Consider the following 109,232-nt stretch of genomic DNA (forward strand, 5'->3'; position numbering starts at 1 on the left):
AGCGCTCCGCAAAATCCCCTCCGTGCCCGCCGGGGGCACGGAGGGGAAGCGTCCTACTTCTGCAGCAACTGGACGTTGTCGATGAACATCGACTCCTGCTGGTTACCGCTGAGGATCATCAGTTCAGCACGCTTGATCGGCCCCTTCGGCAATTGCACCTGGCCGCGCAGGCTGGCCCAGCGGCCATTCTCGACCACCTTGTAGCCCAGGGGCAGGTATTCGCCGGGCCGACCCTGGCTTTCCAGGTAGAGGTAGGCATAGGTCATGGCCTGCGAGCCGCGACCGTCGCCGACCCGTACGTCCGCGCTGAACGCGTAGGTCCGGCCTGCTTCCAGGTTGCCCAGCAGGCTGGTGCTCGCGCCGGTGCCGGCGTAGCGCCGCTGGTAGGCTTCCAGGGCCAGCCGCCCGGCGCTGGCGACGCGCGTGGCGCGGGCGCTGGCATGCACGCCGCTCCAGCCGCCGATGCCGCTCTCGAAGTCGTAGGCGATGCGTTTCGGCGCCGGCGGTACGCTCGGCGGCGCGGCCTGGGCTTCCTGCAGGTTCATCTCGTCGACCAGCAGGCTGGCGCCGCTGTCGCTCCAGACCGCCACGTAGAGGTTGCGCTGGTCGGCGGCGGGACGGTAGTCGAAGGTCTTCTCCAGGCGACTGAACTCGTTGCCGCTGACCGACAGTTCGACGCTCTGCGCCGGGTTGTAGGCCAGGGCGCCATCGGCGCGTTCGCTGAGCAGCGCCATGCGCACGGTTTCACGGGTATTGGCGGCCTTGAGCATGACCTTGCCGCTCAGCCGGTAGCCGCTGCCGGCGCGCAGGGGGGCAATGGGGCGGACCAGCAGATCGAAGCCACGCACGTCGACCAGCAAGGCATTGTCGCGGCAGCCCTTGGCGACGTTCACCAGGCTCAGCTGGGCGTTGCCGGACCATGCGCGCCAGCCTTCCATGCTGGCGAACTCGCCATCGCCGAGCAGGCCGCCGAGCTTGGCTTTCGTGCACCATGGCAGGTCCGGCGGGGTCGGCGTGTCGCCGCCGGAGCCCGGGTTGAGCGTGCCGGGTACCTTGGTCGGGCGAAAGTCGGCGATCTGCGTGGCCATGCTGTTCAGCGCGCGTACGGCGTCGGCGTGTTCTTCGCGGCCGCAGGGCTGGTTGGCGCATTCGGCGTTGACCAGGCGCGGGTTGGCGAAGAACGGAGCCTGCTTGTTGGTGCCGAAGGCATGCGGGTAGGCCATCACGGTGGCGAAGCGCCCCTGCACGCCGTAGCCGCGGCTCCATTCGTAGGTGCCGCTGTGGGCGTAGCGCGGATCGTAGTAGCTGGACTCCAGGTCCTGTTCGTAGGAGTGGCGCAGGCCCATGTTGTGGCCGGCTTCATGGGCGAAGGTGTTGAGCCCGCAGTCGACCCCGGTGAGGTTGTAGGCAATGTCCTTGGCGTTGCCGTGGAAGCGCCCGCTGTTCTTATCGCCCGAGCCCATGTAGCCGATGCCGCAGGTGATGTAGCCGTTACCGCTGTTCTGCGAGCGGTTGACCAGGCTGACCAGGTCGGCGCCGTACTGCTCGCGCAGGCGCTGCACCTGCGGGTCGCGCATGAAGCGATCGAGGTTGGCGCCGGTCACCGTCGGGTAGTCGGCCCAGTCCAGGCGCTGCTTGTGCACCAGACGCAGGCGCAGGTTGACGCCGCTCTTCTCGTAGGCGGTGTTGGCGAACTCGATGTAGCTGGCGATCCGCGCATCGATGTCGCGGCCATTTGCGGTCTGGGTCGCCGCGGGGGTGTAGAGGACCATGATGTCGACGGTCTTCGGCGCGGCCTGGGCGGCAGAGGCTACCGCCAGGGCTAGGGTGGAGCAGAGCAGGGATTTCTTCATGGGTTGCCTGTGTTCGGACAATAGGAAGCCATGGCGCCCCGAGGGCACCGCTGGGGAAACATGCTGGGAAGGTGGGCTCAGCCCTGGGCGGGCGGCGGCATCGGTGGCAGCTCGGCGAGCGGCGCGTCGACATGATCGCCATGCGGGTCGCTACGCGCGGCGATGTCGTTCTCGTCGATCACCCGGGTCTTGCCGCTGCGGTTGTCGACGATGATCGAGTAGCTGCCGTCGAGGGTGGCGACATTGATGTGGGTTTCCAGGCTGCCGCGCACCACGGTCAGGCTTTCCGCCTCGTCGCCGTCCACCAGGCCGCCGCGCCAGACCGGCAGGCCGGCGCTGTTATGGGTGCTGGCGAGGCGTGCCTGCAAGGGCCGCTCGCGACCCGGCAGGCTCATTTCCAGCACCTGGCCGAGCGCCAGCGTGTCGAGCAGGGCGGGTTCGACCTGCGCCAGGTATTCGGGAATGCCCTGGGCGCCTTCGCGGCTGCGCAGTTCGCCTTGCCAGAGCGTCACCCGCTCGCGTGGCGCGGGCGTCGTGACGGGGGTCGGGGCGAGCATGCGGGTAGCGTCCGCCGCCGGCGCCGCGAGCGCCGCTGTCGGGGCGGCGGCTGCCTGGGCGGCGGGGGACTGGCGGGCCTGCGGCGATGCCTCGGGCGGAGCCGGGTCGAGCAGCCAGCCGCCGATCAGCGCACCGCCGATGGCGGCGGCCGAGGCTGCGTAGATCCATGTCTTGGCCACGTTGTTTCTCCTCTGAGTGAACGTGGCGCGGAGTCTAGGAAGAAGCCTCTCCCAGCGTGGCGGCAACCGTTCACATTTGCGCCAGGCCGCGCGCCGGCGTGACGAAACTGCGAATCAGGCCGGAGCGCTGCGGGCGCCAGGTCACGTGCGCTCTGTGCGCTGCGGCAAGGCTGGCGTTCGGCCGCCATGCTGTTCGCGGCGGAAGGCTTCGGCGCACCTGGCCGTCCTCGCGCTTGAAGAACTGGACGAAGTTGCTCGGCTCGTCGAAGCCGATGCCATCGTCTACGGCAGCCCCACCTATATGGGCGGACCGGCCTCGCAGTTCAAGAAGTTCGCCGATGCCACCTCAAAGCCCTGGTTCGTCCAGCTGGCTTCGCTGACGCCTCGCGCTGGCTATGGGGTGTCGACATCCCGGCCGACGGTGGCATGTTCGCTCATCTCCAGGCAACCCGGTACGGCCTCTAGCCGCGCCGGGGCCTCAGCCTCGCGCCAGTTGCAGGAGACGGGCGCGCTCCTGCATCAGCGGCCGGCAACTGCGGATGCCTTCGACGATGCTGTAGAGGCTTTCGATCTGCTGCTGGCTGAGGCTGTTGTTCTGGGCCCAGCCGAGCAACTGCAGCCAGGTCCAGCGGGCGATGGTCTCGCTCTGCGTCTCGGCCTTCCTGCGGTCGTCCCCGTCGCTCTGTCCGACCAGGGTCTCCACCAGCCCCGAGGCGCACAACGGCAGCAGCTCCCGGTACTGCTCCGGGTGCGTGTCGCGTAGGCGACGCAGGGCCATTATGGCGGTGGTTATCGAGTCTGAATCCAAGCTTTTGTTCACAGTTCACTCCTTGTGCGTACAGGCTGGCGGCTGGTTGATCCCTGGGCCGCGAGCAACTGTTCGATGAAACGCGTCAGCTCTTTCTTGAACTCGGGTGTCAGGCTGGACACCTTGAGGATGAGCTCGGCCAGCTCGTCCTCGGGGCAATAGAGGTAGGCCATGGGGACCTGGAGGACCATGGCCAGCTGTTCGGAAGTCCGCATGTTGGGGGAGTGCCGTTCGCGTTCGTATTGGTTCATCCGTGCGCTGGCGGAAAACTCGTCCATTCCCACCAGCATGCCCAACTGTTTCTGCGAGTATCCCGCTCTGATTCTTGCGGCTTTTAGCCGGGTACCTAGCATCCATACAACTCCCGTCCCGTTGGCCCGCTCGCTCAAGGTTGGGCAAATCTGGACAAGATGGAAGCTCAGGAATCCTTAGTTTTCGCCGTGCCGGAGGCTCTGTCGTCCGGGGCGGCGCGCGGTTTCGACGCCGTGTACGAGGCTGCGGCGGGGATATGCGTCGATGTCGCCGAGATCGCGCATGCTCCGGTTTTCTCGCGGCGAGCCGGAGTATATGCGAACTGCATAAAGGCGGACGCCATTTCGTCGCCTGGGGGCGGCGGGTCGTCGTCTCGCCAGAGGGGCGGGCATCGGCGCCGAGGCGGCGGAAAACGGCGATCGGGACGATACTCAGGAAAGGTGGGCGTTGCGGAACCAAGCCTCGCCTTCCAGGACTAATAGCCGGGTTTCACGCAGAGGTCATTCCCATGAGAACAACAACAAGCATCCGCCGTGTCGCTGCCGTCCTGGCAGCGCTGCACCTGCTCACCTTCGCCGAGGTTCCGCTCGCCCAGGCAGCGATGATCGGTACTGCGGAAGTCATGCAGCAACAACAGCACAACCTCGATCGCCAGCAACTGCTGAAGATGCTCGACGACCAGGGCGTCCAGAAGAAGCTGGAGGCCATGGGCGTGCCCCGCGACCAGGTGGCGAGTCGCATCAACAGCCTGACCAACGCCGAGCTGGCGCAGTTCAACCAGCAGCTGGACCAGGCGCCGGCGGGCGGCATCATCGGCATCATCGTGTTGTTCCTGGTGATCTTCATCATCACCGACATGCTTTGCGCCACGGATATCTTCAGCTTCATCAAATGCATCAATCGGTGAGGCGGCTGGCAGGGGCACTGCTGGTCTCCGCAATGCTCGGCGGCTGCGCGCAGCCGCCGAGACTGCCGCCGGAAAGCGCGGCGCTGCCCGCACGGGTGGAGCTGCGCGAAGTGCCGTTCTTCCCCCAGGAAGCCTACCAGTGCGGTCCCGCCGCGCTGGCCACGATGCTTGGCCAGCGCGGCCTGGCGTTGACGCCGGGGCAATTGAAGGACGAGGTGTTCATTCCCGGTCGCGAGGGCAGCCTGCAATTGGAGATGGTCGCCGCGGCGCGCCGCCACGGCATGCTGGTCTATCCGCTGCAAGGCGGACTGGAGAGCGTGCTCGAGGAGGTCGCGGCGGGCAACCCGGTGCTGGTGTTACAGAACCAGGCTTTCTCCTGGTGGCCGCGCTGGCACTTCGCGGTGGTGGTCGGTTTCGATCGGGAGCGCCGCGAACTGGTGCTGCGCTCGGGCATCACCCGGCGCTGGGTTACCGACTTCACCAGCTTCGAGTCGACCTGGAAGCGTTCGGGGCGCTGGGCGGTGCTGACCCTGCCGGGTGACCGCCTGCCGGCCACGGCAGCAGCGGTCCCGTGGCTCAAGGCCGCCAGTGACAGCGAGGAAACCGGCCACCCCAAGGTTGCCCGGCGCGCCTACGAAGAAGCCGTGCGACGCTGGCCTGAGGACGCCTTCGCCTGGTTTGCCCTGGGCAACAGTCGCTACGCCGCAGGCGATTCCGCCGCTGCCGAACAGGCCATGCTCACCAGCGTCGAGCGTCGCGTGGATTTCGCCGCGGGTTGGTTCAACCTGTCCCAGTTGCTGGCGGAACGCGGTTGCGCGGCGCCGGCGCGCCAGGCGCAGGCCTGCGCGCGGGCATTGCAGCCTGGGGAAGCCCGCTTCGCTGCTGCCTTGCCGCAGGCCGTCGCACCCGTGGCTCGGTGCGCCGAGCTGCCGGCCTGTCCCGTTGGCGCCCCGCCCCGCTGAGGCGGCCGAGCCGAAGGTTGTCGGAACCCCGTTCCAGCGAGACGGCTCTATACCTGGGAGGACCCCACTCAGGTGCAGAACATGGCCAACGACAAGCGGACTTCGCCCCCCACCCCCCGGCAACCGGCCAAGGGCGGTGCGGCGGGCAAGCGCCAGGGGCATGCGGCGGAGGGCACGCGCAAGCCGCGTGCGCGCGGCGAGGAGCGGAAAGAGAAACCGGCCGACGGACGTTCGGCCACGGCGCTGACCGCCAACGAGCGGCGGGAGATTGACGACAAGCAGCCACCGCGCGCCGCTGTCCTGCACGAGGTGATTCGCGTCCAGGGCGAACACGAGTTGCAGCGCACGCTGGCGGCACTCTGGTGGTCGGCGGTGGCCGCGGGGCTGACCATCGGCCTCTCGTTGATGGGCATGGGCCTGTTCCGCGCTGCCTTGCCCGAGCAGGAGTGGGCGATCATCGTCAGCAGCTTCGGCTATCCCATGGGCTTCCTGGCAGTGATCCTCGCCCGCCAGCAACTGTTCACCGAAAACACCCTGACCGCCGTGTTGCCGGTGATGACCGAGCCGACCCTGGAAAAGGCCTGGCAACTGTTGCGTCTCTGGAGCGTGGTGCTGTTCGGCAATATCGTCGGTACGCTGCTGTTCGCCTGGGCGGTGCTGCATCTGCCGATATTCAATGAAGCGGCCGACGCGGCGTTCCTTGAGATCGGCCGCGAGGTGATGCACAACGACCTGGCGCAAATGTTCGCCAAGGGCATCGTTTCCGGCTGGATGATCGCCACCATGGTCTGGCTGATCCCGGCGGCGGAGGGCGCGAAGATCTGGATCATCGCGATGGTCACCTACCTGATGGCGCTGGGCAGCTTCACCCACATCGTGGTGGGCTCGGCGGAGGTAGGCTACCTGGCGTTCGCCGGGGAAATCGGCTGGACCGAGTTCCTGCTGAAGTTCGCCCTGCCTACCCTGGGCGGCAACATCGTCGGCGGTAGCCTGATCTTCGCCCTGATCAGTCATGCGCAGATCCGTAGCGAAGGTTGAGGAGCGGATGGAAAAAACGGCACCCCGGGGTGCCGTTCTGTCGACGCGGACTAGACCCCGAGCTTGTCGCGCAGGCTGTAGTACCAGGCGCCGATGGCGGTGAACGGTACGCGGAACAGCTTGCCGCCGGGGAAGGGGTAGTGCGGCAGGCCGGCGAAAGCGTCGAAGCGCTCGGCCTGGCCGCGCAGGGCTTCGGCCAGGACCTTGCCGGCGACGTGGGTGTAGGTCACGCCGTGGCCGCTGCAACCCTGGGAATAGTAGATGTTGTCGCCGATGCGGCCGACCTGGGGCAGGCGCGAGAGGGTCAGCAGGAAGTTGCCGGTCCAGGCGAAGTCGATCTTCACGTCCTTCAGTTGCGGGAAGGTCTTGAGCATCTTCGGCCGGATGATCGCCTCGATGTCCGCCGGATCGCGAGCGCCATAGATCACGCCGCCACCATAGATCAGGCGCTTGTCGCCGGAGAGGCGATAGTAGTCGAGCAGGTAATTGCAGTCTTCCACGCAGTAGTCCTGCGGCAGCAGGCTGTGGGCCAGTTCCTCGTTCAGCGGCTCGGTGGTGATCACCTGGGTGCCGCAGGGCATCGACTTGGCCGCCAGTTCCGGGACCAGGCCGTTGAGGTAGGCGTTACCGGCGACCACGATGAACTTCGCCTTCACCTTGCCTTGCGGGGTATGCACCACCGGGCTGGCGCCGCGCTCGATGCGGGTCGCCGGGCTCTGCTCGTAGATTCTGCCGCCGAGCGACTCCACCGCCGCCGCTTCGCCGAGGGCGAGGTTCAGCGGATGGATGTGGCCGCCGCTCATGTCAAGCATGCCACCTATATAGTTGTCGGTCGCCACCACCTCGCGGATGCGCTTGGCGTCCATGATCTCCAACTGGTTGTGGCCGTAGCGTTCCCACAACTGTTTCTGCGCGCGCAGGTGATCCATCTGCTTCTCGGTGAAGGCGGCGAACACCCCGCCGTCCTTCAGGTCGCATTGGATACCGTAGCGGGCCACGCGCTCGCGGATGATGCGCCCGCCTTCGAAGGCCATCTCGCCGAGCAACTGCGCTTCGCGCTTGCCGACGGTGCGCTCGATCACGTCGATGTCGCGGCTGTAGCTGTTGACGATCTGGCCGCCGTTGCGCCCGGAAGCGCCGAAGCCGACCTTGGCGGCTTCCAGTACGGTGACCTTGAAACCATTCTCCAACAGGAACAGGGCGGTGGAGAGGCCGGTATAGCCGGCACCGATCACGCAGACGTCGGTTTCGACCTCGCCCTGGAGTTCCGGGCGGGGCGGCGCGGGATTGGCCGACGCGGCGTAATAGGAGGAGGGGTAGGGGGTGTGCGGCATCTTGCACCTCTGTTTTTTATTTTTTACGGATGCCCGGATGCTACCCGAGTCGAAATCGGCCGGCTAGCCTCCGTGCAAAATTTTCAACGGACCCCCAGAAAATAAAAATTCCACTTTTTCAGAGAGTTAGCGAAAAAAAAGCTTGACGGTGTTTTTGGGGTCTGTAGAATGCGCGCCATCAGCAGGCACGTAGCTCAGTTGGTTAGAGCACCACCTTGACATGGTGGGGGTCGTTGGTTCGAATCCAATCGTGCCTACCAAACAAATCCCGCACTGCTGGCGGGGCAAGAAAGGCGATCCGAAAGGGTCGCCTTTCTTCGTTTGCGCCCCGAAAAAGGCCGCTCGGCCCGTGCTCGCCTGGGCTCGCGCTTCATCGCATAGCCGCTATTGACAGCGGGGGCGGTCTTTTCCGACCCTAGCGCCTTCACGGATGATTCAGGCGACAAGGCTCATGACGACCTCTTCCGGTTCGCGTATCGGCGGACTTCTTCACGCTTCCCTTTTTTCCCTGCTCGGACTCGGTCTCCTGCTCGCCGGCGGTTTCAAGACCGTCGAGCGGTACCATTTCCTGCGTACTGCGCAGGAAGCCCAGGGGACGGTCAGCGCCTTGAATGCCGGCGGTTCGCATCCGCAGATCGATTTCACCAGCGTTTCCGGCGAGCGGATTTCCTATCCCCAGGGCGGCTTCATCTTCGGCTACCAGGTGGGCGAGCCGGTTCGCGTCCTCTACGAGGCTGGGCGGCCGGCGGCCAGCGCGATAGTCGACGATGCCGGCGCGCTCTGGGGAACCAGCGCTTTCCTCTGCGGCTTCGGCGCACTCTTCGGTATTGTCGGGTTCAGGGGATTGCTGGGCCTGCGTTCTTCCCAGCCGACCTCAAAAGGACATTGAAGTCATGTCGCAACTTCCCATTCCCTTGCCCCTCAACGAGAGTCGCTGGCGCTACGTGACGGCCAGTGGCGGAGGCATGACCGTGGCCTTCCTGGCGGGTAGCGGCGGCTCCATCACGTTGCTCTCGCCGGAGGGTGAGAACGTGTCCTTCCGCTATGGCGGGGTGGGCGGCGGGATCGGACTGGGCATGCGCCTGCCGCGCTTCGGCAAGGTCAACCTCAATGTCAAGGGCAAGAGCGTTGGCGGGGCCGGTGCGCTGGAGGCGTTGCCGAGCACCGGAACCGTCTTGGTCGCGGACGGCCTGGTGGGGCGCGACCTGTCCCGCGGCGACTTCACCGGGCCCTGCATGTACGTCGAACTCGGCGCGGGAGTCATCGCCGGCGGTTCGGGCACGGCGATTCTCTTCGGCCTCGATCCCAAGCTGCTGGCGGCGGTGGCGCTGGCGAGCGCCTCGCCATTGACCGCCGCGCTGGGCGCCAGCATGTCGCGGCAATTACTGCAATCGTCCCGTGGCGCCCTGTTGATGGCCGGGGTCAACGTCGGTGCACAGTTCGGCGGCGGCGCGGCGGCTTACCTGGGGGCGTTGTTCTGATGCAGGAGGGCGATCCGGGAGGATCGCCCTTTTTACCTTGCGCAGGCGTGCGGCGGCCAGGGCTCCGTTGAGTTCCATGGCCAGCGGGGCGGTGGCGGAAATCGTTACCGGCGCGGGGAACGGTCGTCGGAGATTCCGAACCGGCATGGATCGGTTCTTTCCAAACAAGCCCATCCACTCGTTCGAGGTGTCGTGCTTGTGTCCAGGTTGATCATGCCCGGAGGGCCGTTGTCGCAAGAATCCGATGTCCGGATCTTCTGTTCACCCAAGGAGCGGCTGGACTTCTACCGGCGGGAAATCCACTACGAGACGGGCCAGCTATCCAGTCGGACCAACGCCTACCTGACGGCGCAGTCGTTCCTGGTCATCGCCTATGCCTCGTCGATGGCCAACCTGAACCCGGCCTGGGGCGAGCTGTTCACCCTGGTGGTGCCGGCGCTCCTGGCACTGCTCGGGATCGTCAATTCCCTGCATGCCTGGCCGGGCATCCAGGCATCCTCGGAGATCATCTGCCACTGGCAGTTCAAGCAGTCCTGCCTGTTGCACAGCGATCCGGAGATCGGCCTGGCCTACGATGATTCGCCATTGTTCAGCGAACGCGAGGTCAACCGCGGCAGCTTCGAGAAAACCTTGCTGTTCTAGCGACGCGTGCCGTTCCTGTTCGCCGGCTTCTGGTGTGCGCTGGGCGTGTTTTCGCTCTGGTTGCAACTGGCCGGTTAGCGCTGGTGGCCCATCGTTTCGGCAAGGCTTGGCGTTGGCGGAGGCTTGCCGGCTCGATAGGCGGGCGCCGTCGGATCCGGGAACGCCCGGCGTCAGGGCGCTGCCTGCTCGCAGAGATCGTTGCCGAGGAGGCGCGCGCCCAGGCCGCGAAGCAGGTAGGTCTCGACATGGCTGCCGTCCGGGCAGTCGACTCGGTAGCCGAGCGCCAGGCCGGCGGAAAGAAGAACGAACAGGAACAGGCCGATATGTTGCAGTTTGCTCATGGTGTTTTCTACGAAATAGGCTTGAGGGCGCAGGCGCTGCGCCGGGCGATTCTAGTGCAATGAGGCAGGGGGAGGAGCCGATTTGCATGCCTAAGCGTTCTACATGGTCCAGGGCGCCCAGCGATTCGACAGTCGCCCTGCGCCGATCGACGGCGAGCCGGAGCGAATCCGGCTGCAACTGCGTCTGTACCTGGGTTGAGCCGTTGACGGGCGCTGTCGCTGCCTTTATAAGACCGCCTCACGCAGCCGGCAGGCAGTCGAAGATGAGCGACGAAGACGATATTCACGAACCCGAACACGATCACCTGCTGGATAACGATTACCTCGAGGACGAGCGTGACGAAGATACGTTCGGCGCGCTCGACGAGCCCGATGCCTGCGGAACCGGCAGGCGACGTTCCTGCGAATATTGCGACGCGGTCCAGGTGCCAGTCGATAGCGAGGGTTTCTCTATCTGCGCCGATTGCGCAGGGCTGGAGGACTAGCCCTGGTCAGACGCTGACCACCCGGTTGCGTCCGGCACGCTTGGCGTCGTACAGCGCGGCATCCGCCCGGGCGAGTGCCCGTTCCGGTTCTTCGCCGCTGCCGGCCAGGGTACAGCCGGCACTGATGGTCACCGGCACGGACGTGCCGGCACAGTCGATCGGGGTCGCTTCCATCAGTTCGCGGATGCGATTGGCGATCATGGTCAGTTCCGTGGTCTCGCGGACCCGGACCATCGCCACGAACTCCTCGCCGCCGAAACGCGCCAGGAGATCTTCCGGCCGCAGCGCCGCGCGCAGTCGCGAAGCCGCCTCGCGGAGGACGCTGTCGCCGGCCCGGTGCCCCAGGGTGTCGTTGATACGTTTGAAATGGTCGATATCGCTGTAGATGATGCCGATGCGCTGGTCGCTGGCCCGCGCCAACTCCAGTTCATGCTGGTGCAGCGCGTGGAAGCCGGCCCGGTTCCACAATTGGGTGAGGGGGTCGAGCAGTGACTTGCGCTGCTCCCGGTCGATCTCCTGGCGCAGGAAGCGGGTGTGCTCGGTGAGGCTGCGTAGCTGGAGATATCCTTCGGCCAGGATCGACAGTCGATTGAGCTGGCGTCCTTCCCGGAGATTCAGCAGCCGCGGGCTCGGGTCGATCAGGCAGAGTGTGCCGATGGCCTGGCCATTGCTGGCGTGCAGGGGCTCGCCGGCGTAGAAGCGGATGAAGGGCGGCCCGGTGACCAGCGGATTGTCGTGAAAACGCGGATCCCTGGAGGCGTCCGTCACCATCAGCGGTTCGCTGGCCAGGATGGCGTGGCCGCAGAAGGACAGGTCGCGCGGCGTCTGTTCGGCATCCAGGCCGATACGGGCCTTGAACCATTGGCGGTCGTGGTCGATCAGACTGATCAGCACGGTCTTCACCCCGAAGGTTTCCCGCGCCAGTTCCACCAGGGCGTCCAGGTAGTGTTCGGCGGGGGTGTCGACCAGCGCCATGTCGTCCAGGGCCTGCTGGCGCAGGGCTTCGTCGGGAGGGAGGGGGCAGGCGAGCATACTGGATCCTGATCACGGTGGAGACTTTCGGTATAGCTGCCGGACAGGCTGAAGGCCAGCCTGGCGTCCGCAGTCGGCGCAAGGGTGAAGAGGGCAAAAAAAATCCCGGCCGCGTGGAGCAGGCCGGGAAAGGATCCAGGGATGTACAGCGCCCACAGCTTATGTCGGCGGCGGTTTCGATGAAGCTGCCGGATCTGGTAGGCGCGATTTTCGCGTCGATGTGTGACCCGCTTCGCCGACTATCCTGGCAAGTGGGGTCGCGAACCAATAGGATTTGCGGGTTTTATTCAATCTGGGTGAATGCGTGCAGGAAATCTACTCTGAAGAACAGATGCGCAAGGCGCTGGGCCTTGCCGAAACGCGACCGAAAAAGGTCCGGACCGAGGCCAGCCAGCCGGTCCGCTACACCATCGTCGAACTGAGCGTGCGCAAGGGCGGGGCGGGATTGCCGCTGCGTTTCGAACATCGCTCGCGCTCCATCAGCAAGGTCACCGCGCAACTGGAAGCGGAGAAGGAAGCCAAGCGCCAGGGTTACCAGGTCTGGGCGCTGCTGGATATCCGTCAGATCTGAGCGAGGCGCCTGCGCGGGGCGCGGCATTGTCCTGGTCTCGGTCCGGCTGCTAAGGTGCGCAGCCCATCGATACAGGAGTCCGGAACATGGAACTGACGATCTTCCAGGTAGACGCATTCGCCGACAGTCCCTTCCAGGGCAATCCGGCGGCGGTCTGCCCCCTCGATGCCTGGCTGGACGACGAGCGCCTGCAGGCCATCGCGGAAGAGAACAATCTTTCGGAAACCGCCTTTGTCGTCGGCCGCGACGGCGACTATCGATTGCGCTGGTTCACGCCGCAGGTCGAGGTGGACCTGTGCGGTCATGCGACCCTGGCGACGGCCTGGGTACTGATCCACAAGCTCGACGACGCTTCCCCGGTACTGCGTTTCGCTACCCGTAGCGGTGAGCTGAGCGTGCGGCGCGAGGGCGACTCGCTGGCGATGGACTTCCCGGCCAAGCGTCCGGAGCCTTGCGCGACACCGGACGGACTGCTGGAGGCGCTGGGTATTGCCGAGGCGGAAGTGCTGAAGACCGACGATTACCTCGTGGTGGTCGACGACGAAAAGACGATCGCCGCCCTGGCGCCTGACTTCGCCCGGCTGAAGGGCTTGCCGTGCCGTGGGGTGGCGGTGACCGCGCGCAGCCAGCGCTTCGATTTCGTCTCGCGCTGGTTCGGGCCCAACGTCGGCGTCAACGAAGACCCGGTGACCGGTTCCGCGCATACCTCCCTGGCGCCGTACTGGGCGCAGCGCCTGGGCAAGACCCGGCTGAGCGCCGAGCAGGGCGGGGCGCGCAAGGGGCGCCTGGAATGCGACGTGCGCGGCGAGCGGGTGGTCATCTCCGGCAAGGCGGCGTTGTACATGAGCGGTACGCTCCATCTCTGATCCCGAAGCAGGAGTACGACGATGCCGGCACCGCAGGTAGGCGTGGGCGTCCTGATCTTGCGGGACGGCAAGGTGTTGCTGGGGCGCCGCAAGGGCAGTCATGGCGCTGGCTGCTGGTCGGCGCCCGGCGGCCATCTCGAGTTCGGCGAGGCGGTGGAGGACTGCGCCCTGCGCGAAGCCCTGGAAGAGACCGGCCTGGCGCTGAGCGAACTGCGCCACGGCCCGTTCAGCAATGACGTCTTCGAGGGGCGCCACTACCTCACCGCGTTCATCCTGGCCGGTTGCGCGGAGGATGCCGAGGCGCGCCTCATGGAGCCGGACAAGTGCGACGGCTGGGCCTGGTTCGATTGGGTCGATCTGCCGGAGCCGCTGTTCGCGCCCCTGGCGAGCCTGCGCCGGCGGGGCTATTCGCCCTTCGACCCGAAGCGCTGAGCGACAGGCAAAAAAAATCCCGACCGCGGGGGAGCTGGTCGGGAAATACCCTTGGGGTTCGCACACACCGTGAGCATAGGCCAGTCCGCAACGGCATCAAGAGGAGCCTGTTCGAACTGCTAGGCCCCTTTGGGGGCCGTTCCACTGTCGTCACCTCCGCTCGACGGCGAGCGAAGGGGTTGCCCGCTTGCGTTGCGGTATCCAGAACAGCATCAGCGGCAGCAGCGAGGCCCAGCCCAGCAGGACATCGCCGGCCAGGTGGATGTGTTCGCCGGGCATCAACAGTCCCTGCAGGAACATCAGGCCGAAGTGCGCGGCATTGGCCGCCACGGTGAAGTCGATGAACAGCCGGTGGCGGAAGGGCTGGCTGGCGGCGCGCCAGAGGAATGCGCCCCAGACCAGGTAGATCGTCGAGATCATCAGCTCATAGTGCTGTCCGCCGCCTTGCTGGTCGCCCCAGCGAACCAGGCGGAGCAGCAGGCGCCCGGCGTCGGAGTCGAGCAGCGACTGGTCGAGCCGCAGGAGCAGCGTGGCCAGGGCCAGGCCGAAGAACAGCAGGAAGCCGCCGGCCATCAGGCGAATGCTCAGGGTCAGCCAAGGCGTGGCGGAAACCGGGGAAGGGGAGGCAGTCATGCAGATCACCTGTAGGCCATGTCGATGGCGTTGCCTTCGGTCAGGTCGTCAAAATCCGCACGGCGGAAAGGGCGCTCTTCCCGGGTGATGGTGCGCACCCGTTCGATGTATTCGCGCATGGCGCGGCGGGTATTGCCCTGGGAGGCGGCGGAGAGGAAGCCGGCCTTTTCGCTGGCCATGCCCTCCGTCCAGTCGCGGGAAGCCGCCTGGTAGATCGAACGCTTGATCAGGCGCACCGCTTGCGGTGAGCGCCGGGACAGGCGTTGCGCCAGCGCGTCGGCGGCTTCCAGTAGCTCCTCCGCTGGCGCCAGCCCGTTGACCAGGCCCAGCGCAAGGGCCTGGCGCGGCTCCAGCAGTTGCCCTTCCAGGCACAGCTCCAGGGCCCTGGCTACGCCCAGGCTGCGCGCCAGCATCTGGGTGCCGCCGCCTCCCGGTATCAGGCCGATGAGTACTTCCGGCTGGCCGAGGAAGCGTTCCACTTGGTCGTCCTCGGCCATCAGGCGCAGGTCGCAGGCCAGCGCCAGCTCGCAGCCGCCACCCAGGGCCAGGCCGTTGATCGCGGCGATGAACACCTTGTCCATGCGGCGCATGTGCGCGGTGACCTCATGGAACAGGTTCATGTCGGCGACGCCTGCCAGCAGGGTGCGCCGCAGCAGCTTCCTCGCCCCAGGCAAGTGGCGCAGGAGGCTTTCGCTTTCCAGCAGCAGGCGTGTCAGCCAGGCCGGCATGGAAAAGGTGATGGGGGCGACGGCGCGCTCGATCTCGTCGACGTCGAAGTGGGTCAGAAAGACCCCGTCCGCCGCTCCGGAAAGGATGACGGCGCCGATGTCCTGGCGTTGCTCAAGGTCTTCCAGCAGGTCGGCCAGCTCCTGCATCACCGCCGTGGTGAGGAAGTTCGCCGGGGGATTGTCGAGCAGGACTTGCAGGACGCGTCCTCGTTGTTCTATGCGCAGGTGTCGCGGTGCTAGAGTCATTGCGGCTTCCTCATTGGATAACGAGCGTTATATAAAGATCATTATCCAATGTGACGACATCGTCTCCCCAACCAACGGATAGTCGGCATGCGCTACAAACCGGAACAGAAACAGGCCACCCGCGCCCTGCTGTTGAGCAAGGCCGCTCCGCTGGTGAAGCGCCAGGGCTTCGCCAGCACCGGCCTGGACACCTTGATGAAGGCGGCTGGTCTTACCACCGGGGCGTTCTACTCGCAATTCTCCAGCAAGGCGGAGTTGCTCGAAGCGATCCTGCAGCGCGAGCTGAGCGCCCAGCACGATGCCTTTCCGCTGGACAGCCTGGAGCAACTGGCCGGCGCCACCCGTCTCTACCTCAGTCGCGGTCATGCGCAGCATGCCGACATGGGCTGCCCGATTCCGGCGCTGGCCGCCGAGGTGGGCCGGGCAGGGCCCGAGGTGCGGGAAACCTTCGAACGCGCCCTGGAACAGCGGCAACGGCGGCTGGCCGAACTGATGGGCGACGAGAACCGGGCCTGGGTGCTCACCTGCCTGTCGGTCGGCGCGGTGCTTCTCGCGCGTGCCCAGGCGAGCGAGGTGGCGCGCGACAAGGTCCTGGATGCGGCGCTGGAGCATGCGCTGGGCCTGCTTTCGGCGAGCGGAGCGGTTTCGCCGCAAGCGGACCGGGACTGATTGCACAACTGCAATGTTCGGCGTCTAGCGTCAGGCTTTCCCTCCGACAGGTAAGCCCATGAACGCCCATCATCTCGAACTCGCCAAGGCCCTGCTGGTGTTTGCCCTTGCCGTCGCCGGCCTGGTGGTCGGTCTCATGCCGATGGAGTTCTGAGCGACGCAGGTCCGACTTCGCGCTTTTCCCTCGTCTTCGAGTGGTCTCTGGCGTTGCACCGGTTTAGGATGCGCGGGTATTTCGGAGCCGCTTCGCTTGGCGTCGCCCGCCGCTGCGCTCCGAAACCGAGCATTGCTCGAACCAGAACGAGATCGAAGGTGCATCGCCACGAGCGGCGCACGGCCTGATGATAGATGGAGGCAACATGAGCGCGGCTCAGCCAGGCATTCTCACCCCGATTCCGGTGGTGGGTCGCTACCTGTTTTTCAGCATTTCCCAACCCGAGCAGGTGGCCGCGACCTTGGCCAGCCTGGCCGCGGCCACCGATGGTTACCAGCTGGTGGTGGGTATCGGCCATTCGCTGATGCTCAGCCTCGGCAAGACCGTCGAGGGCATGAAGGACTATCCGGTGCTCGCCGCGCCCGGCATCGACCTGCCGTCCACGCCCTCCGCGCTGTGGTGCTGGCTGCGCGGCGAGGATCGCGGCGAGGTGACGCTGCGCTCGCACGCGCTGGAACGGTCGCTGGCGCCGGCCTTCCAGCGGACCGGCGCGGTGGATGCGTTCCTCTACGGCGAGGACCGCGACCTGTCCGGCTACAAGGACGGCACCGAGAACCCCAAGGGCGATGCGGCGCTCGAAGCCGCGCTGGTCTCCGGGCGCGGTGCGGGCCTGGATGGCGGCAGTTTCGTTGCTGTCCAGCAGTGGCTGCATGACTTCGACCGGATGCAGGCGATCCCCGGCGAGGAGATGGACAACATCATCGGCCGCCGCAAGTCCGACGACGAAGAACTGGAAGACGCGCCGGCCTACGCCCACGTCAAGCGCACCGAGCAGGAAAGCTTCGAGCCCGCCGCGTTCCTCCTGCGGCGCGGCGCGCCCTGGTCCGACGAGCACCGCGCGGGGCTGTTGTTCGCCGCCTTCGGCCGCTCGTTCGAGGCCTTCGAGGTCCAGTGGCTACGGATGATCGGCGTGGAAGACGGGGTGCTCGATGGCCTGTTCCGTTTCACCCGGCCGATCAGCGGCAGCTACTTCTGGTGTCCGCCCATGGCCGACGGCCGCCTCGACCTGTCCGCCCTCGGCCTCTGAGCCCGCCGCGGCAGCAGGCCAGGCCTGCTGCCGCGTCCTGCGCGGCGCTAGTGGGCGGTGGCCACGGCGGCCTCGTCGATCAGCGCCGCTACTTCCTTCGCTCGCGAGGCCAGTGACGCGTGGCTGGCATCGAGGGTGACGATCTTCCTCGGTGCGATCCGCGCGGCCATCCGCTCCTGGTTCTCCGGCGCAATCATGCGATCGGCGCTGGAAATCTGGTACCAGGAGGGCTTGCTCTTCCAGGCCGGGCTGCCGATGGCATCGCCGAAAGTGCTGGCCAGCGGAGCCTTCTGGGTGATGCCCATGACCAGCCCTTCGTCCGCAGCGAGATCCTGGCAGAAGCTTTCGTGGAACCTGTCCGCCTTCACCCAGAGATAGCCATCGCTGTCCGGCGCCAGGTTCGCTGCGGCCAGGGGCAAGTGCGCCTGGGTGATGCCACCGGCACTTTCGCCGCTGTCGGGGGCGAAGGCGGCGATATAGACCAGCCCGACCACATTCGGCTGGTTGCCGGCCTCGGTGATCACCGCGCCGCCATAGGAGTGTCCGACCAGCAGGACCGGCCCCTGTTGCTGCGCGATCATCTTGCGCGTCCGCTCGGCATCGTCCGCCAGCGAGGTCAACGGTAGTTCGACGGCATGCAGGTTGTCGTGGCCGAGGCGTTTCAGTTCGAGAATGACCTTGCTCCAGTGGGCGGCGCCGCCCCAGAAGCCGTGGACCAGGATGATTGCAGGCAGGTTGCTCATCGTGTTGCTCCCTTGTGGGTGGGGGTTGCTGGCATGAGGCATCGCCCGGCGAGCATACGAGGTCGCGATGGGCAGGCGATAGCGGGAGTCGAGGACGTTCGTCGAAAAGAACAACTCCTTGTTCCGGTAGGCGACGTGTTATCGGCGCGGCGGTATGTTGCAAGTCCGGACCCGACCGATCGGGTTGTCGCGACGGGCATGGAGGGGTGATCGGTCGGTCGGGTTCGCGTCTTTTCGGGGCACCCGAATCTGAAAAAATCTTGCTTCTCGCCATACCGGGGGAGCGGGGCGGGTAGATTTTCTTCCGAATCCTTCACTTTCTACCCGGTCATGGAAAAAGCTCTGAAATTGGCGTCATGCCTCTACGGCCTGCTGATCCTGCTCAGCCTGGCGATGGTCGCCTTCCTCAGCCAGTTTCCGTTTCTCCTCAGCTCGGGAGCGGAAAACCTCTCGATGTCGATCCTGCCGCTGCTGATCCCGCTGATGGTCGGGCTGGTCGTCTGCGAGGCGGTGCGGGCGGTGGTGCCGAAGAAGCGCTAGGCGCGGGGCCGGGATCAGCGGCCGAGAATGCGCTGGCGGCGCAGCCGGTACTGCTCGTAGGGAAGGCCCTGGCGGTTCAGCTCTTCCAGCTGGCGTTCGCTGGCGCTGCGGGAAAACGATTCCTCGACTATCGAGTCCGGCGTGACAGGCTGTGCGCAGGCGCTGACCAGCAGCACGCCCAGGACCAGGGCAATGCGTGGCATGCGATCTCCATGGACTACGGCAGAAGGGAAAAAAAGGCCATTACCAAGCGGGGGGAGGGTTGGTAATGGCCTGTACAAGGGACATTTGCCAGGCCTTGGGGATCTGGCGAAAAAGACGATATCAAGGGGGAATTTGATTAGCCAGCTAACAAAGTGGAATGAAGTTTTGCGGCAGGCGTAACAATTCTGTCCGAATCGTCATTCTTGCGTCACCGCCGGGACAGAGCGGTTTCGGCAGACTGCGGGGGAGTCGCCGAAGGAGATTCGTCGTGGACGATACGCTCAGGTTCGCCTCGCGCTTGTGCAAGTTCATCGTCGCCGCCAGCTTCCTGCTCGTGGCGGTCGCCAGCCTTTGCCTGTGGTGGACGGGCCAGGCCTACGAATACGCGGCGCTGGCGTTCTTTCCGTTCGCCGTACCCATGCTGCTGCTGATCATGGTCTGCGACCTGCTGGCAGCGCTGAATGGCAGGCGTCGCTGAGCGCCCGGGCTGCCTAGCGCTTTCAGCTAGGCCGATGTCGAACCCAGACAACCGGCGCCCCGCGCGTGGCCCTATGGTGAGGCATTCATCCACTGCCTTCCTGGAGCGACCATGTCAGATTTCATCACCGTACTGCGCGATACCTGTCCCGTACCCGTGCTGGACGCCACCAAGTGGAAGCGGATCGACGGCGATCCGCATACCGTCAACCTCAACGCATACGCCTCGGCGGACGGCAGCAAGCTGATGGGCACCTGGATCTGCACGCCGGGCAAGTGGGAGGTGAACTACGAACGCTGGGAGTTCTGCCACTTCCTCGACGGCTACTGCATCATCACCCCGGAAGGCGAGCAGCCGGTGCACCTGAGGGCGGGCGACGTGTTCGTCATCGAGCCGGGCCTGCGTGGTACCTGGGAGGTGGTGGAGACGGTGCGCAAGTACTTCGTCTTCGCCTGACGGTATTGCCGGACGTCCGGCATCCCTGCCGGGCGTCGCGCCTCAGTCCTGGTGGACGATGCGGCGGATGGTGCCGCCGCAGGACTGGTAGCAACTGCGGTACTCGTCCTGGCAGTCGTCGCCGAAATCGAAGTTGCGCTGCGGGTAGGGGCAGGACTTGCGCTTCTTCTTGTCGCTGTTCTGCATGCAGTAGTTGTAGGCCGTGCTCTGCGCCTGGTAGAGCGCCTCGTCCTGGCGCTGCTGCAGTTTGGCGAGGGTCTTGCACTGGCGCTTCTCGGCATTGCATTGGCTCACGCAGTGCAGGCCGGCATCGCTGGTCGGCGGAATGTAGGAGTAACTGACGCTAGGGCCGCAACCGCCGAGCAGCAGGGCAAGACCGAGGAGGGGGAGCAGAAGGTGTTTCCGGAACGGCATTGTCGATATCGATAAGCAATGGCAAGCGAGAGCGAATGCTATCACCGGCTTTCCGATGCTGTACGGCGCCACCCGATAAGGTTGAACTGGCGCACGAAACGCAAAAAAGAAAACCCCGGGACTGGCCCGGGGTTCTCGTCGCGCTCGTGGGTTCGATCAGAACACGCTGAACGGGTACTCGACGAAGGCACGGATTTCGTTGCCGTCGTCGTTGTACGAGCGGGCGTCGTTGGAGACACGCAGGAACGAGCTGCGCAGACGCAGGGTGAGGTCCTTGGCCGGACCGCTCTGCACCACGTACTGGACCTGGTTGAAGATCTCGCGCTCCTTGCCGTTGCTGGTCTCGGCGGTCTTGATGTTGTCGCCGCGCACGTAGGCTACGCGGTAGGTCAGGCCGGGCACGCCGTACTTGGCGAAGTCCAGGGCGTAGCTGACCTGCCAGGAACGCTCGTCCTCGGCGTTGAAGTCCGACCAGTAGGAGTTGGCCAGCCAGATGGTGGTGCCGCCGTCGCCGATGCCGCCGGCGTTCTGGTACCAGCCGTAGTTGTAGCCGGTGTCGCCGGTGTTGCGCTGGTGGGCGATCATGAAGGTGTGGGCGTCGATGGTGTAGGACGCCGCCAGGCTCCAGATCTTGTTGTCGCGGTTACCGTTGAAGTTCTGGTCGGCGAAGTCGCTGTCCAGCTTGGTGCGATAGCCGTTGAAGTCGAAGTTCAGCGACTGGTCGGCCTGCAGCGGGATGGTGTAGTTCAGGTTGATGTACTGCTTCTTCAGTACGTCCTCGACGTCGGAAGCGTACAGCGAGGCGTTGAAGTGATCGGTGAAGGCGTACTTGCCGCCGAACACGTTGATGCTCTTCAGGCCGCCGCTGTCGCGCCCTTCGGCGCTCTTGCGGGATTCCGCGGTGAAGCGACCGGCGTTCAGCTCCAGGCCCTCGATCTCCTTGGAGGTGATCAGGGTGCCGCTGTAGCTTTCCGGGAGCAGGCGCGAGTTGTCGTAGCTGAGCACCGGCAGGCTGGGCATCTGGTCGCCGTACTTGAGCACGGTGTTGGAGATGCGGAACTTCACCGCCGCGCCGCCCTTGGACAGATCGTCCGCCGCGGAGCCGCTGTCGCCCTGCTTGAAGAAGTCGATACCGGCGGCGCCGCTACGGCCCTTGCCGCCGTCCAGACGTACCGCGTACAGGCCGAACGCGTCGACACCGACGCCCACCGTCCCCTGGGTGAAGCCGGAGGTGAAGGTGGCAGTGGCGGCCTGGCCCCATTCGGCCTTGTCCTGCCGGCCATGTTTGTAGTCACGGCTGATGTAGCCATTGCGGAAGAACAGATCGAGGTGGCTGTCCTCGACAAACCCCTTTGCTGCTTCTTGGTCATTGGCCATCGCCTGGCTTGCAGTCGCGATGCCCAGTGCCAGCAGGCAAATCCTTTTCTTCAACATCTTATTGTTCCTGGTTGTTGGCTTGATGTGCGCTGAAATTGAAGGAAGCGCAAGGTTCGAAGTGCACGGGAGTCATTTGTCCCATTTACCGTGCGTGGCGGTTCTGGTTTCTTGTTTCTCCCGTTGGCGGCGCAACAATACCAGAACATTGTTCGATCCAAGAAAGCTTCGAGTCATTTGCTAATAACCAAAGTGCAAGGAGAGCCCCTTCCATAGGCTCTGAATCGGGCGTTGCCGGATCGCTTCGTCATGCGCCTGCAATATCAACCTTATCGATAAGTACCATGCCGCGAAGTCGCTGCAGTTCTCGCTTTGGGCGGTGATACCGTCGAATCGTGAACGGATCGACAAAGAGGGACGTGACATGAAGATTCTTATCGCTGTATTCGCCGCCCTGGCCCTGTCCGCCTGTGCCTCGCCTCCCGCTTCGAACGCCCCGGCGCTGGCCGCCAGCACCAGCAAGGCTCCCTACGATTACGCGATGTGCGTCTTGCCCAAGTGGCAACGCCAGGCGCCGGGCGTGGCGCTGGTGGAGGAAGGCCGCGGCTATCGCCTGGCGGACGCCGGTCAGTGGCTGGAGGTGCAGCCGGCGAGGGGTGGCAGCCTGGTGCGAATCCATGACCAGCAGCCCTGGGTCACCCGCGGGGCCTTCATCGATGCGGCCAGGACCTGTTCCTGAGCCGCGAGGAAGAGGGAAGAGCTCCGGCCCCCCTAGCATGAAGTGTCCGGAGCTCTACGGCCGCAAACGGAGGATGGCCGCAGAACGATCATCTGCCTATGGCTGGCGCTGCGCTTGATCGAGATCAAGTACTGGAGGCCGGGGAGCCGGCGTGTGCGGCGATTCGCGTGACGGGTCTCGTTTTTTCTGTGAAGTGCATTGCATAACGCTTCAATCGGGACGGGTGGCCAGCATGCCAACCAGTTCCTGGGCGGCCTTGCGCAATGGCTGGTTTTTCAGCCAGATAGCGTGGACAGGCAGTTTCAGCTCGTTCTTGGTATTCCTGAAGTCCAGGCGTACCAGCCTTCCCGTTGCCAGCAGCGGCGCGACCCGGGACAACGGGAAATTGCCCCAGCCGATCCCCGCCTCGACCATTTCCAGCGCCGTGCCCAGGCTGTCGGTGCGCCAGCAGGCGCCGGCAATCAGCGGACGGGTGTCGGCCAACGGCAGGTCGCAACTGGCCACCAGGATCTGCCGCACGTTCACCAGCTCTTCCAGGTACAGCGCCTGCCCCGGCTTCTGCAGGGCGGGATGGCGCGGCGAGATGGTCGCGACCAGCGATTCCGCGCCGACATACTGGAAGCGCTCCTGCGGGTTCACGCTGATGCCGGCGAATCCGAAGCACAGGCTGATGCGGCCGCCATGGAGCAGGGCGAGGGCATCGTCCTGCGCCGCGCTGAGCACCTCGACATCGAGCAGCGGGTAGCGCTCGGAAAGGGTGCGGAGGGCGCCGAACAGCCGCCCGCTGTCGATGTCCGCAACCACGCCGAGCGACAGGCGGCTTTCCAATCCCTGGGAGAGTTCCAGCGCATGCACCTGCAACTGGGCGAGCTGCTCGGCGATCATCCGCGCTTGCGGTGCCAGGGCCCTGGCCAGCGCCGTAGGACGGGCTTCGCGGTGGGTTCGCTCGAAAAGGGCGAAACCCAGCTCCGCCTCCAGGTTGGCGATGCCCATGCTCACCGCCGAAGGCACTCGACCCAAGGCACGGGCGGCGCCGGAAAAGGAGCCGCGGTCGAGGACGGCGAGGAACAGCTCGATGGTATCGCTGGAAAAGTTCATGGCAATTCTCCTATCAGCAGATCTGAAAGCTGCTGACTTTTTCTGTCAAGAAAATTGATCCAACCTTGCCCGCCTTTCCGCTATCACGCCCGAGAGGTCCACGTGCAAGGCATCAAGCGCAAATTGGTCTACGTGACCGCCTACGAATTGATCGGGATGAGTATCTCGACCCTGGGGCTGGCCCTGCTCGCCGGTTCCACGCCCACTACCACCGGCCCCCTGGCGGTGGTGATCACCACCGTCGCGGTGACCTGGAACTTCATCTACAACTGCCTGTTCGAGTTCTGGGAGCGGCGCCAGGCCGTGCGCGGACGCAGCATTGCGCGGCGGGTGGCGCACGCCATCGGCTTCCAGCTGACCCTGGTGGTCTACCTGATCCCGCTGATCGCCTGGTGGATGGGGATTTCCCTGCTGGAGGCGTTCTGGCTGGACCTGGCGCTGATCGTCCTGATCCCGTGCTACACCTTCCTCTTCAACTGGGCCTTCGATCGCCTGTTCGGCCTCCCAACTTCCGCGTTGCCGGCCGGCGAGGCGGCCTCCGTCTGAGGATTTTTTTTCTTCAGCGCCATTCGCGCTCGCCTTGGCCGGGGCAAATCGCCTACCTTAGACGGACGTGCGCTGTGGTGCCGGTTCAGGGAGGAAGTACGACCGCAAGCCATGAAGGTCTGCCCCGGCGAGGATGGGGTGCGGCATTTCGATGAACGGATTGGGGTCACTATGCGGATTTTGGGGATGCTACTGGGGACCGTCTTGCTGGCGGGTTGTTCGACATCGACGCCCTCGCTCGACGAGACGGACCAGGTACCGAAGGAGCGTTTGTACAACTACCAGTTCCGTGACGACGGCGACGCCTTCCTGGTGGTTTCCCGGGACCGCGAGTTTCTCGGCAGCGTCTGCAATACCCGCTTGATCATCGATAGCCGCCTGGCCGCCGAGATCCAGGCTGGCGAGAGCGCGCGTTTCCGTCTTCCGGCGGGGCTGCGGGTGGTATCCGTGCAGGGCGATGGGATCTGCCGCGGCGAGGCGCCCAAGCAGGTGGTGCATGTGCAGAACGGGCAGACCACGCATTACCGGATCACCGTGGACTCCGGCCTGAACATCGGCCTGGCGCCGGGCTGAAGCCGGCGCAACGAAAAAAGCCGCCCGTGGGCGGCTTTTTCATGCGCGGCGTTTATTCGCTGACCGCTTTCTCGACCTTTTCGGACGCCGACCAGATCCGATAGCGGACCTCCACGTCCTTCGGCGCATAGACCACGATCGGCAGCTTGCTGTTGTAGCGCAGCAGGAAGCCTTCGCCGACCACCGGGATGAAGCGCTGCTCCTTCTTCTGGCCGGGGCAGGCCATCATCGTGCTCATCGGCCCGCTGACCTTGTCCAGGCGGTAGTAGGAGTAGCCCCAGCCTTCCAGGGTATGTTCTTCCAGCTCGCCGCCCAGGCGCTGCTGGTTGCAGTCGGCCTCGAGGGTCTTGCCGGCGATGATCTCGACCTTGAATGCGTCTTCCGCGTCCTGTTTCGGCAGGTGGATGACCTGGCGGGTGAAGCCGGCATCTGCCTTCGGGTAGGGAACCTTTTCATCCAGTTTGGCGGCCATGGCGGTGCTGGAAAGAGCGGCAACGCCGGCGGCGATCAGTAGTGCTTTCATGTCCTTGAGGTTCTCCTTACGTGGTAACGCGAGCAGGGTAAGACACCGAGGCACGGGTGAAAAGTTCAGTGGGGGACGTAACGGAATGTTCCATGTCCTGGGCCAGCCGGTCGGGGCACGGCCGAATCGCGGGCAAAAAAAAGACCATCTGCGGGGGGGAGGGCGATGGTCTTCAAAGGAGCGTCGGGGACTTGGGGTTCTCCCGACGCCGCTACGATCTCACGCCGCTCCGCTGGGGAAAAATGCTTTGGACTGATAGTGGCTATCGATGCCGGTGACTTGAAATTCCCCGCCAACTCATAGCAAGTTCCGCACGATAGAGCCGTCAGCGCATCAGTTTGCGTTTTTTCAGCGGGTCAGTTGCAAGGCCAGTTCATCGACCTGTTCGGCCCAGTCGGAGTCCTCGGCCAGGGCCTCGCGCAGGAAGCTGGCCTGGGCAGGGTTCCAGAATGGCGCATCGGGCAGCGCCGTGCCCTCCTCGAGGTGGTGCCGGGCGAGAAAGGCGACGATGTCGTCCCGCCCAGCGGGGAGCCCCAACTGGCGGAACAGGTTGGAAAAGGTGTGCGGGTTGGTGTCCATGACGGTTCCTCCTGGATTCGCTGTTTTTCCACTATAGCCGGCGGGACGGCAGGGCCGCCGTGGGAGCCGGGGGTGGGTAATTTTGTCGCAGATGAAAAAGACTGTTGTGCGCGGCGTGCTTCATGGCGAAGGGGCGGGCGCTTATTATTAGCAAGCTAATGATAACCGGAGTCAGCCTATGTCCAGAATCGAAGTCGCCGTGCTGGTGGGGACGTCCGTTCCCGAATCGCTGCGCAGCAAGGGATTGCTGGCCTGTTGGATCCTGATGGTGGACGGCGCCATGTGGGCCGGCCCCTTCACCAGCCGTGACGAGGCGGAAGCCTTGAAGGGAACCTGGGAACTGAGTTGGCCGCTGGAGGCGGCGATCTCCGCCTGAGCCAAGGCCCTTGCCTTGCCGAAAAGCCCGCCGAGCGCGGGCTTTCTGTTGCCTGCGGAAACGCCCTAGCGGCGGCCCACCAGCAGGCCGAGGAGGAAGCCGGCGCCGGCCGATACGGCGATGGTCTGCCAGGGATGGTCCTCGACGTATTCCTCGGTCGCTTCGGCGGCCGCCTGGCTGCGTTGCACCACGCCGCGGCGGGTGCGCTCGATGGCGTCGCGACCACGATGCAGCACGGAATTGATCTGTTCACGCAGGTTCGCGCCCTCCTTGCCGGCCAGGCTGCCGGTGCCGCTCATCAACTGGTCCACCTCGGCGATCAGGTCCTGCAGTTCGGCCATGGCCTGGTCCTGGATAGCCTGCTTGGCGCGAGCGGAGCGGGTTTTCAGAGTCATGTCGGTCTCCTTGACGAGGATGGTTACCTAGGTATGGAGTCGCCCGCTTCGCTGAAAGTTGCACGGCATGGCCTGCGTCGGGGGTTTCCGTAGCATGCGGGAGAGCCGTTTCAGGATGCCCCGGCCTCGCCGCGCAGGTAGCGGTCGAGGTCGATCGCTTCGCCGCTCTTGAGTTTCAGGCGTCGGCGCAGGTCGTCGAACATAGCGTCGTACTCGCGGCGCTGGCGCACGATCGGTCCCTGCCGCAAGCGCAGGCCGTGGCGCCGGGCCAGGCGACTGGCACGGCTGGCGAAATGCACGGCGGCGTCGCGTGGCAGTTCGAAGCTTTCGCTGAAAGGCTGGCCGTCGATCCGGCCCTCCATGTCGAAGTGTACGGCCACCGGGCGGGCCTCGGCCTCCAGGACCCGGTAGCGCAGGTGGATATCGAATGCCTGGCGGTCGACTTCGCTGGCCGAGGCGAGATGCAGATGGCCGGGAATGAACATGGCCTGCCTCCTTTTCGGATAACCGGGGAAATGCCCTTGCCTGCCAGGGTATGCTTCGCCGGCCTCGGGACGGCTGTCCCAGGTCAGTTTTTTTCGGATTGGAGTGGGGATGCGAATGGCGCTGGGAGCGTTCGGGTGTTGACTGACTGGGCCGCGTACGCCGGGCTGTTCCTCTCGGCGTTCGGTTCGGCGACCCTGCTGCCGTTGCAGTCGGAAACCGTGCTGGCCGCCTTGCTGCTGCGCGGTGGCCAGTCGGTCGCGTGGCTGCTGGCGCTGGCCATCGTCGGCAATGTGCTGGGTTCCTGGGTCAACTGGTGGCTGGGTCGCTACCTCGAGCATTTCCGCGGTCGCCGCTGGTTTCCCGTGGGCGAGGTGCAGTTGCTCAGGGCGCAGCGACACTATCGCCGCTACGGCCGCTGGACCCTGCTGCTCAGTTGGGTGCCGGTCATCGGCGATCCGCTGACGCTGGTGGCCGGCATCATGCGTGAGCCCTGCTGGAGTTTCCTGCTGATCGTCGGCCTGGCCAAGACGCTCCGCTACCTGGCCCTGGCTGCGCTGGTGCTGGGCTGGGCCGGCTGAGCGCTTCGTCGGCGAGCGTAGAACTATTTTTCGCGGGGCAATGTCCATTGCTGCGAGGTGTAACTGCCGCCTCATCGCCCCCGGGGCCTTTAGTTGCCGCTGTGGTCCCGGGGGCTTCTCTTTTCCTGCCTGTTTCCGGCGATGCGAGGTGCGCAATGTCGAGGGTGGTTGCGGGATCGCTGGTCTGCCTGCTGCTCGGTTCGGCGCCGGCCTGGGCTTCCACGGCCGAGGCGTGGCAGGCGCACGACGCCATGGTGCGTGCCGCCTGCCTGAAAGCCAGCGGCTTGCGCCAGGTACGCGCGGTGGGGCAGGTACTGCCCTTCGACGATGAGGTGGGCTATTCGGCGCTGCTCCTGCAGGGCCGCTATCCGCAGTCGCACATGCAGGGCCGCCAGGGCCGCGAGCTGTGTCTGTACCGGCGCGCCACCGGCAAGGCCAGCGTCAGCGAGGCCGACGCCCTGCTCAAGCCTTGAGTTCGGGGTCGTCGTTGTCCGGAAGTTCGCGTTCGCCAGGGTCCTTGCCGTCTTCCGAATGGTGTTCGATCACCGCGTTCAACTCGGCGCCGAACAGCACCACTGCCGCCGACAGGTAGAAGTACAGCAGGAGGATGATGATCGCCCCGATGCTGCCGTACATGGCGTTGTAGTTGGCGAAGTTCTTCACGTAGAAGCCATAGGCGAGGGACGCGGCGATCCAGGCGATCACCGAGAGCACCGAGCCTGGAGTGATGAAGCGGAAACGCTGCTCGACATCCGGCACCAGGTAGTAGAACAGCGCCACCGCGAGCATCAGCAGGAACACCGCAAGAGGCCAGCGCAGCCAGGTCCAGAGCGTCACCAGGTACTGTTCCAGACCGACCAGGCCGGCGATCCAGGCGATCACCTGCGGCCCGGTGACCATCAGGCCGGCCGCCACCAGCAACAACAGGGCGATGCCGAGGGTGTAGAGGATCGACAGGGAGAAGCGCTTCCATACCGGGCGGCTCTCCTTCACGTCGTAGGCGGCGTTGAGCGCGATCATCATCGAGCGGATGCCCGCCGAGGAGGTCCACAGCGCCACCGCGATACCGATGGACAGCAGGCCGCCTTTCTGCTGCTGCAACTGGTCGATCACCGGGTTGACCTGATCCATCGCCTCGGGCGGCAGCAGCAACGCCGCCTGCTCGCGCAGCCAGGCGAAGAACTCCGGCAGGTGCAGGTAGCCTACGAGGGTGATCAGCACCAGCAGGAACGGAAATAGCGAGAACAGCATCTGATAGGCGAGGGCCGAGGCGTAGGTCGGCATGTCGTCCTCGAGGAACTCGTTCACTGTGCGCTTGACCAGGCCGAACAGGCCTATTTCCCGATAAGCCGTACGGAACATTCCATCTCCTTGCTGTGTGCGTGCCGATGACGATCGACCACCGATGGCCGCTTGCCGCCAGGCATTTTCCGTTGGGTGAAATTCGTCGCGTCCTTTCTGGGACGCCACGGCGGGCGAATTGGTTCGTCGCCGGCGTCATCATTCGGTCGCATCCGTTAGCCAGACTGCGCCTGCCCGCCGCGCGGCGGGCCTCCGTCCAACTTCTCAGAAATGGAGCGCACCATGTCTGTCGACCTGAAGAAAATCGCCGCTGCCTTTCCCGAGTTCCAGTTGTCCAGCAAGAGCCGCCACGACGGCGCGCTGTTGTTGCAGTTGCAGGCCGCCGACGGCCGCTACGTGGCTCGCACCATACCCTCGCCGCAGCTCAGCGCGCCGCCGGAGACCGAGTGGCTGATCCGCAGCATCCGCCGGGAACTGGCCGTGCCGGGCATGGAAATGGCGATGGCGGCACGCTGAGTTTTTTCGCCGCGGGAACCGATGATGCGATAATTCCGCCTTTCCACACAGCTGACGGGAAGGCAATGAAGCGCGAGAAGGTTCGGGACAGGCAGGCGGCAGGGAAGATCTCGGCGACCCACATCATCGCCAATCCCACCCTGGCCAGGGAATGGATCGTGTTCTTCAAGAAGGACGGCGGGCGCAGCTATTTCCTGGTCGACGAGAGCGACGAGGTGATGTCGTTCCGCCGGCTCGACGACGCGGTCAAGGAGCTGCGCGGGCTGGGCATCAAGTTCGCGGAGATCCATCTCTAGGAGCGGCGTCGCGCGGTCGCCACTGGCCAGCCTTGCGCGCCCGCGCTTCTTCCTCGGCGAACCGGTACTGGCCGCGCGCCTCGGCCGTCTGGCCGCTGTCCGGCGCGTCGCGCCAGCTGGCCAGGCCAATGGTCAGCAGGGCCAGCCCGGCATCCAGGGTATGTCCGCAGGTGGGGCAGTCGGCCGGGGTGACCCAGGCCGCGCCGAGGATGCGGAAGCGCGCGTCGCGGCCTTGCTCGCGGATGGTCGTCGATTTGCCGAGCAGCATGTCTTCCAGGGCTTCCCGGGCGCGCCGACGCCAGGGCTCGGCGGCCGGTAGCTCGACGGCATTGAGCTGGATGCGCAGCGCCTTGTTCGCGCCGGGCAGGCGGCAGCCCAGGCTGGCGTCGTCGTGTATCGCCACCACCGTGCAGTCGAAGCGGCGCTCCCCGGCGTCGGCGGCGAACGCCAGGGCGGCGCAGAGCGGCAACAGGGCGAGGGTGCGGAAGATCATGGGCTACTCCGGCGGAGGTCAGCGTCGACGCGAGGATAGGTTGCTGCAGGTCGCCAGGTCCACCGGGCCGACATAGGGATTGCCCCAGCCCATCACGCAGCCGACCATGTGGTTGCGCTGGCGCTCCCAGGTCTGTGGCGGGTACTGCTTGTGCCAGGCGTTGTAGAGCTGGCGATCCTGCTTCGACAGGCGCAGGCCGTAGCGGTCGCTCATGTAGAAGTAGGTGCGGGCGATCATCCCGCGAATCTGCGGGCGTGGCATCGCCTTGCGCGCCTTGAAGTCCACCACCATCGGGCAGGCGCCGTATTGCTGGGGTTTCTGCGGCAGCCAGCCGAAGCCGAAGTTGCTGCGGTCGCCGTTGACCTCGCCGATGCTCGGCACCAGGTTGTGCAGGTCGGCCTCGGCGCGCTGGTAGGTGCTGTCGTGCCTCGCGCAGTTGCTCCGCCCGCCGTTCTGCCAGCAGCGTCGCTGGTGACCGATCACCCAGGCCGGGACGATGTGTTCCCACTCGATGCGCCGCGCGCGGTTGGCGTTCTTCCTCGGCTTGTAGCCGCAACTGGCGAGGTCGACACGATTTCCCGAGTAGCGACAGCCGCAGTAGAACTCCACGGATTGCCGGGCGTAGAGCTTCCAGCCGATTTTCTTCGCTTCGGAGAACGTGCGCGGGGCGTTGGCCTGGCCGGCGCTGGCGAGGAGGAGGGCGAAAAGGCCTACAAACAAACGGGAAAGCATGCGGCAACTTCCAAAAAAATCCGCATGTTACTGATTTTGCAGGAGATGCCAATCGTGGCCAGTCCATGGCCAGGCGAGGGCGGACCTTCCCGTTTGCGCCGCGTCCATGCGATGGTTAGTATGCGTTCCGTATATGTTTTGTAGTCGAGGTGTAGTGTGGGCCTGGTGAAGATTTCCGAGCAATTGCACGAAGAGGCGCGCATCGCCTGCAAGGCCATGTCGCGCTCGATCAATGCCCAGGCTGAGCACTGGATGCGCATCGGCATGCTGATCGAAGCCAATCCCGGCCTGACCTATGCGCAGGTGCTACGCCAATTGATGGACGAAGCGCGCGAAAGCGACCGCCGCGAGCAGGACGCGGCGAGGATCTCGGGATGATCAAGAGCGCGGAGGAAATCCAGCGCATGAGCGTGGCCGGCGCGCTCACCGCGAAAGTCCTCGAAGCCCTCGACGAGGTGGTGCGGCCAGGCATCAGCACGGCAGAGATCGACCGCTTCTGCGAGCGCTACATCGTCGACACCCTCGCGGCGATTCCCGGCAGCAAGGGGCAGTACGGCTATCCGTTCACGGTGAACACCTCGGTCAACGAGGTGGTCTGTCATGGCTGGCCGTCGGCGCAGCAGATCCTCCGCGACGGCGATATCGTCAACGTCGACGTCACGGTGATCAAGGACGGCTATTTCGGCGACAGCAGCAAGATGTACCGGGTCGGCGCCATCGACCGCCAGGCGCAGAAGCTGCTCGACGTCACCCGCGAATGCCTGTACCGGGCGATCCGCGTGGTGCGCCCGGACGCCACCCTCGGCGATATCGGGCATGCCATCCAGAGTCACGCCGAAGCCAACGGTTATTCGGTGGTCCGCGAATACTGCGGGCATGGCATCGGCCGCAAGATGCACGAGGCGCCGCAGGTCCTGCACTTCGGTCGCGCTGGCGCGGGTGCGCGGCTGAAGGCCGGGATGACCTTCACCATCGAACCGATGATCAACCAGGGCGGCCACGCGGTGAAGCTGCACAAGGACGGCTGGACCGTGACCACCCGCGACCGCCGCCTGTCGGCCCAGTACGAGCACACCGTGCTGGTCACCGAGCGGGGTTGCCGGGTCCTGACCCTGCGCGACGAGGAGCGCGAGGCGCTGGCCGACCTGGCTGGCTGATCGACGCCCGGCCTGGTTACACTGCGACGACTTTTCCGAAGGGAGGCTGGCGGGTGTCCGGCAGGCGTTTTGGCGAGTTCGAACTGCGCGCCACCTGGTTGCGCGAGGACAGCGGCTATCTGGCCGAGATCGAGATAACCAGCATCGACGACGGACGCACCGAATGGCTGGTGCTGCCGGGCCAGCCGCCGTGCGAGAGTCCGGCGGCCGCGCTGTCGCTGGCGGAAGCGGCGCTGTACCAGGTGCGCGGCTTCGATGCGCGGGGCCGGCCGCTGTTTTCCGACTGAGCCTGCTGGCAAATCGCATGATGCATTTCGCACGATCTTGCAGTTTGCACGGACCGCTTCGCTGAGTCTTTTCGTAAGTTATTGATTTTGAATGGTTTTAATTTTCCATGTGGCTGGCATGAAAGCTGCCACCTTTCCCCGTGTTGCGGCTGCGCTGAAGTTCGCGGTCGGTTTTCATGCAAGAGGGGATAAACGATCATGGAAAAGTCCATCAAGATGCTGTTCGATGCCTTCCAGGCCACCTTTGCCGTATCCACCCAGATGCGTCCGGACGGCGGCGCCCTGCTGACCCTGCGCAACGGCGAAGAGATCGTGACCCGTCGCGTGGTGTCCGCCGCCCAGTTGGCCGACGAGAAGCGCATGTACTGGTTCATCAACGCCGTGCGCCGCGACCTGGCCCTGGAGGCGGGGAGCCTGCCGGTGGATGTGGTCGGCACCCTGCGTCGTCTGCAGGAGCGCGGCCTGCCGAGCTACATGGCGGGCTGAACGGTTCGTCCGGAATCCTGGCGGAGACCTCCGGCAGGGCGGGCGAGAGTGCTAGAGTGAAGCTTCGAGGGGGCTGGGCGAGGATCGACCGGCCCCGCTCGTGTCGGAAGGGAAGGCCAGGGCTGGCCTGCCCGTTCGGCGCTTCGGCAGGCTGGCGCAGAACGATGCAAGGTCGTTCGGGTCAGCATCAGGGATGAAATGACTGACAGGAGTCGGGATGCTGCGTTACGTCGTGGGTTTTCTCGCGTTCACCGTGCTGGCGGCCTATCTGTTGCTGGGGGTTTCCCAGCACGCCTTCCTGCCGTGACCGGTCGGCATGGCGGCTTCAGCTGCGTTGCGGAAGAGGCTGTGGCGGCCGTGCGGGATGCCGGTTTTCGGCTTGCCGTGCCTTGCGTTGCAGGCGTGCGCGCCGACGCGGCACGCGCAGGAAGGCCCACAGGGTGACGCCGGCGAGGCCCAGCCAGGCGACGATCAGCAATGTGACGAAGGATTCGGGAGTCATGGTTCGTCCTCCTCTTACCCAAGGATAGACCCTGCGGAAAGGGGAATTACTGCAATCGGTCTTCGACCATGGTCTGAAACGCGGTCACTCGGGGCCGGCGCCGACCAGAGCCAGGCAGCCGGTCAGGCTGGTCAGCAGGGGCAGGGCGAGCAGGAAGGCCAGCCAGATGGCCTCCATGCGCAACAGCGTGGCGCCGAGGAACAGCGCGACCAGGAGGATGGTCATGAGCAAGGCGGTCCAGCCGAAGTACATGGCGAAGTTGTCGATGCCCAGGCCGATGCCCCAGCCCAGCAGCAGGGCCCATACCCCGGCCAGCGCCAGGCCGAGAGCCAGCATGCTCGCCAGGGTCCGGGCGGACGGGGCATGCAGCGGGTGGTTGCGGAATAGCTCGTAGAAGATCGGCGTATTCATCGGCGTCACCTCCGCAGGGGAACTTCCAGCCTAGCCCAGCGGGCGAGACGGCCCTAGACCTATTTGTCATTACGGGGCGTGACCTCAGGCCGCTAACATCCATCTTTTCCAGGCGATGCCGTGCATCGGGCTGCGGGCCCGATCACCGTTCGTCGCGCTGAGTCGAAAAAGAAACCGAAAGGGTTGCGTGCATGAGTGGCGAACTCGCCTCGTTCGAGGTGGATGGGTATCAACTGGTCTATCAGGACCTGGGCGAGGGCACGCCGGTGCTACTGGTCCACGGTTCGCTCTGCGACTACCGCTACTGGCAATGGCAGTTGCGCAGCCTCGGCGAGCGCCACCGGCTGATCGTGCCGAGCCTGCGTCACTACTACCCCGAGCGCTGGGACGGGCAGGGTGCGGACTTCACCAGCGCCCGCCACGTCGCCGACCTGCTGGCGCTGGTCGAGCGGCTCGGCGAGCCGGTACACCTGCTCGGCCATTCCCGTGGCGGCAACCTGGCGTTGCGCCTGGCGCTGGCCGCTCCGGACGCCCTGCGTTCGCTGAGCCTGGCCGATCCCGGCGGCGACTATGCCGCCGAGGTCTACGCCCACGCCGGCCTGCCTGCGCCCGAGGAGCCATTGGAACGCAACCAGTTCCGGCGCCAGGCGCTCGAATTGATCCGTGGCGGCGAGGCGGAACGGGGACTGGAACTGTTCGTCGATACGGTGAGCGGCGCCGGGGTATGGAAACGCTCGTCGGCGACGTTCCGCCGAATGACCCTGGACAACGCCATGACCCTGGTCGGGCAGGTGGCCGACCAGCCGCCGGCGCTGGCGCTGTCGGAACTGCGCTCGATCGACCTGCCGAGCCTGATCCTCAATGGCGAACGCAGCCCGCTGCCATTCCCGGCCACCGCCGAGGCGCTGGCGGCGGCCCTGCCGCGCGCCGAGCTGCAACGCATCCAGGGGGCCTCCCATGGCCTCAATGCCACCCGTCCGGCGGCTTTCAACCGGTCGGTACTGGAGTTCCTGGCGCGCGTCGATGGCGTTGCGCCGGAGGCGGAAACGTCCTGAAGTGAGGCCGGGTGAACTGACCGCTCGTCAGCTCGCCGCGGATGCTTTACCATGGGCGCTTCGCGCCGGATCAGCTCCGGCGTTTTTCGTCAGTATCCATTCCCAGTGATCTCCGTCCGCGCGCTTCGGCGCAGGGGTGCCGCAAGGCGCCTGCCACTGTGAGGCAGGCCGGCCCGGCGGGCGACGCTTACTGGCACATCCCAACCCACGTGGCCTTTGGTAGGGGTCACCACTAGGAGAGGAGGCGCCATGCCCATCATTACTCTTCCCGACGGCAGTCAACGTTCCTTCGATCACCCGGTCTCCGTGGCCGAGGTGGCCCAATCCATCGGCGCGGGCCTGGCCAAGGCGACCCTCGCCGGCAAGGTCGACGGCCGCCTGGTCGACGCCTGCGACACCATCGATCGCGACGCGACCCTGCAGATCATCACGCCCAAGGACGAGGAAGGACTGGAGATCATCCGCCACTCCTGCGCCCACCTGGTCGGCCATGCGGTCAAGCAGCTCTATCCGACCGCGAAGATGGTCATCGGCCCGGTGATCGAGGAAGGCTTCTATTACGACATCTTCTTCGAGCGCCCCTTCACCCCCGAGGACATGGCGGCGATCCAGCAGCGCATGCGTGAGCTGATCGACAAGGACTACGACGTGATCAAGAAGATGACCCCGCGCGCCGAGGTCATCGAGCTGTTCAAGTCCCGTGGCGAAGACTACAAGCTGCGCCTGATCGACGACATGCCGGACGAGAAGGCCATGGGCCTGTACTTCCATGAGGAGTACGTGGACATGTGCCGCGGCCCGCATGTGCCGAACACCCGCTTCCTCAAGGCGTTCCAACTGACCAAGATTTCCGGCGCCTACTGGCGCGGCGACTCGAAGAACGAGCAGCTACAACGTATCTACGGCACCGCCTGGGCCGACAAGAAGCAACTGGCGGCCTACATCCAGCGCATCGAAGAGGCCGAGAAGCGCGACCATCGCCGCATCGGCAAGCAGCTCGACCTGTTCCACCTGCAGGAAGAAGCGCCGGGCATGGTGTTCTGGCACCCGAATGGCTGGAGCGTCTACCAGGTGCTCGAGCAGTACATGCGCAAGGTCCAGCGCGACCATGGCTATGTCGAAGTGCGTACCCCGCAGGTGGTCGACCGCATCCTCTGGGAGCGTTCGGGCCACTGGTCGAACTACGCCGAGAACATGTTCACCACCTCCTCGGAAAGCCGCGACTACGCGGTCAAGCCGATGAACTGCCCGTGCCACGTGCAGATCTTCAACCAGGGCCTGAAGTCCTACCGCGACCTGCCGCTGCGCCTCGCCGAGTTCGGCGCCTGCCACCGCAACGAGCCGTCCGGCGCGCTGCACGGGATCATGCGTGTACGCGGCTTTACCCAGGACGACGCGCATATCTTCTGCACCGAAGAGCAGGTGAAGAAGGAAGCGGCCGATTTCATCAAGCTGACCTTGCAGGTCTACCGCGACTTCGGTTTCACCGACATCGCCATGAAGCTGTCGACCCGTCCGGCCAAGCGCGTCGGTTCCGACGAGCTGTGGGATCGCGCCGAAGGCGCGCTGGCCGATGCGCTGAACGAATCCGGCCTGGCCTGGGAATACCAGCCGGGCGAGGGCGCGTTCTATGGGCCAAAGATCGAGTTCACCCTGAAGGACTGCCTCGGCCGTAACTGGCAGTGCGGCACCCTGCAGTACGACCCGAACCTGCCGGAGCGCCTGGACGCCAGCTACATCGCCGAGGACAACAACCGTAAGCGCCCGGTGATGCTGCACCGTGCGATCCTCGGGTCCTTCGAGCGCTTCATCGGCATGCTCATCGAGCACTACGCCGGAGCCTTCCCGGCCTGGCTGGCGCCGACCCAGGCAGTGGTGATGAATATCACCGACAAGCAGGCCGATTTCGCCGCCGAGGTGGTGCGGATCCTCGGGGAAAGCGGATTCCGTGCCAAGTCCGACTTGAGAAACGAGAAGATCGGCTTTAAAATCCGCGAGCATACTTTGCTCAAGGTTCCCTATCTCTTGGTTATTGGAGATCGGGAAGTTGAATCGAAGGCCGTCGCGGTGCGTACGCGCGAAGGGGAAGACCTGGGCTCCATGCCCGTCACCCAGTTCGCTGAGCTGTTGGCACAGGCGGTTTCCCGGCGTGGTCGCCAAGACTCGGAGTAATCATTATTAAGCGTGAAATGAGACAGGATAAGCGAGCTCAACCGAAACCCCCGATCAACGAGAACATCTCGGCTCGTGAGGTACGGTTGATTGGAGCTGATGGCCAGCAGGTTGGTGTTGTTTCGATCGATGAGGCGATCCGCCTAGCCGAAGAGGCGAAGCTGGACCTGGTTGAGATTTCGGCCGACGCGGTGCCTCCTGTCTGCCGCATCATGGACTACGGCAAGCACCTGTTCGAGAAGAAGAAGCAGGCTGCGGTCGCCAAGAAGAACCAGAAGCAGGCGCAGGTCAAAGAAATCAAGTTTCGTCCAGGGACGGAAGAAGGGGATTACCAGGTAAAACTACGCAACCTGGTACGTTTCCTTAGTGAAGGGGACAAGGCCAAGGTATCCCTGCGATTCCGCGGCCGTGAGATGGCTCACCAGGAGCTGGGGATGGAGCTGTTGAAGCGGGTCGAAGCCGACCTCGTGGAGTACGGCACCGTCGAGCAGCATCCTAAGCTGGAAGGACGCCAGCTGATGATGGTCATCGCTCCCAAGAAGAAAAAGTAACCACCAGGGCACTGGCAGGCCTTGCGGTTATGCGTAATCACTCAATGCGGAGTATCCGAACATGCCAAAGATGAAGACCAAAAGTGGCGCGGCCAAGCGCTTCAAGAAGACTGCTGGTGGCCTCAAGCACAAGCACGCCTTCAAGAGCCACATCCTGACCAAGATGACCACCAAGCGTAAGCGTCAACTGCGCGGCACCTCGATGCTGAACAAGTCTGACGTTGCGCGCGTAGAACGCTCCCTGCGTCTGCGCTGATTATTAAGGTAGAGGATTAATTCATGGCTCGTGTTAAGCGTGGCGTTATCGCCCGTCGTCGTCACAAGAAAATTCTGAAGCTCGCCAAGGGCTACTATGGTGCACGCTCGCGCGTGTTCCGCGTTGCCAAGCAGGCGGTGATCAAGGCTGGCCAATACGCCTACCGTGACCGTCGTCAGCGCAAGCGTCAGTTCCGCGCACTGTGGATCGCCCGTATCAACGCTGGTGCTCGTCAGAACGGTCTGTCCTACAGCCGTCTGATCGCTGGCCTGAAAAAGGCGGCCATCGAGATCGACCGTAAGGTCCTGGCCGATCTGGCAGTGAACGAAAAAGCGGCGTTTACCGCGATTGTCGAGAAAGCGAAGGCAAGCTTGGCTTAAGCCCTACGACAATCACCGGACTTCGGTCCGGACGTAACGTCACCGATAGGGGAAGAGCCTTACCGCTCTTCCCCTATTTTGTATCTGGAGTCCATACATGGAAAACCTGGATGCGCTGGTCTCTCAAGCATTGGAGGCTGTGCGACACACCGAAGACGTCAATGCCCTGGAGCAGATCCGGGTTCACTACCTCGGCAAGAAAGGCGAACTGACCCAGGTGATGAAGACCCTGGGCGACCTGCCGGCCGAAGAGCGGCCGAAGGTTGGCGCGCTGATCAACGTGGCCAAGGAAAAGGTCCAGGATGCGCTGAACGCGCGTAAGACCGAGCTGGAAGGGGCCGCGCTGGCCGCCCGGCTGGCCGCGGAGCGCATCGATGTCACCCTGCCCGGTCGTGGCCAGCTGAGCGGCGGCCTGCATCCGGTCACCCGCACGCTGGAGCGCATCGAGCAGTGCTTCAGCCGCATCGGCTATGAAGTCGCCGAAGGCCCGGAAGTCGAAGACGACTACCACAACTTCGAAGCGCTCAACATTCCGGGCCACCACCCGGCGCGTGCCATGCACGACACTTTCTATTTCAATGCGAACATGCTGCTGCGTACCCACACCTCACCGGTGCAGGTGCGGACCATGGAGTCCCAGCAGCCGCCGATCCGCATTGTCTGCCCGGGGCGCGTCTACCGCTGCGACTCCGACCTGACCCACTCGCCGATGTTCCACCAGGTGGAAGGCCTGTTGGTGGACGAGGGTGTCAGCTTCGCCGACCTCAAGGGCACCATCGAGGAATTCCTCCGCGCCTTCTTCGAGAAGCAGCTTGAAGTGCGCTTCCGTCCGTCCTTCTTCCCCTTCACCGAGCCCTCGGCCGAAGTGGACATTCAGTGCGTGATCTGCAGCGGCAACGGCTGCCGCGTGTGCAAGCAGACCGGCTGGCTGGAAGTCATGGGTTGCGGCATGGTGCACCCGAACGTGCTGCGCATGTCCAACATCGATCCCGAGAAATTCCAGGGCTTCGCCTTCGGCATGGGCGCCGAGCGCCTGGCCATGCTGCGCTACGGGGTGAACGACCTGCGTCTGTTCTTCGATAACGATCTGCGCTTCCTCGGACAATTCCGCTAGGCCAGAACGCAACCGGATTCCTTAGGAGAACAGGATGAAATTCAGTGAAAAGTGGCTGCGGAGCTGGGCAAATCCGCAGGTTTCCCATGACGAGCTGGTCGCTCGCCTGTCCATGGTCGGCCTCGAGGTTGACGCCGACCTGCCGGTCGCCGGCGCCTTCAGCGGCGTGGTGGTCGGCGAGGTGCTCTCGACCGAACAGCATCCGGACGCCGACAAGCTGCGCGTCTGCCAGGTCAGCAACGGCAGCGAGACCTTCCAGGTCGTCTGCGGTGCGCCCAACGTGCGCGCGGGCCTGAAGATTCCGTTCGCCATGATCGGCGCCGAACTGCCGGGCGACTTCAAGATCAAGAAAGCCAAGCTGCGCGGCGTCGAGTCCTTCGGCATGCTCTGCTCGGCCAAGGAATTGCAGATCAGCGAAGAGAACGCCGGTCTGCTCGAGCTGCCGGCTGACGCGCCGGTCGGCCAGGACGTCCGCACCTACCTGGAGCTGGACGACTACACCATCGAGGTCGGCCTGACCCCGAACCGCGGTGACTGCCTGTCGCTCGCCGGCCTGGCCCGCGAAGTCAGCGCCATCTACGATGTTCCGCTGGCGCCGGTGGCGGTGGACGCGGTCGCCGCGCAGCACGACGAGACCCGTCCGGTCGAACTCGCCGCGCCGGCTGCCTGCCCGCGCTACCTCGGCCGGGTGATCCGCAACGTCTACCTGAGCCGGCCGACCCCGTTGTGGATGGTCGAGCGCCTGCGCCGTTCCGACATCCGCAGCATCGACCCGGTGGTCGACGTCACCAACTACGTGATGATCGAACTGGGCCAGCCGATGCATGCCTTCGACCTTGCCGAGATCAACGGCGGCGTGCGCGTGCGCATGGCCGAGGACGGCGAGAAACTGGTCCTGCTCGACGGTCAGGAAATCACCCTGCGCGCCGACACCCTGGTGATCGCCGACCACCAGCGCGCCCTGGCCATCGCCGGGGTGATGGGCGGCGAGCACAGCGGCGTCAGCGACAGCACCCGCGACCTGTTCCTCGAAGCCGCGTTCTTCGACACCATCGCCCTGGCCGGCAAGGCCCGCTCCTATGGCCTGCACACCGACTCCTCGCATCGCTTCGAGCGCGGCGTCGACAGCCAGTTGGCGCGCAAGGCCATGGAGCGCGCGACGCGCCTGATCCTCGACATCGTCGGCGGTGAACCAGGGCCGATCGTCGAGCAGGTCAGCGAAGCGCACCTACCGAAGGTCGCGCCGATCACCCTGCGCGCCGAGCGCGTGACCCAGATGCTCGGCATGCCGCTGGACGCCGCCGAGATCGTGCGCCTGCTGCAAGCCCTGGAACTAACGGTGGTAGCCGACGGGGAAGGGCAGTGGTCGGTCGGCGTACCGAGCCATCGCTTCGACATTTCCCTGGAAGTCGACCTGATCGAGGAACTGGCCCGTCTCTACGGATACAATCGCCTGCCGGTGCGCTACCCGCAGGCGCGCCTGGCGCCGAACAACAAGCCGGAAGCGCGCGCCGCGCTGCCGCTGCTGCGGCGCCTGCTGGTCGCCCGCGGCTACCAGGAAGCGATCACCTTCAGCTTCATCGATCCGGCCCTGTTCGAACTGTTCGATCCGGGCACCCAGCCGCTGACCCTGGCCAACCCGATCTCCGCCGACATGGCGGCGATGCGTTCCAGCCTCTGGCCGGGCCTGGTCAAGGCGCTGCAGCACAACCTCAACCGCCAGCAGTCGCGGGTCCGCCTGTTCGAAAGCGGCCTGCGCTTCGTCGGTCAACTGGAAGGCCTGAAGCAGGAAGCCATGCTCGCCGGCGCCATCTGCGGCAAGCGCCTGCCGGAAGGCTGGGCCAACGGCCGTGACGGCGTGGACTTCTTCGACGCCAAGGCCGATGTCGAGGCGGTGCTGGCCAGTGCCGGCGCCCTCGGCGACTTCAGCTTCGTGCCCGGTGAGCACCCGGCGCTGCACCCGGGGCAGACCGCGCGCATCGAGCGGGACGGGCGGCTGGTCGGCTACCTGGGCGCGCTGCATCCGGAATTGGCGAAGAAACTCGACCTCGAGCAGCCGGTGTTCCTCTTCGAGCTGCTGCTGGCCGAAGTGGTCGACGGCCACCTGCCGAAGTTCCGCGAGCTGTCGCGCTTCCCCGAAGTGCGCCGCGACCTGGCGCTGCTGGTGGATCAGGACGTGCCGGCACAAGACATCCTGACACAAATCCGTGCGGCGGCCGGCGAATGGCTGACGGACCTCAGGCTGTTTGATGTGTATCACGGTAAAGGCATTGATCCGCATAGAAAAAGCCTTGCCGTCGGCTTGACCTGGCAGCATCCATCGCGCACTCTTAATGACGATGAAGTCAATAGCACGACGCAGAACATCGTCACGTCGTTGGAAGAAAGGTTCAATGCCACGTTAAGGAAATAGCGTATGGGGGCTCTGACGAAAGCTGAAATTGCGGAACGTCTGTACGAAGAGCTGGGCCTGAACAAACGGGAAGCCAAGGAGTTGGTGGAGCTGTTCTTCGAAGAGATCCGCCAGGCGCTGGAGCATAACGAGCAGGTCAAGTTGTCCGGTTTCGGCAACTTCGACCTGCGCGACAAGCGCCAGCGCCCCGGACGCAACCCGAAGACCGGCGAAGAAATCCCGATCACGGCCCGCCGCGTTGTCACCTTTCGTCCAGGGCAGAAACTGAAGGCCAGGGTTGAGGCATATGCTGGAACCAAGTCATAACGACGAGCTGCCACCGATTCCCGGCAAGCGCTACTTCACCATCGGCGAAGTCAGCGACTTGTGCGCGGTCAAGCCCCACGTGCTGCGCTACTGGGAGCAGGAATTCCCGCAGCTCAACCCGGTGAAGCGCCGCGGAAACCGCCGCTATTATCAGCGCCAGGACGTGCTGATGATCCGCCAGATCCGCGCGCTCCTCTACGACCAGGGCTTCACCATCGGCGGGGCGCGCCAGCGCCTCTCCGGCGACGAGGCCAAGGACGACGTCACCCAGTACAAGCAGCTCATCCGCCAGATGATCGCCGAGCTGGAAGAAGTCCTGCTGGTCCTGAAGAAGTGACGGAAGCAAAAAAAACTTCCACTTATCAGAAGCTTAGTATATAGTGCGGCTCACTTCGGAAGCACAGTCACTGAGCTCGGAAGTACAGTCGGGGCGTAGCGCAGCCTGGTAGCGCACTTGCATGGGGTGCAAGGGGTCGAGTGTTCGAATCACTCCGTCCCGACCAAAAATCCCTAGAAAATCCAGTCACTTAGCGGTGACTGGATTTTTTTATGCCTGATGCTTTTGTACTGCTCCTGAATTTTGCCCCACTTTTTGCCCCACCCGAGAATATGGCCTGCTATCTCTCTTCTTTTGATGGTGAGCCGGTACGTTCAAACACAGGTGAGGTGAGGTGCGCTGCGCTTCCTGACCAAAACGCTACCCCGAATCAGCATGCAGTCGCTGGCGCAGGGTTCGCTCGGTCAGGCGTTGGTGCTGGGTCATGCTCTAGGTGGCAGGGTAGGGGGGCAGTGAGTCGAGCGGCGCCCCGATGTGCGCCTTGGGCCTGCCCATTTCTACTTCCAGCAGCGCGTTGAGGCTGTCGCAAGAGGGGCACGGCACGGCTCGGGCGGTGGCAGTCGGCAGGTCGATCGGGCCGGGGTCTACTGTGCAGCCCCTCGGCGCTGATGGGGATGAGCTTATCCTTGAGGTCGGCCAGGAGCCGATTCTCGATTCCTTGCTCGCGACGATCTGGGTGTAGTTTTGGGGAGGTGCCGATGATGGCGTGCAGCTTCTTCGGCGATAACTTGAAGCCGGTATCAGTCTCGCCCTTCCGTGCATCGGCCGCCGAATTGTCGAGGGTGAAGGCCAGCTCGTCGTGGTTGGTCTGCAGCAGGTCGAGGTTTCCCACCGAGGCCTCGCGGCCCTTGATGCCGTGCTTCTAGATCTGCGATAGGAATCCCTGTGGGATGGCTATCCCGCTGCTGGCGTCGGTGGGGATATCTATGAGAAAGGCCTAAGATAGTGCTGCCAACTGACATAGCCCATTTCATGAAGAGACGCCTTGCATGCCCGAAGACGACCGCAGTGCTCCACGCCTGATCAAGAAATACACCAATCGCCGCCTATACGACACCCACACCAGTGCCCATGTCACCCTTGCCGACATCCGTCGACTGGTCATCGATGAAGTGCCGTTCCAGGTAGTAGACGCGAAGAGTGGCGAAGACCTGACTCGAAGTATCTTGCTGCAGGTTATTCAGGAGGCGGAAAGCGACGGCGAGCCGATCTTCTCTAGCGACATGCTCAAGGGCATCATTCGCTTCTACGGCCCGTTCCAGGGCATGCTCGGCAACTATCTGGAGAAGAGCATCCAGACCGTGATCGACATCCAGACGCAGACAGGGGTGCAATCCTCTCAGGCCTGGAGTGACTTTATGCACAAGCAGGTGCCTGTCATGCAGGATCTGATGAGCCAGTATGTCGAGCAGTCGAAGAAGCTCTATCTGGGCACCCAGAACTTGTTCGGATTGTTCGGTGGCATTCCGCCCGGCAATTCTGGGCAGAAGAAAAAAGGCGGTGATGACCAATGAAGGCCATCACCGCCCTTGGTGCAGTTGCCTTGTCTTACTTGCGCCCGCCCGCAGTCTTGCTGGCTTCACGGGTGGCCTGACCTGCCGCGGAAGCGGCAGCCGCGATGCCGTTCTCGGCGATCTCGGCTGCCTGTTTGGCCGCTTTCTGTGCGCTTTCATAGACACTGCCGGCGCTTTCCAGTGCCGACTTGAGGACGGCTACCGCCGGCTCTGCGCCCGCCGGGGCGTTCTTGGCGATGACGTCCACCAGTTCCCGCACATGCTTGGCGCCGGCCTCGACTTGGCGTTCGGCAAGCTTGGCGATATCCGCCTGAGTGCTGGAGACCAGGTCATACACCTCTCGATTGAACTCCAGCAGGCGCTCTGCCTGAGCAGCTGGCTGAGTGAAGGACGCCTGCGCCTCGGCGAAGGCCTGCGGGTCACGCACCGACAGCAGCTTGCGTAGGCTGTCGAACTGCTCACTGCTGGATGCGCGTAGCGCCTTGAATTGCAACTGACTGAGCTGCTCGACGCTCTCGAATACTTTGCCACTGATCTGCTGCAGCAGGTCAAGGTTGGCTTTCTGTGCGCTTTGCAGTTTTTCCGAATCAAAAAAAGACATGGTCGGGTCTCCTGGCAATGGGGAAGGCCGCTTGCGGCCTAGCACGCGAAAACCATCCATGATGGAGCCGCTGCGCTAGCAAAATGTTGCACTGCACAAAGAGAGATCGCAAGCGCTTTTGTGCGCCGCAAAAAAACTTTGCTCAAGTCGAAGCGATTCGCTATAAAACTTGGCCTGAAAGCCATGGCTCCTCTTCATGGAGAGGATCGAACGAGGGCTTTGCCCACGTCCCTGCTATAGGAAACGCTCATGAGCCAGGAAAGTTTTTTTGCAAAGCGAGAAGAAAGTTTTTCCTCATTCCATAATCTGTTCGAACACCTCGGACGCCTACAGCAGCTGCACGGGAAGCTCCTGCTCGATGCCTTTGGTCAACGCCATGAGACTCTGCTTGCGCCACTGAGAGAAGGTCGCCTGCGTGTCCCCAGCGCAGGCGACTGCTGGGAATATCTGGTCGACTTCGGACAGCGCGGCCTGCTGTTCTGGGATGCACTGCGCCAGCGTGGCGACAATACCCTTGCCCACGAGCGTGCCGGCTATCCCCTACTGCTCAAGTTTCCCTATGAGGTGCTGATCGACGGCCGTGATCTGCCCCACCCGGTCAACTACTCCCTGCTGCACATCGTTCCACGGGATGACCAGCCGAGCGATACCACGCGGCAGCCGGTCATCGTTATCGACCCACGCGGCGGTCACGGCGCCGGCATCGGCGGCTTCAAGCAGGATTCTGAAATCGGCGAAAGCTTGCGCGCTGGGCACCCGACGTATTTCATCGCTTTCAGCCATGCACCCGCACCCGGCCAGACCTTGATCGACATCGCCGAGGCCGAGGCTCTCTACATCGAAACGGTCAGCGCGCGCCATCCGGAGGCCGGGAAGCCAGTGGTGATCGGTAACTGCCAGGCCGGCTGGGCACTGATGGGGCTGGCTGCCGCGCGTCCGGAGCTGCCAGGTCTGGTGATCGTCAACGGTGCGCCGCTGTCCTACTGGGCCGGAGTCAACGGGCGCAACCCGATGCGCTACGCTGGCGGCCTACTCGGCGGTGCCTGGATGACCCGCTTGGGCAGTGACTTGGGCAATGGCCGTTTCGATGGCACCTGGCTGGTCAGCAACTTCGAGAGCTTGAATCCGGCCAACACCTACTGGAGCAAGTACTACAAGCTGTTCAGCAACGTCGATAGGGAAACCCCTCGCTTTCTCGATTTCGAGCGCTGGTGGGGCAGTCCAACCCTGCTCAACAGCGAGGAGATCGAGGTGATCGTCGATGACCTGTTCATCGGCAACCGCCTGGCTGGCGGTTCTGGGCGCAGGAGCAGCAGCATCGACTTGAAGCGCATTGAGGCGCCCGTGGTGGTGTTCTGCTCATATGGCGACAACATCACCCCACCGCAGCAAGCACTGAACTGGATAGCCGACGTCTATCCCAGCGACTTAGCGCTGCGCAACGCCGGACGCACCATTGTTTACCTGCAGCATGCCAGCATCGGCCACTTGGGTATCTTCGTCTCCGGTAAGGTAGCCCGTCGTGAGCATAGGGAACTGCTCGGCGCTATCGATGCCATCACCATGCTGTCGCCGGGACTGTACGAACTGGTGATCGACGACCTGCCAGCATCCGCCAGTGATGACCAGGCGTATCAGGTGCATTTCGAATCCCGGCGCATAGCCGACATTCTCTGCCAAGATGAGGATGACCTTAGCGACGAACTTGAATTCGCCCTGGTCGACCGTGTCTCCGGATTCAACAGCACTCTCTACGACTGGCTAGTCCGCCCCTGGATGCACAGAGCGATCAACGAACCACTCGCCGAATGCTTGCGCAAGAGCCATCCGTTTCACCAGCAGCAAGTTGTCTGGAGCAGTCTCAATCCAACCCTTTGGTGGCTGGCAGGCCATGCGGCCCTGACGCGCGTCAATCGCCGCCCAGCATCACCCGATAATCCCCTGTTTGCCTGGCAAGAGGCATTCTCCAGCACGGTCGAGACTCTGCTCGATGGCTATCGTGACGTCCGCGACGCGGCCCAGGAGATGCTCTTCCATGGTTTCTATGGTGGTCTGAGCACCTTGACTGGCGGCCAGGCACCACACTCGCAGCAGAGCTACGTCGAGCAGCGTGATAAGGCTCTGGTCGAGCATCTGCACGACTCGCTTCTCCGCGGCGGGGAACAGGAGGCGCTCATTCGCATTCTCTGCCTACTCGCGCATGCAAGTGGCAGGTTCGGCAAGGAGCGTATTGAACAACTTGCCCAGCAGGCCCGCGCGCTCTCGCAACAACTAGGCATTGACCCACTCGCCGTGCGTGACAGTGTCCGTCTGCAGGATCTTCTGGTCTTCGCCCTCCCCGAGGAGGGTCTGAATACATTGCCATGTCTGCTCCCCGAGGCCAGGCAGCGTGAGGCAGTGCTGGCAGCCGCCGTGCACCTCGTGCCCGAGCTACTCTACGCTGAGGGCGCGGTGGGCGAGCTCTGGCGCCGTTTGCACGACCTGCTTGAACACCCACTTCCGACCTTCGCACAACCACCAGTGCCAGTCATCGCTGCGGACAGCGAGCCAGAACAAGCCCCGTTAACGCTGCACCTGCCCGAGGCAGATGCCCAGGCACCCAAGGCCAGTACGCGGCCAAGGAAGAGAAACGCTGCCCAGCCTGCCGAAGCGCAGATCGAAACCAGCTCGTCCCCTGTGGAGCCCAGGAGCAAGAGCCCCGTGACCTCGGTGAAAAAAACGGGGCGCGCCAAGGCGGCCCGGTCTGCGCCGGCCCCTGATCCCGCGAGCCAGGACAAGGGAGGCAGCGCCGAATGAGCCAGGATCACTACCAGGAGTTACTGAACCGCTGCGCCGAAATTGGCCCGCTGCCCACCATCGTCGTACATCCTTGCGAGGCGAATGCGCTGCGAGGAGCGCTGGAGGCCACCCAGGCCGGGCTGATAGCCCCGATTCTGGTAGGCCCGCGCCACAAGATCGCGGCAACCGCCAGCGAGGCTGGCCTGGATATCGACGGGCTGACCGTGGAGGACGTGCCACACAGCCACGCTGCCGCCGAGCGTGGCGTCGCCCTGATCCGCGAAGGCCGTGGCGAGCTGCTGATGAAAGGCAGCCTGCACAGCGATGAACTGCTGCATGCCGTGGCCGATCGTGAAAGCGGTCTACGCACAGAACGGCGCCTCAGTCATGTCTTCGCCATGAGCGTGCCCAGCTATCACAAAACGCTGTTCGTCACCGACGCGGCGGTAAACATCTTTCCCGGCCTGGAGGACAAGGCCGACATCTGCCGCAATGCGATCCAGATGCTGCACGCCCTCGGCATCGACCGGCCTAAGGTAGCGCTGCTGTCGGCGGTTGAAACTGTCACGGCCAAGCTGCCCTCGACCCTGGAAGCTGCCGCACTTGTGGTCATGTCCCTGCGTGGACAGATCGATGGCGCGCTGCTCGACGGGCCACTGGCCTTCGACAACGCGATCAACGCCGACGCTGCGCGGGTCAAGGGCATTCATTCAGACGTCGCCGGCGATCCGGACATCTTACTGGTACCTGACATGGAGGCGGGCAACATCCTCGCCAAGCAACTGATCTATCTTGCCGGTGCCGAGGCGGCCGGCATTGTCCTCGGTGCCCGCGTACCGATCATTTTCACCAGCCGTGCCGACAGCCCCCGGGCGCGCATCGCCAGTAGTGGGCTGGCCGTGCTGCTCGCCAAAGCGCGGCGCACCCAACTAGGTGTGCCCTCATGAGCCCCGCTCAAGACGAACTGATCGTCACCGTCAATGCGGGCTCGTCGAGCATCAAGACTGGTCTGTTCGCCGGCCGCCAAGGCGAGGAGCAGCCACGTTTGCTGGCGCGCGGCAAGCTGGACGGCATTGGCGTGGTGCCGCGCCTCCAGATAGTCATGGCCGATGGAACAGTGGTGAAGGACGTAGCCTTTGCGCCGGAGCATGTTGCCGACATGAAAGCGGCTTTCCAGCAGGTCTACAGCGCACTGAAGGAAGGTCTACAGAATCGCCCACCGGCGCTGATCGGCCATCGAGTGGTGCATGGTGGGATGGATTTCAGCGCCCCGGTGCGCGTGGATATTGCAACACTGGCGCGCCTGAGGACGCTGGAACCCCTGGCGCCACTGCATCAACCGCACAATCTGGCGGCTATCCAGGCAGCGCTCGAGCACAATGCGCACCTACCTCAGGTCGCCTGTTTCGATACCGCGTTCCATTCCGGGCGCAGTGAAATGAGCCAGCTCTTCGGCTTGCCCTACGCGCTGTACGAACAGGGTGTTCGCCGCTACGGCTTCCATGGCTTGTCCTTTGAATATGTCAGTCAGCGCCTGATCGACAGAGCCCCAGAGCTCGCCACCGGCAAGCTGGTCATCGCCCATCTGGGCAATGGTTCCAGCCTGTGCGCGATCGAGGCCGGCCGCAGCGTCGAGGTCACCACAGGTTTCAGCGCCCTCGACGGCCTACCCATGGGCAGCCGCTGTGGTGCCCTGGATCCCGGCGTACTGCTGTACCTGTTGGATCAGGGCATACAGGTTCGGGATCTGGAGACGCTGCTGTATCGACAATCTGGCTTGCTCGGCATTTCCGGGGTTAGCAGTGACATGCGCAAACTGCGCGCCAGCGACGACCCTCGCGCAGCCCTGGCCATCGACTTCTATGCCTACCGGATCGCCCAGGAAATCGGTCGGCTCGCCACGTGCCTGGGTGGGCTGGACGCGCTGGTATTCACCGCCGGTATCGGTGAAAAGGATGCCGCGCTGCGTGCCCAGGTGCTGCAGCATCTCGCGCCACTCTTTGGGCTGCGCATCGATGACGCGGCGAACCAACGCAACGCCGAGCGCATATCCAGTACCGCCAGCACGCGGGCTGTGTGGGTCATCCCTACCGACGAAGAGAGCATCATTGCTCGCCATGCCTGGCGTCTGTATCAGGATCAGCACTTATGAGCATCAAGGAAAGCCTGTCCCTAGCCGGTAAGCGCGGCCTGGTGGTCGGCATCGCCAACCCGCATTCGATCGCCTGGGGCTGTGCTCAGGCGTTGCATGAAATGGGAGCAGAGCTGGCTGTCACCTGGCTGAATGACAAAGCTAGGGTGCATGTTGAACCCCTGGCGCAACAGGTGCATGCCACTGTGAGCATGCCCCTGGATGTAACCCAGACCGGCGAGCTGGACGCTCTGTTCGAGCGCCTCGCAGAGCAATGGGGATCGCTGGACTTCGTCGTTCACTGCCTGGCTAGCGCGCCCAAGGAGGAAATCCGCGGACGCCTACTGGACAGTTCCAGCACCGGCTTCCTGCAGGCCATTGATATTTCCTGTCACTCTTTCATTCGCATGGCGCGCCTGGCCGAGCCGCTGATGCCCCGCGGCGGCAGTCTGGTGACCATGAGTTACTTGGGCGCCCAGGAGACGATCGAAGGCTATGCCCTGATGGGGCCGGTCAAGGCCGCTCTGGAATCTAGCGTGCGCTACCTGGCCACCGAACTGGGGCCGCGCAACATCCGCGTGCATGCCATTTCCCCCGGCCCCATGCCGACTCGGGCGGCATCCGGGCTAAAGGACTTCGATCACTTGTTGGAAACCTCGACCAATCGCGCCCCTTTACGCCGCCTAGTCACTTTGGAGGAAGTCGGCGGCCTGTGTGCCTGGCTGGTTAGCAACGCTAGCCAAGGTCAGACTGGCGGAGTCCACTTCGTTGATGGCGGCCTGAACATCCTCGGTTGATTCAAGGTGCCTTCATGCAAATCCATGCGCTCCATATTTAACTTGGCGCTCTAGTCTGAGCGCCACTGTTTGCCGAACTATTGGGCGTCGGCAAACTCATGGATTTGGATGCCGCCAGTAACACCGTGGGTCTGATGGCGGACTGCTGTATCGGTGGGCCGGTCGCCAGTTACTTGATACGCCGCCACGCATTGCTCCTAATCCTGTGGCCTGGATGTGGTAGAGCATGGAGCTAATAGTGGGGTAGGCGCTTGCGCGGGTGAGCAGCACATCCGTCCGTGTCAGCAAGCAAATATCGACTCAAGCCTCACGACGCAAGAGCACCTCATACAGGCCCTCTGCCGGCAGCATATCCACCAGCATCCCGACATAGTTGGAACTGATCCGGCAAATACCCCTCCGCTGTTTCTCGAAGAGCAATGGCACACTTTGAAATGCGCGACCTAGATGTCCGCAAGTCAATTCTAATTGACTCCAGTCAATGCTTCGTTAGATAGAGCTCAAAGCGCGCCAGGACTGGTGTGCGAGGACAACCCGGCGTAACCCGGGGACATTGTTCACATCCGCAAAGCGCCAGAGACTTGCCCGCTGTTCCAAGGTCTTAATTAACGAGGAATGGTTAATGGGTACTGCGAGCAATGCGGCACGTATAGCACTGGTCACCGGTGGTATGGGCGGTATCGGTACGGCGATCAGCCAGCGCCTGCATCGGGATGGCTTCACCGTGGTGGTGGGCTGTAATCCCTACTCCAGCCGCAAGGCTTCCTGGATTGCCACGCAACTCGAGGCGGGCTTTCACTTCCACTGCATCGACTGCGACATCACCGACTGGGATAGCACCCGCCAGGCCTTCGACATGGTGCACGAGACTGTCGGCCCGATCGATGTATTGGTCAACAATGCTGGCATCACCCGCGACGGCACCTTCCGCAAGATGTCCCCAGAAAACTGGAAGGCGGTGATCGATACCAATCTCACCGGCCTGTTCAACACAACCAAGCAGGTCATCGAGGGCATGTTGGCCAAGGGCTGGGGACGCGTCATCAACATCTCCTCAATCAATGGCCAGCGAGGCCAGTTCGGGCAGACCAACTACTCCGCGGCCAAGGCTGGCATTCATGGCTTCAGCATGGCCTTGGCCCGCGAGGTGAGTGGCAAGGGCGTGACCGTCAATACGGTTTCCCCTGGCTACATCAAGACCGACATGACCGCGGCGATTCGCCCGGACATCCTCGAAGACATGATTACTGGCATTCCTGTGGGCCGTCTCGGCCAGCCCGAGGAGATCGCCTCGATCGTGGCCTGGCTGGCCTCCGATCAGTCTGCCTATGCCACCGGCGCCGACTTCTCGGTGAATGGCGGCATGAACATGCAGTGATGCGCCATTCGCGCCCTCGCTCAGCCATGACATGAGGTGTTCCAGATGATCGAAGTCGTTATCGTCGCCGCCACTCGCACCGCCATCGGCGCTTTCCAGGGGAGCCTGGCCGGCACTCCCGCCGTTGAACTGGGCGCCACGGTGATCCGCCGCCTGCTCGAACAGACCGCTCTGGATAGCAGTCAGGTGGATGAAGTGATACTCGGCCACGTACTCACCGCCGGTGCTGGGCAGAATACCGCTCGCCAAGCAGCGGTCATCGCCGGCCTGCCACACGCCGTACCGGCGATGACCCTGAACAAGGTCTGTGGCTCCGGCCTGAAAGCCCTGCACCTGGGCGCCCAGGCCATCCGCTGTGGCGATGCCGAGGTGGTGATTGCCGGTGGCATGGAGAACATGAGCCTGTCGTCCTATGTCCTGCCCAAGGTCCGCGCCGGCCTGCGCATGGGCCACGCGCAGCTGGTCGACAGCATGATCGTCGACGGCCTGTGGGACGCATTCAACGACTACCACATGGGGATCACTGCCGAAAACCTGGTAGACAAGTACGGCATCAGCCGCGAAGCCCAGGACGAATTCGCCGCCGCCTCGCAGCAGAAAGCCGTGGCCGCCATCGAGACCGGTCGCTTCCGCGACGAGATCGTCCCGGTGAGCATTCCGCAGCGCAAGGGCGAGGCGCTGAGCTTCGACACCGACGAACAGCCACGCGCCGGCACCACCGCCGAGTCGCTGGGCAAGCTGAAACCGGCCTTCAAGAACGACGGCAGCGTTACCGCCGGCAACGCTTCCAGTCTCAACGACGGCGCCGCCGCGGTACTGCTGATGAGTGCGGCAAAGGCCGCAGCGCTTGGTCTGCCAGTGTTGGCGAAGATCGCCGCCTACGCCAATGCCGGCGTCGACCCGGCGATCATGGGTATCGGACCGGTGTCGGCCACCCGCAGCTGCCTGGATAAGGCGGGCTGGAGTCTGGCCGAGCTGGATCTGATCGAGGCCAATGAAGCCTTCGCGGCCCAGGCCCTGGCCGTGGGTCAGGAGCTGGGCTGGGATGCTGGCAGGGTTAACGTCAACGGCGGCGCCATCGCCCTCGGCCACCCCATTGGCGCCTCCGGTTGCCGCGTACTGGTCAGCCTGCTGCATGAAATGCTCAGGCGCGACGCGAAAAAAGGCCTCGCTACCCTGTGTATCGGTGGCGGCCAGGGCGTGGCGCTGGCCATCGAGCGCTGAGTGACGCTTTCGCGACTCTGCCGGACGTGCCCCCCTGCACCCGCACCGCCAGGCTGGCCGTGCGGTTACGTCTCGACATGATCGCACCGCGCCTCTCACCGGGCGCGGCTTTTGTTTTCATATTCCTGGAGACGCCATGGACAACGGACACACCTTTGCTCACTACTGGTCGGGTCAGGCGCCCTTCATCGCCAGCTTCGTCCTGCAGCAACTGCGCTTATACGTTGCGCAAAATACTTGGTTCAGCGGGCACGACCAAAGCCAGTGGTTCGACGTACCTGTCGAGGCGTTGGAGCAACTGCAGGCGGACTACCAACAACAGTGGGCCGAACTTGGCCAGCAATTGCTGAGCTGCCAGCCGTTCGCATTCAGCGATCGTCGCTTCGCCAGTGGCAACTGGAGCGAACCGCTGTTCGGTTCCCTGGCTGCCTTCTACCTGCTGAATTCCGGTTTCCTGCTGAAACTGTTGGAGCTTCTCCCCATCGATGAGCAGAAGCCCCGCCAGCGCTTGCGTTACTTGATCGAGCAAGCGATTGCCGCAAGCGCCCCAAGTAACTTTCTGCTGAGCAACCCTGATGCCCTGCAACGCCTAGTGGAAACCCAGGGCGCCAGCCTACTAAGTGGCCTGTTGCATCTTGCCAGTGACCTGCAGGAAGGCAAGTTGCGCCAATGTGACTTGGGCGATTTCGAAGTCGGCGTGAATCTGGCCACCACCCCTGGTGCCGTGGTACTGGAAACCCCTATGTTCCAGCTGATCCAGTATTCGCCGCTCAGCGAAACGCAATACCAGCGGCCGATATTCATCGTCCCGCCGGCGATCAACAAGTACTACATCCTTGACCTCGGGCCCGAAAACTCTCTAATCCGCCATCTACTGGAGCGAGGCCATCAAGTTTTTCTGATGTCCTGGCGCAACTTCACTCAGGAACAGGCCGACATCACCTGGGAGCAGATCATCCAGGACGGAGTGATCAGCGCCCTGCGCACTACCCGGGCCATCAGTGGTGAGCGCCACCTGAACTGTTTGGGTTTCTGCATCGGCGGCACCATGCTGAGTTGCGCTCTAGCGGTGCTGGCAGCGCGTGGCGACCAGGACATTGCCAGCCTGAGTCTATTCGCCACTTTTCTTGACTACCTTGATACCGGGCCGATCAGCGTCTTCGTCGATGAGCAACTGGTGGCCTACCGTGAGCGCACCATCGGTGGCCATGGTGGCAAATGTGGCCTGTTCCGCGGTGAGGACATGGGCAATACCTTCTCCCTGCTGCGGCCCAACGAGCTGTGGTGGAACTACAACGTAGACAAATATCTCAAGGGGCAGAAGCCGCTGGCTCTGGATCTACTGTTCTGGAACAACGACAGCACCAATCTGCCGGGGCCCCTGTATTGCTGGTATCTGCGCCACACCTACCTGCAGAACGACCTCAAATCGGGGGAGTTGGATCTGTGCGGCGTCAAGTTGGATCTGCGGGCCATAGACGCACCAGCCTACATCTTGGGAACCCATGACGACCACATCGTGCCCTGGAGAAGCGCCTATGCCAGCACGGAATTGCTGGGAGGTTCAAAGCGGTTTGTCCTCGGCGCCTCCGGCCACATCGCCGGGGTGATCAACCCGCCAGATAGGAACAAGCGCCATTACTGGGTCAATGAACACATAGCGCCGGTAGCTGACGACTGGCTGCAGGGAGCTCAGCAGCATTCCGGCAGCTGGTGGGGGGACTGGTTCGCCTGGTTGACCGGCTATGCCGGCCCACGCAAGCCTGCCATCACTATGCTGGGCAATGCCGAATACCCCCCGCTTGAACATGCGCCTGGCCGCTACGTTCGACAATAAAGCCAGTTTTCGTTGAATAAGCTTTATGCGGTCGGCCTCCAGGGTAGTCAGGGTTGGTCGGCTGCTCCCTGCCACTCCTGGCCGAATTCGGAGAGGCGCCGTGCTCACCGGCGGCTGTGCCAGTAAGAGTATCTTGAATACCTCTCTACGGGTTCAGGGGCGCAACAAAATGTCGGTAACCAAAAATTGTAATTGCGGACAATTCTTGGTGGTGTGAGGACGTTTAATAAATTGCTAGCGCTATGCAGTATATGGCTGAAGTGCAATTTTCAGCATGGTCAGGGCGATATGTTATTGGCTCATGATTGATCTGCGAAAGGAACGTGACGGAGTTGTTGGTCGGCATGGTTTGAGTTTTTCTGTGGCAGGCGTGTGCTGGCTAACTGCGCTAGAGATGCTTGAGGTGGTTCTATGCTAGTTAATTATGATCTTGAGGATTGTTCTGGGTTAGAGGTCAGAAAGCCTTTTGATGTCGGGTATGAGTCAGGTGTGTCTGGTTTGACAATTTTCGATTGCCCATATTCTCATATTACCGTGGAAGGGCTTCGTAGTCGGCATGAATGGCTTAATGGATTTCTCACGGCTCTTTCACAAAAGGGCGGTCAGGGGTTGCTTTAGGGGCGAGTGTTTTACTGAGCTCTCCAGGTAGGTGAGTCCCCGCGTTGGTGCTCCTAAAGCTCCCGGGTGGAGTGCCGAACCAACGTAGACAAGCCTTGTGAAAACTGCTGATTTCTTTAAATCCAAGCAGTATGCATATGTGCTCCAGTGAGTAGGATGGATAGTTTTTTAAGTAGTGCTCGGCTAGTTTTTTTCGAGTGCTGTTAAAAATCTCTTTGAAGCTTTTTCCCTCTTTTGTAAGTTCGCGTTGTAAGAGGCGAGTGCTGATGTTCAATTCTTTTGCTACGGAGCCCATATCGCAGGGGAGGCTCCCGAGGCGTTTGATGAACAGGGCTCGTGTGCGCTCGCTGTAATATCCATTATTTAAGGAGTATTTTTGATGTTCAGCTAGGTTGCCGTGGAGTAGTGCGAGTGCTTCATTGGCAGTGCTTAGGGGGATAGACAGTGCATCTTGATCAAATAGGATGCTGTTTCGATTTTTGCCGAAGCGTAAGGGACAGTCAAAAATCCGCTGGTGCTCTGAAATATCTAGCGGGGTAGGGTACATAAATTCAATTTCTCGTGCTGCAGGAAGTTTTCCTCCAGTCATCCAGCGGCATAGTCCAAGAGTTGATGATAGTAATACGTCATTAAAGACTCGGGATTTCTTAATTCTATCTTCTGTATTGTCAGCGTACCACAGGCGTATGCCATCTTCTTCTTGTGTGAGGTTGACGGTAAAGCCGTTTCCGAGAAGGGTAGAAAAACGCACTAATGCCAATAGTGCGTCTTTTAAATTGGCGCTGGATATCATTGCATATCCTACTAATTGAAAAGCGCCTGGAAGAAGGTGCTGGTACGCCTTCAGTCCAATGTCTGGGTTGCCGCTCTCAATTTCTGCTAGCTCCATTAGTCGAAGTACGCTGGATCTTGAAATAAACTTACTCGGTGATCTTAATTCGTCGATGATGATTCCGGACTCTTTGCAGAGTCGCACTGTGTCGAGATTTTGACTGGCAAGGAAATTCACCAGTTGAGCAGCTAGTCCGGCACTTATCCTACTCACCACTCGGTGCTCCTGTTTTGGGTGGATGATTCTTCCTGTGCGGGTTGTGTATAGATATCTGGATGCTCTCAGTATGTCCATAGATACCTTCGTCGGGCGTCTGCGGACATTTTTTTTGGTGTCAGGGGACGTTGCTGGCGTGTTGATGACTTGATTAGCTCTTGTGCGGCAATAGAGCTGACTAGCGGCTCTGTGTCTAGTGATTTTAATTTGTGTGGCAATGAGTCGATTGATTTCGGCCGGTCTTCGGAGGGTGTTGTAGTTTGTATTTTTGATAATTAGATTGTTTTTATAAATTAATTCTGTAGGGGCGATTGCATGTTTCGTTTGTTTTTTGATTTGGTTTGGGGCAAGAGATGAAATTGGGTAAAAAATGGCTGCCCCGTGTCGGCTTACTTCTAGTCTGCATAGCGGTTGTTGCTCTTGTTTGGGTAATGCTTAGGCCTAGTGCTATTGGTAGAGAGTTTGCTGCTGCCAACGGGCGAATAGAGGCTACCGAGGTAGATGTAGCTACCAAACTGCCTGGTCGAGTCGCGTCAATCAACGTTGATGAGGGCGACTTCGTCAAAAGCGGCGAAGTGGTCGCGCGCATGGATACTCAGGTTCTCGAAGCTCAGTTGGCCCAGGCTCAAGCCGAGGTGCGTCGGGCGCAGAATGCGAAGTCCACCGCCGAGTCTTTGGTTGCCCAGCGGACGAGTGAGAAGGCCACCGCGGAGGCCGTGGTGGCGCAGCGTCAGGCTGAACTCACAGCCGCAGAGAAACGCTTCAGTCGTACCGAGCAGCTGGTCAAGCGCAACGCCCTGCCACAACAGCAACTCGATGATGATCGCGCCGTGATGCAGAGCGCCCAGGCTGCGTTGGCGGCTTCGCGCTCGCAGGTGGTTTCGGCTCAGGCCGGCATCGCCGCCGCGCGCTCCCAGGTGATCGAGGCGCAATCAGCCATCGAAGCGGCTACCGCCAGCACTGTTCGGCTGCAGGCGGACATTGACGACAGCCTGCTCAAGGCGCCGCGCAGCGGCCGTGTGCAGTATCGCGTCGCGCAGCCGGGCGAAGTGCTGGCCGCCGGCGGCAAGTTGCTGGATATGGTCGACTTGGCCGACGTCTACATGACCTTCTTTCTTCCCTCGGGCCAGGCCGGCAAGGTCGAGCTCGGCCAGGAAGTGCGCTTGGTGATCGACGCGTTACCGCAGTACGTGATTCCGGCCAAGGTGTCCTACGTGGCCAGCGTTGCGCAATTCACCCCCAAGACCGTGGAGACTGCTAACGAGCGCGAGAAGCTGATGTTCCGCGTCAAGGCGCGCCTCGATCCGGCGCTGCTGGAGAAATACGTCACTTACGTGAAGACCGGCGTACCGGGCATGGCTTACTTGCGTCTCGCCCCGCAGGCTGAGTGGCCCGCCTTTCTGCAGATCAAGGTCCCACAATGATTGATGCACAGACGGTAGCCAGTCTGGCTGGCGTTTCGCTGCGCTATGGAAAGTCTCACGCGGTGGAGGGCATCAGTCTGGACATCCCGGCCAACCGCATGGTTGGACTGATCGGTCCGGATGGCGTCGGCAAGTCCAGCCTGCTGGCGCTGATCGCTGGTGCGCGGAAGATGCAGGAGGGTGAAATCCAGGTTCTTGGCGGCGACATGCGCGACGTCCGCCACCGTCGTGCGGTGTGTCCGCGCATCGCCTACATGCCCCAGGGCCTGGGCAAGAATCTCTACCCGACGCTCTCGGTGTTCGAGAACGTCGACTTTTTCGGTCGCCTGTTCGGCCATGACAAGGCCGAGCGCGAGCGGCGCATCGCCGACCTGCTGCAGAGCACCGGGCTTGCGCCCTTCGCCGAGCGCCCGGCGGGCAAGCTCTCCGGGGGTATGAAGCAGAAGCTTGGGCTGTGCTGCGCGTTGATCCACGACCCCGATCTGCTGATCCTCGACGAACCCACTACCGGCGTCGACCCGCTGTCGCGCAACCAGTTCTGGGAGTTGATCGGGCGCATCCGTGCCGACCGCCAGGGCATGAGCGTGCTGGTGGCTACCGCCTACATGGAGGAGGCCGAGCGCTTCGACATCCTGGTGGCGATGGACGACGGTAAGGTACTCGCGACTGGCACGCCGGCCGAGCTGCGCGAGCGCACGGCGACGCAAAGCCTGGAGGCTGCCTTCGTCGCGCTACTGCCGGAGCGCAAGCGCGCCGGCCACCACGAGCTAGTGATCCCGCCGCGCGAGCGGAGCGAGGGTGCGCCGCAGATCGCCATCGAGGCCGAGGGGCTTACCTGCCGCTTCGGCGATTTCGTCGCTGTGGATCATGTGAGCTTCCGCATCGAGCGCGGGGAGATCTTCGGTTTCCTCGGCTCAAACGGCTGCGGTAAGTCCACCACCATGAAGATGCTCACCGGACTGCTGCCGGCCAGCGAGGGCAGCTGCGCGCTGTTCGGCCAGCCAGTGGACGCCAATGACATGGAGACTCGCCGACGGGTTGGCTACATGTCCCAGGCCTTCTCGCTGTATGCCGAGCTGACGGTGCTGCAGAACCTCGAACTGCACGCCAAGCTTTTCCATCTGCCGGCCGACGAGATCGGCCCACGGGTTGAGGAGATGCTCGAGCGCTTCGACCTCGGCAAGGTCCGCGGCGAACTGCCCGACAGCCTGCCGCTGGGCATTCGCCAGCGCCTGTCGTTGGCTGTAGCAGTAATCCACAAGCCGGAAATTCTCATCCTCGACGAGCCGACCTCGGGCGTCGACCCGGTGGCCCGCGACGGCTTCTGGGCACTAATGGTGGAGCTGTCGCGCAACGACGGTGTGACCATTTTCATCTCCACCCACTTCATGAACGAGGCCAGACGCTGTGACCGTATCTCGTTGATGCACGCCGGCAAGGTGCTCGACAGCGATACCCCGCAGGGCCTGATCGACAAGCGCGGCCTGCCGACGCTGGAAGCCACTTTCATCGCCTACTTGGAAGAGGCGGCCGGCAGCGCGCCGGTAGTCGAAACCTCGCCCGCACCAGAAAAGTCAGCTGAACCAACCAGATACAAGGGTAGCGACCGCTTCAACTGGCTGCGTCTGTTCAGCTACGCGCGCCGCGAGGCGATGGAGCTGCGCCGTGACCCGATCCGCCTGACTCTGGCGCTATTGGGTACCGCGCTACTGATGTTCATCATCGGATACGGCATCAACGTAGACGTAGAGAATCTTTCCTTTGCTGTACTCGACCGCGATCAAACTACCACTAGTCAAAACTATGCTCTCAATATTGCAGGCTCACGTTACTTCATCGAGCATTCGCCTATCGAAACCCCCGATGAACTCGATCAGCGTTTACGTAGTGGGGAGTTGAGTTTAGCGCTAGAAATTCCACCGAACTTCGGTCGTGACTTTAAGCGGGGTAATGCCCCGATTATTGGAGTCTGGATTGATGGAGCCATGCCCACCCGGGCCACGACAGTCCAGGGTTACATTCAGTGGCTGCATTCAAGTTACTTGGCTGAATTAGCGCGTGAGAGTGGCAATGCCGAAGCTAGTTCGGTGGCTAGTACTGAGGTGCGCTATCGCTATAACCCGGACGTAGAAAGCCTTAAAGCCATGGTTCCTGCAGTGATTCCTCTGCTGCTGATCATGATCCCGGCGATGCTCACTGCCCTGGGCGTGGTGCGCGAGAAGGAGCTGGGCTCGATCACCAATCTCTACGTCACGCCGGTGACGCGCCTGGAATTTCTCCTCGGCAAGCAACTGCCTTATATCGGCATGGGCATGATCAACTTCGTGCTGATGCTGGCCATGGCTGTGCTGCTGTTCCAGGTGCCGCTCAAGGGTAGTTTCCTTGCGCTGCTGGTCGGCGCTTTCCTCTACGTGGTGACCAGCACGGGACTGGGCCTGCTGCTCTCGACTTTCATGAAGAGCCAGATCGCCGCAGTATTTGGCACCGCCATCGCTACTATGATCCCGGCCATCCAGTTTGCCGGTCTGATACACCCTGTGTCCTCGTTAGAGGGTGTCGCTGCCCTAATTGGCAGGCTATACCCGACCTCGCACTTCCTGATTATTAGTCGTGGCGCCTTCTCCAAGGCATTGGGGTTCGCCGAGCTATGGGTTTACTACTTACCTCTGGTGGTGATGGCAGTGGTGCTGACTTTGCTTAGTGTGTACTTCCTGAAGAAACAGGAAGATTGAGCCATGAAGAAGATTGCAAATATCTTTAATCTTGGTGTTAAGGAGTTTCGTAGTCTAGGTCGAGACTATGCGATGTTGATCCTTATTGCCTGGGCTTTTTCTTTTGGAGTGTACAGCTCCGCAACAGGGGTTCCTGAGACTCTGCATAATGCATCTATTGCTGTAGTCGATGAGGATCAATCTCAATTGTCTAAGCAGATAATCAGGTCCTTCCAAATTCCTTATTTTCGGACTCCCTCCGAAATTAATCAGGCTGAAATGGATCGCGGGATGGATACAGAGCTGTATAGCTTTACGCTTGATATTCCTCCTGATTTCCAGCGAGATGTACTTGCTCGGCGAAACCCGAAGATTCAGTTGAATGTTGATGCGACTCAGACGGTTCAAGCCTTCTCTGGAGCCGGGTACATACAGAACATTGTTGATACCGAGGTTAGGGAATTCATCAATCGATATCGTGGTGATCCGTCGATGTCGGCAAGGCTGGCTGTGCGGGCGGAGTTCAACCCTAATTTAACTCAGACGTGGTTTGGTGCGGTTATGGAAGTGGTAAACCAAATTACCATGCTATCCATAATTCTCACGGGGGCTGCGCTTATTCGGGAACGTGAGCATGGAACTGTTGAGCATCTATTGGTAATGCCGTTGACCGCGTTTGAGATCATGCTGGCAAAAATTTGGTCTATGGGACTTGTGGTTCTAATAGCTGCGGCTATTTCTTTGCTGCTAGTCGTGCATTCTTGGATTGGCGTTCCACTCAATGGTTCGGTTTGGCTATTTTTGATAGGCGCAGCTATACATCTTTTTGCTACCACTTCAATGGGGGTATTTTTAGGGACTGTCGCGCGGTCGATGCCACAGTTGGGGCTGTTGGTTATAATAATACTAATTCCGTTGCAAATATTGTCGGGAGGGACGACACCTAGGGAGAGCATGCCTGCATTAGTTCAGAATATCATGCTGTTGGCCCCAACAACGCACTTTGTCTCGTTGGCCCAGGCCGTTCTGTTTCGTGGGGCAGGGATCTCGATAGTCTGGGGGCAATTCGTACTTATATTTGCTATTGGGCTGCTCTTTTTCCTCTCGGCGCTTTGGCGGTTCCGTAGAACTATTGGGCAAATGGCATGAGTTTTGATGGGGCGAAGATTCTTCATTGAGATTGCATTTTTATAGTCCCATGATTTCTACTTTAATTTGGATGGCTGTGAGGTTTCAAGGGGTGTAATGGAAGGGCTCAGTGAGGATCAGGTGAGGATTCTTCAGGTACTTTACTCTAATGGAGGGTGGGTGCGGCCTAGTGGCTTGGGTATATGGCTCCAGTGTTCTCCGGCTAGTTATTTTCCGGATCTGCTGGAACGCGGGCTTCTTGAGTGTCGGCAATATATATCTAGTGCGCGCTTCATGAGAAACAATAATAGAAATTCACTTGAGTATAAGTTGTCTAGGGAAGGCGCTTTGCTTGTTGAATCTTTTTTTAGCGCTGGTTAGCTTTAGATTATTAGGGTGGATAGCTGAAAGGCCTGAATCGCCCCTAATTTCGTAGACACCTCCGAGCCTCATAATGAGGTTCATCAGAAGCTGCCATGAGCAACTAGCGTGGCCCCGAAGAGGTCAAACTCGAAACAGCCAGACGAGTGAGCGATCGTGGTCCACGTGTAGCGGAGGTGGCGAAGCGTTTGGCGTGTCTGTATAGGGCATTGAGAAACTCCCGAGTGTCATGAGGTGAATTCTCGCATTGGCTAGTAAAAAAACCACAGCTATCGCGTTATGATAGTGGCAGAAGGCCTTGCCCAAATTGCAACGGCCATGTGCTGGACAGGGAGTGTGATGCCAAAGGCTTTTACAAAGATTTCCTCGCCATCGTCTAATGGATGGCCGATACAGCTTATTCGGGGAAATCCCGATTGCTCAGCATTTTACAAATGGATATATGCCGAGCTTGATAAAGTCACAAAAGAATGGCCGGCGAAAATCACGAAAGACACTCTAACCACCGGCCGAAAGGGAAATCTCGGCGAGTTTCTGTCGGCTAGAGTCGCGCATGCTAGTGGGTTATCTGGTAAGAAAAATGGGTATACGCTCGCACTTATGGGGGCACTGACTCCCCATCAAGATGGTGCTCCGACTGGGCTGGATATTACCATCGTCCATTTAGATCCAGGGGGGGACGAGAGTAAGGATCGTCTTTACATAATGGAAGTTAAGACTACTGGCGCTCCCCGTCTTACCTATGCTAATGAGCTCGTTAAGGACTACAAAAAGCTACTAGGCAAAGCGGCCGTCGCAGGGTCCTTAGGCCAAAGGCACAACTGGCTGATGGGCTACCTGATGGTTGTGCATGAGTTTGAGGAAGACGAGCTTGAACGAGTGAGTAGGCTTTTCTTACCTCAAGCGAAGGACTGTAAAGGCATTCGGCTTTTACCAACCTTAGTGCATGATCGCACAGTAGGAGACTCTGCGGCGATTACCGCATTGGATGCTGTCGCCGAGAAGATTAAGAAACAAGGATGGGGGGCGAAAACTATTGAGCCTTGGAGTATCGCAATAGATAACCTCATTAACTGCCTTGTTCATCTTTCCAATAACGGAAGTACTATGCCATGAGCGAGCTCCCTGAGTCTGTCAGATTTCTCGACAGCGCTGCCTCCTCCGCGGCAAAGGCTAGGGGAGTCGAACCAACGTTTCCAACCGAGGATCCGGTTGATGTAGCGACTGCTTTGAAGTGCATTAATGCGTTTCAAATCCGCGTGGACGAAGAGACACTTGAGGCTCTTGATGATGAAAGCAAAGCGAGACCTTTGGTAGCTGCAGCTCGGATTTTGCAGTCAACGGCACAGCACTTACGGCAGGCTAAAAAACGTCCCGTGGACGATGATTTTGACGACCTGCTAGGTGACGAGAATCTATCGATTGATGAAGATCTAAACGATCTTTCGTTTTATGCTGCACTCGCTTTTGCTATGCACGGTAATTTTCCAAGTGCTCGTGCTGTACTGGCTGATGTCGATCCGAGCTATATCAGGAAGAGTCAGGTTTTTCGCATGGTTGCAGCCATTTGCGAACCCTCTAGTTACGATGTTAGATATGAGTCGGACGAGATAAATGGCTCAAATAAGGCTGAGTTCAAGAGGTTTCGACGCTTCTGGAAACGAACTTTCTACCACAGCTCCGTGTCAGCTCGCGCCGAAGCATTCGCATCCGCGCTCAGAATATTTTCTCAAGTATCCATGGCTGGAACCCTCGCGGAGGGTGCATTATTGCTTGGAGGGCGGATGGCCGCTTACCAAGCCAAACGATTAGCGACTATTAATCTGCTAGATGCTGCATCAGAAATTCCGTATGGGTTCGTCAGAAATACTATTAAAAGTGGCATGGTAACTCTGCTGCCACCGCAGCATATTCTTCTGAGTAAAGAGCGGATTGCTAAGCATAGACGTAATACACTATTAACTCTGCCGACGAGCACAGGCAAAACTTTTATTGCTGAAGCATGCATCGCTGCCGATTTGGCTGATAATGGCTTGTGTGTCTATGTGGCTCCGTACGTTGCCGTAGGGGAGCAAGTTAGAAGCTCGCTCGAGAATCGTCTTCGCGAAATTTTCCCTGTTATCCCGATGTTTGGCGGATTTCAATCCGAGGCTGTTAGTAGTTTCGCTGAGGGCGAGGTTATTGTTGCTACTCCAGAAAGGTTTGACGGTTGGCTTCGTGCTGGAGAAGATATTGACCGGCTTCGAACTGTAATCTTCGATGAGATTCATATTTTAGAAAATGGGGCCAGGGGTGCGCGCGTGGAGGGTCTTATTTCACGGATTCGACTCCTACAGCGGACTAATTCAAAGCTGCGTATTATTGGGCTCTCGGCTGTGTTGACAGAGCCAGAGGCGGTTTGCGCTTGGCTTGGTGTGACAGCACAGGATCTACACCAAATCGGGTGGAGGCCTACTGCTCGTCGATTGGCTATGTGCCGCGCGAATGGGGACATGTATTGGATTCATGGGACAGATACACTCCGCCCTGCGGAAGAGAGGCCAACGTCAGAGATCTCTGAGCCTATTAGAATCAACCTGCCGGGAAAAATTACACCAGCTCAATTCCCCAAACCTAACGAGAAGAGCGCAGCTGCCAACGTCGGTGCGATAGCACGAGATCTTTTGAGTCGACTGGGTTCGCCAGGTCTGATCGTCTGCCCAAGAAAGGTTGACACACGATTACTCGCTCGAGAATTGCTAGCCGGTCGCGAGGAAGTCGAGGATGACGAAGTGGCGGGGATTGCTGCTAGCATTCTTGAACGCTACCCCTATTTAGACTTTCTCGTTGAGTGTCTTAAGCGTGGAGTCTCGTACCACAACGCATCATTGCCTTTCGATGTGCGGCGCGATATAGAAAAATTGACTCGCGAGCGTGTGTTGTCGGTGGTTTGCGCTACAACTACGCTCGCTGAAGGCGCAGATCTTCCGTTCCGGTGGACCATTGTCGCTCACTGGCTTACTAGCATGCGCGATACCGGGACGGATATGAAGTCGATGATATTTCGCAACATTGCGGGTCGTTGCGGTAGGGCAGGTGCGTTTTCCGAAGGCGATACAATTCTCTTCGAAAACCTAATGGGGCCTCCTTCCCTTCAGAATAGGCGAAATATCAAACAGCGCTTGGAGGAAGTCATGTTTGCATCATCGCCTCTAGCGTCGACCATGGGAGGGAATTGGCGTGAAAATCCACCTGAGGGGAAGAGTTTCTTAGAGGCAACCATTAGCGCGCAGCTGCTTGCGTGTATTGCAGAGCATCCCAATTCCGAAGATATAGTATCGGAATTGACTAACGCGTCTTATGCGGGGCAGACCGATGGCAAACAGAACGTAAAAAGAATCTTGTCTGAGACTGCACAATCAATTCTGGATGATCAGCAGCCAGGCGGAGCAATGGCAGTTGTTAATAGTCCGATAAGGCTTACAGATTTTGGTCGGGCGGCCAACCTAAGTGGGTTCTCGCCTGGGACATGCAGGTTAATGATGGAGTTTCTTTCCGAACAATCCTTTGAGGTCGGCGCGGGGCTCTATAGCGAGATTTTGAGGCGGTTTAGTTCGGTGCCAGAGCAGTCAAATACGACGTTGCAGATGATATTCGAGAGGGATAATCATAGGAATGTTGTTAAAGCTAGCAATATCGAAGAGGTATTGGAAGGTCTGCTGTTGAGGAAAAGTCTACGCCTGATATTTGAAGGGCTGCGTAAGAAGACCTCGAAGGCGATGCCGGAAACTGTAGAGACAATGTTCGAAGATTTCGTGTCGTTTGTTAACGGTGTAATAGCGAATTTTCTTCCGTGGACTCTTAGGGGGCTTGGTAAACTCAGCGCTCATGGCAGTAAGTCGGCCGCGAATATAAATTGGTCACAACAGGCGAAGGATCTTGAGTTTGCGCTGAGGGCTAGGGTTGATAATGTTGAATTCGACGACCCATCGATTCCTGTTGAATAGTAGTCGTGGTGTGTGGGCTTATTCGCCATAGAACATGGTTTGCATCCTAACTCAGTCAGCATGATCCATCGCATCATGCTGACTGAGTTATATGATTTTCGTGCTGGTGCAAATTTTCTTGTTGTCGCTATGAACGGGAGTTGAATCTGGCGCCTTATGGCTCGATACAGCATCGTCAGAGAGAATAAAGATTTTTCGAGTTGGCGCTGGGAAGTGATGGACTCTATGGTGATGAGTTTTAATGGGAGATTTGTTAAATGCCCTCGTGTCCTGGGATTTTGAACCAGATTGTGCCGGAATTGGTTTTCCAGTTGTCATAAATGTATAGTTTTCCGTTTTCCTTTTCGATGCCTCCAATTATCTTTTTTTGAAGGTCGATGCTGTGCCCGGTTTCAATGAGATATTGGTAGCTTAAATTTGTTGCTTCTTGGCTTGTTCTCGCATTTTTAAAGAAGAACGCGGTTTCTTTTGAGCGTCCGTCGCCTTGAGGGATTGGCCTTTTAGTTGAAAAGACGTTGGTGATTTTTGCTCCTTTTTGGAGGCAGATTTCTACATAGTGGTGCGTCTGCCAAGTAAGGTAAGGGTAAGCGATACTGTTCACGTTTCGGCTAAAATCCAAGAGATTGTAGCTGATAGATGCGATCCTCTTTATGGCTTCGTCTGAATTTCCGCGGCTCCCTATAATTCCCTTTCCTATCACTCCGCTGGAAATCAGTAGGTTGTTTCCATGATTTGGGTGGACGAATTCGCATAGATAGTCATACGCGCTTTCTGCGTCGTTGATTTTCTTCTGCAGTTCTTTTATTGAGGAGCTTACATGGATGGCTTCCTCTTCTTTAGGGATACCCTTTTTACTTCCTTGGCCAGCATAGGTTCTCTTTAGGGTCGTCTCTGCTTTTAAAATTATATTGTTGATTTTATCTAGCGTGCCTTGGTCCTTCAGGTTGTTGATCATCTCTTCGACGGCTTGCATGCAATAATTTAGCGTGGCTATCTGCTCTAGTAGTGAACGGCAATTGTTTGCCAGTGACAGTGGGTTATTGCTTTCTAGGGCGTGAAGTATTCCCTTTGCTAGTAAATAGTACTTGTATTGAAAAAGCTCTAGGCAGTAAAAGGAGTGGTCGGCTATCTTGTAAAGGCGTTTAGATATTACGTTAAGTGGAGGACGCAGGTCGGCTGATTTTTTATTTACCGAAGTTCTTATTTTTTCGAATCTGGCGTCATGATCTCTGAGGAACTCATGCTCTTCAGCGTTTGAAATATATTCCCTTAAAGCGGCTGAAACAGTATCTACAGTTTTCATGTCTGCTGACCAAGTTGGATTGCCAGTCTACACAGAGGGTGAGTGCGCGAGGCTCTGAGATTGGGCTTGAGAATCAGTTAAGTAGTGGGGCGCACTGGCTCGGAGTTTAATGCTTTTCAGGCCCGAGGTGTCCTTCCAGAGGAGCGCCATTCTTCTGTTGCTGTAGGCCCATAGCTTTTACCTTGTTAATGCAATAGAGGGGAGGGGCTGTCGGCCAGGAAATTTCGATTTTGTTTGATAAATGTCAAACCTATATTCATTGATGGCCGGATTCTGAGACGCCATTATTGGGCGTAGCAAGGTGGTAGAGTGAGACCTTGCACAGTCATCTCGTTCAACTGGGTAGTCGAGCTGAGAAATGAGTGGTCAGGGTGTTTGACGGTGCGCATTCCACGCCGGCTAGGCTCCGATGCCAGATGGGCGTGAACGGCTAGTCTCAGAATGGCGCTGGTCGATGTGAGTCCCCGATCCGAGCACTTGAGGTGGTGATGTTCCTCAACGCCGCCGCACCAAAAAAGCCAGCTAAGCGGAAGACAAGCGTATTCGCAGTGGCAACAGTTTGAACGTGATTGGAGAACCGGGCATCAAGGAGAACTTTCTTGGCTCGTCATAGCAAGAACCGCTTGTGCGGGAGCTGTGGGTAGCGACGAGGTTCAGTTCGAGGCTCGGACGCCAGATAGCAGGTGTCATTTCGAGTGGTAGTTGATTCGGCCGAGAGACTTACATGGAAGAGAGTACTCAGCACCTTACCGAACGTTATGTTTCCTCTCGTAGCCAGCATCCGGCTTGGCTGCTTCTGGCCTCCCGAAGAGCGCCTCTGGTCCTTAGCTGTCTCCGCACTCTATTCGAAAGGGCCAACGATGGAATCGTTGTAGAGGATGCGCTGCAAGGCTTGTCAGAGCTGTTGTCCAGCTATGCAAGCCAAGAGCTATTCGAGATCGATGCTGACAACGTCCAGCTCCAGGCGGGGCGCGAGTTGCGGGAATGGATCAAGCGGCGATTGATCGTCGAGCGTGAAGGCAGAGTTTATGCAACCGATGCTCTAGAGGTCGCAATTCAGTTTGTAGAGTCGCTAGACAGCCGAATGATGACGTCTACGGCGTCGCGTTTGTCTGTCGTACAGCGCGAAATCGAGAATCTCGAGACCAACCTGAACCCCAGCCCTGCTGGCCGCATCGCCAGCCTACGTCGTCGAATTCACGATCTCGAGCTTGAGCTGAAGCAAGTTGAAGCAGGCCACATTGTCGTTCTTGATGAGGCCCAGGCTATCGAGGGAATTCGAGAGGTATACAGCCTGGCGACCAGCCTGCGCGCTGATTTCAGGAGGGTCGAGGACTCTTGGCGCGACGCAGATAGAGCGCTTCGCCAATCCATCATTAGCGAGCAGTACCACCGTGGCGACATAGTCGATCTGCTGCTCGATGGACAAGACTCGCTATTGAGCACACCTGAAGGGCGGGTGTTCGATAGCTTCCAGCAGCAGCTCCGACAGTCCATTGAACTGGACGATATGCGTGCGCGGGTCCGAACGATTCTTCGGCATCCTGCTGCTTCCAAAGCGCTCCAGCGTAGCCAGCAGAAAGAAATGCGGTGGCTAGTCCTGCGACTGGTCCAAGAGTCTCAGTCAGTGCTCCAGGCAAGAGCGCGCAGCGAGAGGGACGTCAAAGGTTTCATGAAGACCGGGCTTGCCCTTGAGCACCATCGCGTTGGCCAACTGCTCCACGACATTTTCAATGCTGCGCTGGGGTTGGATTGGCAGCGCCAAAGCCAGCGTCGAAAAGCTGTGCCACTGCCTCCTATCGGGATTCCGATCTCGGGCATCCCGTCTGTTGAGCGCCTGCGGTTTAAAGACGTCAGTACGGGCGCGGATGCAGAGCTGAATCTAGATGTTGTTTCAGCTGGGTTAGACGAAATCGATGCGGACTTTTGGGATGCATTTGATGGGTTGGATCGAAATGCGCTCATCCGCGAAACCCTGTCGGTCTTGGCTCAACAGGGAAGGCCGTTAAGCCTTGGAGAACTAGCAGCTTTGCTGCCGCCTACACATGACCTGGAGACATTTTCTCTTTGGTTAGGGATGGCCCGTGAGGCGGGTCTCCATGTGTACGAGGATGAGGCTGAGAGCGTGGAGTTGGTTGACTCAGACCAGCAGCGTTGGCGGTTCCATCTTCCTCTCGTCGGTATGGATAGCGTTGCACTCAAGGATATTGATTGGGAGTTGTGAGCATGGCGGGAATTTTCGATCAGTTGGCAAATTCGGCAGGGGATGATCAGCGGCCGGCAGAGCTGCCTGCTGATGAGTCAGAACAAGCGGCGCCCCCTCAGCCTCACGAGCCATCCGACGATAGTGGTCGTACTCATGGTCGCATTAGAGAGACCGTGCAGGAGCTTCTTAAGTACGGGTTGCTGGAGGACAGTCATAAACCCAACCTCTATCGCTTAGCCGTCACTCATGTCGCTGAAATTGCGAGCGTCCTTGAGCCCCTCGATCTGGGCGTCAGTATCGACGAGATAAGAGGGCTTGCCTTTGTGACAGTCCGACAGGACGTACGCGCTGAGCCAGATGAGTGGTCACACCCACTCGTGCGAAGGCAGCGCCTGAACCTCGAGCAATCCCTCCTCATCGCGATACTGCGTCAGCACTTCATTGTGTCAGAGCAGGAAAGTGGTATCGGGACGACTGTTGCCCAGGTCGCTGTGGACGATTTGATCCCGCAGCTACAGGTCTACCTTGGCGATTTGGGTAGCGATGCAAAAGAGCGCAACCGCGTTCTCACGCTACTCGATCAGTTGAAAGGACATGGTTTGGTGTCCACTCCGGATGCGCATGACAACATCATCATTCGCCCGATCATTGCCCACTTGGCGAACCCTGAGAACCTGCAGGCTCTGCTAGCTTGGATTCAGGACCAACAGCGACTGGAAAGTGACCCCATTGACGCGGCCATGGAGGTCGAAGAGTGAAGCAGGAAGCTTTGTGGCGGGATAGCGAAACCTTCGTTCTCACCTCAGTTGAGATGTTTAACTGGGGCGGCTTTCAAGGGCTGCATCGGGCGCCGATTGACGGTGCTGGGACAGCTGTCATTGGCCCGACAGGGAGCGGCAAGACTACCCTCGTCGATGCGCTTATGACCCTCATCTGCGCGAGTCCGCGGTACAACCTGGCATCCACCGGTGGTCACGACAGCGACAGGGATCTTGCCTCGTATGTTCGTGGTGTCACCGGTCCAGGAGACGGGAGTGCTGGGCAGTCCCACATCGCTCGTTCTGGCAAGACGGTTACAGGAATCTCCGCGACGCTCAACCGTGAGTCTGGGATGGTTCGGCTTGGTGCGTTGCTCTGGTTCGAGGGCACTAGTTCATCTGCCGCAGACATGAAGAAGCTCTGGATATTCAGCACCTCTCCTGACCATACGCTTGAACACTGGTTGAGCGTTCAGCACGAGGGCGGGATGGCTGCTCTGAATAAGATGGGGAGCTCGGAAGCGGGGATCTGGACGTACCAAAGCAAGAAGCAGTACCTCGCCCGGCTACGTGATTTCTTTGAGGTTGGAGAGAACGCATTCAACCTCCTGAATCGAGCCTCAGGACTGAAGCAGCTCAATAGCATTGACGAGATTTTTCGTGAGCTGGTGCTGGATGATCGTGCGGCCTTTGATCGTGCTGCAGAGGTGGCTGACAGCTTTGATGATCTCACTGAAATCCATCGTGAATTGGATGTTGCGCGCCGACAGCAGCGTACGTTGGAGCCCATAGCTGAACTGTGGTCGCGCTACCAATCGTTGGAAAGCCAGGCAAGCGAGAAGGCAGCCTTAGAGCGACTTGTACCTGTTTGGTATGCGGAGCAGGGGCACCGTTTGTGGCTGGCGGAAACGGAACGGTTGCGGATTGAGAGTCGGCAGGCCGAGGCGGAGGTGGCATCTGCCCACGAGCTGCTCGAGGCGCAAAGGCAGCGCACTGATGAGTTGCGACAGCTCTATCTGCTGAAAGGCGGCACCAACATTGATCAGCTGAGAGCCCGCGTGAATGATTGGAGCAAAATTGCTTCGAAGCGTGCGATCGACTCAAAGCAGTATCAGTCGCTGGCTCGGAATCTTGGTCTTTCAGATGATCTCGATTCGTTGGTATTGCAAGAGAACCAGGCTACGGCAGAGTCGCGCCTTGTCGCTCTGAGGTCAGACCTAGAGCAAGCCAAACTGACGTCCTTCCAACTGGGCGTCGCAGAGAGTGAGCAGTCGAGTTTACTCGCGAGGCTTAAAACTGAGCGGCAAGAGGTTGAGCGCCGACCGGGCTCAAATTTGCGTCCGGATTTCCAAAGCCTTCGCTCTGATTTAGCCGCGGAGCTCGGCCTTGACGACAGCGCACTGCCGTTTGTAGCAGAGCTCGTCCAGGTCAAAAGCGAAGAGCATCGTTGGAGAGGGGCCGTCGAGCGGGCAATTGGTGGCCACCGCCTACGGATTTTGGTACCGCCGCAGTCCATCGAGCATGCCCTTCGTTGGATCAATAACCGGCATAACCGACTGCATGTCCGCTTGCTGGAGGTGAAGCACCCTGAGTCACCAGCAGTCTTCATGCCGGATGGCTTTACTCGAAAACTCACATACAAGGATCATCCCTACCGCGAGGCACTTAAGGCACTTCTTGCTGAGAATGACCGGCACTGCGTCGACAGCCCAGAGGTGCTGAGATCTACTCCTCATGCGATGACTGCTGAAGGCCTCATGTCGGGTAAGGCCCGCTTCTACGACAAGCAGGATCAATTGCGATTAGAGGATGACTGGCTCACGGGCTTCGACAACCGCGACCGTTTGGCCCAGTTGGCTAGTCAAATTCAGGAAGTCACTGAGCGACAAGCGCAAGCTGCTCAAGAGCTCAAAAATGCTTTAGCTGCGGTTAGCTTGCTTGAAGGCCAGATTCGGGCTTTCGAGCAAATCAGCCATGTCGATTTTGCGGACATTGACCTACCGGGAGCGCAGAAGCAGCTCGACGAGCTGAATCAGGGGATCCAGGAATTGCTCCAACCCGATACTGATCTTGCGGCAGCAAAGCAGGCCGCAGACCAGGCGGCGGAGCTGGTCGGCACACTAGACAAGCAGCATCAACAGGCGATCGCAAAGAAAGCTCTGGTAGATACCCGCTTCGAGCACGCGGCAACGAGTACGCGCAAAGCGTTTAGCCGGTCGGAAGTGGGTATGAGCGACCAGGAGCGTGAGCTAGCGATTAGGTACTTTCCAGAGGTCGCTCCGAAGTATTTGGCAGAGATTGGCGAACTTGAGCTGCAGTTCACTCGGAGTCTGCAGGGTGAGATCAGCGGCCTCAAGGACAGGCTCAGTAAGCTTCAAACCGAGCTCGCAAAGAAAATGTCGGATGCGCTGAAAGAGGACACTGGGGCTCTGGTAGACGCAGGGCGAGAGCTCGATGACGTGCACAAATACCTGGATCGGTTGAGGGTGCTCACTGAAGAGGCCTTGCCAGAGAAGCTGAAGCGATTCCGGGACTACCTGAACCGCTCCTCCGACGATGGTGTCACTCAATTGTTGAGCTACATCGAGCAGCAGGTAGCGCTAATTGAGGAGCGACTGGACGATCTGAACAGTACGATGTGCCGGGTCGACTTCCAGGCGGGGCGGTATCTGAGGCTGATCGCAAACAAGGTGTCGCACGACAGCATTCGTGCGTTGCAGCGTGCGCAACGTGCCCTCAACTCGGCGAGGTTCATTGATGACGAAGGGGAGAGTCACTACAAGGCCCTTCGGGAGCTCGTGGATATTCTGCGCGAGGCTTGTGAGCGAAATCGGACTCAGGCCGCTCGCACACTACTGGATCCTCGCTTCCGGTTGGAGTTCGCGGTCTCGGTGATCGATCGGAATACAGGCAACACAATTGAAACCCGGACGGGCTCACAAGGTGGGAGTGGTGGCGAGAAAGAAATCATCGCCTCTCATGTCCTAACGGCATCGCTGAGCTATGCCCTGTGCCCAGATGGCAGTAGCAGGCCACTCTTTGGCTCCATCATCCTGGATGAAGCTTTCTCCCGAAGCTCTCATGCCGTCGCGGCTCGAATCATCGGGGCTCTCCGGGAGTTCGGTTTGCATGCCATCTTCATCACTCCAAACAAGGAAATGCGGCTGCTGCGCCACCACACTCGATCGGCGATCGTGGTGCACCGAAGAGGTATGGATTCCAGTTTGGTTTCGCTCAGCTGGGAAGCCTTGGATGAGCACTATCAGCAGCGAATGAAGGTGCAGAGTGAAGCCACCACTTGAGATCAGCCGAAAGCTAGCTCGTCAGTGGTATCAGGCAGAGACACGTAGCAAGCGGCTTCTTGGCCTAAGTGAGTGGCCGCTCTGCATGCGAATAGGGGTTCCAAGCGCCAGAGAGTTTTCGCAGAACCCTGGCGCTGTGCAACGCCATGCTGAGTCGTGGAAGAAAGTGGCAATCGGGTTGGTGGATTGGGAGCCAGTCAGCTATCGCGCTGGCGCTGAACCAATCCTTCTTCCTTCTCAGTGGTGTCTACGCACTCCATCGGAATGGATCGCTGCAACAATGGATGCCGCGGTTTGTAGGGAATATGCAGACCTTGAGCATATCGTTGAGAGCGTAGATGTGGCTTTCAGAGCGCTGCTTGTTACTCAGCGCAGCCTCTGGCTAAAGAAAAAGCCAGAGGAGGTCATTGCTGCTGCAGATTTGGCCCTGCGTCTCCAGCCAGGATGCGCCATGGGGCGGCCCCTGCGCTTGTTGGCCGAGCATGGGGTGGACACGAAGTTCTTCGAGCGGAACGCTGGACTGCTTACGCGACTGCTGGATGAGCGTTTTCAAGGTGAGCCTTCGGAGATGGGGCTAAACACGTTCCTTGGGGCTCTTGAAGAAAATGAGCATTGGGTCCTTGTGGCGCCTTTGTGCGATGGGCTACTTCCATTCAAGAAGCTCCGGCTCACAACAGCTCAGCTAAAAGAGTCTCGGCTTCCTGGTTCTCGGCTCATTGTCGTTGAGAACGAAAAGTGCCTTCATCAACTACCTGCTCTTGATGACGCCGTCGCGGTTCTTGGATGTGGCCTCGATCTGCAGTGGATGGCGGCGTCCTGGTTACGGGAGAAGCAGCTAGCTTATTGGGGGGACATAGATAGCTGGGGCTTTCTAATGCTCAGTAGTGTCCGAGTGCTTTGTCCCGATATTTCTGCTCTTCTCATGTCAAGAGATGTGTATGAGTTATACGCCCCAGGGTCCGCAGTCGAAGAGCCCGTAACGGCTCAGGTATACCCTCCGTCCGGACTTTGCAGTGAGGAAAAGGAACTTTACTCGCACCTATTAGGGCAAAAAAAGGGGCGATTGGAACAGGAGTACTTGCCTTCAGCCGCTGTCGAGGCAGCAATAGACCTGTGGATAGATAGGACTTCTAATGACGTTTAGCGGGTGCTCATGACGTCGAGCTAGACGTTGACATTAGGGTATGCCCGGACATTGACATTCAAATATCTATCCGGGCGAGGCCAAATGTCAGGCTCATACCGTCGATGGGGGACTTCCTATTCGAGGCTTCGACCGCCAAGAAGGTCGCTAATGAAAGCGATACATGGCGACGCGGCGTACCAGGAAGCACCTGGTTTACCGCCTCGCGTTTGAAGGACTCGGGAATACGTCGTCTGGGCTGGGGCATGAACACTCCTTGCGGTGGGCATTGTCCACCTTAAGTCAGTGTCCAATCAGACCGGGACAGACCAGTAGAAGGTGTGTCTAGCTAGGGTGGAGCTGTCGTAACGCAGAACGGCGGTTCTACTTGTTAAATTCTAGGGGATTATTTGTCTAGGTGGGTTAGGTATAGATTTTTACTTCGTGCCCATTGGAAATTTGACGAAGGCAAGCACACATAACTTTTCTCCTGATTGTGAAGCAGGCCTTTCCTGAGTAATGTTCATCGGATGTAGCTTGCTGACAGTTTATTTTCGGGTTATTGTGTCCTTACGATGTCCGGCTGAGTTCTAAAGGAAAATAAAATTTCTAAACTTGCTGAGTTTCGTGCTGCGGAAAAGGCACTTCAAGAACAACTTGCCTACCTCGAGTCCTTCAAGAACGACGCCGGCCTCAAGCGTGAGATCAAGTTTGAGGAAGAGCTCAAGTCTCTCATGAAGGAGTACGACAAGAACCTGCGCGATATCGTATCTATCTTGGATCCTGACTCTCGCCCCGTTGGTGGCAAGCTGCAGGCCCGAGGAGCCAGCTCTCAGCGCAAGGCTCGTGCCGTCAAGGTCTACAAGAATCCGAATAGCGGAGAGATTGTTGAGACCAAAGGCGGGAACCATAAGGTGCTGAAAGCTTGGAAGGCAGAGTTTGGCAATGACGTTGTAGAGTCTTGGTTACAGAATTAATAAAAAAGGCCGCGAAAGCGGCCTTTTTTATTTCCCTCCGGGCGTCTCCAAGGATATTTCCGAATTGTTAGCTGAATGCCACGCAGGCTGGAGTCAGCTGCACTGTAAATTCGGCGATCCATCGTTTCTAAGTGGAAATATTGCGGAGAAGCCTCTGACAGTGGCTCAGCGGGTTTCCGACTGAGCCAGGCGAGGAGGGACATGCTGGGCTCCAAGCCGCGGGTATGGATTTGCGGGTTCCAGAAGGGGGCTTGCTTCCCCCTTCTGGTATGGAGCCGGTTGGCTAGCTATGCACAGATCGCTTATGGGTGCAGCTGCGAATCAGTGCGGTAGCTGACTACTTTCAGGATCGAGCCGTTTTTGGTGTAGGCCTTACGGCAGATTGTAGATCGAGGGGGAGTCCCATCACGCTGATTGCCGCCGAGCACCAGTACGTGGTCGCCCTGATCAGCCAAGAAAAAGGCAACGTGACCTTTTCCGCCTTCGCCATCGGTGATGTTATCGAACACGACTATGTCACCAGGCTCGGGTGAGGTCGTCGGCTTGCTCCAGTTTTTGAATGACAGCGCTCTGGCGCTATTAGTTGGAGGCGCTGAGTCAGTAGGCAGCGTGCGGCCGTTGGCGGCCCGCATGAGGCAGTAATTGACGAAGGCTGCACACCACGAGGTCGTATCGCCGTCGGGCTTGGTTTGCGTTGCCTTGAAGAACTCGACGATTACCGGGTTCCAGCGAGATGGCCAGGCTGATGCATACGGCTTTCGATCTTCACCGAAATATCCTTGGCCAACGGCCCAAAAGTAGCTCGCCACTTCGAAGGGAGTGCACGCTGAGGGGGCACCATCCAGCACCTGCTTGCCGATGGCACTTTCTTCAGCCGTGGGCGACCGCGTGCCTAGCGCTCCAACATTGGAACCTGCCGCAACTTCGTCTGGTAACAGGTCGTTATTCAGCGATGGTTGGTCCGATCCAACAAGGTCAGGTGGGAGGGGCGTGGGTCCTGAGTCTTCTTGCAAGTCTTGCATCACAAGACCGAGGATTTTGATGAGGGCGGGGTTGCGGGTTTCGTTGAGCGCCAAGATGTGTTTCTCCAGTGCAACAGGCTGTCTGTGGTGTCCCTTCAATGCTTGAGCCGGGCGCCCGGTCAGGTATAGCAAATCGCCGACACCCTACTTCAGTCCCCAAAAATCCTGCGCGAACGAGCCTGTGTACTCACCTCTCTAGGTCGGTAGTGGTCGTCCTAAACGTAAAATTGCTCGCTGGTACTGGTTCAGCCAAATCCGCACAGAGCAGTTGTTTGGGATTAGGTGGGATGGCGCGTTGACAGCATGGCCGGTTGGTCTATTTTCGAGCGATTACCACTTCGCATGTCATGGAGGACCTATGGATCGCCGAACTGTCTTTCCGATACTGCTCGCGTTACTGATGCCATTTCTAGGTGGCTGTACAAGGTCGCTGATGGAAGATAGTTGGCCCGTCCCGCCGGACGATATTGTCAATTATCCGCCCCCGCAGCTGGCGCCAAACCCAGCAAAATTTGAACAGCTGTCGCTTGCTTCGGAAAATGCGGAAGGATTGCGAGTACTCATCAACAAGCACAGCACTGACAGCAGTAAGAGAGACTGGGGCAGCGGTGATTTCACCACAGTGGGGACTATTGCAGCCGTAGGTGGGGCGGTGGCTGACCAGACCGGCCTGATGAATACTGGCGCGGGTATGTCGATCCTCGGGCTGACGGCCCGTGAACGCTACAAATACAACATCCAGAGTGCCTCCTATGTCGGAGCACGAAAGGCTCTAGAGTGCATGCTGAGTCATGTGTTTACCACCAATAACGATGAGGTGGAGTGGGGAATGATTCAGCAAGGCAGTGCGGAAACGCAGCAGGCCGCTAGCGAGCTGCCGGCAACAATTGTGCAGGCGACATTAAAAGTGAAAGAAAGCCTCATCACTCGGTTGCAGACCATCCAGAGCGAGCCTGTGAAGGCTGCTGACTTCAAGGGAGTGTTGGATCAGCAACACCAGGCTTACAACGACATGGCTGAAGCTGAAAAAAAGCTTAAGCAGACGGTCGATAAGGACAGGCAAGCGCTAGTTCAAATGAAGGCGGTAGGGTTCACCCCCTCTGTGACAGACAGCGCGAATGCTAATCGAATCTCTAAGGAAGAGAGGTTAGTGCCGCTGGAGCGTCAGGTGAGTACCGGGAAAAAGCTTGTAGCTTTGCCGGCAGCAATCAATGCCTGCGTGGCGGGATACTAGTTGCTGCTAACTGCATCGTCTCTGCGAGGCCATGGCGCCGTTAGACTTGATTAGTCTGTGCTGTTCCTCTCATCCGTTCGAGGATGCCTAGGGGTATGGCCTAGTCGAGATTCGCGGCGATCTGGTGGACCAGCTTCAATGGAGCAGAGCTGGTCGCAATATTGAAGAGTATGTCGCGCTTGCTGCGAGGAAGTTGCTTGGCGCACCGCTTTGCGGTGGCCTTTATGGCGCTATCGGTGCCGTGAATTTTCGCAGCAAGCAGCAGCGCTAGGATTGCATCTTGAAGGTCCACTCTTGAATCCAGCTCCGGGTGGGGCGGCACCATGGCTGTCGATACCGGTGGCGCCAATTCTGGCACCCCAACTTGGTTTACCCAAGCTTTAGTTTGATTGTCTTAGGCAAAAATGAGATGCCCCCCCTGGGGCAGGAGCTGTTTGGGCTCTTGTCCCTGAGGATCAGTGATCCGACGAAGTTTGGATGCCGAGCTTGTTCCTCATGCCCTGCCGCAACGCTAAGCCGAGTACTACTTGGCGCACTGCCCTTTCGACATCGAAAGGACGGCTGAGCTGTTGGTATTCATGGCGGTGAGTAGCTTCCATTAGGCATGCAAACGCTGGCTCTAGATGAGCCCTAGGGCGTTTGGTTTAAGGATTTTTCTCTAGGCTGGCTTTCCTGCCTTTAGGTAAGCACAGGCTCCTTGCCGATAATATTTTGTTTTCGTATTTGGGTGTCAGACGGGCTTTTGAAGTTTGCGTTAGATATTTGCGCGACAGCCTGCTGCAGTCCGAGGTGTCTGCGGACACACCTAGAGGTGTCCGGGGACATTGCTTGTTGAGTTCTTGCTCGCGACCATTAGCTCTGGCGTTTACTGCTTCGACTATTAGCGTTTATCTGATTTTCTTTCTATCTGGTGTTGTTTTTCATCGCGCTGCTGCATTGGGTTCTGTTTCGGTGTCCAGGTTCGAGGCTCTATTGGGGCATCGCTTGGTGATGAATTATTTAAACTGAAGAAGGAAATCTTTCGGAGTGTTGTTTCTGGGTCGTGATGTGATTGTGCTTGACGCGAAAAATTGATTCTGAGACTGACTTTATGGATGGAGTTCATCGGCAAATTGTGCGGCGCCAGATTCACTGTGGTAGCTGTGCTTTGGCAAGCCATTGTTTGCCGTCTTCGTTATCTCTCAGTGAGATTGATATTCTCGATGAAATGGTCAGGCGTAGTAGGCCGTTAGAGCGAGGGGAGTTCTTGTTTCGTCAAGGCGAAGAGTTTAGGTCGATATTCGTGATTCGCACAGGCATGATAAAGAATTACTGTATTACAGACACTGGTGTGGAGAAGATAACAGGTTTTCAATCGCCAGGTGAGATTCTCGGTTGGGCTGGAGTGGATTGCGGAGAATATCCAATGTCTGCTCAGGCGCTCGAACCTACATCCGTTTGCGAAATACCTTTCGGACGACTGGATGAATTGGCTGAGGCGATCCCTCAGTTGCGGCGTCAATTGATGCGGGTTATGAGTCGGGAAATTCGGGAAGACCAACAAATGATGCTGCTTTTGTCTAAGAAGTCTTCTGAGGAGCGAATCGCAACCTTCTTGCTGAGTTTGTCTGCTAGATTTCGAGCTCGAGGGTATTATGCGCATACACTTCGTTTAAGTATGTCTCGTGGAGAAATTGGGAATTATTTGGGGGTGGCCATGGAAACGGTCTCTCGATCTTTTACGAAGCTGCAGCAGTTGGGATTGATTCGGGTAAGTGGTAAGGAAGTGCAGATAGTTGACTATATGAAGTTTTGCGAGCTGGCCGGTGGCGAGGGGAAGTAGTTTTTCTTATTAAGTTGCTCGGGTGGGTGTCGGATTTTGGTTGTATTGCGTGTGGCTTTTTATAGGAAAGGCATGCGGAGAAAGAGTTTTGTTGTGTTGGTGGCCATTCGTACGTGTCAATTAGCAAAGAATAAAAATGCAGCAGGAGCCCAGCGGGCCCCTGCTTATGACGATTAATGCTGGGAGTCGTGCGCCCGCCTAGATTTATAATGAATTATGGCGAGTGTTAGCACGATGACCAACATCAGTGGCCCAAAACGCGCCGCCAGAATCACCAGCGCTACAACTGCTAGGGTGCCGGCAAAAATGCGGGTCAGCACAAATAGCAATTCGCGAACGCAACACGCTGAGCCCTGTGTAAGCAGGGGGGAGTGTTGCAGATGAAACAAAGATCTCGGATCTATTACACCGAAAGCCAGAAGGCGCTGATGTGGGATCGCTGGAAAGCAGGTGGTTCGCTCCAGCGGCAGCTACCATAGCGGACTACCGCTCAGTAGGTGCTGCGATAAATGAACCAGGCAATGAACACGACGAATGGAGCGAGCAGAACGCCGGTTTCCGTGGAAGTGCTCCGCTGTCTGGATCAACTCACCTCAAGTAATTTGACGGAGCCTTTAACGACCAATGGCTCCCTTCTTATACTCGTCAGTAGCCATTACCGAGACGTGTGCCAATGTTGACGTGTGTAATGACGCTCGGGTGCAATGATGTGGTAGTCTTAAGGCGTGCCGATTTTCTGGCGGATTATGTCTCAAGGAGTACGTTATGAGGTTTAGGGAATCTTGCACTGGTTTGTTGTTTGGCTTGCTTACTTTTGCTGCGACATCTACTCAAGCAGCCACAATGCGTTGCGGAAGTAATTTGATAAGCGAAGGCGAATTGATAGTTGATGTGATTAGAAAGTGTGGTCAGCCAGCGCAGCGTCAGGTTGTGGGCCCTGCTGTCGACGCTAATGGTTACGTAGCAAAAGGCGCTGCAACAATTGAGAATTGGGTATATGGCCCCAGCAATGGGGCATATCAATACCTGCGCTTTGTCGATGGCAGATTGGTTGAAATCCGTACTCGAATGAATTGATGGAGAGCGCAGGTACTCAGTGAGTACCTGCGAAGGGGCATTAGCCCGCAGTTCCGATGACATCCAGCAGAGTAGCGATGGGGGCGCTTTGAGCGCTTGCGACAATGATCGTCGTGTTCGCCCCAGCTTTGCTGACGGCTTGTTGAAGGTTGTTTGCCGTTAATTGCGCGCCGTTGAATGTGGCGCTGAAGAGTTTGCTAGCCCCGGCAATAGAGAGAAGTTGAAGCATGGTATTGATGTTCACTGCTTGAGCAGTGTTAACACTGATCTTGGTCTTAGTCCCCGCTGCAGTCAGCGCTTGCTGCAGGTTATCTGCTGTCAACTGCGCGCCGTTGAAGTCTGCGCTGAAGTTCTTATTGTTGCCCGCATTTTGTATGGCCTGAACGAGGGCCGTGATATTCGCCGCTTGGGCGGTGTTGACGCTGATGCCCGAGTTGGTTCTACAGATGGTGCCGGCCAATGCCTCGATGGCGCGACACCTCACTTCGTAGGCTGCGAGAAGATCGAACTAAGCACGTTGAGCCAGTAGTTATTGATTCTCCTGCCATTATTATCTATTTTTTCGAAGTCATTAATAATTGATTCAACGACATCTATTAGCGAGATAGCTTAATATGTGATATTCTCTAGTGAAAATTTAGCTAATCGAAAGTCGGGCAGAAATTCTTGCAAGCCCCGAACATACCCCGGGCCGGCCACTAAGAACTTTAACAATAGCATGGATGCTCTGCATGAATGGAAACTCTGAAAATAAACTATGGATTAGACTTGGGTTACTGGCCGTTACATTGCCACTATGCTTCATATTTCCATACGTCTTGCTCCTCACACTTATACTTGCGTGGGAAATTTTCGTAAACTTCAGATCACCCAAGATGGAAAGCGTACCGCCACCCCGAACATGGGCCGACGCGACATCTGAGGACAGCGACTGGCTCGATCTATTCCTCAAAGGCTGCGAGTCTCCGGCCGAAGAGAAATTTCTAAAGACAATGGTTAAGGAGTTCAATTTTTATCCGAAAAAAGGAGTTCTAGTCTCTCCAAGACTATCCATGCAAATTCAGTTCAAGTTTGGAAAGTATCGATTTGATTTCTTACTGAACAACAAGTACATCGTCGAGATTGATGGTGCAACATATCACTCATCCCCCGAGCAGATTGAGCGCGATCGTATCCGAGATGAATACTCTGCGGCCAATGGCTATAGTGTTCTACGGATACCGGCAAGTGTAGTTTTCAATAACTCATCCGAAGCTATCCGGCGGGTCAAGGACTTTGCTTTCGCGCCCGCCACGGCGGTAGCCCCCCCAAGCTCAAAGCCTATTTCTAGACGAAAACCTGTATCGCACTACCTCAATGACCTCACAAATGGCGTATCGAGTTTCGCTCAGAGCATCAGTGACGCAAGCTTGAAGAAGACTGCCACTTCAGATTTTAGGAATTCAATTAGCCATGAGCAGATCTTTCTCGGCGCCATGGTTAGCAAAATCGAGTCAGAAATACGCATCATGAGTCTTTCTCCTGAGGAGAGAAAGTTTCACGATGATATGTACGAAAAGCTTACGCAAGGGCATACAAAAAAAACTCTTGCAGAAACCTTTCACTGGACACCTGTTGTGCTACCAAAACCAGTTGGTAATTGCGAAGTTCAGCAACAGATCGACTCAGAGTGTGCTGATGCACTTGAAGAGCGCAACAAACGTTTTGCGGATCTGAGAGAAAGATCTGCAAATGACCCTCTGTTTTCGGTTCTGTTCTACCGATACATGAAAGAGTCGCGATTTCCAGAAATGAATCTAATACACCCAGCCCTCATATATAACGCCGATCTGAGCCTGCACCAGCACCATAGAGCTTTTCCACCCCTAGATACCTGAAATATTGGGGAAAAATTGGGACAGAAAAATGGGGAAAGGTTTATTTTTCTTGATCTAAACGTCCGCTCCTGTCCGACTTAGGCCACCCACGAACGGCTGCAATGGATTGTGGGTTAAACCGATCGTGACCGGCTCCAAACAGCCCAGCCTGTGTAAAAACGTTCTCGAAAACGATAGCTGCTCAGAAAACGAGCAAATTTCGCGTTTTCTTGCGAGTTCAGGGCGAGCCAACTGGGAAAATTTCTTCAGATTTCACGTAGCAACGTGAACCTCAAAATTGCTCGAGCGTTTTTACACAGCCTCGGCCGATAGCGGCCTGCCACCAGCGTCCGTCCACAGCTGTGGATTCAACCGATCGACGCAACAGCCTGGTTAAAACACTCGGCGGGAGTTGAGTACCCCAAGGTTTTTCTGGGTCGCTCGTTCAACTGCCGAGCGACTTTGTCCAGCGCGTCCTGCGAGTACAGCAGAGATCAGTGCCCTTCGGGAAGTACTGCCGTAGCAGGCCGTTGGTGTTTTCATTCGTCCCGCGCTGCCAAGGATTCTGTGGATCACAAAAGTAGACCTGGATATCCGTCGCCAGAGTGAATCGCTTGTGAGCAGCCATCTCCTTGCCTCGATCCCAGGTCAGGGATTGGTAGAGCTCCTGAGGCAATCGCTGAGCATTCTCGATCAGTGCATTCACCACTGTCTCGGTGTCCTTTCCATTCACTTTCACCAGCATCACATAGCGGCTGTGGCGCTCAACCAGCGTGGCGATCTGACTGTTCTTGCTGCCGCACAACAAATCGCCTTCCCAGTGTCCTGGTACTGCACGATCTTCAACGATGGCCGGCCGCTCGCTGATGGAAGTCGTATCGCTGATACGGCCATGGTTACCGGTTTTCTGGGTGTGATGACGTGACCGGCGTATAACGACTACGGCGCAGATACTCCAGTAATTCTTTCTTCAATGCGCCACGGGCCTGGATGAATAGGCTGCGGTAGATGGTCTCGTGCGACACCTGGTAGGCCACGTCCGGGTAAGTACGCTTCAACCACCCAGCAATCTGCTCGGGCGACCACTGGTTCTGAAGCTTCTCCGCAACAAGCTGCGCCAACTTTGGGGACTGGACAAGCTTGCAAAGCTTTGGGCGACGAGCCCTGTCCCATGCCGCCTGATCAGCCTGGTTGGCGCGGTAGCTTCGGCAACCACCGTTACGGTTGATCTCACGGCTGATGGTGGATGGGGCTCGCTCCAGACGCATCGCGATATGCCGAATCGACTGGCCAACGGCAAGTGCTCTCGAAATCTCCTCGCGTTCAACCAGTGTTAGCGCCAACCTGGAACGTCGTCGCGCGATTGGGCGGATGCCGCCTGTCTCCGCAAGAATCCCTTGGATCGAGGAATGGTTTCGGTCGAATAGCTGCGCAATCTGCTGGAGCGAATCACCTGCTTTCCAACGATCCCACATCAACGCCTTCTGGCTTTCGGTGTAGTAGATCCGAGGTCTTTGCTTCATCTGCAACACTCCTCCTGCTCATGCAAGGTTCAGTGTGTTGCGTTCACCGGTTGAATCCACAGCCGAAAGCGGACGGTGGCCGCTTATACAGTGAGCTGGACAGTCGAATGCTCGAAGTATCATTGGCATGTGGGAGCGTGCGAGCAATTATGCACGCCCCACACCCCTAAGCATTAGTCCCGCATGTACCCGCTGACATAGTGGTCATGGCAATCGTCGCAAACGAACCCTGACTCAACCTCATGAGTCGCCGGCTCACCACAGTCGCACGTTGCGCGGGAGATCCGGAGCGAGCTCTGACAGTCAGGGCAGCGGGGACGTTGCGGATTTAGCTCATCGTCGACTGACTCGAAATCAGCCTCGGATGTGGTGCACCCGCAGTCGAGGCACTCAAACTCTTCCTGCTCTTTGTCAGAGCTGTTGCTATCCCACATTTGAACGCCGCTCATGACCGGCCCCCTTTGAGAAAACCAGGAATACGAATTTCAGACTGTGGATCAGGATTGAACTCGGTGAAATGCTCTCTCAGGATCGAGTCGAATCCGTTTGCACGGAGTGTCTCGATGATCACAAAGCTGAGTGGTGCTACACCACGACTCGTCTGCATCACCTGGTGAGAGGCATTGCCCAGCACTTCACGAACGATTTCCTTCGAGTAGTCATCGCCGCCGTCAATAGACAGAAGCGCACACTGCGTAGCACCGTAGTAGTCGTTTTTGAAATGCAGGAACTCAGCGAGTACACGCATAGCTTCGGGCTGCTTGTTTTCGTACGCCATCAGCAGGTACTCAACACACTCAGCCTTGTAGCCACCAGCGCTCGATGCAAGGAATACACCGGCCAGGTATTGGGAGTACACATGACCTTGCTTCGCGAGCGACTTGTATTCCTTAATTGAGCTTTGAGGCGCCCAGACAGGATGGTGCAGGAAAATATCCTTGTCTGTGTGGTACTCATCGCTCATCGGGTCGTGATCAAGGTTCTCCGCGAATGCGGCCTTGAACCGGGCGATCACCTTGTTGCGAGCATCGCTGACCAGATCAGAATAAGAGCGGTCGTATTGCGATTTTGCGTAGGTGTCGAAAGCTACGCCTATCTTCGTTCCTTCAGGAGCAGCCTTCAGAGCTTCCTCGCGGAAGTCTTCGACCTTGATCTTGATGCCCTGGTGAGGAATCGAAAGCGTGAGCTGGGAGGTATCAACCGCCTTGGAAAGATGGTGGAACGGGTTCGGCTTCCCCATCATTCCCGTGATCTCAATTTGCCGCTCAGACAGTGGGGCCTGAACCCAGGCGTCCATCTTCTCTTTACGGCTTTTAGGTTCACGGTTTTCAACGCCAACCCGAGTGCCGGGCAAGATGAAGTCTTTACTGTCAAAGACCTTCTGGCGAATCGGAGGGTGATTTTCCCCTAGGATTGTCAGGGTAAATTCTTGCAGGTTTGCTGATTTCGTGTTCATGAGCACGTTCTCCAAAATTGGGGCTTTTGGACATTGTCAGGCCACTAAACAAAGTCACTTTGCCCATTTGGGAATGTGCCTCATTTACTCTGATGTACAGCTTGTTCGCTTTTACGACTGTTTGATTCCCATAGGTGGCCTATGGACATGGGGTCAGCCATGCGAGCTGAGAAATTACCCCCACTCTCCATGGCTGTCAAACGTAAACAATCGGGGGCAGGCCACGATACTGATGCTAGCGAGGCAGGAGCCTAGAGTGACTCCGTTGGCAGCAAATGACTGCTCATGGCCGATTCTGTTGAAAAAGTAGCGGCCTCTCCATACCGTTGGCAAAATTGCTCTGTCAGCGAGCGTGGGGGCGAACAGCATGATGGGGCAGTTACCGGGAGGACAGCAGCGCCTGTTCTACTCGTTCAACCTAGAAGATCACGTCCCGGCTCAACACCTCCTGCGCAGCATCGACCAGTGCCTGGATCTTAGTGATCTGCGCGCCTACCTGGCGGACTTCTATAGTCCCATCGGACGCCCCTCGATTGACCCGGAATTGATGGTGCGCATGCTGGTCGTCGGCTACTGCTATGGCATTCGTTCCGAGCGGCGATTGTGCGAAGAGGTGCACCTGAACCTGGCCTATCGCTGGTTCTGCCGGCTGGGTCTGGAAGACGAAGTCCCCAATCACTCGACCTTCTCGAAGAATCGCCATGGGCGTTTTCGTGACAGCGATCTGTTCCGCTGGTTGTTCAATGAGGTGCTGCGGCGTTGCATGGCAGCCGGCCTAGTCAAGGGCGAAGGTTTTGCCGTCGACGCTAGCATCATCAAGGCGGATGCCAGCCGGCAACGTGGGGTAGCGGGAGATGAGGTCGATTGGAACGATCCAAAGCTCAGCAGCCGCGCAGTGCGCGAGTACCTCGAAGCCCTTGATGAAGAGGCGCTGGCTGAGGCTCTTCCCAAGAAAATTTCGCTCACAGATCCTCAGTCCCGTTGGACAGCAGCGCCAGGTGGGCCGGCCTTTTTTGCCTACTCCACGAATTACCTGATCGACACTGAGCACGGTGTGATCATGGACGTGGAAGCTACCCCGGCGCACCGTACCGCCGAAGTCGATTCGACTAGGACGATGGTTGAGCGTGTCAAAGCTCAGTTCGATCTCACACCGGAACGCCTTATCGGCGATACCGCTTATGGCACCGCCCCGATGCTGGCCTGGATGGTCGAAGAAAAGGACATCGAGCCGCATGTGCCGGTGTGGGACAAGACTGAGCGCAAGGACGACAGCCTCTCCAGTAACGACTTCCACTGGAACCAGGAGGCCAATGAATACCGCTGCCCAGCCGGCAAACCACTACGCAGTGAGTGGCGCGCCTTCACCCAGAAAAGATCGCGGGTGACCAAGGCCCACACCATCATTTATCGCTCCAGCCAAACCGACTGCACTACCTGTCCGCTGAAAGCGAAATGCTGCCCCAACACGCCGAATCGGAAGATCGTCCGCAGTATCCATGAGGCTGCCCGCGATGTGGCCAGGCGCATCGCCAAGACACCGGAATACCTCGTCTCTCGCTGCGAACGAAAGAAGGTGGAGATGCTGTTCGCCCACCTCAAACGGATCATGAAACTCGATCGTTTACGACTGCGCGGCCTGACAGGTGCCACTGACGAATTCACTTTGGCGGCGGCGGTGCAGAACCTGCGACGCATGGCCAAGCTTTTGCCTCAAGGGCCACCGCTCACGGGATAGGTACGCCTGCTGAGAGCAGAAACCTTCAAATTAACCCTCAGGCCTGAGCAAGGACGCTCAGCGAAACGCCGAAAGGCAACCTGAAGTGGCTTGCAGTCACTTCGACAGCAGGCACACCTGATCGGCAGGCCGCCGCTAAACCTACTTTTTCAACAGAATCGGCCGGAAGCTGTCTGTCGATCAAAAAATAAAATTAAGTAGGAGCCCATCGGGCTCCTACTTATGACGATCTAACGCCGAGCAGCGCGCGTGCGCTTGGACGCAAGCTGAAACACAGCGAGAGTCATTACGATGACTAGCATTAACGGCCAGTAGCGCACGGCAAGAATCATCAGTGCCACTACAGCTGCGCTGCCGGCGAAGATGCTGACCAGCATAAACAGCAGACCTAGAAATTTCAGCAGCCCCATGGCAGGACTCTTAAAAGGCGGCCGGTGAAGTGTCTTGCTGCTTATCTGCGTGGATACGTTGATAGACCTCCTCTCGATGCACCGTGATGTGGGGCGGTGCGGAGACTCCGACGCGCACCTGGTTACCTCTGATGCGAAGAATGACGATCTCGATGTCATCGCCAATTCGGATCGTTTTGCCGACGCTGCGGGTGAGGCTAAGCATGGTTCGTACTCCTGAACGTGAGGGCCGGCTCTAAGCCGGGTCCAGTTCCTGTATTCGTTAATCAGTGAGTTGTTGACTGCTCGCCTTGGCACGATCGCGAAGTCGTGCCGTTAGCGTGGGGCGCGTGCAGTCGTTAGCAAGTGCGTCTGCAGTAGTCGGCGATGTGGTCGTGGTGTTTGGAGGTTCAGGAAAGAGTTCTTCCACTATGGCTTCTCCTTCTTCTTCGCTCTCCTCGAAGGCGCCGTTGGCGAAGCCCAATCGCGCCGCTGCGTCCAGAGCGTTCTGGTCAAATCCAGACTGCTTTCGTGCCTCTTCGATTTCTCGAGCATGCTGCAGGGCCTGATCCATCGACATGCCACTACGCACGGTGATATCGACGTAGAAGATTGGCAGCCCATGGCTCTGCTGCGTGGACTTGCCTCGCACGTGCAACTCCAATGGAAGGCAGGCCAAGCGATCCCCAGAAATAGCCTGGAGATACTGCAGGCGCGCTGCCAACGTACGGATGCTGTTGAAGCCGGTTGTACGGAATACGAAGCTGCCCAGCGTGTCCTCATCGCCTATGGCTACATTGAGTCGACCATACGGCTTACAGGCTCCTCCTATGGCTAGTGGGCAGCCGTCGGGCGAAGGGCAGGGGAGAGAGTCAATTCCCTCTTTGCTGCGACGTTTACAGCTCTCTCCATTACCGACGCACAAGGGGCGGCCCGTCTGCCTATCGAACAGGCAGTACTCGGCACGAAAGTTGAGATCAGGGGCGTTGAACAGCAGACGAACCGGAATGCTTCGAATTTTGCCGCCTTGAGCTTTGCGAAGCTCCTCGTCGATGGGGTGCATTAGCCAGTTGTCGCGCACCTGGATCTGCGAGGTGATGGTGAATTGATCGTCCTTTTCCGGCAGGCGCTTGCCGTTTTTCTCGACGACCTTACCGATGGAAATCCGCCCGAGCACCGGCGGGGTAATGGCCAAGCCTTTGAGCATTGGTGGTTCTCCAGTGGGGGAATAAAAAAGGCCACCCTGGCGCGGAAAGCACCAGGGTGGCCAATGGGGGAATCGAGCTCAGAGAATCAGGAACCGGCGGCTGCCGATTTTCGTGGTGGGGTAGCGTGCGAGTAGGTAGGGCTTCTCTTTAAGCAGTTGGGATACATCGAGCGTTACGCTGTCTTTGGCCTTGCGCCAGGACACCGTGCCGTTAGCGAAGACTGCTCGACTTGCATCTCCCATGGCTTGCTGCAGTTGCTGCTTCAGCTCCGCCTCGCGTTTGCTCTGCCGCTCGAGGGTGGCGCGTACAGATTTCAACTCTTCGAACGCGGCTGACAGAGCGACATCCTCAGAGAAGTCCAGCGTGCGCCCCTGATCCTGGGGGTACAGGAAGCGCAGAGCACGGTCCGCTGACTCTGACCCATCTGCTGGTGGTGGGGTGTCACGTTGAACGTAGCCCCAGAACTCCTTCTCCAATTCGATCAGCCAATGGATGAGTTCGTCATCGCGCTCGATACGGTGAATCTCCAAGTGCTGCCCGCCGAGCAGCACGGCGACATCTGCCGCCTGCTTCCCTGTGACCGCCAGCTGGTGCATCACCTGCAGTTGCACATAGACCGGTACGCCTTCTTTCCAGAGGCGCGCTCCATTGATGCCGGCGGTTTTGCACTCGAGGATCTGCACGTCCTCCGCGCCGATAACTTCGCGATCAACGTTGGCCAACATCCAGTCGAGCTTGGCGTCGGAATGCTGCAGTACGGCATTGATACGGCGTACGCGATTGCCGGTGCGTTGGGTGTAGTGTCTCGCGACGATCGACTCGAGGATGTTGCCCCAGTAGGTCGGACTTTCCTCATCGTTCACATCGCTCTTGGGCAAGCCAGAGTCACGCCCTGTTTTCTCCAACCACAATTCCAGTTGCGATTTGTAGGGGTTGAGACCTACGGCAGCCGCTGCATCCGAGCTTCCAATTCCGCGTTTGCGAACAGCAAGCCAGTCATCGCGAGACAAATCCTTGGTGCTAACCAGGCGCAGGGCAGGGCGTGGGGGTTCTTCACTGGGGGTGAAATAGACATGGGCCATATGAGCCTCCGGGCATAAAAAAGCCCGGCGGGTTTTCACCGGCCGGGCGTGCTTTGGGAGTGGAATTTGGCGCGTAAGGCTTAGCCCTGATGAGCACCAATGCTGATGAAGAAGCAGACGATCCAGGTGATGAAGTAGGCGAGGTTCTGGTTCAGCAGCTTGGATCGCTGATACAGATAGACCGGGACCACGAATACCCAGCCTTTGAAGCGGCTGACGTCATAGCCGGCTTGCTTGAGTCGTTTGGAGTCGAGCACCGACAAGGCGATGTTCAACGCGAGGGTGACGTACCAATAGCGGTTCTCCGACATGGCTCGTTCCCACTGCGCTTCATTCGCGCCGAACAGGCCAGCGATAAAAGACTCCAGTAGGTAGCCAATGATCGGAGCGAAGGCGATCAGCCAGGCAATCTTGTTGTTCACGCCGGAGCCGGTGAGGGGCGGCGGCCCAAACTCGTCCAGGTGCTGGCGAAGCTCGGTTTGCTCGATCTTGGCCCATGCGGTCATGCCTTTTTTCCAAACCATCGAGCCGTGGGTCAGCGTTCCACTGCGAATCAGGTCGATGATTTGCTGCTGATCGAAGCCGCCTTTGCGTTCTCCGTTTTGTTCGTAGTGCCATTGCTTGCCGGTCGAGTCGATGCCGGTGGATTGGGCGTTATCAAAACTGGTGCTCATGACATTTCCTTAGGGTGAGCGAGCTCGCTGCAGAAGCTGGCTTCCACAGTGCTTTGGGGGATTTAGGGGGTTATTTCTTAGGGAGCATGTCGGCATTCACGCCGATCTGATGGCCGTTCTTGTCGTAGCACATGGGCAGGGAGTCGCAGTTCCCTCCTTTGGCTGCCACATCCGCTTCGTTGACGGCCGGAATGCCAATAACTGGCAGGCTGGCCAGTTTCACAGTGACAAGGCCCAAGGCCGTATCGACGGTGCAGTAGTCGCTGTCGTTGATAGGGCAGACGGCATGGAATTTTTCACCAGGCTCTCGCTTGCCTAGAGAGTTGGCGGTCTGACGTTTCCCGTTGAAGCCGGGGCCCGTGCCATTGGCATAGGAAACCGGGTTGCCGGCCGTGTCGACTCCCATGTACCAACCTGCCGCGACGACATAGTTCCCCTTGGGCGCGCTGCCATAGAAATCCTTGCCCAAGGCGCAGATTCCATCATCACCACAGGTGACCGGCTTGAAGCCAGAGACGAACCGCACCTCACCATTGGGCATGACGAGGCGAGCGACTTTAGGAGCATCGAGCGGCAAGCATGTGCTGGCCGGCCCCTCCGCGGCAGTGAATAGACCGTCAAATGGCGAGTTTTTCAGGTTCCACGGCTTCGAACAGGGCATGACGTTGTTAGCTGCTTGAGTGGCCGTTGCTGCTGTAGCCAAAAGCATGGCTACGAGTACTGCGATTTTCATGGGTTTCCCTCTCTGAATTTTCCCTGCTGGATGGATCTGTTGTGGGAGAGATGGCTTGTCGCCCGCCAGACGAATTCTTTTCGTCGAAACCGTCAGGCCAAGCGCCAGCCCCTCGCTTACGGCTAGTTCAATGATTTGTTGTTGATGGCGTGTGTCCGGGGGCAACTCTCTCTGCAATCCGGCCGTTCTTCCAAGCCTCCTGTTCCACGCATGAATGTGCCCTCATTGGGGGTAAAATAGGCCAAGTTGGTTGATGTTCGGTCTTTCTGGCTCTTCCTGTCAAATGGGGTGTTGTCCAACCATTCGGGGTGAGTGGAGGGGCTATGAATAACGATGAAGACTTGCAACGACTAGCAGTGCTAACAGGGCAGGCGATTGCGAGGCACAGAAAGCGGAAGGGGTTGACTCAGGATGATGTCGCTGAGCTGCTCGGTATAGGCAATGAGGCGGTATCTCGGATTGAGCGCGGGCTGAGAAAGCCCAACATTGAGCGCCTTATTGAGTTCGCTACCATCTTCGAATGCGAATTGTCGGAGCTACTGACCGAGGCGAGCCCTCGTGCAGTCGAGCAAGCAGGACGCATCCATGATTTGTTGGAGCCGTTGGCGGCAGAGGATCGCCAGTTGTTGCTAGAGACAATCGAACGATTAGCTACCAGGCTGAAGCCTCCAAAGAAAAAGCGCTGAACCCGGGATCGGAGTCATCGCTTTTTCTGGCCGTATCTACTTAGTCAGGCTGCAAGCGCCAGAGCAGCATCCAACGCCTTCTGCTTGATCACCGCACCCTGACCAAACCACGCTGAGTCCATGCGGTACTCATTGCTGCGAGCGCGGCGCTCGTGATCAACGTACTCAGTAACTGCATTTAACAGTCCCCATGCAGTGCCGTTCGCTGCCTCCAGCTGCGAGCCACGTCCGCGGCCTTCATACAAGCTCTGCACTTTGCGCATGGCGCGCTCGTTGACCAGCTTTTCTGGAATTTCGCTGCTGAGGGACGTGTCGCACATCACCCCCATGAAGTAGTTCAGTGCCTCGTTCGACCGCACTTTGCGATCGGCCAGGATGCGCATGCGATACATGAACTCGTCCCATTGCGAGACTGCGATGCCCAGTTGCTTCTTCACAGCCTGAGCGTCGAAGCGGGTGCTGTGCGGGACTTTGATCGCTCGGGTGGCGCCGTCGACGGCGATGGTGAGGGTGTTGTTGCACACGACCCGCACAGTTGTCGGAGTTGCAGTGGTAGCCAGAGTCCCGTCGCAGGACGTAGCCAACAGCAGATAACCGTTAACCAGGTCGTTGCCCTTCAGCGAGGTGTTCTGTCCGGTGCGAGCCAGTGCCCAAAACTTACGACCGCCTTTGAGCACGCCGGCGGTTTCAAGCTCGTAGCCGGAGACTTGTGTGAGGTCCCGGTAGAACTCCAGCACCTCTCGCGGTTGCACGACTTGGTAGCGTTGAGAGACGACCGAGAGTGGCGCTTTGGTGTCGGAGCGATAGAGCACCTTCTGCTCAGGGAAGGAGTGGATGCTGCCGAGGTGGCCAGCGGCGTCTGATTTGAAGTGAACGGGGCTTTCCTGGATCTGCCAGTCCATTCCAGCTTCACGCTGCCAGACCTCCAGCGGTTGTCGCTGAGATAAGCGGTTACCCAGACCGTGCCAGGGAGTTGCGCCGACATAAGCCATGCTTTCTACAAGATGAGCCATGATGAGTTTCCTTTGGGCAATAGCCGGCATAAAGCGCTGCGTCATGCGCAGCACCGGCGGGAGGATTAAGAGGGTTGAATTGGGAAGAGGCGGCCGATCAGATCGGTAGGTTGAAGCGAATACCGCAGGTCAGGCAGATGTTGTTGGCTAGCGCATAGCGATCGAGCTGCTCACCGACTTGGGCGCCGAATGTGCAGCCACTGATGGCGCCGGCCAGAGCTCCGAGGATGGCACCGGATAATGATCCGAGAGAGATGCTTAGCTGGCTGACATGGGGGCTGGCTAAGCTGACTCGACTCGCTGCTAGCGCAGCTGAGGCGCCACGAGCCGCGCCACAGAGAGTTCCGGCAATGATGCCGAACTTCATGGCGGGATTTGCAGATGCGATCCTGAGCGAGCGGCAGCGAGGGCAATGCAATGACATGGTCGGGAAGTCTCCTGGTGGTATGTCATTGCAGTGATGTAGGACTGAGATTTTTTTGAGTGAGATCTTTGCTCGATTTGGGCTCAGATAAGTGAAGTCTGATATCAGAACATGATCTGACTTGGCTTGGATCTCTTAGTCGTATTCGAACGAGCGGGTGAATCGCCACGGATTTTGCAGACACCAGATGACCGCTTTTGGCCGTTAGTTGTCCCGCTGAACCAGGCGTCCCCAAGCGAGCCGAAACAGACACCGCGCTGTTGCTTTTAATGGTAGTGCTGGTTTCGGTATTCCCCGGGAGTCATGCCCGTCCAGGACTTGAAGGCCCGCAGGAATGAATTGGCATCCTGGAAGCCAATGAGAAAGGAGATTTCTCCTGGAGAAATGGTCGAGCGGGAGAGGTAGTGGCGGGCCAGGCTTGCCCGAGTGTCATCCAGCACCTCCTGGTAGCTCAGGGCCTCGTCCGCCAGGTGGCGTTGCAGTGAGCGTTTGCTCATCGCCAGACGCTCGGAGATATCCTGGATGCTGCTCCGGCCGCTGGGCAACATGTCCAGCAGTGCACTGCGCACCCGTTCGCGCGTGCTGGCTCCGCTCTCCAACATCGACAGCCTCGTCTGCAGTTCCGGCTCGAAGAACTGCCACATGGAGACGTTCTCCGTGAGAAACGGGCGGGTCGCATCCTCTGCCGAGAAGCGAATTCGGTTTCGCCTGCCTCGCTCCAGACGACACCCGAGGAACTCTTCGCAAGGCTGAGACTGCCCCGGTAGCGCCACCAGCTCCGCCTCTATTGGAACGATGTTCTGCCGCGTGGCAAGACGCGCCAGGTGGGTGAGGAATACCAGCTCCATGGCGCAGAGGCTACGCGGCAGCGGGCGGTCATAACCGTAGCATTCGATGAAGACCTCCGTGTGCGTGTCGCGAACGTAGACGTCCAGCGCCAGGGGGCCGCAAAGTCGCTTGTATTGGGCAAGCCGAGTGAGGGCGATATTGAGATTCGGGCTGCACAGGCAGGCGAAAAGAGACGGATCGAAAGCCTCTACCGAAATGGCGCCGCCAAGACGCAGAGGCAGCTGCGATTCGCCGACCAACTGTTCGAGGCCAACAAAAAGCCGGAAATATTCAGGCGGGGATAACGTTGCATCCTTGCGGCTGAACAGGTCGGCGGGTAGCTCGGCCAGGGTCAGCAGATCTCCGGCGGCTATTCCCAGATCGGCGGCAATCAGTTTCCATCCGGGATGCACGGCAAAATGCCTGGCTTGCTTCATGGTCGAGATGTCCCTTGGAGTCGGGTTGCTGGCGGGCACTGGGAGATCTGGGCGGCAGATCAGCGGGCCGGCTTGAGCGTCCGGCACCCGAGCCTGGCTCAGGATGTCTTCTCCATCGCCTGACGCGACACTTTGAGCACCGTTCTACGAGGCAACAGAGGAACGATCCAGTCGAGCATGAGCCGCAACTTGCATTCGTTGAAGGCTACCAGCTCACCTCGTTCCATCGCCTTGTATCCGCACTGCGCCACGGACTCCGCCGTCCTGGCATTCTTCCAGACATCGACGCCCTGGAGGTCACCCGCCGCGACGAACCCGGTTGCTACCGCACCCGGACACAATACCGTGGCCGTCACGCCGTATTCCCTTACCTCCTCGGCGATGGCCTGGGTGAACGAGGTGACGTAGGCCTTGGTTGCGTAGTACACCGCCTGCAGCGGGCCGGGCATGAACGATGCGGTCGATGAGACATTCAGGATGCGCCCGCGCCTGCGCGTAATCATGCCCTTGAGGTAATGATGCGTCAGCGAAGTAAGGGTCGTCATGTTCACCTGCATCATGGCCTCGTCAGCGCGCAGGTCGCGTTCGACGAACTTTCCGTGCCCGCCGAAGCCTGCGTTGTTGATCAGGACATCGATGGCTAATCCCAGGGACTCAGTGGCGCGGAAGATGCGATCCGCTGCGCCGGGATCGGCCAGATCTTCCGCGATGACATAAGTTTTCACGCCGTGTTGTGCCTGGAGTTCTCGCTCTATGGCCTCCAGCTTGTCGCGCGAACGCGCCACCAGCACGACATCGCCGCCCTTGCCTGCATGGATGCGCGCCAGTTCCAGTCCGATACCGCTCGAGGCTCCGGTAATCAATGCAGTCCGGGATTCCATGACATCTCCTGCTTTAGGTTCAAACCAATGGGGTAGGGAGATGCTAAGGGGCGCTTGGCACCGCGGCACTAGCGCATCGCGCCAGTTCTAATTCCGATCATGCCAATCTGCCGGAACTACTCAAGATGACTGTTGCGAGGGACTATGGGCAATCGGCAGCGCGGAAACGTTGCTTTGCGCAGGGGCAGCTACCGACCCATAGCGGCCATTAGCTTCTGCCTGTCTACGAGTTTGTACCTCCTTTCGAAATTCGTTGCGCACAATCGTTTCAATGAGCGGGATCTTCTATGCAGACTGACCAGACCAGGCTACTCGCCCTCGCATTGCTTGAGATCAGGACGCTGCTTGCTGATTATTTGGGCGGCGAAGCAGATGCTCCAATGTGCGTTCGTGTTGCGGCACATATGGCCTATGCCCTCCACAACGAGGCGGAGGCTGCATACAGAAACGCCGACTATCAGCTCGACCACGCGATCCGGAAAATCGCAGCGATCGATGAACTACTTGGCGTTTCGGATGGCGCCGCGTTGCTGAGTAGATTTGAAATCGAGGCGACACTCATTCCACGTGGCTCTCCACCTAGTTGACCGCTCCTGGCTTTCAGCCATCTCCGTGCCCCCGTACGATCACTAACCGCCTGCACAATTTTCTACTGCTGCTGGATTCGCGGCCCTTTGCGCCTGGTCGAGGACGCGAAGCAGATTGCCGCCCCATATGTTGGCGAGATCCTGTTCTGAGTAGCCCGCGTCCACAAGCCGCTGGGTAATCCTTGGCAATTGACTGACGTCCTCGAGGCCTGTGACACCGCCGCCACCATCCCAGTCGGCGCCTATGCCGACGTGCTCCGGTCCGACCACCTGGAGGATGTGCAGCAGGTGCTTCATGAACACCTCGAAATCCGCACGCGGATGCTGGTACTTGCGATCCACCTCGCGGATGTCGGCGTAAAGTTGCTGAACCTGCTCAGGGCTCAGGGCAGCCATGTTGCGATAGCGCGCGTAGAACTGCAGGCGGGCACGTTCGCGCTCCGGTTCTGCCTTCAGTGGGATGAGGTAGTCGCTGTAGGTGTTTACTTGAACGACTCCACCCTTGGCCGCCAGGCGGCGAAGCCTTTCATCATCGAGGTTGCGCGGATGGCGATTGACCGCGCGACTGCTGGAGTGGGAAGCGATCAGCGGGGCGGGGGACAGCTCCAGCAACTGGTCGAAGACAGCGTCAGAGGCGTGCGAGACATCCAGCAGCAAGCCAAGCTGTGCGGCCCGCTGAGCCAGCTCTCGCCCCCTGGGGCTGAGGCCACGCCATTCGGGCAGGGCGGTTGCCGAGTCGGCCAGGTCGTTATTGGCGAAATGCACCAGCCCGAGCATTCGCAATCCTCCCCGATAGTAGGTGCATAGCAGCGCGGGGTCCGAGCTGAGCGGGTCGGCGTTCTCCATGCTGATGAAAACCACGCGCTGGCCCTGTTCGGCAATCGCGCGGGCCTGCGCGGAGGTCCTGGCCAGTCCGAATTCAGCGGGATGCCGCTCGACCAGATCATGAATCCGGGTAAGCGTTGCCAGGCCGTAGGCACTCGCTTGGGCGCGCCCCTCATCGGTCCTTGCGCCCTGAGGGGTGTAGATCGCCCAGAAGCCGCCATCGAGTCCGCCTTCCTGCATGCGGGGCAGGTCGACCTGGCTGCCGTCGCCGAGCGTGCTGTGGCGTTGCAGGATGTTCCAGCCGGGTCGGGAGAGCTGGATGGGGGTGTCCAGGTGGCTGTCCAGCACCAGAAGTCGCTGGTGCAAGGCGAGCGTCTGCGCCGAGACCTCCTCCTGCGCCTGGGCACCAGGCGCGGAACCGTTGAGCAGCAGAGCGACAACGATCAGACGAAGGAAATTCTGCATGTCAGAACTCCGCGCTGAGGGTGGTCTGGAAACTGCGGGGCGGCCCTGGCCGGAACAGCGCCGGACCGTCAGGACTGGTGAGGATGAATCCGAGGTAGTTCTTGTCGAAAAGGTTGTCGACGTTGAAACGCAGCTTGACGCTCTTCAACGGCCCGCCCGCCCACTGTTTCCCGCCGAAATCGAGATAGGCGCTGTACAGCGTGTAGCCGCCGATCGACTCGGTGTTGGTGAAGTTGCTGTACCGCGAGTCGATGTAGCGCGCGGTGAGATTGCCCACCGCCCACGGCGAGAACTCGTAGGTCGCGCCGGCCTGAGCAAGCCAGCGCGGGCTGTCGGGGAGGGAGTGGCCGCTGAGCTTCAGGCCGCCGGCGTCATCCTTGAAGTGGGCGACGTTGTAGGTGACGTTGCCGTTGATGACCAGCCCCTGGCCGGGAATCGGTGGCTTCCATTGGCCGCTGAGCTCGCTGCCGTATGCCACGGCCCGCCCGACGTTCTGGTAGTAGGTCTCCGCCTGGCTGCTGCCGGGAACTGGAGCCGCGAAGGCCTGCAAGCGATTGTCGAACTCCGTCCTGTAGAGCGCCAGCGAGGCGTTCAGGGTCGGTCGATTGAAGCGATACCCGACTTCGTAGTTCTTCGACCGCTCGGCTTCCGGTGCCGGGACATTCGGGCTGGCGGCTCGGTAGACATCGTCGGCGCCCCTGGGCAGGGCCATGTTCTCCGAGTAGGAGGCGAATAGCTGGGAACGCCCATCCAGGTCGTAGACCAGCCCCGCCTGTGGCAGGAAGTCGTCATTCCACGAGGTCGACAGACGCGGCTGGCGACCGGCAATGTAATCGCCGGCGTTGCGATAGCCCGCCATTTCGTAGTCCAGGTCCAGGCGCTTGAAGCCGTACTGCAGGCGAAGGCGATCGTCGAGCAGCGACCAGGTGTCCTTCAGGTCGAGCTGCAGGGAATCACGGGTGGAGGTGAAGTCGCCCTGCAGGTGGACGGGCTGATCCAGCAGCGGCTGCCCGGCGGGGCTGCCGTCCGTGAGGTTGTAGCGCGCCTGCAGGCGGTTGAACACGTCCTTCTCGACCCAGGCGCCCGCCTCCAGGAAGTGATCGCCAAGCTGCCACTGCAGCGCCTGGGAAAGCCCGTAGCGGTGGCCGCTGATTTTCGACAATCCATATTGCACACCAAGCGGCGCGTACAACCCCGGTACGCTGCCGGCCTCCGCGTTGTGCAGTTTGGCGGAGGTCGCGTAGGCTTCTGGCGATACCCCGTATCCGCGCTTTCCCTCGTAGTAGAGGCTGGTAACGCTGCGCAGGTCCGGCGTCAGGGCGAAACTCCCGCGTAGGGTGGTCAGGTTGTCGCGTCGCTGGTTGATCGCCTGCTTGTAGTACTGGTTGTAAGCGGTGTTGCTGTAGGGGACGCCGGGAGTTGTCTGTGGCAAGGGCGGCAGGTAGTCGATATAGGCAAAGTCCCGCCCGGAGCGGCCGAAGGGGTCCGCGGCCGAGCCCTGGTACTGGGCCAGGGTGACATAGGGCGAATCGTAGTCATAGAAGTCGTTGTAGATGCTGCGCAGGCTTAGCTCGTGACCTGCGCCAAAGCGATATCGGACCTTGGTTTCGACATGCTCGCGATCGATGGTCCCGGGCCCCCGCCAAAGGTCGCCATCGATCTTGGAGCGCGAGACGTACGCCGACAATCCCTCGTGTTCTCCGCTTTCGAGCTTCACGAAGCTACGCCGCAGGGCATCGCTGCCGAGGCTGTAGGAGGTGCTGATGCCGGCCTCGGTCGCGGGCATCAGGGTTTGATAGTCGACGTAGGGGCCCAGCGATGCGTAGCCTGGCTGGGAGACGTCGCCGGCGCCAGTGGAGGCTGTCACTCGCTCGGTGTTCTCGTTGTCCACGTAGCGATAGATGGGGCTGCCGCCGAACTGGTCGCTGCGCCCCAGCGGCACTCCGTCGATGGAGAAGCCGATCTGCTGGAAGTTGAACGCGCGGACGAACACCGAATTGCCGAACTCGTAGAGCCCCAGGGGATCGTTCACCTGCACGTTGAAGCCCGCCAGCGACTCGAGCATCTTCAGGCCGGATGTCCCCGCGGGGGCGGAAAGCAAGGCCTGGTGGGAAATGGACTGCGTACTGGTGATGTGGTCGACGCCGGTAGCCAGGCTCGCTTCGGTCACGCGCGCTCCGACCACCTCGACCTTTTCCAGCCGGGCATCGCCATCCTCGGCGTGCGCCGCAGCCAAGGGTAATCCGCAGAGAAGCACACCCCTGAGCAGGGAGCAGGGGGCTGGTAACTTCCGTTTAATTGCCTGAGCTTTCATTGATCGGCCTTAACTTTCTTTGGGCAGTAAGAAGCCGTCCGGCTCAGCGAGGCTGGCCGGATGCGGCGAGGTTTTTCTCTGGGGTCAGGGTTGGGAGATATGCTCGCCGAGCTCGCGCGCGGCTTCTGCGAGGAACCTGCCGTCGGCCCATTCGCTGACGCTGAAATCGTTCTGCAGGTAGCCGCGTTGGCGCAGGAAATCCTTCTTCAATTCCAGGGCGGCGAGGTTGCGCGGGCTCAGCTGGGGCACCAGGTTCTGCCCTGCCAGCCACTGGCGCGCCAGCGCGGCATTACCCAGCACACTGAAGCGTGGGAAGAGCTCGGCAGCCGCCTGAGGGTTGGCATTGATCCAGCGCCCTGCGCGAATGGCGGCCTTGAGAAAGGCCACGACGATCCGCGGGTGCTCCTCGGCGAAGCGCCGGTTGACGACAGTGACGTGCGGACCGTTGATGTTCTTCAAGGTCCAGTCCGGGTAAAGGTCGAGATCTTCAATGGCGGTGAATCGGCCCTCACGGGTCAACCCGGCCGCCTGCCAGGGCTGCACCACCAGAGCATCGACGGTACCGTCAGCGAGCGCGCGTGCGGCCTGTTCGCCGTTGTGGTGCTCCCGCAGCTGTGCCCAGAGGCCGGCCGGGCGTTCGGCGGGGCGAAGATGCGTAGGGTCATCCTGCTCGAAGCGGACGACTTCCACCTGGCCGCGCTCGAGCCCGGCTAGCTCCAGGCTGTACTGCAAGGTCTGTTCGGCCACTGCGTTGGCCACGTCGATTCGTTCGGGGTTGGTACTGGCGGCCACGCCGATGCGTCTGCCGGCCAACTGCGCCACTCGGCGCAGGCCGGCCCCGGCGCGCACCAGGATCTGGCCAGGACGCTGGCTGGCGGTCGTCGCCACCAGCAGGGTGTCGGCCAGGTCCGCTCGGGCCCAGAGCGGAGGCACCGCGCCGCCGTCGCGAATCAGGTTGTCGTGATGATGGCGGAAGTGACCCAGCCAGCCCTGATTTTCCGGGAGCGAACGCAGATACCGCGGGCGAGCGCCGGCGCGCTGCAATTCTTCGTCGAGCCAGCCGAACTCGACCGCCACATTCGAGGCGATCGGCAGGGGGCAGAGGCTGTAGAGGGTTTCGATGATGGGCGATTGACTCATGGACAACTCCTGTGAAGGCAAAAGGAAAGCGTCAGGCCGGTTGTCCGTCTGTTGCGTTGGGGTTCGAGGTGGCTTCATGCGGGTGAAGAAGGGGCAGCGCCTGTTCCAGGTCGGCCAGCAGATCATCCAGGTCTTCGAGGCCGACATGGAGGCGCAACAGGTGCTCCGTGGCTGCGCTGCTGCGCGGGGATTGCTGGCGGATCAGGCTCTCGTAGCCGCCCCAGCTGGCGCCCTGGGCGAACAGCTGCAGGCGGGCCAGGAAGGCATCCACGCGGTCCTGCGGCTGGGCGGCGAGCACGGCACCGAAGAGGCCGGAGGCGCCGCGAAAGTCACGTTTCCAGACCTCATGGCCGGGATGCCCCGGCAGCGCCGGGTGAAGCACCCGCTGCACTTCGGGACGAGTGGCCAGCCAGCGTGCCACGGCGAGCGCCGAGCGCTCGTGCTGGCGCAGACGCACTCCCAGGGTGCGCAGGCCGCGCAGGCCCAGGAAGGCGTCGTCGGCGCTGGCGATGTAACCCATTTCGCGCACCAGGTTGCGTACCGGCACGAACCAGTCGCGAGTGGTCACTATCACCCCGAGCATGGCGTCGGAATGTCCCACCAGGTACTTGGTGGCGGCGTGGATGGAAATGTCCACGCCATGCTCGAAGGGACGGAAGAACAGTGGCGTGGCCCAGGTATTGTCCAGTAGCACGGCCAGCCCATGGGCATGGGCGATGCCCGCCAGCCCCGGCACGTCCTGCACCTCGAAGGTATTGGAGCCGGGTGCTTCCAGATAGAGGGCTCGGGTGGTCGAGCCGATGAGCCCAGCGATTTCCGCGCCGATCATGGGATCGAAGTAGGTCACCGAAATGCCGTAGCGCGGCAGCAGGCTGTCGAAGACCTGCCGTGCATGCCAATAACAGTTGGCGGTCACCAGCACGTGCTCGCCGCTGCGCGCAACCGCCAGTACCGCGCCGACGATGGCTGCGAGCCCCGATGGCATGATCAGCCCGCGAAAGCCACCTTCCAGCTCCGCGACCGCGTCCTCGAACGCCGCGGTGGTGGGGTTGCCATTGCGACCGTAGAGGTGGCCGCGATAGTCCGGCTCCTGACCGTGACGCCGGTAATCCTCGAGCACCTCGGGAGAGTCCCAGAGGAAGGTCGAGGCACGGTACACCGGTGTATTCACCGTGCCTTCGTGGCTGGCCGGATCGCGGCCCAAATGGGTGAGCAGGGTGTCGGGCCGCCAGTCCTGGCGCTGAGGTCCGGACATGTCAGAGCACCCACCCGAGAAAGCGTTGGGTTCGCGGATCGCTGGGGCTGTGGAGCAGGTTTTCCGGTGGACCCTGCTCGACGATCCGGCCGCCGTCGGTGAAATAGATCGTGTCGGCTATCTGCCGGGCGAAACGCATCTCGTGGGTGACGATCAGGCAGGTCATGCCGCTGTTCGCCACGGAGCGGATGGTAGCCTGGACCTCGCCGACGGTTTCCGGATCCAGTGCCGCCGTCACCTCGTCGAACAGCATGACCTGTGGGCGCATCGCCAGGCTTCGGGCGATGGCCACGCGCTGCTGCTGGCCGCCGGAGAGTTGCGCCGGATAGGCGTGCTCCTTGCCGTGCAGGTTGACCTGGGCGAGCAGGTCGCGGGCCCGCGCCTGGGCGCTTGCCGGTGCCTCGCCATGGACGCGAATCGGCGCCAGCGTGATGTTCTGCAGCACGCTCAGGTGCGGGAACAGGTTGTAGCTCTGGAACACCATGCCCACGTGGCGTCGCAGCTGACGCGGATCGGCGCCGCGACCCACTGCGAGGCCACAGACATCGATGCTGCCGGAGTCGAACGAGGCAAGACCGTTGAGGGTTCGCAGCAGGGTCGACTTGCCCGAGCCGGACGGGCCGATGAGGCAGGCGATCTCAGCGCGACGCACCTGGAATGAGATGCCCTGCAGCACCCAGTGGTCGGCATAGCGTTTGTGGAGATCGCGGACAGTGATCCGGACATCGTTCATCGTGGTTGGCTCCAGCGCCGCTCCAGGCGGCGCGCATAGCGGGAAAGGGGATACACGCAGATGAAAAAGGCCAGGAAGGCATAGAGGTATGCCGGCAGCAGCAGGTCCGGTCGGGTCTGGCTGTTGAGCAGCATCTGCAGGCGGGTGAGCAGCTCCTCCACGCCCAGCAGGTTGGCCAGCGAGGTAGCCATCAGCAGGGTGCAGAACAGGTTCATGGCTGGCGCGAGAAGGCCACGCACAGCCTGCGGCAGGATCACCCAGCGCAGCCGCTGGAACCGGCTCAGCGACAGCGCGGCGGCGGCGTCCCACTGGTTGGCGGGGATGGCCAGCAGGGCGCCGCGAACGAACTCAGCGACGTAACCGCAGGCCGGCAATGCGAGGCCGGCGCTGGCCTTGAGCCAATCGGGCAGTTGCAGCCAGCGACCTGCGACGTGCAGCTCATAGGGCAGCAGGTAGGCGGCGTAGAACATCACCACCAGCCAGGGCAGGCTGCGTAATCCGCGCACGATCACCGCCGCCAGCCGACCGCCGATACCGGGCGCCAGCTGCAGTATGCCCAGCACGCATCCGACCAGGCTGGCCAGCAGCATGGCGACCACGCCCATGAGCAGGTTCATCGCGGCGCCGCCAAGCAGCAGCGGAGTCCATTGCACGAGCAGCTGTAGCGGATCGCGGTAGTGCCAGATGAGCAAGCAAGTGCCCAGGGTCAACGGCAGCGCAATGGTGAGGCGACCCCAAGGGACTCGGGAGGCGGGGCGAGAGGTGGCAAGCAGTGCCTTCATGCGCCCACCTCGCCTGGTATCCGCAGGCGGTGTTCGAACCAGCGCTGGAGTGCGGTCACGCCCAGCACCAGCAGCAGGTAGCTGATCAGCAGCACGGGCATCATCTGCGCGATGTTGCCGTTATCGGCCCAGATGCGATTGGAGGCGTAGAGAAGCTCCGGTACGGCAATCGCATAGGCCACCGCGGTAGCCTTGACGACCTGAACCGTTACGTTTCCCAGCTCAGGCAACGCCAGGCGCAGCGCCTGCGGCAGGAGCACGTGACGACGTACATCGCGCTCACTCAGGCCCAGCGCTCTTGCGGCCTCCAGGGTGGTTGCGGGAACCGAGATCAGTGCGCTGCGCAGTGCCTCCACCTGGTAGGCACCGTAATGCAGCCCGATGGCGATGATCGCCCAGCCCGTGCGGCCCAGCAGCGGCTGTCCGCCGGCGTCCTGAGGCAGGAGGGATCCCACCCCGAAATAGAGCAGGAACAGCTGCACCAGCAGCGGCGAGTTGCGCATCGTTTCGACATAGGCATCGACCAGCAGGCGCACAGGTCGTCCGCGCGAGCTATGCAGGAGGGCGCCAGCCAGGCCGAGGAACAAGGCGAGGAGGGCACTGCCAGCGGCCAGAATCAAGGTGTGTGCGAAGCCCAGCAGGTAGCGATGGCGATCCAGCGGATCGTCCAGGACGTGCAGCCACTCGGGGTTTTCCAACCAGAAGCTGAGGCTTTCGATCATGGCTCGCTCCGCACGCTGGCCGTGGCGAAGCGCTGGTGCTGCTCGGCCAGCCAAGGGTTGGCGGGCAGCCCATAGCGGTGCTCGAGGTCGATCAGGTAACCGGAGGCGTGCCAGTCGCGGACGATGGCGCCGACACTGTCCCGAAGCTGCGGTTGGTCCTTGCGAAGGGCGATACCCCAGGGGGCCGGGTCCTGCCCGGGTAGCTTCACTTCGAAGTCCTGCCATTGCGGCTCGCCTGCCAGCGCGCGGTACAGCACGTCATCACCCAGGGCGCCCACGCAGCGGCCGTCGAGAAGTGCCTTGCGCATCTCCGGCAAGCCACTGAACGAAATGAACTCGATGCCGTAGCGCGCCTCGTAGGGGCGTACCCAGACACTGGTCAGCGGTGCGCACAGGGTCTTTCCTCGCAGGGCTTCCCAGCTGTCGATGGATGTGTGCTTCGCAGCGAAGACAGTGGCTGCGGAGCTGTAGTAGCCGGGGGCCGCGAAGTCCACTTCGCGTCGTCGCGCCGGGGTGTCCAGCAGTGAAGTCACCAGCAACTCGCAGCGTCCCTGGTTGAGGAACAGCAGGCGATTGAGTGGCGTGACCTGCACCAGCTCCAGCTTCAACGGCTGCCCGGTCTGGGTACTGAGGCGGTGCTGCAGGTCGACGATCAGGTCGTAGATCAGGCCGCTGGCCTGGCCGTGGCTGTCGTAGCGTTTGAACGGAGGGAATTCGTCGGCGGTGCAGACGTTGAGCGTGCCGCGCTCGATGGCCCGCTCCAGCAGCGGCTCGCCCGATACCTGGCCGGCCAGCAGGGCAAGACTGCCGGCCAACGCAGTGGGCAACAGGCAGGACGCGACCCGCGACTGCGTTTTCATTGGTTGTTCCAACCCTGGCGAACCTGCTTTGCCGCGCCAGCGGGGAAGGTGCGCGCTCCCCCCAGCTGCTCGGCGAGGAAGCTCAGGTACGCGGATTCTTCCAGGTTGACCAGCAGACGCGTGGCGGCCAGTACGCCACCCTCCGTCCAGGCGAACGGACCGTGGTTGGCCAGCAGTACGGCGGGTGTCCAGGGGTGCTCGCGCAGCGCGGCGACCACGGGTTCGCTGGCATAGCGCGGGCCCCATTCGGCGACGGGGATCGCCTGGTCTTCATCGATGCCGAACAGCAGGGCGTTGGTGTGGGCCGGCAGCGGGCGGCGGGCGATGGCGAATGCCGAGAGGAATGGCGAGTGGGTATGGATGACTGCCGTGGCGCGCGGTCGTTCGCGGTAGATGGCCACGTGCAGGGCCGCCACTTCGCGCAGGTTATCGCTGGGGGTTCCCTGGGCGTTGCTCAGGTCAAAGTCCAGCGCCAGCGCGGAGCCTGGCTGATCACCGTTGAAGGCGGCGATCAGCAGGCGCTCCTGGCCGGGCAGGCGCAGGCTCAGGTTGCCGGCGGCGCCGGGACGCAGTGCCTGGCTGTCGAGGAGCAGGCGCAGCGATGTCGCGACGTCCTGTTCGAACTGCTGGAAGAGAGCGATCGGGTCGATGGGAGTAGTGCTCATTGGGGGCTCCTTGGCTGGCGGGTGCGATCAGAAGGCGTAATCGGCTTTCACGTAGTAGAAGGCGCCTTCGGCGCCGGCGGGGGCGATGTTCGGGTACATCACGACCCCGCCGGCGGAACGGTTGCTGGTCAGTAACTTGTCGGGGTAGGAATCGAAGATGTTGTTGCCGCCGACGCTGAGCTTGAGCGCCGAGGTGAGGTTGTAGGCCAGGCTGGCATTGGCCACCCATTGGGCGCCGAAAGTCTGGTCGTATTGCTCGCCGTTGTTGGAGTTCAGGGTGTACTTGCCGTAGCGGATGGCGCTGGTCTCCAGCTGCCATGCACCCTGGCGGTAATCCAGCGCAAGTACGAGCTTGCTCTCCGGGCTGGCGCTCTCGACGTAGCTGAGCGCCTCGCGGTTGATCAGCACCACGCCGGTTCCGCTCAGTTCAGCGGGGTTTGCCTTGACGTGGGTGACCTGGGTCTTGCTCCAGTTCAGTCCTCCGTTGAAGGTCAGGGTGGCGGCGTTGGGCAGGTCGAAGCGGTAGTTGCCGTTGAGATCAAGACCATGGGTCTTGGTGTCCAGCGCATTGGTGAAGAAGCTGACTCCGGTGTAGGAGCCGTAGCCTGCGGCGTTCAGGATGCTGCGGACCTGCGGGCCGCTGAGGGTCTCCGACAGTGCGATGCGGTCCTTGATGCGAATGGCGTAGGCATCGAGCGTCAGCGAAGCGTTATCCACCGGCCGCAGGACCAGTCCCAGCGACAGGTTGGTGGACTTCTCGGGCTTGAGATCGGTCGCCCCCAGGGCGCGGGTGACTGGGCGGTCCACGCTGATGGTGCCGACCTGGTAGGCAATCGGATCACCCGGGTGGAAGTCGGTGGTGGTCGCCGAAGTACCGATCTGCCCCAGAGTCGGAGCCCGGAACCCGCTGCTGAGCGTGCCGCGCACGGCGACGCGGGGAGTGAAGTCGAAGCGTGCGGAGAACTTGCCCGTGGTGGTGGTGCCGAAATCGTCGTAGTGCTCGGTGCGCCCGGCGACGCCCAGTTGCAGCTGGTCCGTAAGCTGTTGCTCCAGGCCCAGATAACCCCCGAATACATGGCGGGAGTAGCGGCCCTCGTCGCTGTCCTGAATCCCCGGGAACCCCTGAGCGCCGGCGGCCTTGGCATTGGCACCGCCGTGTTGCCAGGAGGCCGGCTCGCCGGCGATGACTTCGTACTCTTCCTTGCGCCACGTCAGGCCGCTGGAAAACACCAGCGGCTGCTCAGCGTAGCCGACGCTGAAGTTCTTCACGTGGTCGAGCGAAACGTTGGTCTGCTCGTTGACCAGGGTGCCGGCGTCGAAGTCGTGCGGGCTTGCGGTGCCGAAGCTGGCGTTGAGGCTGTCCCCGACGTTGTACTGAATACGGTTCTGTCCGTAGGTAGCGCTGAGGTCGAAATTGCCCAGCGTGTCGTCATCGAACTTCAGCCCTGCGGTGGCGGCACCATCGCGTGAGCGAACATCCAGCAGCGGCAGGAATCCATCGGGGTAGACGGCGGGCAGGTTGTTGGCGTCCACCGGACGGCGGAACAACGCCTGGGAGTGGGTGGTACGGTCCTGGTAAGTGGCGAAACCGTAAGCCTCGACCTGATCGTTGAGCGAGAAGCCGGAGTTGGCGCCGATCTTGAAGTCACCCAGCCCCGGCGATCCGTAGCGCCAGTCCCGGTCGGCGCTGGCCTCGCGCGGATCGCCGGCGGGGTAGAACCGACGGCTGTCGCTACCGCCGACGGAGGTGCGTTCCTGCCGGGAGCCCTCGGCGTTGAGCGTGAGAAAACCGTCGCCCGGCAGGCTGAAACCCTTCAGGCCGCTGACGCTTCGGGTGAAGCCATCACCCTTGCTGTACTGGCCGACGCTGCCCTGCAGGTCGCCGCCGTGGTCGTCCTGGCGCAACACGATGTTGATCACCCCGGCGATGGCGTCCGAGCCGTACTGCGCCGAGGCTCCATCGCGCAGAACTTCGATTCGCTCGATGGAGCTCACCTGGATGGTCGACAGGTCCACCGATTGTGAGCCGCGGCCCAGGGTCGCCTTGGTGTTCACGAAGGCCGAGGCATGGCGTCGCTTGCCGTTGACCAGTACCAGGACCTGGTCGGCAGCGAGCCCGCGCAGGGTGGCCGGGCGTTGTGAAGAGACGCCGTCAGTGCCGTTGATCTGCGGAAAATTGACCGAAGGCACCAGGGTTTCCAGGACCTTCGCGAGGTTGGTGCTACCGACCGCCTGGATTTGTTGGGCAGTGAGAATGTCCACCGGGGCTGGTGCGTCCAGCGCCGCCAGGTCGGTGCGACGGCTGCCGATGACGGTGACGGTCTTGAGCTGCGGCGCAACCACGGCCGGAACGCTCGCTTGCGGTACATCCCGACGATGCACCAGGACCGCACCACCGCCGATGCGCGAGAAGCCCAGGCCGCTGCCCTGGAGCGCAGCATTGAGTGCCTGGTCGCGGCTCAAGGCGCCGCGAATGGCTGGACTGTTGTAACCCTGTACCAGGGCTTGGTCGAAGGAGATCGGCTGCCCGGTCAGCCGTGAAATATCCAGCAGTGTGTCGGCCAGCGGTCCCGCCTCGAGGTTGAACTGCGTGACGCGTTCCTGTGCGGCGGGTGTTCCCTCCTGCGCCCATGCGCCGCCTGCCACCAGCGCACTGGCGAAGGCCACCGTGCATGCGCCAATTCCCCTCCGGATGATCCCCTTGTCCAGCATTCAAATCGCTCCATGGCCTGCAGATGAGTCGGCCGAGCGGTCTGTGCTTGCGCCGCGTCGTGCCGTTTTGGGTTTCTGCTGGCGTTGAGTGATTTGGCGGGGGGATTTTCAGTCGGTCGTTAGACCGTTTTTGCTGCCTCTCCAAACTTTTCGGGAAATGACCGGCTGCCCCTTCCTTATTAGCGGCGAGGGCTCTGGCACAGGACCTGCGGAAAAATCCGGGCGGATTTCGCATCGCCATAAGCGGCAAAGCAAACGATCTAAGACAGGACTGAAAAATTGCGCTGGCAGTTGCCCACTGGGATGAGAACGGCATGAAGCCGCGTTGTTGTGAAGTGCAATTTTTGAAAGTGCCTGCAACCGTCTATGAAGGAGATCCCGACATGTCCGATGTCTCTCATTACGAGAACACCGTACCGCGCAGCATGGTGCATCGCGCCGCAGTCAGCGAAGTGTTCCTGACCGGTGCCACACGTTTCGACGATGTGAGCTTCCAGTGCGCCGCGCAGCTTCCGCGCACCCATAGCTATTTCAGCGAGCACTCTCACGGTGGCGAGCACTACGACATGCTGTTGTTGCTCGAAGTATTCCGTCAGGCCTCGATCTATATCTCCCACGCCTTCCTCGGCGTAAGTCCGCAGGACAAGTTCCTCTATGTCGACAGCGATACCCGCCTGGTTCGTCGCGATCTGCTGCGGATCGGCAGCAGGCCCGCCTCGGCGCTGATCGACGTGCAGG

Annotated in this window: 112 protein-coding genes, 2 tRNA genes and 4 pseudogenes (1 of these 118 cut by a window edge); 65 read left to right on the plus strand and 53 right to left on the minus strand. The window is 60.3% G+C overall.

The genetic code is table 11. The features are described 5' to 3' along the window. Nucleotides 1-53: 53 nt before the first annotated feature. Together mep72 and bamI are read right to left on the minus strand one after the other, a co-directional pair. Nucleotides 54-1,853 (minus strand): metalloendopeptidase Mep72, encoded by a 1,800-nt coding sequence (gene mep72, locus ACM0M4_RS12085; protein WP_003104031.1) that lies wholly within the window; start codon nt 1,851-1,853, stop codon nt 54-56. A 77-nt stretch (nt 1,854-1,930) separates the two neighbouring features. After that, a complete protein-coding gene (bamI, locus tag ACM0M4_RS12090; protein ID WP_003124476.1) occupies nt 1,931-2,590 on the minus strand; it encodes a biofilm-associated metzincin protease inhibitor BamI in 660 nt (219 codons plus the stop codon). A gap of 154 nt (nt 2,591-2,744) precedes the next feature. On the opposite strand from bamI, the gene ACM0M4_RS12095 reads away from it, so the two are divergent. Further along, nucleotides 2,745-3,353 (plus strand): flavodoxin family protein, encoded by a 609-nt coding sequence (locus tag ACM0M4_RS12095; RefSeq protein ID WP_071534072.1) that lies wholly within the window; start codon nt 2,745-2,747, stop codon nt 3,351-3,353. Between the two features lie 53 nt (nt 3,354-3,406). On the opposite strand, the gene ACM0M4_RS12100 is transcribed toward ACM0M4_RS12095, so the two are convergent. Next, complete coding sequence (locus ACM0M4_RS12100) at nt 3,407-3,688, minus strand: hypothetical protein (RefSeq protein ID WP_003107213.1); 282 nt, start codon at nt 3,686-3,688, stop codon at nt 3,407-3,409. Between the two features lie 470 nt (nt 3,689-4,158). Between ACM0M4_RS12100 and ACM0M4_RS12105 the strand changes: the two genes are divergently transcribed. The 3 genes from ACM0M4_RS12105 to ACM0M4_RS12115 all read left to right on the plus strand — a co-directional run bounded on the left by ACM0M4_RS12105 (nt 4,159) and on the right by ACM0M4_RS12115 (nt 6,557). Continuing rightward, nucleotides 4,159-4,557: a PA2779 family protein gene (locus ACM0M4_RS12105; RefSeq protein WP_003090843.1), complete on the plus strand. Its 399-nt coding sequence runs from the start codon at nt 4,159-4,161 to the stop codon at nt 4,555-4,557. A gap of 32 nt (nt 4,558-4,589) precedes the next feature. After that, nucleotides 4,590-5,519 carry a PA2778 family cysteine peptidase gene (locus tag ACM0M4_RS12110; RefSeq protein WP_003107207.1) on the plus strand — a complete coding sequence of 310 codons (930 nt, stop codon included), beginning with the start codon at nt 4,590-4,592 and terminating at the stop codon, nt 5,517-5,519. An 81-nt stretch (nt 5,520-5,600) separates the two neighbouring features. Then, nucleotides 5,601-6,557 carry a formate/nitrite transporter family protein gene (locus ACM0M4_RS12115; protein ID WP_003107204.1) on the plus strand — a complete coding sequence of 319 codons (957 nt, stop codon included), beginning with the start codon at nt 5,601-5,603 and terminating at the stop codon, nt 6,555-6,557. Between the two features lie 50 nt (nt 6,558-6,607). Here the strand turns inward: ACM0M4_RS12115 and ACM0M4_RS12120 are convergent, their stop codons facing one another. Continuing rightward, entirely contained in the window at nt 6,608-7,891 is a 1,284-nt protein-coding gene (locus ACM0M4_RS12120; RefSeq protein WP_003114430.1) for an NAD(P)/FAD-dependent oxidoreductase, read from the minus strand. Between the two features lie 183 nt (nt 7,892-8,074). Between ACM0M4_RS12120 and ACM0M4_RS12125 the strand changes: the two genes are divergently transcribed. The 4 genes and pseudogenes from ACM0M4_RS12125 (at nt 8,075) to ACM0M4_RS12140 (ending at nt 10,092) form a co-directional block, all read left to right on the plus strand. Continuing rightward, nucleotides 8,075-8,151 (plus strand) — tRNA-Val (locus tag ACM0M4_RS12125). 191 nt (nt 8,152-8,342) lie between these two features. Continuing rightward, on the plus strand, nt 8,343-8,780 hold the full coding sequence (tsi4, locus tag ACM0M4_RS12130; RefSeq protein WP_003099162.1) for a type VI secretion system immunity protein Tsi4: 438 nt from the start codon (nt 8,343-8,345) through the stop codon (nt 8,778-8,780). A 4-nt stretch (nt 8,781-8,784) separates the two neighbouring features. Then, nucleotides 8,785-9,372 carry a type IV secretion system toxin Tse4 gene (tse4, locus tag ACM0M4_RS12135; protein ID WP_003099160.1) on the plus strand — a complete coding sequence of 196 codons (588 nt, stop codon included), beginning with the start codon at nt 8,785-8,787 and terminating at the stop codon, nt 9,370-9,372. 198 nt (nt 9,373-9,570) lie between these two features. Continuing rightward, nucleotides 9,571-10,092, plus strand: a pseudogene (locus ACM0M4_RS12140) (hypothetical protein). 92 nt (nt 10,093-10,184) lie between these two features. On the opposite strand, the gene ACM0M4_RS12145 reads toward ACM0M4_RS12140, so the two are convergent. Continuing rightward, the gene (locus tag ACM0M4_RS12145) at nt 10,185-10,355 is read right to left on the minus strand and encodes a hypothetical protein (protein ID WP_003099153.1); all 171 of its coding nucleotides are present in this window, start codon (nt 10,353-10,355) and stop codon (nt 10,185-10,187) included. A gap of 263 nt (nt 10,356-10,618) precedes the next feature. Between ACM0M4_RS12145 and ACM0M4_RS12150 the strand changes: the two genes are divergently transcribed. Further along, entirely contained in the window at nt 10,619-10,840 is a 222-nt protein-coding gene (locus ACM0M4_RS12150) for a hypothetical protein (RefSeq protein ID WP_003114427.1), read from the plus strand. 6 nt (nt 10,841-10,846) lie between these two features. On the opposite strand, the gene ACM0M4_RS12155 is transcribed toward ACM0M4_RS12150, so the two are convergent. Further along, the gene (locus tag ACM0M4_RS12155) at nt 10,847-11,872 is read right to left on the minus strand and encodes a diguanylate cyclase (protein ID WP_034068967.1); all 1,026 of its coding nucleotides are present in this window, start codon (nt 11,870-11,872) and stop codon (nt 10,847-10,849) included. Between the two features lie 331 nt (nt 11,873-12,203). Here ACM0M4_RS12155 and ACM0M4_RS12160 point away from each other — a divergent pair, with 331 nt between their 5' ends. From ACM0M4_RS12160 to ACM0M4_RS12170, 3 genes are all read left to right on the plus strand, one after another. After that, on the plus strand, nt 12,204-12,443 hold the full coding sequence (locus ACM0M4_RS12160) for a hypothetical protein (protein ID WP_003114425.1): 240 nt from the start codon (nt 12,204-12,206) through the stop codon (nt 12,441-12,443). An 86-nt stretch (nt 12,444-12,529) separates the two neighbouring features. Beyond that, nucleotides 12,530-13,309 (plus strand): PhzF family phenazine biosynthesis protein, encoded by a 780-nt coding sequence (locus ACM0M4_RS12165; RefSeq protein ID WP_003114424.1) that lies wholly within the window; start codon nt 12,530-12,532, stop codon nt 13,307-13,309. A 21-nt stretch (nt 13,310-13,330) separates the two neighbouring features. Beyond that, the gene (locus tag ACM0M4_RS12170) at nt 13,331-13,741 is read left to right on the plus strand and encodes a nucleotide triphosphate diphosphatase NUDT15 (protein WP_023115904.1); all 411 of its coding nucleotides are present in this window, start codon (nt 13,331-13,333) and stop codon (nt 13,739-13,741) included. A 150-nt stretch (nt 13,742-13,891) separates the two neighbouring features. Here ACM0M4_RS12170 and ACM0M4_RS12175 read toward each other — a convergent pair whose 3' ends face one another. After that, nucleotides 13,892-14,374 carry a DUF6632 domain-containing protein gene (locus tag ACM0M4_RS12175; protein WP_014602755.1) on the minus strand — a complete coding sequence of 161 codons (483 nt, stop codon included), beginning with the start codon at nt 14,372-14,374 and terminating at the stop codon, nt 13,892-13,894. Between the two features lie 5 nt (nt 14,375-14,379). After that, complete coding sequence (locus tag ACM0M4_RS12180) at nt 14,380-15,348, minus strand: enoyl-CoA hydratase/isomerase family protein (RefSeq protein WP_003114421.1); 969 nt, start codon at nt 15,346-15,348, stop codon at nt 14,380-14,382. An 87-nt stretch (nt 15,349-15,435) separates the two neighbouring features. Between ACM0M4_RS12180 and ACM0M4_RS12185 the strand changes: the two genes are divergently transcribed. Further along, on the plus strand, nt 15,436-16,017 hold the full coding sequence (locus tag ACM0M4_RS12185) for a TetR/AcrR family transcriptional regulator (protein WP_003090825.1): 582 nt from the start codon (nt 15,436-15,438) through the stop codon (nt 16,015-16,017). 341 nt (nt 16,018-16,358) lie between these two features. Further along, complete coding sequence (locus ACM0M4_RS12190; RefSeq protein WP_003119903.1) at nt 16,359-17,258, plus strand: Dyp-type peroxidase; 900 nt, start codon at nt 16,359-16,361, stop codon at nt 17,256-17,258. Nucleotides 17,259-17,305: 47 nt separating this feature from the next. Here the strand turns inward: ACM0M4_RS12190 and ACM0M4_RS12195 are convergent, their stop codons facing one another. After that, a complete protein-coding gene (locus ACM0M4_RS12195; protein ID WP_115288764.1) occupies nt 17,306-18,001 on the minus strand; it encodes an alpha/beta hydrolase in 696 nt (231 codons plus the stop codon). A gap of 348 nt (nt 18,002-18,349) precedes the next feature. On the opposite strand from ACM0M4_RS12195, the gene ACM0M4_RS12200 reads away from it, so the two are divergent. Beyond that, on the plus strand, nt 18,350-18,541 hold the full coding sequence (locus ACM0M4_RS12200; RefSeq protein WP_003099127.1) for a hypothetical protein: 192 nt from the start codon (nt 18,350-18,352) through the stop codon (nt 18,539-18,541). A 14-nt stretch (nt 18,542-18,555) separates the two neighbouring features. Here ACM0M4_RS12200 and ACM0M4_RS12205 read toward each other — a convergent pair whose 3' ends face one another. Beyond that, the gene (locus ACM0M4_RS12205) at nt 18,556-18,744 is read right to left on the minus strand and encodes a hypothetical protein (RefSeq protein ID WP_003090821.1); all 189 of its coding nucleotides are present in this window, start codon (nt 18,742-18,744) and stop codon (nt 18,556-18,558) included. A gap of 269 nt (nt 18,745-19,013) precedes the next feature. Here ACM0M4_RS12205 and ACM0M4_RS12210 point away from each other — a divergent pair, with 269 nt between their 5' ends. Both ACM0M4_RS12210 and ACM0M4_RS12215 read left to right on the plus strand, forming a co-directional pair. Further along, nucleotides 19,014-19,223, plus strand: a complete 210-nt coding sequence (locus ACM0M4_RS12210; RefSeq protein WP_003090820.1) for a hypothetical protein — start codon at nt 19,014-19,016, stop codon at nt 19,221-19,223. A gap of 111 nt (nt 19,224-19,334) precedes the next feature. Further along, nucleotides 19,335-19,679, plus strand: a complete 345-nt coding sequence (locus tag ACM0M4_RS12215; protein ID WP_003090818.1) for a cupin domain-containing protein — start codon at nt 19,335-19,337, stop codon at nt 19,677-19,679. A gap of 42 nt (nt 19,680-19,721) precedes the next feature. On the opposite strand, the gene ACM0M4_RS12220 is transcribed toward ACM0M4_RS12215, so the two are convergent. Both ACM0M4_RS12220 and ACM0M4_RS12225 read right to left on the minus strand, forming a co-directional pair. Beyond that, entirely contained in the window at nt 19,722-20,093 is a 372-nt protein-coding gene (locus ACM0M4_RS12220; protein ID WP_003160518.1) for a hypothetical protein, read from the minus strand. A gap of 156 nt (nt 20,094-20,249) precedes the next feature. Further along, on the minus strand, nt 20,250-21,527 hold the full coding sequence (locus tag ACM0M4_RS12225; RefSeq protein ID WP_003099122.1) for an OprD family porin: 1,278 nt from the start codon (nt 21,525-21,527) through the stop codon (nt 20,250-20,252). A gap of 364 nt (nt 21,528-21,891) precedes the next feature. Between ACM0M4_RS12225 and ACM0M4_RS12230 the strand changes: the two genes are divergently transcribed. Further along, nucleotides 21,892-22,206, plus strand: coding sequence for a hypothetical protein (locus tag ACM0M4_RS12230; RefSeq protein ID WP_003090814.1), 315 nt, complete (start codon nt 21,892-21,894; stop codon nt 22,204-22,206). A gap of 210 nt (nt 22,207-22,416) precedes the next feature. On the opposite strand, the gene ACM0M4_RS12235 is transcribed toward ACM0M4_RS12230, so the two are convergent. Beyond that, entirely contained in the window at nt 22,417-23,304 is an 888-nt protein-coding gene (locus ACM0M4_RS12235; RefSeq protein ID WP_003099119.1) for a LysR family transcriptional regulator, read from the minus strand. A gap of 102 nt (nt 23,305-23,406) precedes the next feature. Between ACM0M4_RS12235 and ACM0M4_RS12240 the strand changes: the two genes are divergently transcribed. Together ACM0M4_RS12240 and ACM0M4_RS12245 are read left to right on the plus strand one after the other, a co-directional pair. Then, entirely contained in the window at nt 23,407-23,850 is a 444-nt protein-coding gene (locus tag ACM0M4_RS12240) for a PACE efflux transporter (RefSeq protein ID WP_003090812.1), read from the plus strand. A gap of 186 nt (nt 23,851-24,036) precedes the next feature. Continuing rightward, nucleotides 24,037-24,423, plus strand: a complete 387-nt coding sequence (locus ACM0M4_RS12245; RefSeq protein WP_033939760.1) for a 3-isopropylmalate dehydratase large subunit — start codon at nt 24,037-24,039, stop codon at nt 24,421-24,423. Nucleotides 24,424-24,475: 52 nt separating this feature from the next. Here the strand turns inward: ACM0M4_RS12245 and eco are convergent, their stop codons facing one another. Continuing rightward, nucleotides 24,476-24,946, minus strand: coding sequence for a serine protease inhibitor ecotin (gene eco, locus ACM0M4_RS12250; protein WP_003090808.1), 471 nt, complete (start codon nt 24,944-24,946; stop codon nt 24,476-24,478). Between the two features lie 348 nt (nt 24,947-25,294). Then, complete coding sequence (locus tag ACM0M4_RS12255; protein WP_025325006.1) at nt 25,295-25,525, minus strand: DUF2789 domain-containing protein; 231 nt, start codon at nt 25,523-25,525, stop codon at nt 25,295-25,297. A gap of 178 nt (nt 25,526-25,703) precedes the next feature. Here ACM0M4_RS12255 and ACM0M4_RS12260 point away from each other — a divergent pair, with 178 nt between their 5' ends. Beyond that, nucleotides 25,704-25,901: a hypothetical protein gene (locus ACM0M4_RS12260; protein ID WP_003090804.1), complete on the plus strand. Its 198-nt coding sequence runs from the start codon at nt 25,704-25,706 to the stop codon at nt 25,899-25,901. Nucleotides 25,902-25,966: 65 nt separating this feature from the next. Here the strand turns inward: ACM0M4_RS12260 and ACM0M4_RS12265 are convergent, their stop codons facing one another. After that, complete coding sequence (locus ACM0M4_RS12265) at nt 25,967-26,296, minus strand: DUF883 family protein (RefSeq protein WP_003090802.1); 330 nt, start codon at nt 26,294-26,296, stop codon at nt 25,967-25,969. Between the two features lie 110 nt (nt 26,297-26,406). After that, nucleotides 26,407-26,781, minus strand: a complete 375-nt coding sequence (locus ACM0M4_RS12270) for a DUF5064 family protein (protein ID WP_003090800.1) — start codon at nt 26,779-26,781, stop codon at nt 26,407-26,409. Between the two features lie 135 nt (nt 26,782-26,916). On the opposite strand from ACM0M4_RS12270, the gene ACM0M4_RS12275 reads away from it, so the two are divergent. Continuing rightward, nucleotides 26,917-27,360: a YqaA family protein gene (locus tag ACM0M4_RS12275; protein WP_003099113.1), complete on the plus strand. Its 444-nt coding sequence runs from the start codon at nt 26,917-26,919 to the stop codon at nt 27,358-27,360. A gap of 155 nt (nt 27,361-27,515) precedes the next feature. Next, complete coding sequence (locus ACM0M4_RS12280; protein WP_003099112.1) at nt 27,516-27,833, plus strand: hypothetical protein; 318 nt, start codon at nt 27,516-27,518, stop codon at nt 27,831-27,833. Here ACM0M4_RS12280 and ACM0M4_RS12285 read toward each other — a convergent pair. After that, the gene (locus tag ACM0M4_RS12285; protein ID WP_003090797.1) at nt 27,823-28,722 is read right to left on the minus strand and encodes a YihY/virulence factor BrkB family protein; all 900 of its coding nucleotides are present in this window, start codon (nt 28,720-28,722) and stop codon (nt 27,823-27,825) included. The genes ACM0M4_RS12280 and ACM0M4_RS12285 overlap by 11 nt on opposite strands. A 222-nt stretch (nt 28,723-28,944) precedes the next feature. Here ACM0M4_RS12285 and ACM0M4_RS12290 point away from each other — a divergent pair, with 222 nt between their 5' ends. Continuing rightward, the gene (locus ACM0M4_RS12290) at nt 28,945-29,178 is read left to right on the plus strand and encodes a DUF3509 domain-containing protein (protein WP_003090796.1); all 234 of its coding nucleotides are present in this window, start codon (nt 28,945-28,947) and stop codon (nt 29,176-29,178) included. Between the two features lie 65 nt (nt 29,179-29,243). Continuing rightward, nucleotides 29,244-29,474, plus strand: a complete 231-nt coding sequence (locus tag ACM0M4_RS12295; RefSeq protein WP_003090795.1) for a hypothetical protein — start codon at nt 29,244-29,246, stop codon at nt 29,472-29,474. Here the strand turns inward: ACM0M4_RS12295 and ACM0M4_RS12300 are convergent. Together ACM0M4_RS12300 and ACM0M4_RS12305 are read right to left on the minus strand one after the other, a co-directional pair. Continuing rightward, nucleotides 29,449-29,967: a thermonuclease family protein gene (locus tag ACM0M4_RS12300; RefSeq protein ID WP_003099108.1), complete on the minus strand. Its 519-nt coding sequence runs from the start codon at nt 29,965-29,967 to the stop codon at nt 29,449-29,451. The genes ACM0M4_RS12295 and ACM0M4_RS12300 overlap by 26 nt on opposite strands. Before the next feature lie 18 nt (nt 29,968-29,985). After that, nucleotides 29,986-30,699, minus strand: a complete 714-nt coding sequence (locus ACM0M4_RS12305; RefSeq protein ID WP_003099106.1) for an endonuclease — start codon at nt 30,697-30,699, stop codon at nt 29,986-29,988. A gap of 156 nt (nt 30,700-30,855) precedes the next feature. On the opposite strand from ACM0M4_RS12305, the gene ACM0M4_RS12310 reads away from it, so the two are divergent. The 4 genes from ACM0M4_RS12310 to ACM0M4_RS12325 all read left to right on the plus strand — a co-directional run bounded on the left by ACM0M4_RS12310 (nt 30,856) and on the right by ACM0M4_RS12325 (nt 32,629). After that, nucleotides 30,856-31,077: a ParD-like family protein gene (locus ACM0M4_RS12310; RefSeq protein WP_003090688.1), complete on the plus strand. Its 222-nt coding sequence runs from the start codon at nt 30,856-30,858 to the stop codon at nt 31,075-31,077. Beyond that, nucleotides 31,074-31,856, plus strand: a complete 783-nt coding sequence (gene map / locus ACM0M4_RS12315) for a type I methionyl aminopeptidase (RefSeq protein WP_003114411.1) — start codon at nt 31,074-31,076, stop codon at nt 31,854-31,856. The genes ACM0M4_RS12310 and map overlap by 4 nt, the downstream gene beginning before the upstream one ends. A 53-nt stretch (nt 31,857-31,909) precedes the next feature. Then, on the plus strand, nt 31,910-32,143 hold the full coding sequence (locus ACM0M4_RS12320; protein WP_028680836.1) for a hypothetical protein: 234 nt from the start codon (nt 31,910-31,912) through the stop codon (nt 32,141-32,143). Between the two features lie 198 nt (nt 32,144-32,341). Further along, complete coding sequence (locus ACM0M4_RS12325; protein ID WP_003090684.1) at nt 32,342-32,629, plus strand: DUF3509 domain-containing protein; 288 nt, start codon at nt 32,342-32,344, stop codon at nt 32,627-32,629. A gap of 325 nt (nt 32,630-32,954) precedes the next feature. On the opposite strand, the gene ACM0M4_RS12330 is transcribed toward ACM0M4_RS12325, so the two are convergent. After that, entirely contained in the window at nt 32,955-33,131 is a 177-nt protein-coding gene (locus ACM0M4_RS12330; protein ID WP_003099098.1) for a hypothetical protein, read from the minus strand. A gap of 84 nt (nt 33,132-33,215) precedes the next feature. Further along, complete coding sequence (locus ACM0M4_RS12335) at nt 33,216-33,542, minus strand: hypothetical protein (RefSeq protein WP_003090681.1); 327 nt, start codon at nt 33,540-33,542, stop codon at nt 33,216-33,218. Between the two features lie 191 nt (nt 33,543-33,733). On the opposite strand from ACM0M4_RS12335, the gene ACM0M4_RS12340 reads away from it, so the two are divergent. The 11 genes from ACM0M4_RS12340 (at nt 33,734) to phaR (ending at nt 43,640) form a co-directional block, all read left to right on the plus strand. Next, complete coding sequence (locus tag ACM0M4_RS12340; protein WP_016253319.1) at nt 33,734-34,597, plus strand: alpha/beta fold hydrolase; 864 nt, start codon at nt 33,734-33,736, stop codon at nt 34,595-34,597. Nucleotides 34,598-34,846: 249 nt separating this feature from the next. Then, nucleotides 34,847-36,769, plus strand: a complete 1,923-nt coding sequence (gene thrS / locus ACM0M4_RS12345) for a threonine--tRNA ligase (RefSeq protein WP_003090677.1) — start codon at nt 34,847-34,849, stop codon at nt 36,767-36,769. Next, nucleotides 36,769-37,320 (plus strand): translation initiation factor IF-3, encoded by a 552-nt coding sequence (gene infC / locus ACM0M4_RS12350; protein WP_003119938.1) that lies wholly within the window; start codon nt 36,769-36,771, stop codon nt 37,318-37,320. Before thrS ends, infC begins: the two co-directional genes overlap by 1 nt. Before the next feature lie 61 nt (nt 37,321-37,381). Beyond that, nucleotides 37,382-37,576, plus strand: coding sequence for a 50S ribosomal protein L35 (gene rpmI / locus ACM0M4_RS12355; RefSeq protein ID WP_003090673.1), 195 nt, complete (start codon nt 37,382-37,384; stop codon nt 37,574-37,576). A 23-nt stretch (nt 37,577-37,599) separates the two neighbouring features. Beyond that, a complete protein-coding gene (gene rplT, locus ACM0M4_RS12360) occupies nt 37,600-37,956 on the plus strand; it encodes a 50S ribosomal protein L20 (RefSeq protein ID WP_003099086.1) in 357 nt (118 codons plus the stop codon). 97 nt (nt 37,957-38,053) lie between these two features. After that, complete coding sequence (pheS, locus tag ACM0M4_RS12365; RefSeq protein ID WP_003090666.1) at nt 38,054-39,070, plus strand: phenylalanine--tRNA ligase subunit alpha; 1,017 nt, start codon at nt 38,054-38,056, stop codon at nt 39,068-39,070. 34 nt (nt 39,071-39,104) lie between these two features. Further along, on the plus strand, nt 39,105-41,483 hold the full coding sequence (gene pheT / locus ACM0M4_RS12370; RefSeq protein WP_115288765.1) for a phenylalanine--tRNA ligase subunit beta: 2,379 nt from the start codon (nt 39,105-39,107) through the stop codon (nt 41,481-41,483). 3 nt (nt 41,484-41,486) lie between these two features. Beyond that, nucleotides 41,487-41,789 (plus strand): integration host factor subunit alpha, encoded by a 303-nt coding sequence (gene ihfA / locus ACM0M4_RS12375; RefSeq protein WP_003090661.1) that lies wholly within the window; start codon nt 41,487-41,489, stop codon nt 41,787-41,789. Further along, nucleotides 41,770-42,126, plus strand: a complete 357-nt coding sequence (locus tag ACM0M4_RS12380; protein WP_003090655.1) for a MerR family transcriptional regulator — start codon at nt 41,770-41,772, stop codon at nt 42,124-42,126. The genes ihfA and ACM0M4_RS12380 overlap by 20 nt, the downstream gene beginning before the upstream one ends. An 89-nt stretch (nt 42,127-42,215) precedes the next feature. Beyond that, nucleotides 42,216-42,292: transfer RNA gene (locus tag ACM0M4_RS12385), tRNA-Pro, on the plus strand. Between the two features lie 823 nt (nt 42,293-43,115). Beyond that, nucleotides 43,116-43,640 (plus strand): polyhydroxyalkanoate synthesis repressor PhaR, encoded by a 525-nt coding sequence (phaR, locus tag ACM0M4_RS12390; RefSeq protein WP_031690869.1) that lies wholly within the window; start codon nt 43,116-43,118, stop codon nt 43,638-43,640. A gap of 34 nt (nt 43,641-43,674) precedes the next feature. Here phaR and ACM0M4_RS12395 read toward each other — a convergent pair whose 3' ends face one another. After that, nucleotides 43,675-44,241: a phasin family protein gene (locus ACM0M4_RS12395; RefSeq protein ID WP_031690871.1), complete on the minus strand. Its 567-nt coding sequence runs from the start codon at nt 44,239-44,241 to the stop codon at nt 43,675-43,677. A 249-nt stretch (nt 44,242-44,490) separates the two neighbouring features. On the opposite strand from ACM0M4_RS12395, the gene ACM0M4_RS12400 reads away from it, so the two are divergent. From ACM0M4_RS12400 to phaC, 7 genes are all read left to right on the plus strand, one after another. After that, complete coding sequence (locus ACM0M4_RS12400) at nt 44,491-47,037, plus strand: DUF3141 domain-containing protein (protein ID WP_033991998.1); 2,547 nt, start codon at nt 44,491-44,493, stop codon at nt 47,035-47,037. Beyond that, nucleotides 47,034-47,966, plus strand: a complete 933-nt coding sequence (locus ACM0M4_RS12405) for a phosphate acetyltransferase (RefSeq protein WP_031690874.1) — start codon at nt 47,034-47,036, stop codon at nt 47,964-47,966. The genes ACM0M4_RS12400 and ACM0M4_RS12405 overlap by 4 nt, the downstream gene beginning before the upstream one ends. Next, entirely contained in the window at nt 47,963-49,171 is a 1,209-nt protein-coding gene (locus ACM0M4_RS12410) for an acetate/propionate family kinase (RefSeq protein ID WP_031690876.1), read from the plus strand. The genes ACM0M4_RS12405 and ACM0M4_RS12410 overlap by 4 nt, the downstream gene beginning before the upstream one ends. Then, on the plus strand, nt 49,168-49,947 hold the full coding sequence (gene fabI, locus ACM0M4_RS12415) for an enoyl-ACP reductase FabI (RefSeq protein WP_031690877.1): 780 nt from the start codon (nt 49,168-49,170) through the stop codon (nt 49,945-49,947). Before ACM0M4_RS12410 ends, fabI begins: the two co-directional genes overlap by 4 nt. Before the next feature lie 622 nt (nt 49,948-50,569). Then, the gene (gene phbB, locus ACM0M4_RS12420; protein WP_031690879.1) at nt 50,570-51,325 is read left to right on the plus strand and encodes an acetoacetyl-CoA reductase; all 756 of its coding nucleotides are present in this window, start codon (nt 50,570-50,572) and stop codon (nt 51,323-51,325) included. 45 nt (nt 51,326-51,370) lie between these two features. Then, a complete protein-coding gene (locus tag ACM0M4_RS12425; RefSeq protein WP_031690880.1) occupies nt 51,371-52,549 on the plus strand; it encodes an acetyl-CoA C-acetyltransferase in 1,179 nt (392 codons plus the stop codon). Between the two features lie 136 nt (nt 52,550-52,685). After that, complete coding sequence (gene phaC / locus ACM0M4_RS12430) at nt 52,686-54,386, plus strand: class I poly(R)-hydroxyalkanoic acid synthase (protein ID WP_031690882.1); 1,701 nt, start codon at nt 52,686-52,688, stop codon at nt 54,384-54,386. A gap of 577 nt (nt 54,387-54,963) precedes the next feature. On the opposite strand, the gene ACM0M4_RS12435 is transcribed toward phaC, so the two are convergent. Further along, nucleotides 54,964-56,049: an AraC family transcriptional regulator gene (locus ACM0M4_RS12435; protein WP_161558079.1), complete on the minus strand. Its 1,086-nt coding sequence runs from the start codon at nt 56,047-56,049 to the stop codon at nt 54,964-54,966. A 356-nt stretch (nt 56,050-56,405) separates the two neighbouring features. Here ACM0M4_RS12435 and ACM0M4_RS12440 point away from each other — a divergent pair, with 356 nt between their 5' ends. The 5 genes from ACM0M4_RS12440 to ACM0M4_RS12460 all read left to right on the plus strand — a co-directional run bounded on the left by ACM0M4_RS12440 (nt 56,406) and on the right by ACM0M4_RS12460 (nt 65,682). After that, nucleotides 56,406-57,476 carry an HlyD family secretion protein gene (locus ACM0M4_RS12440; protein ID WP_031690883.1) on the plus strand — a complete coding sequence of 357 codons (1,071 nt, stop codon included), beginning with the start codon at nt 56,406-56,408 and terminating at the stop codon, nt 57,474-57,476. Continuing rightward, nucleotides 57,473-60,208 carry a ribosome-associated ATPase/putative transporter RbbA gene (gene rbbA, locus ACM0M4_RS12445; RefSeq protein ID WP_031690884.1) on the plus strand — a complete coding sequence of 912 codons (2,736 nt, stop codon included), beginning with the start codon at nt 57,473-57,475 and terminating at the stop codon, nt 60,206-60,208. The genes ACM0M4_RS12440 and rbbA overlap by 4 nt, the downstream gene beginning before the upstream one ends. A 3-nt stretch (nt 60,209-60,211) precedes the next feature. Beyond that, nucleotides 60,212-61,336 (plus strand): ABC transporter permease, encoded by a 1,125-nt coding sequence (locus ACM0M4_RS12450; RefSeq protein ID WP_031690885.1) that lies wholly within the window; start codon nt 60,212-60,214, stop codon nt 61,334-61,336. A gap of 699 nt (nt 61,337-62,035) precedes the next feature. After that, nucleotides 62,036-62,812 carry a hypothetical protein gene (locus ACM0M4_RS12455; protein ID WP_078451187.1) on the plus strand — a complete coding sequence of 259 codons (777 nt, stop codon included), beginning with the start codon at nt 62,036-62,038 and terminating at the stop codon, nt 62,810-62,812. Further along, the gene (locus tag ACM0M4_RS12460) at nt 62,809-65,682 is read left to right on the plus strand and encodes a DEAD/DEAH box helicase (RefSeq protein WP_225030715.1); all 2,874 of its coding nucleotides are present in this window, start codon (nt 62,809-62,811) and stop codon (nt 65,680-65,682) included. The genes ACM0M4_RS12455 and ACM0M4_RS12460 overlap by 4 nt, the downstream gene beginning before the upstream one ends. 253 nt (nt 65,683-65,935) lie before the next feature. Here ACM0M4_RS12460 and ACM0M4_RS12465 read toward each other — a convergent pair whose 3' ends face one another. After that, a complete protein-coding gene (locus ACM0M4_RS12465; protein WP_124101426.1) occupies nt 65,936-66,985 on the minus strand; it encodes a hypothetical protein in 1,050 nt (349 codons plus the stop codon). 724 nt (nt 66,986-67,709) lie between these two features. Here ACM0M4_RS12465 and ACM0M4_RS12470 point away from each other — a divergent pair. The 4 genes from ACM0M4_RS12470 to ACM0M4_RS12485 are packed head-to-tail and all read left to right on the plus strand — an operon-like array spanning nt 67,710 to nt 74,395. Next, complete coding sequence (locus ACM0M4_RS12470; protein WP_078451188.1) at nt 67,710-69,209, plus strand: DUF3375 domain-containing protein; 1,500 nt, start codon at nt 67,710-67,712, stop codon at nt 69,207-69,209. 2 nt (nt 69,210-69,211) lie between these two features. After that, nucleotides 69,212-69,949, plus strand: coding sequence for a DUF4194 domain-containing protein (locus ACM0M4_RS12475; protein ID WP_031690888.1), 738 nt, complete (start codon nt 69,212-69,214; stop codon nt 69,947-69,949). Next, nucleotides 69,946-73,251, plus strand: coding sequence for an ATP-binding protein (locus ACM0M4_RS12480; RefSeq protein WP_171889859.1), 3,306 nt, complete (start codon nt 69,946-69,948; stop codon nt 73,249-73,251). Before ACM0M4_RS12475 ends, ACM0M4_RS12480 begins: the two co-directional genes overlap by 4 nt. Then, nucleotides 73,235-74,395 (plus strand): Wadjet anti-phage system protein JetD domain-containing protein, encoded by a 1,161-nt coding sequence (locus tag ACM0M4_RS12485; RefSeq protein ID WP_031690890.1) that lies wholly within the window; start codon nt 73,235-73,237, stop codon nt 74,393-74,395. Before ACM0M4_RS12480 ends, ACM0M4_RS12485 begins: the two co-directional genes overlap by 17 nt. A 58-nt stretch (nt 74,396-74,453) precedes the next feature. Here the strand turns inward: ACM0M4_RS12485 and ACM0M4_RS12490 are convergent, their stop codons facing one another. Beyond that, the gene (locus tag ACM0M4_RS12490) at nt 74,454-74,642 is read right to left on the minus strand and encodes a hypothetical protein (protein ID WP_124101425.1); all 189 of its coding nucleotides are present in this window, start codon (nt 74,640-74,642) and stop codon (nt 74,454-74,456) included. Nucleotides 74,643-74,979: 337 nt separating this feature from the next. On the opposite strand from ACM0M4_RS12490, the gene ACM0M4_RS12495 reads away from it, so the two are divergent. Beyond that, nucleotides 74,980-75,351 (plus strand): histone-like nucleoid-structuring protein, MvaT/MvaU family, encoded by a 372-nt coding sequence (locus tag ACM0M4_RS12495; protein ID WP_033975301.1) that lies wholly within the window; start codon nt 74,980-74,982, stop codon nt 75,349-75,351. 302 nt (nt 75,352-75,653) lie between these two features. Here ACM0M4_RS12495 and ACM0M4_RS12500 read toward each other — a convergent pair whose 3' ends face one another. After that, nucleotides 75,654-76,427, minus strand: a complete 774-nt coding sequence (locus tag ACM0M4_RS12500; protein ID WP_078451189.1) for a CHAP domain-containing protein — start codon at nt 76,425-76,427, stop codon at nt 75,654-75,656. 304 nt (nt 76,428-76,731) lie between these two features. Between ACM0M4_RS12500 and ACM0M4_RS12505 the strand changes: the two genes are divergently transcribed. After that, nucleotides 76,732-77,607 (plus strand): hypothetical protein, encoded by an 876-nt coding sequence (locus tag ACM0M4_RS12505; protein ID WP_225030714.1) that lies wholly within the window; start codon nt 76,732-76,734, stop codon nt 77,605-77,607. A 100-nt stretch (nt 77,608-77,707) separates the two neighbouring features. On the opposite strand, the gene ACM0M4_RS12510 is transcribed toward ACM0M4_RS12505, so the two are convergent. After that, nucleotides 77,708-77,932, minus strand: a complete 225-nt coding sequence (locus tag ACM0M4_RS12510) for a DUF7740 domain-containing protein (RefSeq protein ID WP_216664332.1) — start codon at nt 77,930-77,932, stop codon at nt 77,708-77,710. 765 nt (nt 77,933-78,697) lie between these two features. Between ACM0M4_RS12510 and fnr the strand changes: the two genes are divergently transcribed. Further along, nucleotides 78,698-79,429, plus strand: a complete 732-nt coding sequence (gene fnr, locus ACM0M4_RS12515) for a fumarate/nitrate reduction transcriptional regulator Fnr (protein ID WP_031690895.1) — start codon at nt 78,698-78,700, stop codon at nt 79,427-79,429. Between the two features lie 765 nt (nt 79,430-80,194). Beyond that, complete coding sequence (locus ACM0M4_RS12520; RefSeq protein ID WP_078451190.1) at nt 80,195-80,506, plus strand: DUF2845 domain-containing protein; 312 nt, start codon at nt 80,195-80,197, stop codon at nt 80,504-80,506. Nucleotides 80,507-80,546: 40 nt separating this feature from the next. On the opposite strand, the gene ACM0M4_RS12525 is transcribed toward ACM0M4_RS12520, so the two are convergent. Further along, entirely contained in the window at nt 80,547-80,966 is a 420-nt protein-coding gene (locus ACM0M4_RS12525; RefSeq protein ID WP_171889858.1) for a hypothetical protein, read from the minus strand. A 415-nt stretch (nt 80,967-81,381) separates the two neighbouring features. Here ACM0M4_RS12525 and ACM0M4_RS12530 point away from each other — a divergent pair, with 415 nt between their 5' ends. Beyond that, nucleotides 81,382-82,383, plus strand: coding sequence for an endonuclease domain-containing protein (locus ACM0M4_RS12530; RefSeq protein WP_161789998.1), 1,002 nt, complete (start codon nt 81,382-81,384; stop codon nt 82,381-82,383). Nucleotides 82,384-82,730: 347 nt separating this feature from the next. On the opposite strand, the pseudogene ACM0M4_RS12535 reads toward ACM0M4_RS12530, so the two are convergent. Beyond that, a pseudogene (locus ACM0M4_RS12535) lies at nt 82,731-83,885 on the minus strand (IS30 family transposase). Nucleotides 83,886-84,330: 445 nt separating this feature from the next. Beyond that, the gene (locus tag ACM0M4_RS12540; protein ID WP_059303338.1) at nt 84,331-85,341 is read right to left on the minus strand and encodes a hypothetical protein; all 1,011 of its coding nucleotides are present in this window, start codon (nt 85,339-85,341) and stop codon (nt 84,331-84,333) included. A gap of 367 nt (nt 85,342-85,708) precedes the next feature. On the opposite strand from ACM0M4_RS12540, the gene ACM0M4_RS12545 reads away from it, so the two are divergent. Beyond that, the gene (locus tag ACM0M4_RS12545) at nt 85,709-87,079 is read left to right on the plus strand and encodes an IS1182-like element ISCfr1 family transposase (RefSeq protein WP_065285146.1); all 1,371 of its coding nucleotides are present in this window, start codon (nt 85,709-85,711) and stop codon (nt 87,077-87,079) included. Between the two features lie 230 nt (nt 87,080-87,309). On the opposite strand, the gene ACM0M4_RS12550 is transcribed toward ACM0M4_RS12545, so the two are convergent. The 6 genes from ACM0M4_RS12550 to ACM0M4_RS12575 all read right to left on the minus strand — a co-directional run bounded on the left by ACM0M4_RS12550 (nt 87,310) and on the right by ACM0M4_RS12575 (nt 91,342). Beyond that, nucleotides 87,310-87,489, minus strand: a complete 180-nt coding sequence (locus ACM0M4_RS12550; RefSeq protein ID WP_033992001.1) for a hypothetical protein — start codon at nt 87,487-87,489, stop codon at nt 87,310-87,312. A 10-nt stretch (nt 87,490-87,499) separates the two neighbouring features. Beyond that, entirely contained in the window at nt 87,500-87,694 is a 195-nt protein-coding gene (csrA, locus tag ACM0M4_RS12555; RefSeq protein WP_031690900.1) for a carbon storage regulator CsrA, read from the minus strand. Nucleotides 87,695-87,751: 57 nt separating this feature from the next. Then, nucleotides 87,752-88,675: a hypothetical protein gene (locus tag ACM0M4_RS12560; protein WP_031690901.1), complete on the minus strand. Its 924-nt coding sequence runs from the start codon at nt 88,673-88,675 to the stop codon at nt 87,752-87,754. 78 nt (nt 88,676-88,753) lie between these two features. Beyond that, the gene (locus ACM0M4_RS12565) at nt 88,754-89,758 is read right to left on the minus strand and encodes a YqaJ viral recombinase family protein (protein ID WP_049950713.1); all 1,005 of its coding nucleotides are present in this window, start codon (nt 89,756-89,758) and stop codon (nt 88,754-88,756) included. An 80-nt stretch (nt 89,759-89,838) separates the two neighbouring features. Further along, nucleotides 89,839-90,432 (minus strand): DUF4339 domain-containing protein, encoded by a 594-nt coding sequence (locus tag ACM0M4_RS12570; protein ID WP_049950714.1) that lies wholly within the window; start codon nt 90,430-90,432, stop codon nt 89,839-89,841. A 70-nt stretch (nt 90,433-90,502) separates the two neighbouring features. Then, nucleotides 90,503-91,342 (minus strand): hypothetical protein, encoded by an 840-nt coding sequence (locus ACM0M4_RS12575; protein ID WP_124101424.1) that lies wholly within the window; start codon nt 91,340-91,342, stop codon nt 90,503-90,505. Nucleotides 91,343-91,488: 146 nt separating this feature from the next. Here ACM0M4_RS12575 and ACM0M4_RS12580 point away from each other — a divergent pair, with 146 nt between their 5' ends. After that, nucleotides 91,489-91,851 carry a helix-turn-helix domain-containing protein gene (locus ACM0M4_RS12580; RefSeq protein WP_031690905.1) on the plus strand — a complete coding sequence of 121 codons (363 nt, stop codon included), beginning with the start codon at nt 91,489-91,491 and terminating at the stop codon, nt 91,849-91,851. A 44-nt stretch (nt 91,852-91,895) separates the two neighbouring features. Here ACM0M4_RS12580 and ACM0M4_RS12585 read toward each other — a convergent pair whose 3' ends face one another. From ACM0M4_RS12585 to ACM0M4_RS12600, 4 genes are all read right to left on the minus strand, one after another. Beyond that, on the minus strand, nt 91,896-92,864 hold the full coding sequence (locus ACM0M4_RS12585; protein WP_031690906.1) for a DUF932 domain-containing protein: 969 nt from the start codon (nt 92,862-92,864) through the stop codon (nt 91,896-91,898). Between the two features lie 97 nt (nt 92,865-92,961). After that, entirely contained in the window at nt 92,962-93,231 is a 270-nt protein-coding gene (locus ACM0M4_RS12590; RefSeq protein ID WP_172402895.1) for a hypothetical protein, read from the minus strand. Nucleotides 93,232-93,554: 323 nt separating this feature from the next. Then, entirely contained in the window at nt 93,555-94,553 is a 999-nt protein-coding gene (locus ACM0M4_RS12595) for an AraC family transcriptional regulator (protein ID WP_033992002.1), read from the minus strand. Between the two features lie 98 nt (nt 94,554-94,651). Beyond that, nucleotides 94,652-95,434 carry an SDR family NAD(P)-dependent oxidoreductase gene (locus ACM0M4_RS12600; RefSeq protein ID WP_033992004.1) on the minus strand — a complete coding sequence of 261 codons (783 nt, stop codon included), beginning with the start codon at nt 95,432-95,434 and terminating at the stop codon, nt 94,652-94,654. 287 nt (nt 95,435-95,721) lie between these two features. Here ACM0M4_RS12600 and ACM0M4_RS12605 point away from each other — a divergent pair, with 287 nt between their 5' ends. After that, on the plus strand, nt 95,722-96,021 hold the full coding sequence (locus tag ACM0M4_RS12605) for a hypothetical protein (protein WP_033992005.1): 300 nt from the start codon (nt 95,722-95,724) through the stop codon (nt 96,019-96,021). 42 nt (nt 96,022-96,063) lie between these two features. Here ACM0M4_RS12605 and ACM0M4_RS12610 read toward each other — a convergent pair whose 3' ends face one another. From ACM0M4_RS12610 to ACM0M4_RS12665, 12 genes and pseudogenes are all read right to left on the minus strand, one after another. Then, nucleotides 96,064-97,311, minus strand: coding sequence for a dipeptidase (locus ACM0M4_RS12610; RefSeq protein WP_033992007.1), 1,248 nt, complete (start codon nt 97,309-97,311; stop codon nt 96,064-96,066). A 1-nt stretch (nt 97,312) separates the two neighbouring features. Next, nucleotides 97,313-99,547: a TonB-dependent receptor gene (locus ACM0M4_RS12615; RefSeq protein ID WP_033992008.1), complete on the minus strand. Its 2,235-nt coding sequence runs from the start codon at nt 99,545-99,547 to the stop codon at nt 97,313-97,315. 162 nt (nt 99,548-99,709) lie between these two features. Beyond that, entirely contained in the window at nt 99,710-100,765 is a 1,056-nt protein-coding gene (locus ACM0M4_RS12620) for an ABC transporter substrate-binding protein (RefSeq protein WP_052153503.1), read from the minus strand. A gap of 31 nt (nt 100,766-100,796) precedes the next feature. Further along, on the minus strand, nt 100,797-102,020 hold the full coding sequence (gene metC / locus ACM0M4_RS12625; RefSeq protein WP_033992013.1) for a cystathionine beta-lyase: 1,224 nt from the start codon (nt 102,018-102,020) through the stop codon (nt 100,797-100,799). A 1-nt stretch (nt 102,021) separates the two neighbouring features. Next, on the minus strand, nt 102,022-102,753 hold the full coding sequence (locus ACM0M4_RS12630; protein ID WP_052153504.1) for an amino acid ABC transporter ATP-binding protein: 732 nt from the start codon (nt 102,751-102,753) through the stop codon (nt 102,022-102,024). After that, nucleotides 102,750-103,535: an amino acid ABC transporter permease gene (locus tag ACM0M4_RS12635; protein WP_017516938.1), complete on the minus strand. Its 786-nt coding sequence runs from the start codon at nt 103,533-103,535 to the stop codon at nt 102,750-102,752. The genes ACM0M4_RS12630 and ACM0M4_RS12635 overlap by 4 nt, the downstream gene beginning before the upstream one ends. Next, entirely contained in the window at nt 103,532-104,257 is a 726-nt protein-coding gene (locus ACM0M4_RS12640) for an amino acid ABC transporter permease (RefSeq protein WP_017516937.1), read from the minus strand. The genes ACM0M4_RS12635 and ACM0M4_RS12640 overlap by 4 nt, the downstream gene beginning before the upstream one ends. Further along, nucleotides 104,254-105,117 carry a transporter substrate-binding domain-containing protein gene (locus ACM0M4_RS12645; RefSeq protein WP_052153509.1) on the minus strand — a complete coding sequence of 288 codons (864 nt, stop codon included), beginning with the start codon at nt 105,115-105,117 and terminating at the stop codon, nt 104,254-104,256. The genes ACM0M4_RS12640 and ACM0M4_RS12645 overlap by 4 nt, the downstream gene beginning before the upstream one ends. Continuing rightward, the gene (locus ACM0M4_RS12650) at nt 105,114-105,782 is read right to left on the minus strand and encodes a class II aldolase/adducin family protein (RefSeq protein ID WP_052153511.1); all 669 of its coding nucleotides are present in this window, start codon (nt 105,780-105,782) and stop codon (nt 105,114-105,116) included. Before ACM0M4_RS12650 ends, ACM0M4_RS12645 begins: the two co-directional genes overlap by 4 nt. Before the next feature lie 27 nt (nt 105,783-105,809). Then, the gene (locus ACM0M4_RS12655) at nt 105,810-107,702 is read right to left on the minus strand and encodes a TonB-dependent receptor plug domain-containing protein (RefSeq protein WP_374117490.1); all 1,893 of its coding nucleotides are present in this window, start codon (nt 107,700-107,702) and stop codon (nt 105,810-105,812) included. Beyond that, nucleotides 107,681-107,768 (minus strand): annotated as a pseudogene (locus ACM0M4_RS12660) (TonB-dependent receptor plug domain-containing protein); the annotation flags it as partial. The pseudogene ACM0M4_RS12660 and the gene ACM0M4_RS12655, both read right to left, overlap by 22 nt. Beyond that, nucleotides 107,760-108,494: pseudogene (locus ACM0M4_RS12665) on the minus strand (TonB-dependent receptor plug domain-containing protein); the annotation flags it as partial. The pseudogenes ACM0M4_RS12665 and ACM0M4_RS12660, both read right to left, overlap by 9 nt. 383 nt (nt 108,495-108,877) lie before the next feature. Here ACM0M4_RS12665 and ACM0M4_RS12670 point away from each other — a divergent pair. Further along, nucleotides 108,878-109,232, plus strand: partial view of a ScbA/BarX family gamma-butyrolactone biosynthesis protein gene (locus tag ACM0M4_RS12670; protein ID WP_052153514.1) — the 5' portion only. Its footprint extends 665 nt past the window's final position; only the first 355 of its 1,020 coding nucleotides appear in the window; the start codon lies at nt 108,878-108,880; its stop codon lies off the right edge, out of view.

Source organism: Pseudomonas sp. 18-147 (genome assembly GCF_051048045.1).
Lineage (GTDB): Bacteria > Pseudomonadota > Gammaproteobacteria > Pseudomonadales > Pseudomonadaceae > Pseudomonas > Pseudomonas aeruginosa.

Bases quoted from the DNA above. Each gene is read 5' to 3' on its own strand.
- mep72 (WP_003104031.1), bottom strand. From the start codon at position 1,853: ATGAAGAAATCCCTGCTCTGCTCCACCCTAGCCCTGGCGGTAGCCTCT.
- ACM0M4_RS12100 (WP_003107213.1), bottom strand. From the start codon at position 3,688: ATGCTGGTGGGAATGGACGAGTTTTCCGCCAGCGCACGGATGAACCAA.
- ACM0M4_RS12105 (WP_003090843.1), top strand. From the start codon at position 4,159: ATGAGAACAACAACAAGCATCCGCCGTGTCGCTGCCGTCCTGGCAGCG.
- ACM0M4_RS12110 (WP_003107207.1), top strand. From the start codon at position 4,590: ATGCTCGGCGGCTGCGCGCAGCCGCCGAGACTGCCGCCGGAAAGCGCG.
- ACM0M4_RS12115 (WP_003107204.1), top strand. From the start codon at position 5,601: ATGGCCAACGACAAGCGGACTTCGCCCCCCACCCCCCGGCAACCGGCC.
- ACM0M4_RS12120 (WP_003114430.1), bottom strand. From the start codon at position 7,891: ATGCCGCACACCCCCTACCCCTCCTCCTATTACGCCGCGTCGGCCAAT.
- tsi4 (WP_003099162.1), top strand. From the start codon at position 8,343: ATGACGACCTCTTCCGGTTCGCGTATCGGCGGACTTCTTCACGCTTCC.
- tse4 (WP_003099160.1), top strand. From the start codon at position 8,785: ATGTCGCAACTTCCCATTCCCTTGCCCCTCAACGAGAGTCGCTGGCGC.
- ACM0M4_RS12145 (WP_003099153.1), bottom strand. From the start codon at position 10,355: ATGAGCAAACTGCAACATATCGGCCTGTTCCTGTTCGTTCTTCTTTCC.
- ACM0M4_RS12150 (WP_003114427.1), top strand. From the start codon at position 10,619: ATGAGCGACGAAGACGATATTCACGAACCCGAACACGATCACCTGCTG.
- ACM0M4_RS12155 (WP_034068967.1), bottom strand. From the start codon at position 11,872: ATGCTCGCCTGCCCCCTCCCTCCCGACGAAGCCCTGCGCCAGCAGGCC.
- ACM0M4_RS12160 (WP_003114425.1), top strand. From the start codon at position 12,204: ATGCGCAAGGCGCTGGGCCTTGCCGAAACGCGACCGAAAAAGGTCCGG.
- ACM0M4_RS12165 (WP_003114424.1), top strand. From the start codon at position 12,530: ATGGAACTGACGATCTTCCAGGTAGACGCATTCGCCGACAGTCCCTTC.
- ACM0M4_RS12170 (WP_023115904.1), top strand. From the start codon at position 13,331: ATGCCGGCACCGCAGGTAGGCGTGGGCGTCCTGATCTTGCGGGACGGC.
- ACM0M4_RS12175 (WP_014602755.1), bottom strand. From the start codon at position 14,374: ATGACTGCCTCCCCTTCCCCGGTTTCCGCCACGCCTTGGCTGACCCTG.
- ACM0M4_RS12180 (WP_003114421.1), bottom strand. From the start codon at position 15,348: ATGACTCTAGCACCGCGACACCTGCGCATAGAACAACGAGGACGCGTC.
- ACM0M4_RS12185 (WP_003090825.1), top strand. From the start codon at position 15,436: ATGCGCTACAAACCGGAACAGAAACAGGCCACCCGCGCCCTGCTGTTG.
- ACM0M4_RS12190 (WP_003119903.1), top strand. From the start codon at position 16,359: ATGATAGATGGAGGCAACATGAGCGCGGCTCAGCCAGGCATTCTCACC.
- ACM0M4_RS12195 (WP_115288764.1), bottom strand. From the start codon at position 18,001: ATGAGCAACCTGCCTGCAATCATCCTGGTCCACGGCTTCTGGGGCGGC.
- ACM0M4_RS12205 (WP_003090821.1), bottom strand. From the start codon at position 18,744: ATGCCACGCATTGCCCTGGTCCTGGGCGTGCTGCTGGTCAGCGCCTGC.
- ACM0M4_RS12215 (WP_003090818.1), top strand. From the start codon at position 19,335: ATGTCAGATTTCATCACCGTACTGCGCGATACCTGTCCCGTACCCGTG.
- ACM0M4_RS12220 (WP_003160518.1), bottom strand. From the start codon at position 20,093: ATGCCGTTCCGGAAACACCTTCTGCTCCCCCTCCTCGGTCTTGCCCTG.
- ACM0M4_RS12225 (WP_003099122.1), bottom strand. From the start codon at position 21,527: ATGTTGAAGAAAAGGATTTGCCTGCTGGCACTGGGCATCGCGACTGCA.
- ACM0M4_RS12230 (WP_003090814.1), top strand. From the start codon at position 21,892: ATGAAGATTCTTATCGCTGTATTCGCCGCCCTGGCCCTGTCCGCCTGT.
- ACM0M4_RS12235 (WP_003099119.1), bottom strand. From the start codon at position 23,304: ATGAACTTTTCCAGCGATACCATCGAGCTGTTCCTCGCCGTCCTCGAC.
- ACM0M4_RS12245 (WP_033939760.1), top strand. From the start codon at position 24,037: ATGCTACTGGGGACCGTCTTGCTGGCGGGTTGTTCGACATCGACGCCC.
- eco (WP_003090808.1), bottom strand. From the start codon at position 24,946: ATGAAAGCACTACTGATCGCCGCCGGCGTTGCCGCTCTTTCCAGCACC.
- ACM0M4_RS12255 (WP_025325006.1), bottom strand. From the start codon at position 25,525: ATGGACACCAACCCGCACACCTTTTCCAACCTGTTCCGCCAGTTGGGG.
- ACM0M4_RS12260 (WP_003090804.1), top strand. From the start codon at position 25,704: ATGTCCAGAATCGAAGTCGCCGTGCTGGTGGGGACGTCCGTTCCCGAA.
- ACM0M4_RS12265 (WP_003090802.1), bottom strand. From the start codon at position 26,296: ATGACTCTGAAAACCCGCTCCGCTCGCGCCAAGCAGGCTATCCAGGAC.
- ACM0M4_RS12270 (WP_003090800.1), bottom strand. From the start codon at position 26,781: ATGTTCATTCCCGGCCATCTGCATCTCGCCTCGGCCAGCGAAGTCGAC.
- ACM0M4_RS12280 (WP_003099112.1), top strand. From the start codon at position 27,516: ATGTCGAGGGTGGTTGCGGGATCGCTGGTCTGCCTGCTGCTCGGTTCG.
- ACM0M4_RS12285 (WP_003090797.1), bottom strand. From the start codon at position 28,722: ATGTTCCGTACGGCTTATCGGGAAATAGGCCTGTTCGGCCTGGTCAAG.
- ACM0M4_RS12290 (WP_003090796.1), top strand. From the start codon at position 28,945: ATGTCTGTCGACCTGAAGAAAATCGCCGCTGCCTTTCCCGAGTTCCAG.
- ACM0M4_RS12295 (WP_003090795.1), top strand. From the start codon at position 29,244: ATGAAGCGCGAGAAGGTTCGGGACAGGCAGGCGGCAGGGAAGATCTCG.
- ACM0M4_RS12300 (WP_003099108.1), bottom strand. From the start codon at position 29,967: ATGATCTTCCGCACCCTCGCCCTGTTGCCGCTCTGCGCCGCCCTGGCG.
- ACM0M4_RS12305 (WP_003099106.1), bottom strand. From the start codon at position 30,699: ATGCTTTCCCGTTTGTTTGTAGGCCTTTTCGCCCTCCTCCTCGCCAGC.
- map (WP_003114411.1), top strand. From the start codon at position 31,074: ATGATCAAGAGCGCGGAGGAAATCCAGCGCATGAGCGTGGCCGGCGCG.
- ACM0M4_RS12325 (WP_003090684.1), top strand. From the start codon at position 32,342: ATGGAAAAGTCCATCAAGATGCTGTTCGATGCCTTCCAGGCCACCTTT.
- ACM0M4_RS12330 (WP_003099098.1), bottom strand. From the start codon at position 33,131: ATGACTCCCGAATCCTTCGTCACATTGCTGATCGTCGCCTGGCTGGGC.
- ACM0M4_RS12335 (WP_003090681.1), bottom strand. From the start codon at position 33,542: ATGAATACGCCGATCTTCTACGAGCTATTCCGCAACCACCCGCTGCAT.
- ACM0M4_RS12340 (WP_016253319.1), top strand. From the start codon at position 33,734: ATGAGTGGCGAACTCGCCTCGTTCGAGGTGGATGGGTATCAACTGGTC.
- thrS (WP_003090677.1), top strand. From the start codon at position 34,847: ATGCCCATCATTACTCTTCCCGACGGCAGTCAACGTTCCTTCGATCAC.
- rpmI (WP_003090673.1), top strand. From the start codon at position 37,382: ATGCCAAAGATGAAGACCAAAAGTGGCGCGGCCAAGCGCTTCAAGAAG.
- rplT (WP_003099086.1), top strand. From the start codon at position 37,600: ATGGCTCGTGTTAAGCGTGGCGTTATCGCCCGTCGTCGTCACAAGAAA.
- pheS (WP_003090666.1), top strand. From the start codon at position 38,054: ATGGAAAACCTGGATGCGCTGGTCTCTCAAGCATTGGAGGCTGTGCGA.
- pheT (WP_115288765.1), top strand. From the start codon at position 39,105: ATGAAATTCAGTGAAAAGTGGCTGCGGAGCTGGGCAAATCCGCAGGTT.
- ihfA (WP_003090661.1), top strand. From the start codon at position 41,487: ATGGGGGCTCTGACGAAAGCTGAAATTGCGGAACGTCTGTACGAAGAG.
- ACM0M4_RS12380 (WP_003090655.1), top strand. From the start codon at position 41,770: ATGCTGGAACCAAGTCATAACGACGAGCTGCCACCGATTCCCGGCAAG.
- phaR (WP_031690869.1), top strand. From the start codon at position 43,116: ATGCCCGAAGACGACCGCAGTGCTCCACGCCTGATCAAGAAATACACC.
- ACM0M4_RS12395 (WP_031690871.1), bottom strand. From the start codon at position 44,241: ATGTCTTTTTTTGATTCGGAAAAACTGCAAAGCGCACAGAAAGCCAAC.
- ACM0M4_RS12400 (WP_033991998.1), top strand. From the start codon at position 44,491: ATGAGCCAGGAAAGTTTTTTTGCAAAGCGAGAAGAAAGTTTTTCCTCA.
- ACM0M4_RS12405 (WP_031690874.1), top strand. From the start codon at position 47,034: ATGAGCCAGGATCACTACCAGGAGTTACTGAACCGCTGCGCCGAAATT.
- ACM0M4_RS12410 (WP_031690876.1), top strand. From the start codon at position 47,963: ATGAGCCCCGCTCAAGACGAACTGATCGTCACCGTCAATGCGGGCTCG.
- fabI (WP_031690877.1), top strand. From the start codon at position 49,168: ATGAGCATCAAGGAAAGCCTGTCCCTAGCCGGTAAGCGCGGCCTGGTG.
- phbB (WP_031690879.1), top strand. From the start codon at position 50,570: ATGGGTACTGCGAGCAATGCGGCACGTATAGCACTGGTCACCGGTGGT.
- ACM0M4_RS12425 (WP_031690880.1), top strand. From the start codon at position 51,371: ATGATCGAAGTCGTTATCGTCGCCGCCACTCGCACCGCCATCGGCGCT.
- phaC (WP_031690882.1), top strand. From the start codon at position 52,686: ATGGACAACGGACACACCTTTGCTCACTACTGGTCGGGTCAGGCGCCC.
- ACM0M4_RS12440 (WP_031690883.1), top strand. From the start codon at position 56,406: ATGAAATTGGGTAAAAAATGGCTGCCCCGTGTCGGCTTACTTCTAGTC.
- rbbA (WP_031690884.1), top strand. From the start codon at position 57,473: ATGATTGATGCACAGACGGTAGCCAGTCTGGCTGGCGTTTCGCTGCGC.
- ACM0M4_RS12450 (WP_031690885.1), top strand. From the start codon at position 60,212: ATGAAGAAGATTGCAAATATCTTTAATCTTGGTGTTAAGGAGTTTCGT.
- ACM0M4_RS12455 (WP_078451187.1), top strand. From the start codon at position 62,036: ATGCCAAAGGCTTTTACAAAGATTTCCTCGCCATCGTCTAATGGATGG.
- ACM0M4_RS12460 (WP_225030715.1), top strand. From the start codon at position 62,809: ATGAGCGAGCTCCCTGAGTCTGTCAGATTTCTCGACAGCGCTGCCTCC.
- ACM0M4_RS12465 (WP_124101426.1), bottom strand. From the start codon at position 66,985: ATGAAAACTGTAGATACTGTTTCAGCCGCTTTAAGGGAATATATTTCA.
- ACM0M4_RS12470 (WP_078451188.1), top strand. From the start codon at position 67,710: ATGGAAGAGAGTACTCAGCACCTTACCGAACGTTATGTTTCCTCTCGT.
- ACM0M4_RS12475 (WP_031690888.1), top strand. From the start codon at position 69,212: ATGGCGGGAATTTTCGATCAGTTGGCAAATTCGGCAGGGGATGATCAG.
- ACM0M4_RS12490 (WP_124101425.1), bottom strand. From the start codon at position 74,642: ATGCCCCAGCCCAGACGACGTATTCCCGAGTCCTTCAAACGCGAGGCG.
- ACM0M4_RS12505 (WP_225030714.1), top strand. From the start codon at position 76,732: ATGGATCGCCGAACTGTCTTTCCGATACTGCTCGCGTTACTGATGCCA.
- ACM0M4_RS12510 (WP_216664332.1), bottom strand. From the start codon at position 77,932: ATGGTGCCGCCCCACCCGGAGCTGGATTCAAGAGTGGACCTTCAAGAT.
- fnr (WP_031690895.1), top strand. From the start codon at position 78,698: ATGGATGGAGTTCATCGGCAAATTGTGCGGCGCCAGATTCACTGTGGT.
- ACM0M4_RS12520 (WP_078451190.1), top strand. From the start codon at position 80,195: ATGAGGTTTAGGGAATCTTGCACTGGTTTGTTGTTTGGCTTGCTTACT.
- ACM0M4_RS12530 (WP_161789998.1), top strand. From the start codon at position 81,382: ATGGAAAGCGTACCGCCACCCCGAACATGGGCCGACGCGACATCTGAG.
- ACM0M4_RS12540 (WP_059303338.1), bottom strand. From the start codon at position 85,341: ATGAACACGAAATCAGCAAACCTGCAAGAATTTACCCTGACAATCCTA.
- ACM0M4_RS12545 (WP_065285146.1), top strand. From the start codon at position 85,709: ATGATGGGGCAGTTACCGGGAGGACAGCAGCGCCTGTTCTACTCGTTC.
- ACM0M4_RS12550 (WP_033992001.1), bottom strand. From the start codon at position 87,489: ATGGGGCTGCTGAAATTTCTAGGTCTGCTGTTTATGCTGGTCAGCATC.
- csrA (WP_031690900.1), bottom strand. From the start codon at position 87,694: ATGCTTAGCCTCACCCGCAGCGTCGGCAAAACGATCCGAATTGGCGAT.
- ACM0M4_RS12560 (WP_031690901.1), bottom strand. From the start codon at position 88,675: ATGCTCAAAGGCTTGGCCATTACCCCGCCGGTGCTCGGGCGGATTTCC.
- ACM0M4_RS12565 (WP_049950713.1), bottom strand. From the start codon at position 89,758: ATGGCCCATGTCTATTTCACCCCCAGTGAAGAACCCCCACGCCCTGCC.
- ACM0M4_RS12570 (WP_049950714.1), bottom strand. From the start codon at position 90,432: ATGAGCACCAGTTTTGATAACGCCCAATCCACCGGCATCGACTCGACC.
- ACM0M4_RS12580 (WP_031690905.1), top strand. From the start codon at position 91,489: ATGAATAACGATGAAGACTTGCAACGACTAGCAGTGCTAACAGGGCAG.
- ACM0M4_RS12585 (WP_031690906.1), bottom strand. From the start codon at position 92,864: ATGGCTCATCTTGTAGAAAGCATGGCTTATGTCGGCGCAACTCCCTGG.
- ACM0M4_RS12590 (WP_172402895.1), bottom strand. From the start codon at position 93,231: ATGAAGTTCGGCATCATTGCCGGAACTCTCTGTGGCGCGGCTCGTGGC.
- ACM0M4_RS12595 (WP_033992002.1), bottom strand. From the start codon at position 94,553: ATGAAGCAAGCCAGGCATTTTGCCGTGCATCCCGGATGGAAACTGATT.
- ACM0M4_RS12600 (WP_033992004.1), bottom strand. From the start codon at position 95,434: ATGGAATCCCGGACTGCATTGATTACCGGAGCCTCGAGCGGTATCGGA.
- ACM0M4_RS12605 (WP_033992005.1), top strand. From the start codon at position 95,722: ATGCAGACTGACCAGACCAGGCTACTCGCCCTCGCATTGCTTGAGATC.
- ACM0M4_RS12610 (WP_033992007.1), bottom strand. From the start codon at position 97,311: ATGCAGAATTTCCTTCGTCTGATCGTTGTCGCTCTGCTGCTCAACGGT.
- ACM0M4_RS12620 (WP_052153503.1), bottom strand. From the start codon at position 100,765: ATGAGTCAATCGCCCATCATCGAAACCCTCTACAGCCTCTGCCCCCTG.
- metC (WP_033992013.1), bottom strand. From the start codon at position 102,020: ATGTCCGGACCTCAGCGCCAGGACTGGCGGCCCGACACCCTGCTCACC.
- ACM0M4_RS12630 (WP_052153504.1), bottom strand. From the start codon at position 102,753: ATGAACGATGTCCGGATCACTGTCCGCGATCTCCACAAACGCTATGCC.
- ACM0M4_RS12635 (WP_017516938.1), bottom strand. From the start codon at position 103,535: ATGAAGGCACTGCTTGCCACCTCTCGCCCCGCCTCCCGAGTCCCTTGG.
- ACM0M4_RS12640 (WP_017516937.1), bottom strand. From the start codon at position 104,257: ATGATCGAAAGCCTCAGCTTCTGGTTGGAAAACCCCGAGTGGCTGCAC.
- ACM0M4_RS12645 (WP_052153509.1), bottom strand. From the start codon at position 105,117: ATGAAAACGCAGTCGCGGGTCGCGTCCTGCCTGTTGCCCACTGCGTTG.
- ACM0M4_RS12650 (WP_052153511.1), bottom strand. From the start codon at position 105,782: ATGAGCACTACTCCCATCGACCCGATCGCTCTCTTCCAGCAGTTCGAA.